Here is a 114189-nt window from a genome sequence, read left to right as displayed (position 1 = left end):
ACAGAAACTCGTTGAGCGGGCTGCACCGATGGCAAATCCAGCAACCACGACGGCGCCTGCCGCGCCTGCCAATAAGCACGCCAATCCCCAGCCGCGATCCCCAACCGCGAAGTCTCGAAATACAACCCGCAAGATTTCACCAACGCCTGATCACGTTCGATCTTGCCGCCCGCCGTGCAGCAATAAACCTCTTCCTTCGACTGCCCGCGACATTCATATGCCGGTTCCTGCGCGCCGGCATCTACCAGCCACGCATAGACGAACAACTTCCACAGACTGCCCAATGGCGTGTCCAGCGTCGGTGGCAACGGTTCGCGAGCAATCAACTGCGTGTGATTCAGCGACAACAACTCGCCTTTATAAGCCAGACGCAGCGGCTCATCCTGCGCCGTCGCCAGCGCAGGCATCACACACAACATCAGCCACAGCAGCGACCGGATCATGTCAGTTGACCGTGACCTGACCGAGCGCGGCTTTCGCTTCCTGGGCCTGATGCTGCGGCGCGTACACCTGAGTGAAACGCACCGGCGGCAGGTTGAACTGGCCTTTCTGCGAGAAACGCACCAGATGACGCAGACGCAACTCGCCGCTCAGCGCATCCACCGGCACCGCGTAAGCCAACTGTCCCGGCTCGAAGCGCGCCTTCTCCAGTGCGGTCGGTTCGGTGCCTTCCTTGCCCTGCAACTTGATCCCCCACGTTGTGCGCTCAACATCGGCACCCGGCGGCAACGGCACTTCGAGCATGCCGTAACGCAGCGGCTTCGGCGCTTTGCTGGTGAGGATCACTTCGTCCAGGTACAAGCTGTCGCTGGACAGCGGTTTAATGCCGACCGGCTCCAGTTTGAAGGTGAAAGCTTCGTCGCCCGGCACCAGTCGCGACAGACGACGAGTGATGGTCACGGCCATCGGATCGACTGCCGGCTGCTGAGTCTGGAAGCTCAGCGCCGCGCGCAATGGACGCTCCTGAGTACCGGAAACCGTCAACACGCTTGGCACCGGCGTCGCGCCCTGCCACGTCCAGTACATCTCACCAGATGCACCGTAGTTTTTCTTCCAGCCTTCACCCGGCGTCAGCGCGATGGTCGGCGAGGCTTGAGCGATGCTGCGTTGTAGCCAGGTCAGCGCCAGCGCTCGTTCCAGGGTCGATTGCTGCGGTAACAGGCGTTGCAACAAAGCCTGCGCGCGCGCCTGATCAAACGGTTGCAGCGACACATTCAGCGCTTCGGCAAATGGCTGCGAACTCACCGACAGACGCTGTTGCGCAGCGCCCACCTGACGATTGAAGGCTTCCGGCAAGGTCACTTTCGACTGCGCAGCCAACGCTGCGGTCAACACCCGCGCCGCCGCCAGACCGAGCGCTGAATCCGGATCGCTCATCACCAAACTGTTTTGGCCATCGTCGAGCATGGTTTCGGCATTGCCTTCACCAGCCTTGGCCAGATCCTCCATCAACCCTGTCAGCAACGAATTCACCGGCAGATGCATCTGTTTGGCGAACGACAGAATCAACGCGCGCTGCAGCAACGGCGTGTTCGGCGCTTGTTTAGCGTAAACCTCCAACACGCGCAGCCAGTGCTCCGGCGGCAAGGTCAGTTCCAGCACTTGGCTGGCGTTGAAGTCGGCGTAATAGGCGTAAGCGGTGAGGAACGCATCCGGCTCACCGTCGTAGCCCCACCACGTAAAGCTCGCCGATGGCCCGGCCATTTGCACCAGACGCAGACGGCTGTTTTGCATGATCAGGCGCAAGCGATCGCGGATCTGCGGGTTCGACACCAGCGATGGATAAGCGATGCTCAACGGCAGCAAGCGGCTGGCCGTTTGTTCGACGCCGCCGTACGGATAGCTGAGCAGATCATCAAGCGTCGAGCGGAACAGCGCTTGCGGACTGTCGTCCAGACGCAAGCGAATATCGGTGGCATCCACTGGCAGGCTTAACGGCGTATCGCCGCTGGCGACGTCGAGACTTTGCGTCTGCGTCGCTTGCCAGCCATCACCCGTCGCGCTGAGGCGTACAGCCAAGGCATCAGCAGTTTTACCGTCCTGCACCAGTTCCGCAGTCCATTCGCCGGAAGCCAATGCGAACCCTGGCAGTGGCAGGTAATTGATGCCGTTGTTCAAAGTCACCGGCAGACGCTGTTCGGTGCCAGCGTAGTGAGTGACCAATTCAGCCTTCACCGGTTTCTCGGCCTGACTGAACGCGAACACACCAAGCTGTGGCTGATCACCTTTGCGGAATTTGCTCGGGCCGCTCCACTTCAGGTACAGCGGTTTTTCCGAACGCACGAACTGCTTCTTCTGCCCGACCTGACCGTCGTCGGCGATCGCTCGGGCAGTGATGCGCCAGCGGGTCAGCGAGTCTGGCATCTTGAAGGTGAAGCGGGTTTTGCCATCGGCGCCGGTCAACAACTCCGGTTGCCAAGCGGCGGTGTCAACGTCTTCACGGCGCGGACGCTCCAGCACTTTCACCCCGCGCTCACTGCGGTTGGCTTTGCCCGGCGCCCCCGGACTGCCCGGCAGCGCGACGTCATAACTGATGAACGACAGGCTGGCGCTGGTGCGCACGTTGTTGCGGCGCGGGTGATAGAAGAACTGGTCGATGGTCGGCGCGACTTCCGGTTGCAGCGCGTAAACCATTTCGTCGACGACGCTGACGGTCAGATGCGCCGGCACCGCTTTGCCGGCGAACTGCGTGGTGAGGTCAACCGTGACAGTGTCGCCCGGCAGATAAACCTGTTTGTCAGTGCTGATCGCCACGTCGATTTGCGGCGCGACCACTTTGATCCCGGCGTTCTGGAAACTGTACTGACCACCCTTGGTGTAGAGCACGGAGAAGGTCAGGTTCGGCGCGAAGTTGTCTTTCACCGGGATGCGCGCGCGGTATTGGGTGTCGCTGAGTTTTTCCAGTTTCAGCCAGTCGCCGCCCTTGGCCAGCAGCGCGGTGGCTTCGACTTTGTCGCGTTCCAGCGACAGCAAGGCATCGCTGACCGGCTCCGGGAACGTGATCAGCGCCAGCGCTTCATCGCCTGCCTTGTACTCAGGTTTGTCGAGGACGATTTCCACGGTGCCTGGCACTGCTTTGACGCCATCGCCGGTGACCGAATGCCCGGTGGCACCGAGCACGCGACCGTGTTGGTCTTTCAACGTCAGGTTGTAAGTGCCGGGACGATCAAACGCCAGACTGAAGCCCTTGTCCGTCGCCGCGAGTTTGCCTTCGCCCGTGCTCTGGTCTTCCAGACGCACCCAGCCATAAGTGCTCGGCGTCACCGCTTTGCTCTGCTCGCTGCCGCCCTCGTTGGCGTAGCTGAACGCAACCTTGTCGCCGACCGCACTGAAGCGTTGCGGCGCGCTCAAGCGGAAGCTTGCGGCGCCACGGTCAATCAGGATTTCCTTGGTGGTCTTGACCCGATACGCCGCGCCATCGCTGGCAAACACGGTGAGCATGTAGCGGCTCGGTTTGTCGGCGGCCGGCAGGTCGAGGGTCGCGTTGCCCTTGCTGTCGGTGGTCAGTTCGGTGCTGGTCAGTTCCACGGGGAATTGCCCGAGGTATTGCAGTTCGTTGTCGACCATCGACAGTTGTTGCGCGCGCAGACTCAGAGTGAGTTTGGCGTTGGCCACCGGTTTGCCGTCCGGGTACAGCAGCACCAGACTGCCCTTCACCGGTTCGCCGGTGCGGTAATCCTGTTTGGCCAGGTTCAGCGAAATCTCGAAGTGCGGCTTGATGTACTCGGCTACACGGAAAGCGCTGCTGTAGGCCTGATCCTTGTAGTTGAAACGAATCTCGTAACCGCCCGCCACCGCGTTATCCGGCAACTGGAAGCGGCCCTGAGTGCCGGCCTTCGAATCGAGTTTCAAATCGAGGTGCTGCAACTCGGTGCCCGTCGCATCCAGCACCGCGACGCTGACATCTGCCGCACCCGGCAGCACCGAATCCCGCGCATTCTTGAACTCTCGACCAACGATCTTCAACGACACCCAATCACCCGGGCGATACAGCGGCCGGTCGGTGAAGGCATACAGTTTGGTGTCGTAGATTTCGCTGTCGTAATAGAAGTTTTCGGAGACGAACACCCCGCCCTCTTCGTCCTCGCCGATGACGAACGAGCGCTCAGGGCTGACGTGTTTCAGGCGCAGCAAACCATCGGCATCGGTTGCGCCGCTGCTCATCACGCCGAGGCCGTCAGTCCACAGCACATTGACCTTCGGCACCGAGCTGCCTTCGTGTTTGCGTGCGGCCCAGACCAGCAATTCATCGCCAGCAATCTTGCTCACCGCGACGGTGTTGGAGACGAACACCATGGTGGTCGCGCGGTACTTGCCGATCAGCGCTTCGACCAGATACAGACCCGGCTTCAGATTGCCCAACGGGATGTAAACGTTGCCCGGTGCGACGCTGACGAAATCACTGGAAGACCCCGCCAGATTCACACCTTCTGGTGGCTGAATCGGCTTGGCCTGCCACAACGGATAGCGAAACTGGCTGACCACCGGCAGACCCGGAATCAACGCAAATTGCGGCTGCGCGTCGTACGGCGTCGGTGCGGCGATGGCGTTGCCCATCTTCAGTTCCGGTACTTCTTCGGTGACCTGTTTGCGCGACTCATAAGAGAACGCGCGCTGCATCACCCGACGGGATTTGCGGTACCAGTTATCCCACAGGTACGCGAGGGTGTTGGACAAGCCTTCGCCCTTGAACTGGCCATCGCTGACCACGCGGTGCAGGTTCTTCTGACGCTTGAGGAAGTCCAGCGGTTTGTCGATGCGGTACACACGAATGTCGGCGCCGCCATACGGTTCCATACGGAATCGACGGTAATCGCGGCCCGGCGCTTCGAGGCGAACCATTGCCTGTTCATCACTGGCGAAACTGCTGTCGGCGAGCAGGAAAAAGCTCTCACCGGACACCGGCGTATAGCCGCTCGGCTCGACGGTATCTTCGGCATTCACCGCCGAAAAAGGCAGGGCTAATACCAACAGTAGGGGCAGAAAACGCAACATGCGGGCACCGGTCATTGGGAGAGAAAGTTCAGTCGATAGACGCCGATGAAGTTGGGGTTGGCTGCGTCGGGTATCCATCGGGTGTCCTTCCATGTCATGAGTTGCTGCAGGCTTGCCGAACGCATGCCGTTGTCAGTCGGGGTGGTGGTGCCGGTGTGATAGGCGATGTAGCGGCCCATCCAGATCATCAGATGCTGGTCGTCGCCCTGATCGAAAAACATCAAGTCACCCGGCCGCGCCTGTGACACGTCGCGGCTGACCAGATGGCTGTTGAACTGAATCAGTTTGATCGCGTTGACGTACGGCCCGACCTTGCCGCCACCCTGCTGCCATTGCTGGGCGAGCTTGCGCTGGTCATCGGTCAGCGACAGCTCCGGCGGCAGATAACGATTGGACAGGCCATTGCTGCGCAGCCATTTGTCGTCGTGGACTTTCAGCGCTTCGTTGGCGGCGAAACGCACCAGCCCGGCGCAATCCTGTTGATACCAGCGCGGGCTCGGGCCTTGGCTCAGTTGCTCTTGAGCGATGCGCACGAACCAGGCGCGAAACACCTGGGACTGTGCCGGATCAAGCGCCGGCGCTTCGACGGCTCGGGCTCCCGCACTGAGTAACAGTGCAAGCAAGCCGAGACTGCGCATCAGTGCCGTCACAGTGCTTTCCACTCCAGCGGCAGCCATTGCCAGTGGCCGTCAGGCTCGCTGCCTTCGGGCAAGGTCAACGCGTATTTGCCGTAACCGCCGAGGGTGCGCAGTTTCGGGATCAGGTAGGTTTGCGCGGCGTTGTAAAACACCGGTTCCATGTCCTGCGGCAGGCTGTCGAGGGTTTCCTGCTGCATCAGTTGCGCCATCGAATCCGGGCCGAAGTAGATCGGCATCAGCACGTCTTTGGGCAGCACGTCGGCCATCGGCGGGAAGCGTTTGTCGAGGGTGCCGAGGGCCTTGTCGACGAGTTTGTCATCGAGGGAGAAGAGCAGCGTCGAACCGTGTCGCGCGAGGCTGACCTTCATGAAGGCCTTGCCGGAAATAGCGTCCGGGTTTTCGGCATCTTTGGCTGCGTAAGGGCCGAAGTTGGAGCTGACCTGACGCTGCCAGACGTGGTTCTGGCCTTCCTGTTTCTCGACCACCGGAAACACGTTTTCTTCAACATTGGACTCAAACGCGCCGACCATCGAGCCGAACAATTTGCCGAGGTCGCCGTCGAGTTTGCCGCTGTCTTCATCTTTCAGACTGGCAACCAACAGCGGCGTGTACAAACGCGAATCGGCATACCAGCACAAGCCCGCTGCACCCGCGACGTGTTCGGTGAGGGTTTGCGCCACGGCTTCTTCGGCACCGAGTTTTACCAGCAGCGGTTTTTGCGGTTCGGCAGCGACCGGCAAGGTCACGCAGGCACTGGCGCCGAGCGGCATCGCCTGCCAGACCGGTTTGAAATCGAAGTCCGGCTGGTTTTCCAGTTCATCCATCGCGAGGTAGCTGTGCCAGCCCTTGTCGTCCATGTCGAAACGCAGCCCGGCGAAGTTCGGGATGAAGCGCTGATAACCCATGGCGAGGACGCTGGAATTGACCGACAGACGCTGTTTGGTTTCCGGGGTTTTCGCTGGCAGACCGAAGGCTTCGGGGAACAGTTTTTCACCGTTGAGCAGCGCCGCGAATGCCTGCGGTGAAACGTGACCCGACTCTTCGGAGGCGCCGCTTTCCGGGTCGTAGTACTTGGCCGGGTTGGACAGCACCACCAGTTTGTCGCCGTGAGAAGCGAACAGCAGGGCTTTGCTCGCGTTGTAAGTCAACTGATAGAGCGGCACGGTGTCGCCACCGACCTTGATTTCGGCGATCTGGCTGAGTTGCGTGTCATCCAGTGCGACCTTCGCCAGCGGCTCGAACAATTTGGCCAGACCGCCGCGATCCATCACCAACAGAAAATCCTTCAGGCGACCATCCGCCCCGCGCCACAGCGCCACGTCGGCCGGTTGATCGAAAAGCGCTTCGATCAGGCTGTCCTGCAACTTCAGATCATGCTCGTAGATGATCCGGCGCAGGCTACCGATCAGGCCGAGACGATCGGCGTGGGTTTCGTAATAGAAGACGAAATCTTCGGTGAGCGTGGCTTTGAGGAACGGAACCGTCAGCAAGTCTTTGGGCAACTGGCTCAGGGAATGTGTTTCAAGCAGCGCGTCCGGGCGGCTCAGACCGAGCTTGTCACTGACCAATTCTGCTGGCGGCGCCTTGGGTTTGAGCAACAGCCAGCCAAAACCACCCGCCACACCAGCCACTAGGCACAACCCGGCCAGCAGCAATGGCCAGCGCCGCGAAGGTTTCGCCGCTGGCGTGTCGACAGCCGAAGTCACAGTGTTTTCGCTCATCTTTTCAAAGCCCGATTTCATCCGTGCAGCGGGATGCTTATTAATAGTTGAAAGTCTTTACCAGCAGCAAATCACCGATCGCCCGCAGGGGCACGATGAACGTTTCGCGTTTTTCGTCGACGGTGTTTTCGTTGAGCACCAGCGTGATTTGCGAGGTGATCACCTCGTTCTGATTGCTGGTCTCCTCGAAGTTATAGCCGCCGTTGCCGAAGTTGCCCCAATAGTTGACGTAAACCAGATAGGTGCCATGCAACGGCGCGGTCATGGTGAACATTTCCGGGCCGGGGCCATCGACGCCATCCGGGTCGAGCCCGCCGCCATTGCTCAGCGCCGGCTGCGCCCAGAACGCATGCTGACCGTCGGGCGTGACAATGTGCAGATCGAGTTCGGCTTTCGGATCGTCCCATCCCAAGACAAGACGAATTCGCGCCGGCGTGCGCAAATTGTTTGCTTCATAAAATTGCACGCGCTTGAGCGACTGGCCCTCGGCGCTGATCACCTCGACGCTGTTGGAGCCCGCGCCGAACGCATACGGCCGGGCGAAACGCCCCTGGTCGTCGGTGTACAGATTCAGTGGATTGCCATTTACCGCAAGGCTGTGTGGCGGGCGCTGATGCCCGATGGCCTTGAGCTGACCCTGGATCATCGTGCGATTGCGCTGAATGCCGCGATCGATCGGCGGCGTCGGGTAGGCGACTTGCGGGTTTTCCGTACGATCGAGCAAGCCGTGATAGCGCCAGCCACCGACCGGTTCAGACAGTTCGGCAGTCGGCGCGGCCCACAGCACTGGCGCGCAGGCCAGGCCGATCAACAGCAAAAGAAGTGAACGCATGTGATGCCTCCTGCCATGCCTGAACGAAACCTTGCACCCGATCCTCGGTACTTCACAGCGGTGAAACTGCGTTTCGTCTGAAAGACCCGTGACTGTCGGGTCGTAGAAGGCGCGAAGATTAGCCATTTGGTGGTTTTTTAACAATCGGATACAGGTGCGATGGCTGTAGGAAACTGGCCTTTTGAAGGTTGTGAGCCGATTAGGAAAGTTATTCGGCTCACAAAATGAGCCGAATAAGCCTCTGCATTCCAAAATCACCGCTAACCCTGTGGCGAGGGGATTTATCCCCGTTGGGCTGCGCAGCAGCCCCAAAAGCTACGAGCACCTATTTTCAGGTCTACCGAGTCAGCATTGATTACGACTGCTGCGCAGCCGAACGGGGATAAATCCCCTCGCCACAAAGGATCTTTGTTCTCACAAGGGATCTTTGTATACAGATGAGATCTTTGTTCTCACAAGGGATCTTTGTATACAGATGAGATCTTTGTTCTCACAAAGGATCTTTGTATTCAGATCAGATCTTTGTTCTGCACAAGGGATCTTTTCATTCAGAGAAGATCTTTATCCTGCACAAAGGATCATTTGTTCTGGCGCGCATCGCCCTGCTCATTTGCCCACACCCCCCCTATCTGCTAGTGTCGCGCCGGTTTAACGTCAACCGGAATCGCCGCCATGGCCCGCAAAAAAGCTGCACTGGATTTCGAACAGTCCCTCGCCGACCTGCAAACATTGGTCGAGCGTCTGGAGAACGGTGAATTGTCACTGGAAGACTCGCTGACCGCTTTCGAGCAGGGCATCGGTCTGACCCGTGATTGCCAGGCAGCGCTGGCGCAAGCCGAGCAGAAGGTGCAAGTGCTGCTGGAGCGTGATGGCGAACTCGCCGAGGAACCCTTCGACGCGGAACAGCCAGAATGATTGCAGCGTACACGGCGACCAGCCAGAACCGCGTCAATGCGGCTCTGGAAACCCTGTTCAATGCGCCGCTGCCGGAGTTGGCACGTCTTTATGAAGCCATGCGCTACAGCGTGATGAACGGCGGCAAACGCGTGCGTCCGCTGCTGGCTTATGCTGCCTGCGAAGCGTTGGGCGGCAAGGCTGAGCAAGCCAACGGCGCGGCTTGCGCGGTTGAGTTGATCCACGCCTACTCGCTGGTGCATGACGACTTGCCGGCGATGGACGATGACGATCTGCGTCGCGGCCAGCCAACGACCCACAAAAAATTCGATGAAGCTTGCGCGATTCTTGCCGGTGACGGTTTGCAGAGTCTGGCCTTCAGCGCCCTGCTCGACCCGCGCCTGAGCGATTGCAGCAGCGATATCCGTCTGCAAATGGTCACCGCGCTGGCGCAGGCTGCCGGCCCGGCGGGCATGGTTGGCGGCCAGGCCATCGACCTCGGCTCGGTCGGCCTCAAGCTCGATCAAAAAGCCCTCGAACAGATGCACCGGCACAAGACCGGCGCGCTGATCGAAGTCAGCGTCAGACTCGGCGCCCTCGCCAGCGGCCGTGCCGAGAAAGACGAACTGCGTGCCCTGCAGACTTATGCACAGGCCATCGGCCTGGCGTTTCAGGTGCAGGACGACATCCTCGACGTCGAAAGCGATACCGAAACCCTCGGCAAACGCCAGGGCGCTGACATCGCTCGTGACAAACCAACCTACCCGGCATTGCTCGGCCTCGACGCTGCCAAGGCCTACGCCCTGGAACTGCGCGATCAGGCACTGCATGCGCTGCGACCGTTTGACGCGGCGGCTGAGCCTTTGCGTGAGCTGGCCCGGTATATCGTTGAGCGGCGCAACTAAGCGCCGAGCAGCCAAAAAATACCAACGCGTGGGCAGGGGGCGATGCATCAGGTAAACTGCCGCATCTTTTATACCTATAACGATTCGCCTGATGCCCACGACGTTTCATGAGATTCCCCGCAAGCGCCCGACCACGCCCCTGCTCGACCGCGCGAATACGCCGGACGGCCTGCGCCGGTTAGGCGAAGCCGAGCTGGAAACCCTGGCCGATGAGTTGCGCCTGGAATTGCTCTACACGGTCGGTCAGACCGGTGGGCATTTCGGTGCCGGCCTGGGCGTGATCGAGCTGACCATCGCGCTGCATTACGTCTTCGACACGCCGGACGACCGGTTGCTGTGGGACGTTGGTCATCAGGCTTATCCGCACAAGATCCTCACCGGTCGTCGCGAGCGCATGGGCACGCTGCGTCAGAAGGACGGCATCGCGGCGTTCCCGCGCCGCGCCGAGAGCGAGTACGACACCTTTGGCGTCGGCCACTCCAGCACCTCGATCAGTGCAGCGCTGGGCATGGCGATTGCCGCCCGCCTGCAAAACAGTGATCGCAAGGCGATCGCGGTGATCGGCGACGGCGCGTTGACTGCCGGCATGGCCTTCGAGGCGCTGAACCACGCGCCGGAAGTGAACGCCAACATGCTGGTGATCCTCAACGACAACGACATGTCGATCTCTCGCAACGTTGGCGGTCTGTCCAATTATCTGGCGAAGATCCTGTCCAGCCGCACTTACGCGAGCATGCGTGAAGGCAGCAAGAAAGTCCTGTCGCGCCTGCCCGGCGCGTGGGAAATCGCCCGTCGCACCGAAGAATACGCCAAAGGCATGCTGGTTCCCGGCACGCTGTTCGAAGAGCTGGGCTGGAACTACATCGGTCCGATTGACGGCCACGACCTGCCAACCCTCATCGCAACGCTGCGCAACATGCGTGACCTCAAAGGCCCGCAGTTCCTGCACATCGTCACCAAGAAAGGCAAAGGCTTCGCCCCGGCGGAAGTCGACCCGATCGGCTACCACGCCATCACCAAACTCGAACCCCTGGACGCTCCGGCCGCTGCGCCGAAAAAAGCCAGCGGGCCGAAGTATTCGGCGGTGTTCGGCGAGTGGCTGTGCGACATGGCGGCGGCGGATCCACGCTTGGTCGGGATCACCCCGGCGATGAAGGAAGGTTCGGATCTGGTGGCGTTCAGCGAACGCTTCCCGCTGCGCTACTTCGACGTGGCGATTGCCGAGCAACACGCGGTGACGTTCGCGGCCGGCATGGCCTGCGAAGGCGCGAAACCGGTGGTGGCGATTTACTCGACGTTCCTCCAGCGTGGTTACGATCAACTGGTGCATGACGTTGCGGTGCAAAACCTCGACGTGCTGTTCGCCATCGACCGTGCCGGTCTGGTTGGCGAAGACGGCCCGACCCACGCTGGCAGCTTCGACCTGTCGTACCTGCGCTGCATCCCGGGCATGGTCATCATGACCCCGAGCGATGAAAACGAATTGCGCAAAATGCTTACCACCGGCCACCTCTACAACGGCCCGGCGGCGGTGCGTTATCCGCGCGGAAACGGCCCGAATGCGACCATCGAAAAAGATCTCGAACCGGTGGAAATCGGCAAGGGCATCGTCCGCCGTCAGGGCAGCAAAGTCGCCCTGCTGGTGTTCGGCGTGCAACTGACTGAAGCGCTGAAAGTCGCCGAGAAGCTGGATGCCACCGTCGTCGACATGCGTTTCGTCAAACCGCTCGACGAAGAACTGGTGCGCGAGATTGCCGGCAGCCACGAGTTGCTGGTGACCATCGAAGAGAACGCGATCATGGGCGGCGCCGGTGGCGCGGTCAGCGAGTTCCTGGCGCGGGAGAACATCCTCAAGTCGATGCTGCATCTGGGCTTGCCGGATATCTACGTCGAACACGCGAAGCCTGCGCAGATGCTGGCGGAGTGTGGGCTGGATGAGGCCGGGATCGAAGCGTCGATTCGTCAGCGCCTGGCGCTGCTCGATAAATAAACGCAATACCCTTGTGGGAGCGGGCTTGCTCGCGAAAGCGTCGGATCAGTCAATGATGAGTTGACTGACATAGCGCCTTCGCGAGCAAGCCCGCTCCCACATTTGATTTGTGTACACCTGAAATTCCCGATGGATTGCCATGAAACTCTCGCGCCTCGCCCTGCCCTTCTTCTTGCTGCCGTCCGCTAATGCCGTCGCCGATAACTTCGAGCGTGATCAGGCGTTGAAGCTGCCGGACACGTTGATCTCCGCCAACCGCCAGGTCGAAGCGCGCAACGACAGCAGCGCCGCCAACACCGTATTCACCCGTGACGACATCGACCGCCTGCAACCGAGCGACGTGCCGGACTTGCTGCGTCGCGTGCCGGGTGTGCAAGTGGCGCAGACTGGCGGGCGCGGCAGTCTGCCGGGGATCTATATTCGCGGCACGCAATCGGCGCAGAGCCTGGTGTTGGTCGATGGTCAGCGCATCGGCAACTCGACTTCGGGCGACAGCAATCTGCAGCACCTGAACATCGAGCAGATCGAGCGTGTGGAAGTGCTGCGCGGCTCGCGTTCGGTGATTTACGGCAGTGATGCGATTGGCGGGGTGATTCAGATTTTCACCCGGCGCGGTACTGATCAGGGTTTGCAGCCACGCATGCACATTGGTTTCGGCAGCAACCAGACGTGGGAACGCAGCCTCGGTTTGTCCGGCGGCGATGACAAAACCCGCTTCAATCTCGGCGCCAGCCTTGATGAAACCGCCGGGATTGATCGTACGCACGAGTCGTATCCAAGCGATGCCGATCACGATGCCTATCGCAACAAATCCATCAGCCTGAGCCTCAGCCATGCGCTGACCGATGACATCGAAATCGGCGCCAATCTGCTGGATAACCGTGGCAAGAGCGAGTTCGACAACCCGTTCGGCCGCTTCGACATGAACACCTTCGAGTCGGTACAGCAGCAGCCTTACAGCGATTTTAATGTCAGCAGTATCAGCAGCTACTTCGACGCACGGGTCAACGACCTCTGGAAAACCCGCGTCGAGTTCGGCCATACCGAGAACCGCGAGAAGACCCTGGATAAACTCAGCGACGAGCGCACGGTGTTCAACACCTATCGCGATTCGGTGAACTGGCAGAACGACCTGACCTTGAACGCGCGCAACAGCTTGATCCTCGGCGGCGACTGGTACGAGGATCGCGTCAACAGCAGCACCGCGTTTGACGAGGACAGCCGCTGGAACCGCGCGGCGTTTATCCAGCATCGTTATCAGGCCGACAGCTTCTCCACTGAACTCGGCCTGCGCCACGACGATAATCAGCAATTCGGCAGCCAGAATACCTGGAGCGGCACGTTCACCCTGCCGTTCAATCCAGATAACGATCTGTTGCTGAGTTATAGCGAAGGCTTCCGCGCACCGACCTTTAACGACCTGTACTACCCGGACTTCAGCAACCCGGATCTGAAACCGGAAACGTCGAAGAGCTACGAGCTGCAATGGCGCAGCCAGTTGAGCGACAGCAGCCGTCTGGAAGCGTCGATTTACCGCACAGATCTGCAAGACGCGATTATCTTCGGCAGCAACTCACGTCCAGAGAACGTCGCTTCGGCGCGAATCAACGGTTTTGAAGCGGCGCTGACACAGGAACTGTTCGACTGGCAGAGCAACCTGGGCGTGTCGATCATTGATCCGCGCGATCGTGATTCCGGGCATACCCTGGCGCGTCGTGCGCGGCGGACGTTGAGCTGGGATCTGGATCGGCAGTTTGATCGGATCAGTGTCGGTGCGAGCTGGCAGGCGGTAAGTAGCAGTTATGACGATCGCGACAACAATCAATCGCTGGGTGGCTACGCATTGTTCGGCTTGCGCAGCAGTTGGGCGCTGAACCGCGAGATCAAGCTGGATCTGAAGGTCGATAACGTTTTCGACAAGGGTTACAGCCGAGCGAATTACAGCTATGACGGCGGTCAGTATGGTTATCGCGAGGAAGGTCGGATGTGGATGTTTGGTGTCACTTGGACACCTCAACTCTAAGATTTTCCACCATCCCTGTGGCGAGGGGATTTATCCCCGTTCGGCTGCGCAGCAGTCGCAATAAACGCTGACTCAATCAAACTGAAAAAATGCATTGGCAGATTTTGGGGCAGCTTCGCAGCCCAACGGGGATAAATCCCCTCGCCACAAGTTATTGGCTAGGCGCGATGAGTTGGCAAAGCTTGGCGGTGGCGTCGATCATCTGGCCGCTTGGGCGTTCGAGGCCTTTGTCGGTGACCAGCAGTAATTGCTGCTGCTTTACAGCGGCGACCTGCGGCCAGTTTTCCCAGGCGTTGAGCTGGGACTGGTCGCTGGCCAGAATCACTTCGGGATCACGTTGCAACACCGCCTCGATGCTGACTTGCGGCGCAGGCAAGGTCAGATCACTGAACACATTGCGCGCCCCGCACACTTGCAGCGCATCACTGATGATCTGCCCGCCACCCACGGTGTACAGCGGTTTGTCCCACACCTGATAAAACACCCGCAACGGCACTTCCCGGTGATAGCGCTGGCGTAGATCCGCGAGTTTTTGCCGCAGATCCGCTGCCAGTTTCACCCCGCGCTCAGGTCGGCCCAATTGCGTGGCAATGGCTTCAATCTGCGTGGAGAGTTGATCTAAAGAATGCGGTTCGGCGACGAAAGTCGGAATGCCCAAGCGCTTCAACTGATCACGTTGTGCCGGGCCGACGCTGCCGGGCCAGAGCAACAACAAATCAGGCTTAAGGCTGAGCAACTGTTCCATGTCGAGCTGGCCGTAACGACCCACCGACGGAACGTTGGCAATTTCCGCAGGACGTTCACCGGCATCCAGCACCCCGACCAACAGGTCAGCCGAATCCAGCTCAACGACTATTTCAGAAAGCGACGGCGCCAGGCTGACCACCCGCAGGTTTGCCAGCACCGGGCCGCTGACGGCCAGCAGCAGAACCGCCAGCCAGAGACGGTGCATCAGCCGAGTTGACGCGGGATGCGGTAGAGATAAAACAGCACGGCGGTGGACAGCGCCAGCACCATCAACGGCACCGCTTCGAGACCGACGAATACCGCCAGTGCGCCGATCCACGCTGGCAAGGCTGCCGCGAGAAACGCCGAGCGACGGTTCGCCGCAAGGGCAATCCACGCGCCGGGTTCTTCATGGGTATCGAGAGCTTTTTGCGTGGCGATCAGTGCGTGTTTGTAGCGACCGAAAAACTTCAGGCTGACAAACATCGACGCCACGCCGGCAATGAACAGCGGCATCGCCAGCACCGGCAAAATGCCCTCGCTCTGACCGAACAGGGCGTTGATCACGAACAGCGGCACCAGTGCCAGCGCGAGGTATTTCCACCAGGCGACGGACAATCGGCGCCGCACCTGACCACGGGTCACGCCCGGTCTACCTCGCCCTGATGCTCGTTGCCCATCATGTGGTCGAGCTTGCTGGCCTTGGTCGCCAGATAGAGTTTGTTGTGCGGGTTGTGCCCGGTGTGCAGTGGCACGCGCTCGGCGACGGTGATGCCCATGTCGGTCAAGGCTTTGACCTTGCGCGGATTGTTGGTCATCAGGCGCAGGGATTTAACGCCCAGATGCTCCAACATCGGCAGGCACATGGCGTAGTCACGCTGGTCGGCGGCGAAGCCCAGACGCTCGTTGGCTTCAACGGTGTCGGCGCCGCCGTCCTGCAACTCGTAAGCACGAATCTTGTTCAACAGACCAATGCCGCGACCTTCCTGGCGCAGGTACAGCAACACGCCTCGGCCTTCGCGAGCGATGGCTTTGAGTGCGCCTTCGAGTTGCGAGCCGCAGTCGCAGCGCTGGCTGAACAAGGCATCGCCGGTCAGGCATTCGGAGTGCAAGCGGCCGAGTACCGGGGCACCGTCGGTGAACTCACCGAGGCTCAGCACCACGTGCTCGCGGCCGGTGGCTTCATCGAGAAAACCGTGCATGGTGAATTGCGCAAAAGGCGTTGGCAGCTTGGAAGCGGCGACAAAGACGACAGGCACCGGTGTGCTCCTGATCTAAAGAGTCTGAAAATTCGCAGGCCGGCATTGTAACAGCAGGTTCCTACCGGCGCTTAGGCTGAATTATCGGGGATAACGATCAAAAAGTTTGATAACTACAGACTTGCCTGGATCCCTGTGGGAGCGGGCTTGCTCGCGAATGCGGTGTGTCAGTCGACAGATTGGCTGGCTGAGCCAACGCTTTCGCGAGCAAGCCCGCTCCCACAGGGGTTTTGTACAAGCATCCGGATCGGTGTTCAGTTAGGGTTGAAGGGATACGGCTGCTTCCAGTGTTCGAAGATCGGCTTCAGCTCGCCGCCCTTCACCAGTTGCTCCATGCGCTGATCGAATAGCGCCATCAGTGCACGAGCTTGCGGTGTGTCGGCGAAGCCGAGGTACAACGGCAGCTCGACCAGGTGCGAATAGCGATACTGCGCCGGATCCGGCGCGCTGCGCATCACCGCTTCGATCTCGGTCAGCGCGTCGATGTAGTAATCCGCCCGCCCCTGTTTGAGCATCGGCAGGATGCCGGTGCGGCGCTCGATCTGATTGTAGCGTTTGACGTTCGGCAGGTAGTTTTCGTAGCGATAACCGCGCACCCAGGCCAGTCGGTATTTGCCGAGTGTCGCCAGGGTCGGCGGCGGGTTGCTCGCCAGACCCAGCGTGTAGATGTGATCGGAATCGAAATTCCAGTGCGGATACAGCACTTGCTCGGCTTCATCACGATAGGAACCGACCAGCGCGTCGACTTCCTTCAACTGCACCAAACCGATCGAGCGGGTGTACGGCACGCTGCGGATCTCGACTTTGACGCCGATCGGCTCAAAGACTTTGCGCAGCACATCCCAGGCGAGTCCGTGGCCGTCGGCGGCGGTGTAGTCTTCCCAGTCTTCGCTGGCCAGATGAATCACCGCCGGCGCATGCACAGCTTCCTGAGCACTGACGACAGTGCTCAACAAGGTCAACATCAGCAGCGCCAGCCAGCGTCGAGCCATCCCTAGTGTCCTCACTTAACCCTGTACGGCGCGGATCAGGCGAAAATCCACACCAGTCCCTGCATGGCCAGCCAGGCGAACACGCCGGCCAGCACGTCGTCGAGCATGATGCCGACGCCGCCGTGAACATGCCGGTCGATCCAGCGAATCGGCCACGGTTTGAGAATGTCGAAGAAGCGGAACACCAGAAAACCCACGAGCAACCAGTACCAGCCTTCCGGCACAAGCCACAGGGTGATCCACATCCCGACCATTTCGTCCCAGACGATGCCTTCGTGGTCGTGTACCCGCAGATCGTCGGCGACTTTGCCGCACAGCCAGAAGCCGAACAGCATGGTGATCCCGAGCATCAGCCAGTAACCCCAGTCGGGCAGCATCTGCCACAACGGGATAAAGGGTAGCGCAACTAACGAGCCCCACGTGCCCGGCGCTTTCGGCAGCGTGCCGGAACCGAAGCCGAACGCGAGGAAATGCCAGGGATTGCGCCAGACCGACGGCGGAACGAATTCGGCCGGAACCTGTTTCGGGTGATCTGTCACGGTGTCTCCTGAAAATGTTGATAGCCCCGGGTTTGCGGGGTGATGTCGTGCCCTTCGCGATCCAGCAAGACCACGCCCTGCCCTTCGGCCACGCGACCGATCACATGAATCGGCCAGCCATTGGCCAGCAGCGCCGACAACTCGACGGACGGCAGGGTAAACGCCAGCACGTAATCATCGCCACCGCTCAACGCCGCGCGCTCGGCACCCCGTTGACCGAGAAACGCCACTAAAGCATCCGACAACGGTACGCGCTCGCGTTCAATCTCAAGTCGCACCTGCGACGCCAACGCAATGTGGCCGCAGTCGGCGAGCAGGCCATCGGAGATATCCAGCGCCGACGTGGCTTTGCCGCGCAGGGCCTGACCGAGGGCGAGTTGCGGTTGCGGCGACCAGTAGTGATCGAGCAGCGGTTGGGCGATATGAGGTTCGGCATCACGCTGACCGAGCACCAGCGGCAGCGCGCCGGCAGCATTGCCCAGCTCGCCGCCGACACAGAGCAAATCGCCCGGTTGCGCGCCGCTGCGGGTCAACGCCTGACCGGCAGGCACGCGACCAAACACAGTTACCGTCAGGCTCAACGGCCCGCGCGTGGTGTCGCCGCCGACCAGCGCAACGCCACAGGTCTGCGCCATGCGGTTCAAACCGCGGGCATAGGCTTGCAGCCAATCGGCGGTCACCGTCGGTACAGTCAGGGCAAGGGTAAAGGCAACGGGCGTGGCGCCCATGGCGGCCAGATCGCTGACCGCAACGGCCAGCGAGCGCTGACCGAGCAGAAACGGATCGCAGGGGTCGGCGAAATGCACACCGGCCACCAGCGTATCGGTGGAAATTGCCAACTGTTCCCCGGAGGGAACAGCGAGCAAGGCGCAGTCATCGCCAATCCCGAGAGCAACGCCTTCGCCGCCCTGCGCACAAGGCGCGGCGGCGAAGAAATTGCGGATCAGCTCAAACTCGCCCATTGAAGTATCAAGCGCGTTTCAGCGCTTGAACGCCTTCACTTCAGCTTCACGCAGGCGCGGGGCCAGCTTGTCGAGCACACCGTTGACGAACTTGTGACCGTCGGTGGAACCGTAGACTTTCGCCAGTTCGATGCCTTCGTTGATCACAACGCGGTACGGCACGTCGACGCGCTTGAGCAGTTCCCAGGTCGACAGGCGCAGGACGCACAGTTCAACCGGGTCGAGCTCTTCGATGGTCAGGTCCAGGCACGGCGCCAGCGCGGTGTCGATCTCGGTCAGACTGGCCGGAACACCGTGCAGGATGTCGTGGAAGTAGCTCTGGTCGGCGAAGGTGAAGTCGTTATCGACGCGAAACTGCGCTTCGATTTCGTTCAGCGAAGCACCGGCCATGTGGCGCTGGTACAACGCTTGCGTCGCCAACTGACGGGCAGCGCGGCGCTTTTCACTTTTCGAAGGCTTGCCGGCGTCGGTTGGACGCGGTTCGCGTGGGTTGAAACGATCGCTTTCGTCGCTAATCACTTGGCCTCCAACTGTGCCAGCAGGCTGACCATTTCCAGAGCGGACAGGGCAGCTTCGGCACCTTTGTTACCGGCCTTGGTGCCGGAACGTTCGATGGCTTGCTCGATGGAATCAACGGTCAGGACGCCGAACGCGACCGGTACGCCGAACTCCATGGACACCTGGGCCAGACCCTTGGTGCATTCGCCAGCCACGTATTCGAAGTGCGGAGTACCGCCACGAATGACCGCGCCGAGGGCGATGATGGCTGCGAACTCGCCTTTCTGAGCGACTTTCTGCGCAACCAGCGGGATTTCGAAGGCGCCAGGCGCGCGGATGATGGTGATGTCGCTTTCGCTCACGCCGTGGCGAACCAGGGCATCAACTGCACCGCTGACCAGGCTTTCAACAACAAAGCTGTTGAAACGGCCTACTACCAAAGCGTAGCGGCCTTTTGGGGCGATGAAGGTACCTTCGATGGTCTTCAGGGTCATTCGTCAGATCTCTTAAAGAGCCGGGACGCGTCTCGTACGCATCCCTCAGTGATATTAGCCACGAACACATGGCCGGAAAAAACCGCATTGCTACTCGACTGCACCCTTGTGGCGAGGGGATTTATCCCCGTTGGGCTGCGCAGCGGCCCCTGTTTTTGGGACTGCTACGCAGTCCAACGGGGATAAATCCCCTCGCCACAATGGGCACACACCAGCAATACGATTCTCCGGGTCATTATTCGGAGGGCACGTATTCTACAACTTCCAGATCGAAACCGGATATCGCATTAAATTTCATTGGCGCAGACATCAGGCGCATTTTGCGCACACCGAGATCACGCAGGATCTGCGAACCGGCACCGACAATGCTGTAGGTGGTCGGTTTTTTCGGTGCTGGCTGATCACCGGTTTCACGGATATGCGCCAGCAACACGTCGCCATCGAGCGGGTGACCGAGCAACAGAACAACACCGCTGCCGGCCTCGGCAACCGCAGCCATCGCGGCGCGCAGGCTCCAGCGGCCCGGTTGCTTGACCATCAACAGGTCGCGCAGCGGATCCATGTTGTGCACGCGAACCAGCGTTGGCTCTTCGGCGCAAACAGTGCCCAGGGTCAGTGCCATGTGCACGTCGCCTTCCACCGAATCACGATAGGTCACCAGGTTGAATTGGCCCAGTTCGCTGTCCAGTGGCTGCTCGGCAATCCGCTGAACGGTACGTTCGTGGATCATCCGGTAGTGAATCAGGTCGGCAATGGTGCCGATCTTGATGTTGTGTTCGGCAGCAAAAGCCTCCAGTTCAGCGCGACGGGACATTGTGCCGTCGTCGTTCATCACTTCGCAGATCACGCCGCTCGGCTCGAAACCGGCCATGCGTGCGAGGTCGCAAGCGGCTTCGGTGTGGCCAGCGCGAGCGAGGGTGCCGCCAGCCTGAGCCATCAGGGGGAAGATGTGGCCCGGGCTGACGATGTCTTCAGCCTTGGCATCTTTGGCCGCCGCCGCTTGCACGGTGCGCGCACGGTCAGCAGCGGAGATGCCGGTGGTGACGCCTTCGGCCGCTTCGATCGAAACGGTGAACTTGGTGCCGAAACCGGAACCGTTGCGCGGCGCCATCAGCGGCAGCTTCAACAGTTCGCAGCGCTCGCGGCTCATCGGCATGCAGATCAGGCCACGGGCGTGCTTGGCCATGAAGTTGATGTGCTCGGCCTGGCAGCATTCGGCGGCCATGATCAGGTCGCCTTCATTCTCGCGGTCTTCGTCATCCATGAGGATGACCATCTTGCCTTGGCGGATGTCTTCAACCAGTTCTTCGATGCTATTGAGCGCCACAAGGCACCCCCTTGAGTCAGGATTTGAGATAGCCATTGGCGGCCAGAAAGCTTTCAGTGATGCCGCCAGCGCTTGGCTCTGCCGCCTTGTCACCGAGCAGCAGACGCTCCAGATAACGCGCCAGCAAATCGACCTCCAGATTCACCCGACGCCCAGGCTTATACGACGCCATGATGGTTTCGCTCAGGGTGTGCGGAATGATCGTCAGCATGAATTCGGCGCCATCGACTTCGTTCACGGTCAGGCTGGTGCCGTCGACGGTGATCGAGCCTTTATGGGCGATGTACTTGGCCAGTTCTTTCGGCGCGCGGATGCGAAATTCCACGGCGCGGGCATTGTCGGAGCGCGAGACGATTTCGCCGACGCCGTCGACGTGGCCGCTGACCAGATGCCCGCCGAGACGGGTGGTCGGGGTCAGGGCTTTTTCCAGATTGACCGGGCTGCCGCTTTTCAGGTCATTCATGGCGGTACAGTCCAGCGTTTCACGGCTGACGTCGGCGGCAAAGCCGTCGCCCGGCAGTTCAACGGCCGTCAGGCACACGCCGTTGACCGCGATGCTGTCGCCGAGTTTGACGTCGCTCAGGTCGAGCTTGCCGGTTGCGACGTGTACCCGCACATCACCGCCCTTTGGGGTCAGTGCGCGGATACTGCCGATGGATTCGATGATGCCGGTAAACATGGGGTTCTCCTTGAGAACTAAGCCAGCGCTAACGCGATGGCCGGGAATTATACGCTCGCCGATGGCACAGGGATGGCAGTGACTCGCCAGTCATCGCCCACCGCACGAATTTCACTGATTTTCAGCTCCGGGGCATCCTTCATATGGGCCAGCGGCCAGTCGAGCAATGGACGCGCCGTGGAGCCAAGAAACTTGCCGGCGATGAAGATCACGAATTCATCCACCAGGCCGAGCTGAGCAAAGGCGCCGGCCAAACGTGGGCCGGCCTCGACCAGCACTTCGTTGACGCCGCGATTGGCCAGTTCAATCAGCAGTTGATGCAGATCGACCTGACCGTCATCACCCGGCACGATCAGGCATTCCGGGCCATTGGCGTATTGTTCTTCGACCGCCATGCAAGTGGCGACCAACGCCGGGCCGGCCTTGAAGAACGGTGCATCGAGCGGCACGCGCAGGCGCCCGTCGATCAGCACGCGCAACGGCGGACGGCTCATGGCCAGCGCGGTTTGTTCGCCATCCAGCCCCAACTCGTCGGCGCGCACAGTCAAACGTGCACCATCGGCCAGTACGGTGTCAGCGCCGGTCAGCACCACGGCGGCCTGAGCGCGCAAACGCTGCACCGCCGAACGCGCGGCCGGGCCGGTGATCCATTGGCTCTCGCCGTTTTCCATCGCCGTGCGACCGTCGAGGCTCATGGCCAACTTGACCCGCACGAACGGCAAGCCGTGTTCCATACGTTTCAGGAAACCCTGGTTGAGCTTGCGCGCCTCGGCTTCGAGCACACCGCTTTCGGTGGCGATGCCGGCATCGGCCAGACGCTGCAAACCACGTCCGGCAACTTGCGGATTCGGGTCACGCATTGCCGCAACCACCCGAGCAACCCCGGCATTCACCAGCGCATCGGCACACGGCGGCGTGCGGCCATGGTGGCTGCACGGCTCCAAAGTCACATAAGCAGTGGCGCCACGGGCCAGTTCGCCGGCGGCGCGCAGGGCGTGGACTTCGGCATGCGGTTCGCCGGCGCGTTCGTGCCAGCCTTCGCCGACAATCTGCCCGTCGCGCACCACCACACAGCCGACCCGAGGATTGGGATGGGTGGTGTAGTGACCTTTGCGCGCCAGTTCCAGCGCACGCGCCATAAAGTGGGCGTCGAGGATGGCCTGCTCGGCGACGGTGGTCATTCTTTCACCGGTTCGCGGGCGAGGCGGTCGATTTCTTCGCGGAATTCATTGAGATCCTGGAAGCGCTTGTACACCGAAGCGAAGCGGATGTAGGCGACTTCATCAAGCTTCTGCAATTCAGCCATGACCAGTTCGCCGACCACGAGGGATTTGACCTCGCGCTCGCCGGTGGCGCGCAGTTTGTGCTTGATGTGAACCAGAGAGGATTCGAGGCGCTCGACGCTCACCGGACGTTTCTCCAGGGCGCGTTGCATGCCGGCGCGGAGTTTTTCTTCGTCGAACGGTTGGCGGCTGCCGTCAGTTTTGATCAGGCGCGGCAACACCAGTTCGGCCGTCTCGAACGTCGTGAAACGCTCGCCGCAGGCCAGGCATTCACGCCGGCGGCGCACCTGTTCGCCCTCGGCGACCAGACGCGAGTCGATGACCTTGGTGTCGTTGGCACCGCAGAAGGGACAGTGCATGGTGGCTGGCAACAAAAAAAGGGAGGGCCATGGTAGCGCATCCCGGTGGCAAGACAAGCCATAGGGTTTGCGGTATACAGAACGGCATGATCGTTTGATCCATGGATTTCATTTTGCCGGAGCCTCCAATGCCGTTACGTCCGCTCGTTTTGCTCAGTCTTTTCAGCCTGCTGGTGGCCTGTGGCAGCGATGCACCCAAGCCGCAGCCGCCGACTCCGGGGCCGGCACCGCAACAAGCGCAGAAAAAAGCCAAGGAAGCCGCCGAGCTTGGCCCGCTACCGGCTTATCAACGCGAACTGAGCGGCACCCTGCAAGGCGTGCCGGCCGGCGCCGAAGTCGAACTGGCGTTGCTGGTGATCGATGAGAAGGATCGCCCGCAACAATTGCTCGCCAGTTCCAGCCTGATCGGCAACAACCAGATCCTGCCGTTCCGCCTGCGCTTCAACCCGGACGCCTTCCCCGCCGGTGCGCGGGTTGAGCTGCGTGGCCGCGCCAGCCAGTCCGGCCAGTTGATCCTGCATTTGCCGTCGCAAACCATCAGCCAGCCGACCACTCAGGCGTTGGGCCAACTGCAATTTGTCAAAGCACCATGACGGCACCGCTCGACCTGCAACTAGCGTTAGGTGAATTGCTCGGCGACGCCAGACTCAAGGTCTGCGCGTTGCCGGACACTGATTTACAGCTATGGCTGATCGATGGCGACAACATGGATCGCCAATTCAGCCAGGAAGAAATCCAGCGAATTCTGCATGAGCCGCCCTACTGGGGTTTCTGCTGGGCCAGCGGTCTGGCGGTGGCGCGTTATCTGGCGGAGTTTCCCGAGTGGGTGCGCGGTAAACGCGTGCTGGATTTCGGCGCTGGCTCGGGGATTGCCGGGATTGCGGCGGTGAAGGCCGGGGCGCTGGAGGTGGTGGCGTGCGATCTCGATCCACTGGCGATTTCCGCCTGCCGGGCGAATGCCGCGTTGAATAATGTCGAGATGGGTTATTCGACGGATTTCTTTGCCGAGGCCGACCGCTTTGATCTGATTCTGGTGGCGGACGTGTTGTATGACCGGGCGAATCTGCCGTTGCTCGATGCGTTTTTGAGCCGTGGCCGTGAGGCGTTGGTGGCGGATTCGCGGGTGCGGGATTTTCGCCATCCGTTGTATCAGCGCATTGAAATGCTTGAGGCGATGACCTTGCCGGATCTCGCGGAGCCTGAGGAATTTCGGCATGTCAGCCTTTACCATGCGCGTCGTTAGTTAAGAGCTTCGCGAGCAAGCCCGCTCCCACATTTGGAATGCGTTCCCCTGTGGGAGCGGGCTTGCTCGCGAAGGCGTCCTGCCAGACAACACATCTCTGCCTTCCGGCCACCCCCCGCCAAGCCGTATAGTTGCCCTATCCACGCTTTGACGAGATCCCCCATGAGTGAGCAAACGCCGTACATCTTCGACGCCACGACGGCCGATTTCGACCAGTCAGTGATCGAGGCTTCTTTCAGCAAGCCGGTGCTGGTGGATTTCTGGGCCGAATGGTGTGCGCCGTGCAAGGCGCTGATGCCGATGCTGCAAACCATTGCCGAGAGCTATCAGGGCGAGTTGCTGCTGGCCAAGGTCAACTGCGACATCGAGCAGGACATCGTTGCCCGTTTCGGCATTCGCAGCCTGCCGACCGTGGTGCTGTTCAAGGACGGTCAACCGGTCGACGGTTTTGCCGGTGCGCAACCGGAATCCGCCGTGCGTGCCCTGCTTGAGCCGCATGTGCAGATGCCGCCGCCGGCCGAAGCCGATCCATTCGAACAGGCTCAAGCGTTGTTCGATGACGGCCGTTATGCCGATGCCGAAGCGGCGCTGGTGGTGATGCTCAATGAAGACAACACCAACGCCAAAGCGCTGATTCTCTATGCGCGCTGCCTGACTGAACGCGGTGAGCTGGGCGAAGCGCAGACCGTGCTGGATGCGGTCAAAAGCGACGAACACAAAGCCGCGCTGGCCGGGGCCAAGGCGCAGATCAAGTTCCTTGGTCTGGCGCGTGATCTGCCGGATACGGCTGACTTGAAAGCACGTTTGGCAAAAGATCCGCAGGACGATGAAGCGGTGTATCAACTGGCGATCCAGCAACTGGCGCGTCAGCAGTACGAAGCCGCGCTGGAGGCGATGCTCAAGCTGTTTATCCGCAATCGCAATTATGCCGAAGGGTTGCCGCACAAGACGTTGCTGCAGGTGTTTGAACTGCTGGGCAACGATCATCCGTTGGTCAGCGTTTACCGCCGGAAGATGTTTGCTGCGCTTTATTAAAATCAAAAGATCGCAGCCTTCGGCAGCTCCTACATTGGGATCGTGGACATCCCTGTAGGAGCTGCCGCAGGCTGCGATCTTTTGCGGTTCACTCGATCCAGCTGTAAAGCGGCGTATCCCCGCCACTCACCACTTTCACGTCCGAACTGTGGCGCAAACGCACCAGCAAGCGCTTGCCCGCCACCGCGCTGCCGGTCAGCCCTTCAAGCTGATCGAGCAGATCCGGTTCCGCTGAGTTGCCCGGCCTTGCGCAACAGATCCCGCGCCACCTGCCACAACGCATCATCCTGATTCAGCGTTTTCGCTGCTGGCGCCGACGTGGCCACTTCAGGTTGCGCCGTCTGCGCTTGCCCATTCAGGGCCGAGCCGAGACGTGCCCAGTCGCTGTCATCCAGTTCCACCGTCAAATCCACCGGCAGGTCACCGACGGTTCCGCGTATCCGCAACATTGAGTTCGCTCCTGCACTTTTCTGACCTGCATGCTCCCACGGGACTTGTGCAACGCCAAGCGCACGGGCAAACTCTGCGGACTTTCGTTATAAGATTACATAACAAACTCTTCACTTTACTCCCGGAGTTCGCCATGCGCCGTCTGCTGCTCGCTTTGCCGTTTGCCCTGTTGCCGCTGGCCGTCGCCCATGCTGCCGATGAGCACGACCACGATCATGAACACGGCAGCCTCGGCGCGCATGAGCACGGTGTCGGTCGCCTGAACGCCGCGCTCGACGGCCAGATGCTGGAGCTGGAGCTGGAAAGCCCGGCGATGAACCTCGTGGGTTTCGAACACCTCGCGACCACGGATGCCGATAAAGCCAAAGTCGCCGCCGCCCGTGCGCAGCTGGAAAAACCATTGGCGCTGTTCAGTCTGCCCGCCGCTGCCGGTTGCAAAGTCGTCGGTCAGGAACTCGAGAGCCCGTTGTTTGGCGACAAACCGGATGCCGACGATCATGACGAAGATGAAGCGGACAAGGACGGTCACGAACATCACCACGACCACAGCGAAATCCACGCGCACTACCAGATCAAGTGCGCAACGCCCGGCGCGTTGAAGACGCTGGATCTGGCGAACATCTTCAATACCTTCCCGGCGACGCAGAAAATTCAGGTACAACTGATCAGCGCGAGCGGCCAGCAAGGTGCCGAAGTGACGGCGAAGGCTGCCTCCCTGAAATTCTGATCACACCGAAAATCCCCCTGTAGGAGCTGCCGAAGGCTGCGATCTTTTGATCTTGCTTTAAGAAGATCAGGATCAAAAGATCGCAGCCTTCGGCAGCTCCTACGGGGCTATGAAAACTCATGAAATTGGTGCCATGACCCAAGCACTCATCGAACTGTCCGACCTGGGCTTCAGTTGGCCCGGTCACCCGCCGTTGCTGGACATCCCGGCGTTTCGTCTGGAACCGGGCGAAACCCTGTTTCTCAAAGGCCCGAGCGGCAGCGGCAAAACCACCCTGCTCGGCCTGCTCGGCGGTGTGCAGAAACCTGATCGCGGCAGCATTCGTTTGCTCGGCCAGGAACTGACCGAACTCTCCGCCGGCGCCCGCGACACCTTCCGCGTCGATCACACCGGCTACATTTTTCAGCAGTTCAACTTGCTGCCGTTTCTCTCGGTACGTGAGAACGTTGAGCTGCCATGCCACTTCTCCAAACTGCGTGCACAACGGGCGAAACAGCGTCACGGCAGCGTCGATCAAGCCGCCGCCACCCTGCTCGCCCACTTGGGTTTGAAGGATGAAAGCATTCTCAGCCGTCGCGCTGATTCGCTGTCGATTGGTCAGCAACAACGTGTGGCCGCCGCGCGTGCGTTGATCGGTCAGCCAGAGTTGGTGATCGCCGACGAACCGACCTCGGCGCTGGATTACGACGCCCGGGAAAACTTCATTCGTCTGTTGTTCGCCGAGTGCCGCGAAGCCGGATCGAGTCTGCTGTTCGTCAGCCACGATCAGAGCCTGGCGCCGTTGTTCGACCGTCATCTGTCCCTGGCCGAACTCAATCGTGCCGCCACGTCTGCCGAGGTCTGAGATGTATTTGTTTCGTCTGGCCATGGCCAGCCTGGCCAACCGCCGCTTTACCGCTCTCCTCACCGCGTTCGCGATTGCCTTGTCAGTGTGCCTGCTGCTCGCTGTTGAACGGGTGCGCACCGAAGCCAAAGCCAGTTTCGCCAGCACCATCAGCGGCACCGACCTGATCGTCGGCGCGCGCTCGGGTTCGGTGAATCTGTTGCTGTACTCGGTGTTCCGCATCGGCAACGCGACCAACAACATTCGCTGGGACAGTTTCGAACATTTCGCCAGCAACCCGAAAGTGAAGTGGGCAATCCCGATGTCCCTCGGCGATTCCCATCGCGGCTATCGCGTGATGGGCACCACTGAAGCGTATTTCGAGCACTACCAGTACGGTCGCAAGCAGCATCTGGAGTTGGCCGACGGTCGTGCGTTTGCCACCGATCCGTTTGAAGTGGTGCTCGGTGCTGAAGTCGCCGACGCGTTGCATTACAAACTCGGCGACCAACTGGTGCTGGCCCACGGTGTGGCGGCGATCAGTCTGGTCAAACATGACGACAAACCGTTCACCGTGGTCGGCATTCTCAAGCGCACCGGCACGCCGGTCGATCGCACGTTGCACATCAGCCTCGGTGGCATGGAGGCGATTCACATCGACTGGCACAACGGCGTGCCGGCGCGTGGCAACGGGCGGATCACGGCGGATCAGGCGCGCAACATGGACCTGACGCCGCAAGCGATCACCGCGTTTATGCTCGGTCTCAACAGCAAAATTTCCACTTTTGCGCTGCAACGTGAGATCAACGAATTCCGTGGCGAGCCGATGCTGGCGATCCTGCCGGGCGTGGCGTTGCAGGAGTTGTGGAGCCTGATGAGCACTGCTGAAGAAGCGCTGTTCGTGGTTTCGCTGTTCGTCGTGCTGACCGGTTTGATCGGCATGCTCACGGCGATTCTCACCAGCCTCAACGAGCGTCGCCGCGAGATGGCGATTCTGCGTTCGGTCGGTGCGCGACCGTGGCACATCGCGAGTCTGCTGGTGCTGGAAGCGTTCGCTCTGGCGCTGACCGGGGTGATCGCCGGCGTTGCGTTGCTGTACATCGGCATCGCCGCGGCGCAGGGTTACGTGCAGGCCAATTACGGTTTGTTTCTGCCGCTGGCGTGGCCGAGCGAGTATGAATGGACGCTGCTCGGTGGCATTCTGGCGGCCGCGCTGCTGATGGGCAGCGTGCCGGCCTGGCGCGCTTATCGCCAATCGTTGGCCGATGGCCTGTCGATCCGTTTATGAGGATGTTCACCATGCCCCGCGCCGTACTTGCGCTGCTGTTGCTGGTTGCCCTGCCCGTGTGGGCCGCGGCGCCGAAAGACCTGACATGGTCGGAAATGATCCCGCCGGACGCCGCACCGGAAGTGCCGAACATGACCCCGCTGCACGACATGTCGAAAATGAGCGATGCGCTGTCGGCGGAGTCAGCGCCAGCGGCGAAGCAGGATCTGCCGAATGCGCCGGTGGTGCAGGCGCTCGATGGCCAGAACATTCGGTTGCCTGGCTATATCGTGCCGCTGGAAGTCAACGAAGAGGGGCGCACCACGGACTTCTTGCTGGTGCCGTATTTCGGCGCATGCATCCATGTGCCGCCACCGCCTTCGAACCAGATCGTGCATGTGAAAAGCGAGTTGGGTGTGAAGCTGGATGAGCTGTATCAGCCGTACTGGATCGAGGGGCCGTTGCAGGTCAAGGCGTCGAGCAGCGAGCTGGCGGATGCCGGGTATCAGATGGAGGCGGACAAGATTTATGTGTATGAGCTGCCGGAGTAAATCCCGGTAGTTTTGTGTTGTCTGTAAAGGCCCCTTCGCGAGCAAGCCCGCTCCCACATTTGGAATGAGTTCCCCTGTGGGAGCGGGCTTGCTGGCGAAGGGGCCGGCAAAGGTTCCACAAAACCCCGGGACTTCACTGTTTCATTGAGCTGCGTCAAAAGACCGTATCAGTTGGCTTCGTATCATAGGACATCAAAAATTTTTAACGTCCTTTGGAGCCCCCATGAACAAGTCCTTGCTCAGCGCTTCGTTGTTTGCCCTCGCGCTCGCAGCCCCGCTCGCCCACGCCCACGATGCCGGTGACATCATCGTTCGCGCCGGTGCAATCACCGTCAACCCGAAGGCCGACAGCTCCAGCGTCAAGGTCGATCAGGGTCCGCTGAGCGGCGCCAACCTGGGCGGAAAGGCGACCATGAGCAGCGACACCCAACTGGGTCTCAACTTCGCTTACATGATCACCAACAACATCGGTATCGAGTTGCTGGCGGCCTCGCCGTTCGAACATGACGTGAAGCTGAAAAATACTGCTCTGCCGGCGGCCAACGGCAAACTCGGCACCCTGAAACACCTGCCGCCGACCCTCAGCGTCGTTTACTACCCGCTGGATTCGAAGTCGGCCTTCCAACCGTATGTGGGCGGCGGCATCAACTACACCTGGATCTATGACGAACACGTCGGCAGCGAAGCGCAGACGGCGGGTTTCAGCAACTTCAAGGCGAAAAACTCCTGGGGTCTGGCGTGGCAGGTTGGTGCCGATTACATGCTGACTGACAAGGTGATGATCAACGCCCAGGTGCGTTATATCGACATCGATACTCGCGCGACTGTGGAGAACAACGCGGTGGCGCCAGGCACTCGGGCACGGGTGAATGTGGATGTCGACCCGTTTGTGTACATGGTGGGATTGGGTTACAAGTTCTAAAGAACATTCGCGTGGTGGTGGATGAGGCTTGGTGGTGGGCAGACTTGAATCTGAAGGCGACTGCCAGTTAGTTGATCGGGGGATAAATCCCCTCGCCACAAGGGATAGCGGTACATTCCGGCCGTGAAAAAGGCGCCTGTTGAAGGGCGCCTTTTTCATGTCTGCTGGAATTGTTGGGTGGCTGAAATCCAACCCCCTCACCCCAGCCCTCTCCCTCAGGGAGAGGGGAAAGGGAGCCGATTGTGTGCTTTTCCAAATTTGAGTTCAGCACAGATAGTTCACGTCGGCGTAACTCGACCATCCACCGCAATCAGTCCCCTCTCCCTCCGGGAGAGGGCTAGGGTGAGGGGCTCTTCTTCAGGAACGCCCCAACAACCGCGCCAACCCCACGCTCATTGGCGTCTGCTCCGGCAAGGTAAACCGCGCCAGCAAGCGCTGATTATTCGCCCGCGAATGCCGAATATCCCCCGAGCGCGCCGGCCCGTAGCTAATCGGCGGCAACTCCCCCACCACCGTCTGCAACGCCGCGAGCATTTGCTTGAGGTTCATCGACTGATTCCAGCCAACATTCACCGCGCCCGCTTCCACTTCAGGCTTTTCAATCGCCTGCACCAGCACGTCGACCAGATCCTCGACATAGAGGAAATCCCGCGTCTGCTCACCGTCACCAAATACGGTGATCGGCAACCCTTTCTGCGCGCGTTCGCTGAAGATGCTGATCACCCCGGAATACGGCGAGGACGGATCCTGGCGCGGGCCGAAGATGTTGAAGAAGCGAAAAATCGCCGGTTCCAGACCGTGCTGGCGGCGATAGAAATCGAAGTAATGCTCACCGGCCAATTTGTCCGAGGCATACGGTGTCAGCGGTGCTTTCGGCGTGTCTTCATCAATCGACTCACCCTCGCCGTTGTTGCCGTACACCGCCGCGCTGGAGGCGAACAGCACACGCTTGACCCCGGCCTGACGCATGGCTTCGCAGACATTCAGCGTGCCAATGAAATTGCTCTGGTGCGTCTTCACCGGATCATCCACCGAAGCCTGCACCGAGGCCACAGCGGCCAGATGCGCCACGGCGCTGCAACCCTGCATCGCCTGAGCGACCAGCGCCGCATCGGCAACATCGCCGACAACCAGTTCGACCTTGGGATTGTCCAGCGGCAGATTGGCGCGTTTGCCGGTCGACAGGTCATCGAGAATCCGCACCGAATGGCCCTTGGCGAGCAACGCGTCAGTCAGGTGCGAGCCGATGAAACCGGCGCCGCCGGTGATTAAAACAGGGCCTTCAGCCATGACGATAAAACCTATCCAGTAAAGCCGGGAGCGCGGCACGCCAGGCGCGCGGCTTGATCCCGAAAGTGTGCAGAATTTTCTTGCAGGCCAGCACCGCGTGTTGCGGTTCCTCGGCAGCGTCCGGACGCGCGGCGTGAGCCTGGGCGGTCGGCGCTTCGATGGCCAGGGCGTGCAGGCTGCGCGCTTCGGTCAGAATCGCCTGACCCAGCGCCAACGGTGTGGTCGCCTCGTGTCCGGCGTAGTGATAAGTGCCCCACAGCGGCGCCGCGCAATCGAGTTGCTTGAGCACCGAGATGATCACCCGCGCAGCGTCGTCGACCGGGGTCGGATTGCCACGGCGGTCATCGGCCAGCAGCAATTCTTCAGGTTGCTCGGCGCGGGCGAGGAAACGCCCGAGGGTGCCGTCGGCGCTGTCATCGAGCAGCCAGCCGAAACGCAGCAACACATGCTGCGGGCAGGTGGCGCGAACGCTCTGCTCAATGCGCCACAGTGCCTGACCGCGCAGGCCCAATGGCACCGGTTCGTCTTTTTCGCTGTAGGCGGTAGCACGCGAGCCATCGAACACTCGATAGCTGGAGGGCTGCACGAGAACGATGTTGTGATGCTGGCACAGTTCGGCCAGACGCTCGATCGCGCGCTCTTGCCCGGCCATCCGGGTTTCGCTGACGGCCTCGGCCTGGAACCAGTCGAAATAGTAGGCGAGGTTAATCAACGCATCGGGACGGGTGTCGTCGAGCAATTGGGTCAGGCTCGCGGCATCCCAGCCATTTTCGGGCGGGCGGGGGGCGAGGAAACCGATGTCTTCCTCCGCACCGAGGCGAATCAGCGCCTGCCCAAGGGCATTTCCGCCGCCCAGTAACATAAGGCGCATTCGCATAGAGTCAGCAGGCCCAGTCTGATTGGAACGATGGCTTGAGCGACGGATCTTGTAGAAGCGTCGCCGATAATTGCCGGAATCGTTGCATTTTGCGGGTTTAGTGCGCAACCGTCATCCGTAAAGTGTTCATCCCCGGGATTTGTGTCGTGGCATCTGGCCCCTTCGCGAGCAAGCTCGCTCCCACAAGGGATGTGCGGCGTACATAAATCCACTGTGGGAGCGAGCCTGCTCGCGAAGGGACCCTGCCAGACACTGAAGATCCTGAGCGGTACTTGCATCTTCCCCCCAGCGACCGCATAACTTATCCCATGAATTTGCCCCTCCCCGCCGACAGCGCCCTGGCAGGCTTTCACCCCGCCGTCAGCGCCTGGTTCCGCAAGACCTTCCCGACGGTCACCGCCGCCCAGGCCCGCGCTTGGCCGTTGATCCGCCAGCGCCGCTCGACACTGATCGCCGCGCCCACCGGCTCGGGCAAAACCCTGACCGCGTTCCTCGCCGTGCTCGACGATCTCGTCCACCGTGGCCTGGAAAACCCCGACGGCCTGCCCGACGAAACCCTGGTGGTCTACGTCTCGCCGCTCAAAGCACTGTCCAATGACATCCGCATCAACCTGCAAAATCCACTCGCTGGGATCACCGAACAGCTGCGGCAGATGAACCTGCCGGAAGTCCACATCACCACCGCCGTGCGCACCGGCGACACCCCGCAAAAAGACCGCGCCGCCATGCGCAAAACCGCGCCGCACATTCTGGTGACCACGCCGGAATCGCTCTACGTCCTGCTCGGCTCGGAATCCGGGCGAAAAATGCTCGGCACCACGCGCACGGTGATCATCGATGAAATCCACGCCATGGCCGCCGGCAAACGGGGCAGCCACCTGGCCCTGAGCCTTGAGCGCCTGCAAGCCTTGTGCGCCGAACCGCTGACCCGCATCGGTCTTTCCGCCACGCAAAAACCGGTCGAAGCCGTGGCGCAATTCCTCGTCGGCCATGACCGTCCCTGCGAAATCATCGACATCGGTCACGCCCGGCCACGGGATCTCGGCATCGAAGTGCCGCCCGTGCCGTTGTCGGCCGTCATGGCCAACGATGTCTGGGAATTGGTCTACGACCGCCTCGCCGAACTCGCCCGCGAGCACCGCACCACGCTGATCTTCGTCAACACCCGACGTCTGGCCGAACGTCTGAGCCGCCACCTCAGCGAGCGCCTCGGCAAGCACGCAGTGGCGGCGCACCACGGCAGCCTGGCCAAGGAGTTTCGCCTCGACGCCGAACAACGCCTCAAGCGCGGCGAGTTGCAGGTGTTGATCGCCACCGCTTCGCTGGAGCTGGGCATCGATATCGGTGAAGTTGATCTGGTCTGTCAGATCGCTTCACCGCGCTCCATCGCCGGGTTTCTACAAAGGGTCGGCCGTTCCGGACACCAGGTCGGCGGCACGCCCAAGGGCCGTTTGTTCGCCACCACCCGCGATGACTTGATTGAATGCGCCGCCCTGCTTGACTGCGTACGCCGTGGCGAACTCGACACCCTGCATATTCCCGTCGCGCCGCTGGATGTACTCGCCCAACAAATCATCGCCGAAGTCAGCTGTCAGGAATGGTCAGAAGACGCCTTGCTGGCGATGTTCCGCCAAGCCTCGCCCTATCGTGGTCTCGACGAAAAACACTATCAGGCCCTGCTGAGCATGCTCGCCGAAGGTTACAACGGTCGCCAAGGCATTCGCAGCGCCTACCTGCACCGCGACGCCGTCAGCCGCACCTTGCGTGGCCGGCGTGGCGCGAAACTCGCTGCCGTGACCAGCGGCGGCACCATTCCCGACAACGCCGATTACAGCGTGATGCTCGAGCCGCAAGGCTTGAACATCGGCAGCGTCAACGAAGACTTCGCCGTGGAAAGCATTGCCGGCGATGTGTTCCAGCTCGGCAATACCTCTTATCGGATCCTGCGTGTGGAAACCGGCAAAGTACGCGTCGAGGATGCCCACGGCCAGCCACCGACCATACCGTTCTGGCTCGGCGAAGCACCGGGGCGCAGCGATGAACTGTCGTTCGCCGTGGCGCGCCTGCAAGCGCAGCTCGACGCGTTGCTTGGCGCCAGCCCCGGAGACTTGCAACCAGCCCTCGACTGGCTGACGCAGACCCTCGGCCTCAACCGCGCCAGCGCCGAACAACTGGTCGAATACCTTGCCCGCGCCCGGCAAACCCTCGGCGCCCTGCCCTCGCAGGACACGCTGTTGATGGAGCGATTTTTCGACGAGTCCGGCGGCACGCAACTGATCATCCATTCACCGTTCGGCAGCCGCATCAACCGCGCCTGGGGTTTGGCCCTGCGCAAGCGTTTCTGCCGTACGTTCAATTTCGAATTGCAGGCAGCGGCCAGCGAAGACGCGATTGTGCTGTCGCTGTCCACCAGCCACAGTTTTGAACTGGATGAAATCTGGCGCTACCTGCACAGCAACAGCGCCGAGCACATCCTTATTCAAGCGGTGCTCGATGCGCCGCTGTTCGGCGTGCGCTGGCGCTGGAATGCCGGCGTGGCGCTGGCGCTGCCGCGCTTTACCGGTGGGCGCAAAGTCGCGCCGCAGTTGCAGCGAATGAAAAGCGAAGACCTGATTGCCAGCGTATTTCCCGATCAGATCGCCTGTCTGGAAAATCTCGCCGGCGAGCGGGAAATCCCTGAGCATCCATTGATCGAGCAAACCCTCGACGACTGCCTGCACGAGGCCATGGACAGCGAAGGCTGGCTCAATCTGCTGCGGCGCATGGAACGTGGCGAGGTGCGCTTGATCAGCCGTGATTTGCCGGCGCCCTCACCGCTCGCGGCGGAAATCCTCAGTGCTCGGCCGTACGCTTTTCTCGACGATGCGCCGCTGGAAGAACGTCGTACCCAAGCGGTGATCAACCGCCGCTGGAGCGATCCACAATCGACTGATGATCTCGGTGCGCTGGATGCCGACGCGATTACCGCTGTGCGCGAAGAGGCGTGGCCGACGCCGAATGCTGTGGATGAAATGCATGAGGCGTTGATGAGTCTGGCGTGCATCAGCGAGGATGAGGTGCAAGCGAACGAAGGCTGGCGTGAATGGCTGGAAACCCTGGCCAGCAGCGGCCGCGCCTGCCGATTGCAGATCAATGCCGAGCATTGTTTATGGCTGGCCCGCGAACGCCTGACCTGCCTGCAAGCGCTTTATCCACAGGCCAAAGTGCAACCTGAGCTGGAGGCGTTGCCGGGATTCGATGAAGGCTGGACGTTTGACGAGGCATTGGTCGAAGTGATCCGCGCACGGCTCGGTGCTTTCGGCCCGTTGCCGTTAACCGCTATCGCCGAACCGCTGGAGCTGCCGGCCACTCAAGTCAACCAAGCGCTCGCCCAACTCGAGCGCGAAGGTTATGTCCTGCGCGGTCAATTCACGCCGAAACTCAACATCGAAGAATGGTGCGAACGCCACCTGCTCGCGCGTATTCATCGCTACACGGTCAAGCGTCTGCGCCGGGAAATCGAACCGGTGGCGTTGCAGGATTTCATGCGCTTTCTGTTCGACTGGCAGCACCTTTCGCCATCGACTCGCGGACAAGGCAGTGCGGTGTTGCCGTCGATTGTCGGTCAGTTCGAAGGCTACGCAGCAGCCGCCTCGGCGTGGGACAGCGATATCCTCCCGGCGCGCCTGAAAGACTATTCGCCGAGCTGGCTGGATGACCTGTGCCGCAACGGCAAACTGGTATGGACGCGCCTCAGTGCCCGGCAAAAAATCAGCGGCACGGCTTTACGCAGTACGCCAATCGTTTTGCTGCCGCGCAATCAGGTTGGCTTATGGAGCGCGCTGGCCGAACAGACGCCCGTGAGCGAGCTGTCGCCGAAAACCCAGAAGGTCTTTGAAGCCTTGAGTCAGCACGGCGCGCTGTTTTTCGATGAGCTGATTCATGAAGCGCATTTGCTGCGCACCGAACTGGAAATCGCCTTGCAGGAACTGGTCGGCGCCGGGCTGGTGAACGCCGACAGCTTCGCCGGCCTGCGTGCGCTGATCACCCCGGCGAGCAAACGCCAGCAGCGCAGCAGTCGTCGCGGGCGCGGCGCGTTTGTTGGCGGCATGGATGATGCCGGGCGCTGGGCCTTGCTGCGGCGCGGGGCGGCTGTGGATAACAGCGAAACCCTGGAGCATGTCGCCATGACCTTGCTGCGCCGTTACGGCGTGGTGTTCTGGCGCTTGCTGGAGCGTGAGGCGGATTGGCTGCCGAGTTGGCGGGAATTGCTGCGCACGTTTCATCGGCTGGAAGCGCGCGGCGAGATTCGTGGCGGGCGGTTTGTCAGTGGTTTGGCGGGGGAACAGTTTGCCTTGCCCGAAGCCATTCCACTGTTGCGCGAGGTACGGCGGCGGCCGCATGACGGCAGTCTGGTGGCGGTGTGTGGGGTTGATCCGTTGAATCTGGCCGGGACGTTGCTGCCGGGGGTGAAAGTGCCGGCGCTGGTGAGCAATCGGTTGGTGTATCGGGATGGGTTGCCGGCGGCGGCGGAGATTGCCGGCAAGCAGCAATTCTGGCTGGAGCTGGATCAGATTGCCATGGAGCAAGTGCGCGGCAAGCTGATTCGGCATTGAGGGTGTCTGCGCTGACGTCTTCGCGAGCAAGCCCGCTCCCACAGTTTGACCGCGTCCCCCTGTGGGAGCGGGCTTGCTCGCGAAAGGGCCAGCAGCCCCACCCAAAAGCCTGCGTTAAGTCCGCGACTCCTGCGGCACCTCGGTCGCCACAACCGCCTCCTCCTGCGGCACCCGCTTCGGCAACAAAACCTGCTGTGGATAAGTCTGCGCGAAATGCACCGTCTCGGTGTTATCCACAAGCTTCTTCAAACGCTGGTTAAACGCCCGGCTCACCGCATACTGCCCGCCCGACACCGTTCTGAATTGCGCCGTCAGCACCACCCCATTCAAATCCATCCGGTCCACGCCAAACACGTCCAGCGGCCCTTGCAGGTTGTACTTGAGGAACGGGTCTTCGCGGATCGAATCGCCGGTCTCGCGAATCAACTCAATGGCTTTATCCACGTCCGTGTCATAGGTGAACTGCACCGAGAAAAACGCATAGGCGAACTGCCGCGACTGGTTGGTCACCGCCTTGATCTGGCCAAACGGCACCGAGTGCACAAAACCCTTGCCGTCACGCAGCCGCAGGGTACGAATGGTCAGCCCTTCGACCGTACCGGCATGCCCGGAATCGAGCACCACCCAATCGCCAATCGACAGGGTGTCTTCGATAATGATGAACAGCCCGGTAATCACGTCCTGCACCAGTTGCTGCGAACCGAAACCGATGGCCAGACCGACCACACCGGCACCCGCCAGCAGCGGCGCAACGTTGATCCCCAGGTTGGCCATGGTGGTGATCGCGCAGATCACCACGAGGATGATTTTGATCGCGTTGCGCAGCAGCGGCAGGATGGTTTTCACCCGCGTGCTCGGTTGGCGCGCCGCGCGTTTGCTCAGCGGCGGTTTCAATGCCTCCTGAATCGCCGTGTCGAGCACCACCCACAACAGCCAGGTCACCAGGAAGATCAAACCGATGCTGCTCAAAGCGTTACTGATCGCTCGCCCGACCGTGCTGCTCTGGGCGAAATCGAGCAGCGACACGCCCCAGATCCGTCCGAGAATATCGATGAAGGCGATGGCGATCACGATGCGCAGCAAGGCGTGCAACAGGCTCAGGAAGCGCTCCTTGTAGGCGCTGCTGCGCTGGATCGCTTCGGCTTTTCGTGACTTGAACAAGTGCTGCAGAATCGTGCTGAGAAATACCGTGCCGATCAGCAGCACCGTGGTGAACAACGCGCAGCGCAGGGCTTTTTGATTGTCCTCGCCGATGCCGATGAGGTTGACCGCCGAGACCAGCACCATCAACACAATCGGCCAATACCACAGCCCGGAAAAAATCCGCAGTGACTCCTGCAAGGAGGGCTGTTTCAAACGTTGAGCCAGCGAGCGGTTGCGGATCAGATGCGCCACTGGGCGACGCAAGCGAATCACCAACAGTCCGAAAATCACCGAGGCGATCAGGCCGGTAAACACGGCGACGCTGCTGGTGATATTGCCGCCCAGTTGCCGGGCGATTTGCGGGCTGGTCAGCGCATCGCTGAGGGCGGCGAGGAAGCCGATCAGGAACAACGGTCGCGGACAATAATTGCGGATGATGCGTGCGGCGGGACGTTTGTGCCCGACGTTGAACATCACCACCACGCATAACAGCATCGAAGTGGAAAAGATGCCGCTGCTGGTGGCGTAGGCCAAACACAGCGCCAGCGCGCGCCCCACCGAAGCTTGCAGAAAATGACTGACATACAGGGTCAACGGCAGGCAGATCAGCGCCGGAAGCGTGTACGGCAGCAAGTAGCCGATCAGATCCTGACTGCGCTGGCGGGTGCGTAACCAGCGGCCTCCACGCATACGGTTGGCCAACAAACTGCCGAGTACGGTGAGCAGCGCAAAACTGCCGAGCCAGGTGCCGGACAGCGTGAGGAAATCTCCGGCGACACTCCAGCCGGAGCGGTTCGACGGCTGGTTGACCAATTTGTCGACTTCATCGGCCGCACGGTCGGCGCGCAGGCGCCAGGCGTCGACCAGATGTTCGTTGATGTCGAGTTTGTCCTGCACGTCGTCGATGCTCGAACTGATCGCACCGAGCAGACCGCCCTGCACCAGTGGCTCGGGTTTGGCCGGTTCCTCGGCAGCGGCCGGAACACCCGGCAGCGCGGCGGCGTCGATTTCACTGGCACCGAGAAACAGCAATGCTCCCAGCAGAATGGCGATCCTGAACTTGACCAAAACTCCGATCTCCCGTGGCTGAACCTGTAAGGAACTGATCGATAATTGGCCGGCAAGTTCACGAGCCCCTCACCCTTGCCCTCTCCCCGACGAATAGGAACGTTGCGCAGACGGGCCAGACCCAGCGCAAATCTCATGGAGGATTACAAATCCCTGTGGGAGCGGGCTTGCTCGCGAAGGCGTGGTGTCATTCAGCATATCCTTGGGCTGACCCACCGCCTTCGCGAGCAAGCCCGCTCCCACATTGGGATTCACGCTGCTCTCGAAAATGTACCGTCCGTAATACCGCCGAAACTTTCCCGATCCGCCCGCAGTCATCAAAAGACAGCGGCAACACGAGGGCTTTCAACGGGAGGGTGGCATGGCGACGATTCACATCGGTATTTCCGGCTGGCGCTACGAACCGTGGCGCGGGGACTTCTACCCCAAGGGACTGGCGCAAAAGCGCGAATTGCAATTCGCGTCGAGGGCGGTCAACAGCATCGAAATCAATGGATCGTTCTACGCCCTGCAACGGCCCGAACGCTATGCGCAGTGGTACGCCGAAACACCCGACGATTTCGTCTTCAGCGTCAAAGCCCCGCGCTTCATCACCCATATCCGCCGTTTGCGCGATATCGAAAAACCGCTGGCGAATTTCTTCGCCTCGGGCATTCTGGAGCTCAAGGAAAAGCTCGGGCCGATCCTTTGGCAGTTCCCGCCGAACTTCAAATTCGAGCCCGAGCGTTTCGAACATTTCCTCGCGCTATTGCCGCACGACACCGAGGCGGCCGCCGCCCTCGCCCACCAACACGATTCCCACCTGCACGGTCACGCGAGCATGAAAGCCTGGCGTAAAAAGCCGCTGCGCCATGCCGTGGAAATCCGCAACGACAGCTTCCTCGATCCCGAATTTGTGCGGTTACTGAAGCGCTACAACACCGCGCTGGTAATCGCCGACACCGCCGATAAATGGCCCTACCGTGAAGACCTGACCAGCGACTTCGTTTACCTGCGCCTGCACGGTGCCGAAGAACTCTACGCCAGCGGCTACACCGCGCCAGCCCTCAAGCGCTGGGCCGAGCGCATCGACGCCTGGCACCACGGCGAGCAACCCAAAGATGCCCACCTGATCGCGCCACGCTTGAAGCCACGCGCACGCAAATCCCGCGAAGTGTTCTGCTATTTCGACAACGACATCAAAGTCCGCGCGCCGTACGACGCCCGCGATCTGCTGCATCGTTTCGAGCTGGATAAAGACCTCGCCACCACCCCCGGTGAACCCGCTGGCGAAGGAGTGCTGGCATGAGTATTTCAGAACCGGTCGGCTTCACCGATGAAGGCTCGGTCGTCGCGCCGTCGGTGCGCACATTCACCGTGCTGACGGTAAACACCCACAAGGGTTTTACCGCCCTCAACCGGCGCTTCATTCTTCCGGAATTGCGCGAAGCGGTGCGCAGCGTCGCCGCCGACGTGGTGTTCCTGCAGGAAGTCCACGGCACCCACGAGCATCATCACAAGCGCTACAGCAATTGGCCGACGATGCCACAGTACGAATTTCTCGCCGACAGCCTCTGGCCGCAGTTCGCCTATGGGCGCAACGCGGTGTACCCGGACGGCGATCACGGCAATGCGTTGTTGTCGAAATTCCAGATCATCCGCCACGACAATCTCGACGTGTCGATCAGCGGCCATGAGAACCGTGGCCTGCTGCATTGCGTGCTGCGTCTGCCCGGCGACGGCGCCGAGATCCATGCGATCTGCGTGCATCTGGGCCTGCGTGAAAGTCATCGCAACGCCCAGTTGAAGCTACTCGGCGAACGCTTGGCCGAACTGCCGGACGACGCGCCCGTGATCGTCGCCGGTGACTTCAATGACTGGCGTCAGCGCGCCGATGCGTTGCTCAAACCCTGTGGCCTGCGTGAAGTGTTCGCCGAGCACCACGGCAAACCGGCGCGCAGTTTCCCCGCACGTCTGCCGACCCTGCGCCTCGACCGTATCTATGTCCGTAACCTCAAAGCCAGCCAGCCGAAAGTCCTCGCCAACCGGCCCTGGTCTCACCTTTCCGACCACGCACCGTTATCGGTGGAGATCGAACTATGAACAGCGCGCCGCTGGAGAAATCCGCCGTGGAACCTATCAGCATTACCCCGCCGGTGCGCGAGCCCGGTCAGGTCGACGTCGAGTACCGCTGGCAGGGCGGCAACCATGTGCAATTGCTGGAAAACGGCGAGGAATATTTCCCGCGTGTGTTTGAAGCGATGCGCGCGGCGAAGAGTGAAATCATTCTCGAGACCTTCATCGTTTTCGAAGACAAGGTCGGCGCCGAGTTGCAGGAAATTCTGATTGATGCGGCCAAGCGCGGCGTGCGCACCACCGTCAGCCTCGACGGCTTCGGTTGTGGCGAGTTGACCACCGGTTATCTCGCCGCATTGAGCGAGGCCGGCGTGCATTTGCAGATTTTCGATCCAGCGCCGAAACGCCTCGGCATTCGTACCAACTGGTTCCGCCGCTTGCACCGCAAAATCGTCGTGGTCGACGGCATGGTTGCGTTCATCGGCGGGATCAATTTTTCTGGCGATCATCTGGCCGATTTCGGCCCCGAAGCCAAGCAGGATTATTCGGTGGAAATTCAGGGCCCGGCGGTCGCCGATATCCATCACTTCGCCCTGTTGCAAAGTGGTCGCCCGGGTCGCGCGCGATTCTGGTGGCAACGCCGGCGCCAGCGTCGCGCGGAAATGGCCTTCGATGATCATGACGGTCAGGTGCGTCTGGTGTTCCGCGACAACGACCAACACAGCACCGATATCGAAGACGTTTATCTGCAAGTGCTGCGCAGCGCCAAACGCCGTGTGGTGATCGCCAACGCCTACTTCTTCCCCGGTTACCGCTTGCTGCGCGAAATGCGCAATGCCGCCCGGCGCGGTGTCGATGTGCGGTTGATCCTGCAAGGCCAGCCAGACATGCTGGTGGCGAAACTCGCGGCGCGCATGACCTACGATTATTTGCTCAAGGCTGGCGTGCAGATTCATGAGTATTGCCAGCGTCCGCTGCACGGCAAAGTCGCGCTGGTCGATGATGAATGGAGCACCGTCGGCTCGAGCAATCTCGATCCGCTGAGTCTGTCGCTGAACCTGGAAGCCAACGTGCTGATCCGCGATCGCGCGTTTAATCAGCACTTGTTCGAGCGCCTCGAAGACCTCAGCCAAAACCATTGCAAAGCCATGGACGCCAGCAAGTCGCCGCGCGGACGTATCTGGCACATGACCGTGGGCTTTCTGGTGTTCCACTTTCTGCGGCATTTCCCGGCGATGGCCGGTTGGCTGCCGGCGCACAAACCGCGGCTCAAGCCGTTTCGAGGTAACCGCTCATGAGTCATTCCGAAGCGCATCCGAGCGGTCACGCGGCGCCAGCGACGCACTCGAAATGGAGCCGCTGGAAACGCCCGCTGACGCTGTTGTTTTTCCTCGCACTGATCGTGCTGCTGACGATGTTCGCCACGCGCATCGAATGGAAAGAAGTGCTGGAAACCCTCGCCGACTTCAAGGTGCGCACGCTGATCATTGCCGCCAGCCTGACGCTGCTGAGCTTTCTGGTGTACGCCAGTTTCGACCTGATCGGCCGCACCTACATTCGTCAGGATCTGACCTGGAAACAGATTCTGCCGGTGGGGATTATCAGCTACGCGTTCAATCTGAACCTGAGCGCGTGGGTCGGCGGCATCGCTATGCGTTATCGGCTGTATTCACGGTTGGGCGTGAGTAAAGGCAACATCGCCAAGATTCTCGGGCTGAGCCTGGCGACTAACTGGTTTGGCTACATGACCATTGCCGGTGCGGTATTCAGCAGCGGTCTGGTGACTATGCCGCCGGGGTGGAAAGTCAGCAGCGACGCGTTGCAGGGCATCGGGGTTTTGTTGCTGCTGGTCAGCGCCGGTTACCTCGCGGCGTGTCAGTTTTCCAAGCGACGCGAGTGGTCGATTCGTGGCGTGGAAATCAACCTGCCATCGCTGCGCATGGCGGTGTTGCAGCTGCTGTTGGGCGCCTTGAACTGGTCGCTGATGGCGGCGGTGATTTTCACGTTATTGCCGAGCAAATTGGATTATCCGTTGGTGCTGGGTGTGCTGTTGATCAGCGCGATTGCCGGGGTGATCACGCATATTCCGGCGGGGCTTGGCGTGCTGGAGGCGGTGTTTGTTGCGCTGCTGCAGCACGAGGCTTCGCGAGGGAGTCTGGTGGCGGGGTTGTTGGCGTATCGGGCGATTTATTTTCTGTTGCCGTTGTTGATAACGGTGGTGATGTATTTGGTGGTAGAGGCCAAGGCCAAGGCGTTGCGGATAGAGAAGAAACCTTCTTGAAATTGTCGTCGAGGCTGACGGCCTCTTCGCGAGCAAGCCCGCTCCCACAGGTTGTACGCATTCCAATTGTGGGAGCGGGCTTGCTCGCGAAGACGGCCTCAACAACACCGCATCTTATGTTGATTGAATAATGCTCAACCGTTCGCCGACGACCATCTCGGTAATCCAGTCCACCAATATCGAAGTGTACGCCTGCTGCGAAACCGGCTCACTCAGCGCGTGATCCGCACCATCAATAATCCGGTGCGTCAGCGAATGCGTCTGCTGGCACGCTGCGCGGTAACTCATGATCGCCGCGTGCGGCACGTAGTCATCGGTTTCCGATTCCACCAGCAACACATCCCCGGTGAATTGCGAGCACGCATGCAGCGCACGGTTGCTGTCGGCGCGCACCAGCGTGCTTCGATAATCACGCAAATCCGCTTTATCCAATTCCCGCTTCGGCGTGTGCCATTGCTCGTCGCGATACAACGCCGGCACCCGCAGCGCCAGCCAGCGCACCGGGCGCAGCGACGTCAGGATTGCAGCCAGATAACCGCCATAACTGGTGCCGACCACGGCAATCGCCGAGGTATCGAGCGCCGGATGCGCGAGCAAGCGATCGTAAGCAGCGAGCAAATCACGCAGATTGTCTTCACGGGTGACGCGGGTCAGCGGAATTCCGGTGCCACCGGTATGCCCGCGCAAGTCGAAGGTCAGGCACACGCAACCCAGCCCTGCGATACCTTTGGCCCGTTCAAGATCTCGCTCCTGACTGCCGCCCCATCCGTGAACAAACAACACCCCCGGGACTTTCGATTTGGGACTGAGAAACGTCCCGCTCATCTGTTCATCATCAATGTCGATTTGAATGCTTTCGCTTCTAGCCGTCATAAGATTTGACCGTTACGTATTTGAGGAGAAATTCACTGTTTTCCGCCGGGCCGCGATACACCTCGATGGCGTCTGCCGGCAGCGGCTGATCGATGTAAGTTTCCACCGACGACACGCGAATCGCGCGCATCCCCGGGTCGTTGACGAAGCTTTGCAGCGCGGCAACTTCAGCGCTGCTGGCACCGCCCATGCGCCAGGATTGTTCGAGCACGCCGCTGCGGGTTTTGCCGTTGCTGTCCAACCCTTGGGCGATGTCGTAATTGCGCCGCGAGGCGTAGAAGCGCGGATAAGCTTCATCGGCGGCACTGTCGAAAATCTGCGCCTGTTCGATGGCCAGCCGGACATCGTCCGCCAGATCCAGCGCCAGCAGATCGGCATAGCCGCCCTGCACCACCAGTAGGTTCGAACCACCATACACGTCTTCGCCGTGGGCATCTTTGGTCAAGTATTGATCACCGCAGTAGCTCAGCACTTTGTCGCCGATGAACGTCTGGCCGACGCTGTGGGTGACGACGTCGCTCAAATCCTGTTCCAGCACCACGCCTTCGCTGAACTGTTTTGCGATATCGGGCCGAGCGAGGATTTCGTCGAAAGCGTCGAGGCTCTTGATCACTTCCTGGCCGCGACCGGCGCAGGCATGAACCGGCTTCAAACGAATCGGCCCGCTGTACAGCAAATGCTCGGCGGCGGGTCGCGCATCTTCCAGGGAAAACACGCTGAGGCCGTCGAGCACCACGTTGCGCACCCGTTCGGAAAACAGCGGCGACCAGCCCTCAGGCGCATGGGCCAAGTGGCTGCGCAAACCGTGGCTGATGGCTTTGGTGCAAATGAAGTCGTGCTCGACAAATCCGCCCCACAAATCTTCCGGGCCTTTGATGCCGAGTTCGTGAGCGTGGGTGGCGCCGACGATGGTTTGCGTCGGCAGCAAGTAGAGGTCACGACCGCGATGTTTTTCCGGGTCGTAACTGCCACCGAATTTGAACCCGAGAATTTGCGCCAGCCAGCGGGCCAGCGCTTTGTTGGTTTGCACTTCATGCTGCGGCGCGCCGGCACGCACCGAGTGGGCGACGACGATTTTCCTGCGGGTGATCGGGGTCATGCGTCCCCCTTCCCTCGGTTCGATGACTGTAGCGGTGAAGGGTGCAGAGATCAGGCCAACGGCTGCTCTACGGAAACTCTCGTTTAATCAGAAACTTGGCGAAATCGTGCTGGCACCACGCCTGTTTCAATCTGCACGACCGCCGACAAAACCCCGGCAAATTGCACGATCCAAAACCAAACCGAGATCCCCCTGTGGGAGCGGGCTTGCTCGCGAAAGCGGTGTGTCAGCGTGCGCATGTGTTAACTGACACACCGCTTTCGCGAGCAAGCCCGCTCCCACATTAGGAATTTGTCGCCTTCAAGTTCGGGGTCACACCAAACCGCGCCCGATAATCACTCGGCGCCAGCCCGGTGATCTTCCTGAAGATCGCCCGAAACGCTCCCGGATCCTGATACCCCACCGTCCACGCAATGTGATCGATCGTGCCATTGGTGAACTCGAGCATCTCGCGCGCCTTGCCCACCCGCAGATGCTGACAATACTCGGTCGGCTTCAACCCGCTCGCCGCGCGAAAGCGCCGCAGAAACGTACGCTCTTCCAGCCCCGCCCTCTCCGCCATCGCGGTCAGCGAAACATCCGTCGCGCCGGTGCTTTGCAGCCAATGCTGAACCTTGAGAATCGCCGCATCGCCATGACTGAGAATCGGCGCAAAATTGCTCCCGCACTCACTGGCACTGTCGCTATGCTCGATCACCAGAAAACGCGCGGTACCGGTGGCGATGCTCGGCCCGAGCAGCCTGTCGACCAGGCGCAAGCCAAGCTCCGACCAGGCCATCAATCCAGCGGTAGTAATCAGGTCGCCGTCATCGACGATGGGCGTATCGGCTTTCAATTTGATCTTCGGGTATTGCTCGGCAAACGCCTTGGCCGACGTCCAGTGGGTGGTGGCGCTACGGCCATCGAGCAAACCGCTTTCCGCCAACATCAGCGAACCCACGCAGACTCCGCCGAGTGTCGCGCCACGGGCATGTTGATCGCGCAACCACTGCGCAAGGCTGGGTGGCATGTTTGCCGAACTGAAGCCGCCAATTGACGGCGGAATCAGCACCGCCAGCAAATCGCTTTCGTCGCCCGGATGAGTGTCGTAAACCCGCGCGGGCGGCTGATCACCGTCGACCTGCCAATGACTGACCCGCAGCACCGGCAATTGCGCGGTCTGATGCTCAGCGGCAATGCGGTTGGCCACGCCGAACAGATCGGTCAAGCCATGCACCGCCGCCACCTGCGCGCCGGGATAAATCAGCACGCCGAGTTCAGCGATGGCGGCTTTTTCAACGCCCATTGTCAGTTTTCCCCTGTCGATTGTCGGTGCGGCCAATCCTCGAATCATCGGCCAGCGCCAATACTTGCACCACACCAACAAGCACTTCGAGGACACACCCATGGCCAAGCAAGCACTCATCGTAGTCGATATCCAGAACGACTACTTCCCCCAAGGCAAGTGGCCGCTGGTCGGCGCTGATGCCGCCGCCGACAATGCCGCGCGACTGATTGCAGCGTTCCGCGAGGCGGGTGATTCGGTGGTGCACATCCGCCACGAATTCACTTCGCCGGATGCGCCGTTTTTCACCCCGGGCTCAGACGGCGCCAAGCTGCACCCGAAAGTGCTCAACCGCGCCGACGAGCCGGTCGTGCTCAAGCACTTCGTCAATTCGTTTCGCGAGACTGAACTGCAATCGATCCTCGATGAGCAAGGCATCAAGGAGCTGGTGGTGGTCGGCAGCATGAGCCACATGTGCGTCGATGGCATCACTCGCGCGGCAGCGGATTTGGGCTACACCGTGACGGTGATCCACGACGCCTGCGCCAGCCGCGATCTGGAATTCAACGGCCTGACCGTACCAGCCGCCCACGTACACGCCGCGTTCATGTCGGCACTGGGCTTTGCCTACGCCAATGTGATCTCGACGGACGAATTTCTGTCGGCTGATCGCTAAGCAACACTTTGCAAACAGTCTATAAACAGAGGGCCCGCCACGTTGCGGGCCTTTTTTCGTCTGTCATAAAAAACTCACGCGTGAGCCATTGATGGCATTTTGGATTGGTTGTAGTGTGGCTCACGCGTGAGATGTTCATAACCGAGTCATAGCCATGAAAAGCCGTTCCCCCACCGCGAAATCCGAAAGTCCCAAGGGAGAGCGCGCGAAGGCGTCCGCAAAAAAACCGTCGAGCTTTTATATGAAGCAGATGCGTGCGGGCCTGGCCGCTGCCGGTTATGTGAAACACGAAACTTGGGTGCTTCCCGAAAACCGAAGCTTGCTCAAGCAAATGGAGCAACAGCTACGCCAACCGATTCTGGCTGGCTCTTTCATGTCGGAGAATTACATGAGCGCAGGCAACAACTGGAACATCGATAGCCTCTTCAACGCCCTCAAGGCCCTGGACGAGGTGGCTTCGCACGAGATCACGCTGTCTCTGATCCAGAGCTCTGAACCCAGCATCAAGCTGGAAATGAACGAATTCGGCGGTCTGCCGATTCACATCGCCGTCGCCGGTCAACAGATCATCGTTGACACCGTGCTGGTCGATATCGATTCGATCACCGACGTGCACGCCTTCAACGACGCCGTGTTGCGCAGCCGGGAAATGTTCCCGCTGTCGTCGATCGGTATCGAGTCGATGCCCAACGGGCAGACCGTTTACAACATGTTTGGCGCCCTCAGCGCCGACTCGAGCCTGACTAACGTGGTTACCGAGGTGAAAACCCTGGTCGACAACGTGCAGCGCGCGAGTGAAGCCTTCGAACACTTCTTCAAGTAATCAACAGGGAAAATCCAATGACTCAATCCATCTGGAGCAAGTTGTTCACCGCGCTGCGCGGCGGCGCCAATGAAGTCGGCGAATCGATCGTCGACCAACAGGCCCTGCGCATCCTCGATCAGGAAATCCGCGATGCCGACACCGCCCTGTCGAACGCACGTCGCGAGCTGGTCACCATCATGGCCAAACACAAACTCGCCGCCGATCGCGTGAGCGAGTACGACGCCAAGATCAAGGATCTCGAAGCCAAGGCTGTATCGGCGTTGAACGCTGGCCGTGAAGACCTGGCGCTGGAAGTGGCCGAAGCGATTTCGACCCTGACCAACGACCTCGATGCCGAGAAAAAGCAGAGCGACGAGTTCGGTGTCTACGCCGAAAACATGCGCAAAGACATCAACAAGGCCGAAGCCCGCATCAAGAGCCTGCGCCAGCAAGTCGACATGGCCAAGGCCCGCGACAGCGTGCAAAAGGCTCAGGTCAGTGCATCCATCGCCAGCGGCGGCGCCAACGGCAAACTGGAAACCGCCGTGGGTACGCTGAACCGCCTGCAAGCCAAACAGCAACAACGCGCTGCCGAGCTGAGCGCTGCCGATGAACTGGCAGACGCCGCGACCGGCAATGAGCTGCAACCGCAAACTGCAAGAAGCCGGCATCACGCCAAACGCCGGCAGCGCCAACGCGATCCTTGAGCGCCTGAAGCAGAAATCCGCTCAGTAACATCGCAACCCGCCCTGTGTAGGAGCTGCCGAAGGCTGCGATCTTTTGATCTTGTCTTTAAAAACAAAATCAAAAGATCGCAGCCTTCGGCAGCTCCTACATGGGATCCCGGCCCGGTACACTAGCCACGCTTTTTCCGCCGACGAACACCTCCACCCGCCTCAAGGAACGTACCCATGGGATGGTTTAAAGATTTGCTGGGCACCAGCAACTGGCAGACCGCTGCGCCGACACCGACCGTTGCCAGTGGCCCACTCGGCATGGCCCAGGGCAAGGCTGTCAGGTTCGATACGACGCTGGCGCTGTTGCTCGACGGTTCGACCACGGTGCGCGTGCCTTTCGATCAAGCGATCTGGAGCGCCGGTTGGGTCGACCTCGGCCAGTCGAACAAACTGCACCGCTATTACATGAACGACGAGGATTTCTGGCTGCAGATCCACGTTACCGGCGATGACCAGATCGAATCGGTCACGCTGTTCAACTACCTCAATTACGTGACCGTCAACAGTGACGCCGAACTGCAGCGCCTGGCCGGCCCTAACAGCGCGATCGGCCTGCCGACCTACACCCACGATGGCGTCGAGTACACCCGCGAATGGGGCACCGAACAGGGCCAGACCGAACTGGTGCCGATGACCGAACAAGTCATCAATCCGGACGAGTCCTACACCATCGAACACCACTCGATGCTCTACGCACGCGAAACCGGCCTGACCGATCGCCGCGAATTGCTGCTGTTCTCCGTCGAACAGGACGAAGAAGGCACCGTCAGCCTGAGCACCTCTTTGGGTATCTCGCTGTACACGACTGATCTGAGCCCCATCTAAAAAAGGAAGTTTTTCATGCTGGAAGTGCTGGCCGTTTCCCTGAACAAAACCGCGCTGGTCGGTTTCGTCGTCTACCTGATCGGCGCCGTGCTGCTGTTCATGCTGTTCCAATTCGTCTACACCCGCATCACCCCGCACAAAGAGTTCGAGCTGATTCGCTCCGGCAACGTCGCTGCAGCCATTGCCCTGTCCGGTGCGATCATCGGTTTCGCGATCCCGGCCAGCAACGTGATTGCGTTCTCGGTCAATGTCCTCGACTTCGTCCTGTGGGCGGTGATTGCCGCTGTTGTGCAACTGCTGGCATTCCTCGCCACCGGCCTGGTGCTCAAGGGCACCTCGCAGCGCATTGCCAACGGTGAAATCGCTTCGGGCATTTACGTGGCAGCGGTCGCCATCAGCGTTGGCATGCTCAACGCCGCGTGCATGACCCCGTCCAACTGACCGGCAGGAAGCCTTCGATGAAACGCAGTAAATATGTGCAGTTGTCCCTCGCCGCGTCGGTGGCCATGGCCATCTCCGGTGAAGCGGCGGCGGTCGAGCAGCCGCGTAACTTCCAGAGCGTCGAACAGTGCGTCGATGCCGAGGTGGCCGCCGATGTCTGCTCCAACGCTTACGTCGCTGCCCTGACCGAACACCGGCGCATCGCCCCGGCGTACGACGACAAGGCCAAGTGCGACGCCGACTTCGCCGCCGACTGGTGCCAGAAAAATTCCGACGGCCGCTTCGTGCCGAAACTCGGCGGCTTCAAAGTGCCGCAGAACGGTGAACCGGCGCAGAACCTCGACGCCATCGCCGGCGCGCAAATGCCGGCAGGTGATCCCGCGCAGAATGTGCAAAACACTTCGCACACCTCCAGTGGCGGCGGCAGTGGCTGGCTGACCGGTTGGCTGATCGGCAACGCGATGAGCAACAACGTCAATCGCACGGTGTACCGCGATCGCGACACGCGCCAGCCCTACAACACTTCGACGCAATACCGCCGAGCCGAAACGACGACGCGCAGCCAAACGGATTACGAAAGCAGCAAAAGCAAACCGGTCAACGTTGCCTCGTCGACCTCGCGCGGCGGTTTCGGTAGCCAGTCGAGTGCTCGCAGCGGTTGGGGTGGCTGGGGCAGCAGTTCCGGTCGTTCGAGCAGCTGACGATGAAGAAAATCCTCTGCGCCGAGCGCCCGGACTGGAAACAGACCGCCGAAAGCCTCGGCTTTATGTTCCACACCATCGACGACGAGCCCTACTGGGACGAAAGCGCGTACTACCAGTTCACGCTCGCGCAGATCGAAAACGATCTTGAGGATCCGACCACCGAGCTGCACGAGATGTGCATGGATCTGGTCGACCGCGTGGTCAACAGCGAAGAGTTGCTGGATCGTCTGAGCATCCCGGCGCCGTACTACGACATGATCCGCACCTCCTGGCGCGAAGGTCATCCGCATCTGTACGGGCGCATGGATTTTTCCTACAGCGGTAACGGCCCGGCGAAACTGCTGGAGCTCAACTACGACACGCCGACCAGCCTTTACGAGGCAGCGGCGTTTCAGTGGGGCTGGCTGGAGCAATGCATCGAGCGCGGCACGCTGCCGGCGAATGCCGACCAGTTCAACAGCATCGACACCAAACTGCATCAAGCCTTTGCCGAACTGAAGCTGACGCGGCCGTTCTATTTTTCTTCGATGAAAGACTCGATCGAAGACAAGGGCACCACCGATTACCTGCGGCTGATCGCAGAAAAGGTCGGCATCGAATCGCGGCACATCGACATTGAAGACATTGGCCTGACTTCTGAGGGCCGCTTTGTCGATCTGCAGGATCGCTGGATCCCGCACCTGTTCAAGCTGCACGCCTGGGAGTTCATCTTCCACGAACCTTTCGGCGCGGCGATTGCCGAGTGCGATACGCAGTTTTTTGAACCGGCGTGGAAGGCGATTCTGTCGAACAAAGGCGCGCTCCCTTTATTGTGGGAACTGCACAAGGGTCATCCGAACTTGCTCGCGGCGCACCTTGATCCAAACCCGGCCAGTGCGGTGCCCAAGGGTTGGGTGCGCAAGCCGTACTTTTCCCGTGAAGGCGCGAACATTGAGTTGCACACGGCTGAAGGTCTGATCGTCAAAGAAGACGGGCCCTACACCGATGCGCCGTTTATCCTGCAGGAATTTGCGCCACTGCCGAAGTTTGGCGACAGCTACACGCTGATTGGTTCGTGGGTGATTGGCGATCAAGCCGCAGGCATTGGCGTGCGCGAAGACAACAGCCTGATCACCAAAGACTCGAGCCGCTTCCTGCCGCACCTGATCCTCGACTGAAACACACATCCCCCCGTAGGAGCTGCGGCACGCTGCTATCTTTTGATTTTCAAAAACAGAATCAAAAGATCGCAGCGTGCCGCAGCCCCTACAGTTGATCAGCACATACAAAAAAGGCCCGTCGTTTAAGCGACGGGCCTTTTTGTATGAAGCGGTTATAGCAGCAAATCAGAACGGGATATCGTCATCAAAGCTGTCGAAATCCGGAGCCGGTTGCGGTGCGGCCTGCTGAGGAGCCGGGGCCGAACGCTGTTGCGGAGCCGACTGCTGCGGACGCGGCGCCTGCTGGCGTGGAGCCGGAGCGGACTGCTGATAGTTGTTGCCACCGCCTTGCTGGTCGCCCTGTTGTGGACGGCCGCCGAGCAGTTGCATGGTGCCTTGCATGTCGACCACGATTTCGGTGGTGTAACGCTTGATACCGTCTTTTTCCCACTCACGGGTCTGCAGCTTGCCTTCGATGTAAACCTGCGAACCCTTGCGCAGGTATTCGCCGGCGATTTCGGCGACTTTGCCGAACATCGAAACACGGTGCCACTCGGTCTTCTCGACCTTCTGACCGGTTTGCTTGTCGGTCCACTGTTCGCTGGTTGCCAGACTCAGGTTGGTCACGGCGTTACCGTTAGGCAGGTAGCGAACTTCGGGATCCTGGCCGCAAGTGCCGACCAATATGACTTTGTTAACCCCACGGGCCATAACGTTCTCCTAGGCGTCGCAAGCAGCCCCGGCCGGGTTGTTCACCAGGCGTTCGAGGGTGTCGCGATCCACTAATTCTTTGTCCAGTTTGATGTAAACAGCCGCTTCATCAGCAACTATCACTGCATCGGTTACCCCTACGAGGGCCTTGAGGCGCTCGACCAGACCCGCTTCGCGGATCGCCTCGGGCGACAACGGCAAGCGCAGGCTCGTCACGTAGGGAGGTTCGCGCATGGTAACAGCAAAGGCCAGCCAAAGTGCAGCCAGCCCGGCACATCCAAGGAACACAACCGACAGACCGCCATGCTGAAACAACCAGCCGCCGAGTATCCCGCCGAGTGCCGAACCAAGGAACTGACTGGTGGAATACACGCCCATGGCCGTGCCCTTCCCCCCGCCGGTGAAACCTTGCTGATCAGCGACGGCAATGAAGCCTCCAGAAGATTGAACGCGGTGAAAAACACCACCGTGCCGATCACCAGAGCCCGCAAGCTGTCACCGAACTGCCAGAAGAATAGCTCAGTCAGCATCAGCGTCGTCACGGCGCCGAGCAAAACTCGTTTCATTTTGCGTTTCTTCTCGCCATAGATGATGAACGGGATCATGGCGAAGAACGAAACCAGCAACGCGGTGAGGTAGACCCACCAGTGCTGTTCCTTGGGCAAACCGGCTTTTTCCACCAGTGCCAGAGGCAGCGCGACGAAGCTCGACATCAACATGGCATGTAACACAAAGATGCCCAGATCGAGGCGCAGCAGATCAGGATGCTTGAGCGTCGGCATCAACGCCTGACGCGCCACACCGGATTCGCGATGAGTCAGCGGCCCGGTCGATTTCGGCACCATGAACATGACGATGACGATGCCCACCAGCGCCATGCCACCGGTGGCGAGAAACAGTCCGGACAAGCCAAACGCACGGGTCAGCAATGGCCCGACGACCATGGCCACGGCGAACGACAGCCCAATCGTCATGCCGATCATGGCCATCGCTTTGGTACGGTGCTGCTCGCGAGTCAGGTCGGAAAGCAACGCCATGACCGCTGCGGAAATCGCTCCGGCGCCTTGCAGGATTCGCCCGGCGATCACGCCCCAGATCGAATCGGCCTGAGAGGCCAGCACGCTGCCGAGGGCGAAGACGATCAGCCCGAGGTAAATAACCGGGCGACGGCCAATGCGGTCGGAAATGACCCCGAACGGGATCTGAAAAATCGCCTGGGTCAGGCCGTAAGCGCCGATGGCCAACCCGATCAGGGCCGGGGTCGCTCCCGCCAAATCCATGCCGTAGGTTGCCAGTACCGGCAACACCATGAACATGCCAAGCATACGGAAGGCGAACACCAGGGCCAGACCGCTCGCTGCGCGGGTCTCGCTGCCACTCATGCGTTCGCTGTGGGGATCGTGCATGGATAAACCTCGTGTGAACCGGCGGCGATTCTACCAGTCCCATCGAAAGACGGGGTAGATCGCGACGCTTTGACGCGTACAGATGAAACACTCTTCATTCAGGGCAAACAACGCTACGCTTGATAGTGTGCATCCATCCAGTATTTGCCCGTATACTCTTACGCTTTCGACGCCCGCCGAGCGAGGCCACTTTGGACAAGATCCTGATACGTGGGGCCCGTACCCACAACCTGAAGAACATCGACCTGACCCTGCCACGGGACAAACTGATCGTCATCACCGGCCTGTCCGGATCCGGCAAGTCGTCCCTGGCTTTCGACACACTGTACGCCGAAGGTCAGCGCCGCTATGTCGAATCGCTGTCGGCCTACGCGCGCCAGTTCCTGTCGATGATGGAAAAACCCGACGTCGACACCATTGAAGGCCTGTCGCCGGCGATTTCCATCGAACAGAAATCGACCTCGCATAACCCGCGATCCACGGTCGGCACCATCACCGAAATCTACGACTACCTGCGTCTGCTCTATGCACGCGTGGGTACGCCGCGCTGCCCGGATCACGACATTCCGCTGGAAGCGCAGACCGTCAGCCAGATGGTCGACTTGGTGCTGGCGCAGCCCGAAGGCAGCAAACTGATGCTGCTGGCGCCGGTGATCCGCGAGCGCAAAGGCGAACACCTTTCAGTTTTCGAAGAGCTGCGGGCGCAAGGTTTCGTCCGCGCGCGCGTCAACGGGCGCATTTGCGAGCTCGACGAGCTGCCGAAACTGGATAAACAGAAGAAGCATTCGATTGACGTGATCGTCGACCGCTTTAAAGTGCGCGCCGATCTGCAACAGCGTCTGGCCGAGTCGTTCGAAACCGCGCTGAAACTGGCAGACGGCATCGCACTGGTTGCGCCGATGGACGACGAGCCGGGTGAAGAGATGATCTTCTCCGCACGCTTCGCCTGCCCGATCTGCGGCCACGCGATCAGCGAGCTGGAACCGAAGCTGTTCTCCTTCAACAACCCGGCCGGTGCCTGCCCGACGTGCGATGGTCTGGGGGTGAAGCAGTTCTTCGACATCAAGCGACTGGTCAACGGCGAGCTGACCCTGGCCGAAGGCGCGATACGCGGCTGGGACAGGCGCAACGTTTATTACTTCCAGATGCTTGGCTCGCTGGCGTCGCACTACAAGTTCAGCCTGGAAAAACCGTTCAACGAACTGACCGCCGAACAGCAGAAACAGATTCTGCACGGCAGCGGTTCGCAGAACGTCGACTTCAAGTATCTGAACGACCGTGGCGACATCGTCAAACGTTCGCACCCGTTCGAAGGCATCGTGCCGAATCTGGAACGTCGCTACCGCGAGACCGAGTCGGCCAGCGTGCGCGAAGAGTTGGCCAAGTTCCTCAGCACCCAGTCCTGCCCGGATTGCCGTGGCACGCGTCTACGGCGTGAAGCACGCCATGTGTGGGTCGGCGAGAAGACACTGCCAGCGGTGACCAATCTGCCGATCGGCGATGCCTGCGTGTACTTCGGTGAACTGAAGATGACCGGGCGTCGCGGCGAGATCGCTGACAAGATTCTCAAGGAAATCCGCGAGCGTCTGCAGTTCCTCGTTAACGTCGGTCTGGACTATCTGTCGCTGGATCGCAGCGCGGACACCCTGTCCGGCGGCGAAGCACAGCGTATCCGTCTGGCCAGCCAGATCGGTGCCGGCCTCGTCGGTGTCTTGTACATCCTCGATGAACCGTCGATTGGTTTGCACCAACGCGACAACGACCGCCTGCTCGGCACGCTCAAGCATCTGCGTGACATCGGCAACACGGTGATCGTGGTTGAGCACGACGAAGATGCGATTCGTCTGGCCGACTATGTCGTGGATATCGGCCCGGGCGCCGGTGTGCACGGCGGGCAGATTGTTGCCGAAGGTACGCCGGCCGAAGTCATGGCGCATCCGGATTCCCTGACCGGTAAATACCTGTCCGGCCGGGTGAAGATCGAAGTGCCGGCCAAACGTACGCCACGCAACAAGAAGCTGACCCTGTCGCTCAAGGGCGCGCGCGGTAACAACCTGCGCAATGTCGATCTGGAAATCCCGATCGGCCTGCTGACCTGCGTGACTGGCGTGTCCGGCTCGGGCAAATCGACGCTGATCAACAACACGCTGTTTCCGCTGAGCGCCACCGCACTTAACGGCGCGACGACGCTGGAAGCCGCCGCGCATGACAGCATCAAGGGCCTGGAACATCTCGATAAAGTTGTCGACATCGACCAAAGCCCGATCGGCCGTACGCCGCGCTCCAACCCGGCGACGTACACCGGACTGTTCACGCCAATCCGCGAACTGTTTGCCGGCGTGCCCGAGTCGCGCTCCCGTGGTTATGGGCCGGGGCGTTTCTCGTTCAACGTCAAGGGTGGTCGCTGCGAGGCGTGCCAGGGCGACGGTCTGATCAAGGTCGAAATGCACTTCTTGCCGGACATCTATGTGCCGTGCGACGTGTGCAAGAGCAAGCGCTACAACCGCGAAACCCTTGAGATCAAATACAAGGGCAAGAATATCCACGAAACCCTCGAAATGACCATCGAGGAAGCGCGGGTGTTCTTCGATGCGGTGCCAGCGCTGGCGCGCAAGCTGCAAACGTTGATGGATGTCGGCCTGTCGTACATCAAGCTCGGGCAGTCGGCGACCACGTTGTCTGGTGGTGAGGCGCAGCGCGTCAAGCTGTCCCGCGAGCTGTCCAAGCGTGACACCGGCAAAACTCTGTACATCCTCGACGAGCCGACCACAGGCCTGCACTTCGCGGATATCCAGCAATTGCTCGACGTGCTGCACCGCCTGCGCGATCACGGCAACACCGTGGTGGTGATCGAACACAACCTCGACGTGATCAAGACGGCCGACTGGCTGGTCGATCTCGGGCCGGAGGGTGGTTCCAAGGGTGGGCAGATCATCGCCGTGGGTACGCCGGAGCAAGTGGCCGAGATGAAACAGTCTCACACTGGCCATTACCTCAAACCGTTGCTGATCCGCGATCGGGCTTAAACGCCGGGCGTGAAAAAGCCCCTGTCACTTCAACAGTGACAGGGGCTTTTTTGTACCTACTGCGATCAGGAGGTGTGCGATTGCAGGTAGTTCTCGAGACCGATCAGTTTGATCAGGCCCAACTGCTTTTCCAGCCAGTAGGTGTGATCTTCTTCGGTGTCGTTCAACTGCACCCGCAGGATCTCGCGGCTGACGTAGTCTTTGTGCTGCTCGCACAACTCGATGCCTTTGCACAGCGCGGCACGAACTTTGTACTCAAGGCGCAGATCCGCTTCGAGCATCTCCGGCACAGTACTGCCGACATCCAGATCATCCGGACGCATGCGCGGTGTGCCTTCGAGCATCAGAATGCGGCGCATCAACGCATCAGCGTGACCCGCTTCTTCTTCCATCTCGTGGTTGATTCGCTCGTAGAGCTTGGTGAACCCCCAGTCCTCATACATCCGCGAATGAACGAAATATTGATCACGCGCGGCCAGTTCGCCGGTCAGCAACGTGTTGAGGTAATCGATTACGTCTGGGTGGCCTTGCATCGCCCTACATCTCCCTACTTGAAAGGCTGTAGTTTGAACCAACATGACCGGAAGGTCACCCGCTTAGCGCAATAAAAGCGAAGATATTCTGAGAAAAGCAGCCTAAATAACGCAAAAACCGCCCAAATGAGGGCGGTTCTGCTTCTCGTTTAGACTTCGTTAAGCTGTACGTTGAGCAGCTTTGCGATTGCTTCTCCATACGCCGGATCGGCTTTGTAGAAATGCTGCAACTGGCGATCAACGACATCGCTCGAAACACCACTCAGTGCACCGGCGATGTTGCTGACCAGCAGTGCTCTTTGATCGTCGCTCATCAACCGGAACAGCGCACCGGCGTGGCTGTAGTAATCGGTGTCTTCGCGGTGATCGTAACGGTCAGCCGCACCGCTCAGGGACAGCGCAGGCTCAGCGTAATGCGGAGCTTGTTTTGGCGATTCGATGTAGCTGTTCGGCTCGTAGTTAGGCGCCGCACCACCGTTGCTGCCGAACGCCATCGAACCGTCGCGCTGGTAATTATTTACCGGGCTACGTGGCGCGTTCACCGGCAGCTGCTGGTGATTGGTGCCTACGCGGTAACGATGCGCATCGGCGTAAGCGAAGACGCGACCTTGCAGCATACGATCCGGCGACAGACCGACGCCTGGCACCATATTGCTTGGGCCGAACGCGGCTTGTTCAACTTCAGCGAAGTAGTTCTGCGGGTTGCGATTCAGTTCCAGCTCGCCCACTTCGATCAGCGGGAATTCTTTCTGCGACCAGGTTTTGGTCACGTCGAACGGGTTCTCGTAATGCGCCGCCGCTTGCGCCTCGGTCATGATCTGAATGCACACGCGCCATTTCGGGAAATCACCACGCTCGATCGCTTCGAACAGATCGCGCTGGGCGTAATCCGGGTCGGTGCCGGCGATACGAGCAGCATCGGCTGGTGCGAGGTTCTTGATGCCCTGTTTGGTTTTGTAGTGCCATTTCACCCAGTGACGCTCGCCTTGCGCGCTGATCAGGCTGTACGTGTGGCTGCCAAAGCCGTGCATGTGACGGTAGCCGTCAGGAATGCCGCGATCGGAGAACAGAATGGTCACTTGGTGCAGCGCTTCTGGCGAATGCGACCAGAAGTCCCACATCATCTGCGCGCTTTTCAGATTGCTCTGCGGCAGACGCTTTTGCGTGTGAATGAAGTCCGGGAATTTCAGCGGATCACGGATGAAGAACACCGGGGTGTTGTTGCCAACGATGTCCCAGTTGCCTTCCTCGGTATAGAACTTCAGCGCGAAGCCACGTGGGTCTCGCTCGGTGTCGGCCGAACCGCGTTCGCCACCTACGGTAGAGAAACGCAGGAACGTCGGGGTTTGTTTGCCTACAGATTCAAACAGTTTGGCGCTGGTGTACTCGGTGATATCACGAGTGACAGTGAACGTGCCGTAAGCGCCCGAGCCTTTAGCGTGGACACGACGTTCAGGAATGTTTTCACGATTGAAGTGAGCAAGTTTCTCGAGCAGGTGGAAATCCTCGAGAAGCAGCGGGCCACGTGGGCCGGCGGAGCGAGAATTCTGGTTGTCAGCGACAGGTGCGCCACTGGCGGTCGTAAGCGTTTTGATCTGGCTCATACGGTCTTCTTCCTCTGTCAGTCTTGGAACTGCCGGCTAATCGGCTTGGTGGGAAGTATTGATCATCGACGTGAGAGCCACAAATTCATTAACTCGTGCACATCGATAGATAATTACTAATTATGATTCCCGGCCCATGGTGACAGCTGACCTATGTCAGAAGCTTGTACGAACAGCGCATTTTTCTTGCAGACACAAAAAACCGGGCACTAGGCCCGGTTCTTTGTTTCAGACTGACGTCTTACTCGGCGGATACAGCTTCGCCAGCAGTAGCACGATCAACCAACTCGACGTACGCCATAGGCGCGTTGTCGCCAGTGCGGAAACCGCACTTGAGGATGCGCAGGTAGCCACCCTCACGGGTAGCGTAACGCTTGCCCAGGTCGTTGAAGAGCTTACCAACGATGGCTTTCGAACGAGTACGGTCGAATGCCAGACGGCGGTTAGCCAGGCTGTCTGTCTTGGCCAGAGTGATCAGCGGCTCAGCAACGCGACGCAGTTCTTTGGCTTTCGGCAGTGTAGTTTTGATCAGCTCGTGCTCGAACAGCGACACCGCCATGTTTTGGAACATGGCCTTGCGGTGCGAGCTGGTGCGGCTCAGGTGACGACCACTTTTACGATGACGCATGGTTCATTCCTTACCAAACACTACGTTCGGTGATTACGACGATCAGGCAGTCGCCTTGTCGTCCTTCTTAAGACTTGCAGGCGGCCAGTTGTCGAGGCGCATGCCGAGGGACAGACCGCGGGAGGCCAGAACGTCCTTGATTTCAGTCAAGGATTTCTTGCCCAGGTTCGGAGTCTTCAACAGCTCTACTTCGGTACGCTGAATCAGGTCGCCGATGTAGTAGATGTTTTCCGCCTTAAGGCAGTTAGCCGAACGTACAGTCAGTTCCAGATCGTCAACCGGGCGAAGCAGGATCGGATCGATCTCGTCTTCCTGCTCGACAACCACTGGCTCACTGTCACCTTTGAGGTCGACGAACGCAGCCAACTGCTGTTGCAGGATGGTTGCAGCGCGGCGAATAGCCTCTTCAGGATCCAGAGTACCGTTGGTTTCCAGATCAATAACCAGCTTGTCCAGGTTAGTACGCTGCTCGACACGGGCGTTTTCCACCACGTATGCGATACGGCGAACCGGGCTGAACGAAGAGTCAAGCTGCAAGCGACCGATGCTGCGGCTTTCGTCTTCATCGCTCTGACGCGAGTCTGCTGGTTCATAACCACGACCACGAGCTACGGTGAGCTTCATGTTCAGGGCGCCGTTAGACGCCAGGTTAGCGATTACGTGATCGGGATTAACGATCTCGACATCATGATCCAGCTGAATATCGGCAGCGGTAACCACCCCCGAACCCTTCTTCGACAAGGTCAGCGTAACTTCGTCACGACCGTGCAGCTTGATAGCCAGACCTTTAAGGTTTAACAGGATTTCAATTACGTCTTCCTGTACACCTTCGATGGCGCTGTACTCGTGGAGTACACCGTCAATCTCGGCCTCGACTACTGCGCAGCCGGGCATTGAGGACAACAGGATGCGTCGCAGCGCGTTGCCCAGGGTGTGGCCAAAACCACGCTCGAGAGGCTCGAGAGTGATCTTGGCGCGGGTTGGACTGACAACCTGCACATCAATATGGCGGGGTGTCAGGAACTCATTTACCGAAATCTGCATGGATGCACCTATTTTCTAGCCCTTACTTGGAGTAGAGCTCGACAATCAGGCTTTCGTTGATGTCGGCGGACAGATCACTGCGAGCAGGAACGTTCTTGAAAACGCCCGACTTCTTCTCAGTGTCTACTTCTACCCATTCTACGCGGCCACGTTGGGCACACAGATCGAGAGCTTGGACAATGCGAAGTTGGTTTTTTGCTTTTTCGCGAACTGCAACCACGTCACCAGCACGAACCTGATACGACGGAACGTTTACGGTCTGACCGTTAACGCTGATCGACTTGTGCGATACCAGCTGACGGGATTCGGCACGAGTCGAACCAAAGCCCATACGGTATACAACGTTGTCCAGACGGCATTCGAGCAGTTGCAGCAGGTTTTCACCGGTTGCACCTTTCTTGCCAGCAGCTTCTTTGTAGTAGCCGCTGAATTGACGCTCGAGAACGCCGTAGATACGACGGACCTTCTGCTTTTCACGCAGTTGGGTGCCGTAATCGGACTGGCGACCGCGGCGTTGGCCGTGGATACCAGGTGCTGCTTCAATGTTGCACTTCGATTCGATCGCGCGCACGCCGCTCTTCAGGAAGAGATCGGTGCCTTCGCGACGAGCGAGTTTGCATTTTGGACCAATGTAACGAGCCATTCTTTACAATCTCCTGGATTACACGCGGCGCTTCTTCGGCGGACGGCACCCGTTGTGCGGGATTGGCGTCACGTCGGTGATGCTGGCGATCTTATAGCCACAGCCGTTCAATGCACGGACAGCAGACTCACGACCTGGACCTGAACCTTTGACGTTAACGTCGAGGTTTTTCAGGCCATATTCCAGCGCAGCTTGACCAGCACGTTCAGCAGCTACTTGAGCAGCAAACGGGGTGGACTTGCGGGAACCGCGGAAACCCGAACCACCGGAGGTAGCCCAAGAAAGCGCGTTACCTTGACGGTCGGTGATGGTCACGATTGTGTTGTTAAAAGAAGCATGGATGTGGGCGATGCCATCAACCACTGTCTTTTTAACTTTTTTACGAGGACGAGCAGCAGGTTTTGCCATGATTAATTTCCTGTCGATTCGCGTGGGCGATTACTTGCGGATCGGCTTACGCGGACCTTTACGGGTACGCGCGTTAGTCTTGGTACGCTGACCGCGTACTGGAAGACCACGACGATGACGCAGACCACGGTAGCAACCGAGGTCCGATCAAACGCTTGATTTTCATGTTGATTTCGCGACGCAGGTCACCTTCAGTGGTGAACTTCGCCACTTCGCCACGCAATTGCTCAATCTGCTCATCGCTCAGATCTTTGATCTTTGCGGCTGGGTTTACCCCAGTCACTGCGCAAATTTTCTGCGCAGTAGTGCGACCAACACCATAGATGTAGGTCAGCGAGATAACAGTGTGCTTGTTATCTGGAATGTTAACGCCTGCAATACGGGCCATTCAGTGGGACTCCAATTGACAGCTACCTACGCCCCGGAAGCCAAGAAATAGGGCGCGAGATAATATCGCTGTAATAACAAATAATCAACCCGGCAGCGCACTAGCTGCCGGGCTTCAAGCGGATCACACTCAGCCTTGGCGCTGTTTGTGACGCGGTTCCGCGCTGCAAATTACTCGAACAACACCTTCGCGGCGAATAATCTTGCAGTTACGGCACAGCTTTTTCACCGATGCACGAACTTTCATCACCAACTCCTCGAACCTTATGGGGTACTCAGCGCAACATGCCGCTGCCGTAGCCCTTCAGGTTGGCTTTCTTCATCAGGGATTCGTACTGGTGCGAAACGAGGTGCGATTGTACTTGGGACATGAAGTCCATCACAACCACGACCACGATCAGCAACGAGGTCCCGCCAAGGTAGAACGGTACGTTTGCTGCGACCACCAGGAACTGGGGAAGCAGGCACACGGCCGTCATGTAAAGAGCACCGAACATGGTCAAGCGAGTCAGAACGCCATCAATGTAGCGCGCAGACTGCTCACCTGGACGGATGCCCGGAATAAAGGCACCGGACTTCTTCAGGTTTTCCGCTACGTCTTTCGGATTGAACATCAACGCCGTATAGAAGAAGCAGAAGAAAATAATCCCTGCACTAAACAGCAGAATATTCAACGGCTGACCAGGAGCGATCGACTGCGAGATGTCCTGCAACCAGCCCATACCTTCAGACTGACCAAACCAGGCACCCAACGAAGCCGGGAACAGCAAAATGCTGCTCGCGAAAATAGCTGGAATAACACCAGCCATGTTCACTTTCAGCGGCAAGTGGCTTGTCTGCGCAGCAAAAACCTTGCGGCCCTGCTGACGCTTGGCGTAGTGAACAGCAATACGACGCTGACCACGCTCAATGAACACCACGAAACCGATAATCGCTACTGCCAGCAAACCGATGGCAACCAGGGCAAAGATGTTGATATCGCCCTGACGTGCAGACTCGAAAGACTGCCCGATTGCTCTCGGAAGACCGGCGACGATACCCGAAAAGATCAACATCGAGATACCGTTACCTACACCGCGCTCAGTAATCTGCTCACCCAGCCACATCATGAACATCGCACCAGCCACAAACGTGGATACCGCGACGAAATGGAAGCCAAAGTCACCAGTGAACGCAACGCCCTGCCCCGCCAGACCTATGGACATGCCAATAGCCTGAACAAGAGCGAGGACGACGGTGCCGTAGCGGGTGTACTGGCTGATCTTGCGACGGCCAGCTTCACCTTCCTTCTTCAACTGCTCCAGCTGCGGGCTGACGGCGGTCATCAGTTGCATGATGATCGATGCCGAAATGTACGGCATGATCCCCAGTGCAAAGATGCTCATCCGTTCCAGCGCGCCGCCGGAGAACATGTTGAACAAGCTAAGAATCGTTCCCCTCATTCTGTCGAAACAGGTCTGCGAGTCGGTCCGGGTTAATACCTGGAACCGGGATGTGTGCGCCTATTCGGTAGACGATAATCGCCAGGAACAGAAAACGCAGACGAGCCCAGAGTTCAGACATACCGCCTTTGCCGAGCGCAGAGAGAGCACCTTGCTTAGCCATTTATTCCTCGAACTTGCCGCCAGCTGCTTCGATAGCCGAACGCGCACCTTTGGTGGCGCCGATTCCCTTGCCGATAGTGACAGCGCGAGTCACTTCACCGGACAGCATGATTTTCACACGCTGTACGTTGACGTTGATCACGTTGGCATCTTTCAGGGACTGCACGGTAACGATGTCGCCTTCCACTTTAGCCAGCTCGGACAAACGCACTTCTGCGCGATCCATGGCTTTCAGGGAAACGAAACCGAACTTCGGCAGACGACGATGCAGCGGCTGTTGACCGCCTTCAAAGCCTGGAGCAATAGTGCCACCGGAGCGGGAGGTTTGACCTTTGTGGCCACGGCCACCAGTCTTACCCAAACCGCTACCGATACCACGGCCCGGACGATGCTTTTCGCGACGGGAACCCGGCGCTGGACTCAGATCATTGAGTTTCATCGATTAACCCTCGACACGCAGCATGTAGTAAGCCTTGTTGATCATCCCGCGATTCTCGGGAGTATCCTGGACTTCTACAGTGTGACCGATGCGACGCAGACCCAGACCCTTAACGCACAGTTTGTGGTTAGGGATGCGGCCGGTCATGCTTTTGATCAGCGTTACTTTAACGGTAGCCATGATCAGAAGATCTCCTTGACGCTTTTGCCACGCTTGGCGGCAATGGATTCAGGAGATTGCATAGCTTTCAAACCTTTGAAAGTGGCGTGAACCACGTTTACCGGGTTAGTCGAGCCGTAGCACTTGGCCAGAACGTTCTGAACGCCAGCAACTTCGAGGACAGCACGCATAGCGCCGCCAGCGATGATACCGGTACCTTCAGAAGCAGGCTGCATGTACACCTTCGAAGCGCCGTGACCGGACTTCATTGCGTACTGCAGAGTGGTGCCGTTCAGGTCAACTTGGATCATGTTGCGGCGAGCAGCTTCCATTGCCTTCTGGATCGCAGCAGGCACTTCACGTGACTTGCCACGGCCGAAGCCAACACGCCCTTTACCATCACCAACCACGGTCAACGCGGTGAAAGTGAAGATACGGCCGCCTTTAACGGTTTTGGCTACGCGGTTAACTTGAACCAGCTTCTCAATGTAGCCTTCGTCGCGCTTTTGGTCGTTATTTGACATAACTTAGAACTCCAGCCCAGCTTCACGAGCAGCATCAGCCAGCGCTTTAACGCGGCCGTGGTACTTGAAGCCAGAGCGGTCGAAAGCCACTTGCGAGACGCCAGCGGCCTTAGCACGCGTAGCGACCAGCTGGCCAACCTTTGTGGCCGCGTCGATGTTGCCAGTGGCGCCATCACGCAGTTCTTTATCCAAAGTCGAGGCAGATGCCAGGACTTTGTTGCCGTCGGCCGAGATGACCTGGGCGTAGATGTGCTGCGACGAGCGGAACACGCAGAGACGCACGACTTCTAGTTCGTGCATTTTCAGGCGTGCTTTGCGAGCGCGACGCAGTCGAGTAACTTTTTTGTCGGTCATTTGCTATGCCCTACTTCTTCTTGGCTTCTTTACGACGGACGACTTCGTCCGCGTAGCGCACACCTTTGCCTTTGTACGGCTCTGGTGGACGGAAGTCGCGGATCTCAGCGGCCACTTGACCTACCAGCTGCTTATCGATGCCCTTGATCAGGATATCGGTCTGGCTAGGAGTCTCAGCGGTGATGCCTTCCGGCAGTTCGTAATCCACTGGGTGCGAGAAGCCAAGGGCAAGGTTCAGAACCGTGCCTTTTGCTTGCGCTTTGTAACCAACACCGACCAGCTGGAGCTTACGCTCGAAGCCTTGGCTTACGCCTTGGACCATGTTGTTTACCAACGCACGCGTGGTACCGGCCATTGCGCGAGTTTGTTGATCGCCATTGCGAGCAGCGAAACGCAGCTCACCAGCTTCTTCAACAATCTCAACGGACGAATGGATGTTCAGTTCGAGAGTGCCCTTGGCACCCTTCACCGAAAGCTGTTGGCCTGCGAATTTTACTTCGACACCGGCTGGCAGCTTAACGGGGTTCTTAGCGACGCGAGACATGCTTATCCCCCCTTAGAACACAGTGCAAAGAACTTCGCCGCCGACACCGGCAGCGCGCGCAGCACGATCCGTCATCACACCTTTGTTGGTGGAGACGATAGACACGCCAAGACCGCCACGAACTTTCGGCAGATCTTCAACGGACTTGTACTGACGCAGGCCTGGACGACTAACGCGCTTCACTTCTTCGATAACCGGACGGCCTTCGAAGTACTTCAGCTCGATGGACAACGACGGCTTAGCGTCGGTGGTGATCTGAAAATCCGCGATGTAACCTTCGTCCTTCAGGACTTTTGCTACAGCCACCTTCAACGTGGAAGACGGCATGCTTACGACAGACTTTTCAGCCATCTGGGCATTACGGATTCGAGTTAGCATGTCCGCTAACGGGTCCTGCATACTCATGGGCTAGACGCTCCTAATACAGAAAAATTAGCCTTGCGGCTACTACTTGTCGCCGAGAACTTCCGGGCATGAAAAACACGGGCTCAGGCGAGCCGGTCATTCTAGACACACCCCAGAAATGAATCAAGCCCCAAAAGGGGCTTGATTCAGATTCAAGGCCACCGATGGTCAGGTTCTTGCGAACCTGAACATCGAGACTTTGACAGCAATTACCAGCTGGCTTTAACCAGACCTGGTACGTCACCACGCATTGCAGCTTCACGCAGCTTGTTACGGCCAAGGCCGAACTTGCGGTAAACGCCGTGCGGACGACCAGTCAGGCGGCAACGGTTACGCATGCGCGAAGCGCTTGCGTCACGTGGTTGCTTCTGCAGAGCTACGGTAGCTTCCCAACGTGCTTCTGGACTTGCGCTCAGATCAACGATGATAGCTTTCAGCGCTGCACGCTTGGTGGCGTACTTGGCAACAGTGAGCTGACGCTTCAGCTCACGGTTTTTCATGCTCTTCTTGGCCATTTTCCTACTCCAATCAGTTGCGGAACGGGAATTTGAAAGCACGCAGCAGAGCGCGGCCTTCATCATCGTTCTTGGCAGTGGTGGTCAGGGTAATGTCCAGACCGCGGAGAGCATCGATCTTGTCGTAGTCGATTTCCGGGAAAATGATCTGCTCTTTCACGCCCATGCTGTAGTTACCACGACCATCGAAGGACTTGGCATTCAGGCCGCGGAAGTCGCGAACCCGAGGCAGGGAGATCGACAGCAGACGATCCAGGAACTCGTACATACGCTCACGGCGCAGAGTCACTTTGACGCCGATCGGCCATCCTTCACGGACTTTAAAGCCAGCGATGGATTTACGAGCGTAGGTCACAACGACTTTTTGGCCGGTGATCTTTTCCAGGTCAGCAACAGCATGCTCGATGACTTTCTTGTCACCAACAGCTTCGCCCAGACCCATGTTCAGGGTGATCTTTGTAACGCGTGGAACTTCCATCACGTTCGAAAGCTTAAGTTCTTCCTTAAGCTTCGGTGCGATTTCCTTCCAGTAAATCTCTTTTAGTCGTGCCATGGTCTTCTACCTAGCAGTGTTCAAGCATCAACCGCTTTTTGGGTCGACTTGAAGACACGAATTTTCTTGCCGTCTTCTACTTTGAAACCAACGCGGTCAGCCTTGTTGGTTTCGCCGTTGAAAATGGCGACGTTAGAAGCATCCAGTGGAGCTTCTTTTTCGACGATACCGCCTTGCACGCCCGACATCGGGTTAGGCTTGGTATGACGCTTAACCAGGTTCAGACCGCTGATAACCAGACGGTTATTAGCGAGAACCTTAAGCACCTTACCGCGCTTACCTTTGTCTTTGCCGGCGATCACGATGATCTCGTCGTCACGACGAATCTTTTGCATGTCGGATCTCCTTACAGCACTTCTGGGGCGAGCGAGACGATCTTCATGAACTTCTCAGTACGAAGTTCACGGGTCACTGGCCCAAAGATACGGGTGCCGATCGGCTCTTGCTTGTTGTTCAGAAGAACAGCAGCGTTGCCATCAAAGCGGATAATGGAGCCATCAGCACGACGTACGCCGTGACGAGTGCGGACTACAACAGCAGTCATCACTTGGCCTTTTTTCACTTTACCGCGAGGAATTGCTTCCTTCACGGTAACTTTGATGATGTCACCGATACCAGCGTAACGACGATGGGAGCCACCCAGCACCTTGATGCACATAACACGGCGAGCGCCGCTGTTATCGGCCACATCGAGCATGGATTGAGTCTGAATCATATAATTTCTCCGACCCCTAGTCCTTAGACTTCCACAGCGCGTTCGAGAACATCAACCAGCGCCCAAGACTTGGTCTTGGCCAAAGGACGAGTTTCACGAATAGTGACTTTGTCGCCGATGTGGCACTGATTGGTTTCGTCGTGCGCGTGCAGCTTAGTCGAACGCTTAACGTATTTACCGTAGATCGGGTGCTTAACGCGACGCTCGATCAGTACGGTGATGGTTTTGTCCATCTTGTCGCTGACAACACGGCCAGTCAGCGTACGGACAGTTTTTTCGGCTTCAGCCATGATTACTTACCTGCCTGCTGGTTGAGCACAGTCTTCACGCGAGCGATGTCACGCTTAACTTGCGAGAGCAGATGCGACTGCCCCAACTGGCCAGTTGCTTTCTGCATACGCAGATTGAACTGGTCGCGCAGCAAGCCGAGCAGTTGCTCATTCAGCTGCTGTGCGGATTTTTCACGAAGTTCATTCGCTTTCATCACATCACCGTCCGTTTAACAAAGGCGGTGGCGAGCGGCAGCTTTGCAGCAGCCAGGGCAAAAGCCTCACGCGCCAGCTCTTCAGAAACACCCTCGATTTCATACAGGACTTTGCCTGGCTGAATCTGGGCAACCCAGTACTCCACACTACCCTTACCTTTACCCATACGAACTTCGAGGGGCTTTTTGGAAATAGGCTTGTCCGGGAATACACGGATCCAGATCTTGCCGCCACGTTTAACGTGACGGGTCAGTGCACGACGCGCTGACTCGATCTGACGAGCGGTGAGACGACCACGAGCTACAGACTTCAGCGCGAACTCGCCGAAGCTGACTTTGCTACCGCGCTGAGCCAGACCACGGTTGTGGCCTGTCATCTGCTTGCGGAACTTCGTACGCTTAGGTTGCAACATTTGGCGTACCCCTTACTTAGCAGCTTTTTTACGAGGCGCTGGTGCTTGTGGCTTCAGCTCTTCTTGGCGACCACCAATTACTTCGCCTTTGAAGATCCAAACCTTTACACCGATCACACCATAAGTGGTGTGAGCTTCGTAGTTGGCATAGTCGATGTCGGCACGCAGGGTGTGCAATGGCACACGACCTTCGCGATACCATTCAGTACGTGCGATTTCAGCACCGCCGAGACGACCGCTCACTTGGATTTTGATGCCTTTGGCACCAATGCGCATGGCGTTCTGTACTGCGCGCTTCATAGCGCGACGGAACATTACACGACGCTCCAGCTGCTGAGCTACGCTCTGCGCAACCAGCATACCGTCGAGTTCCGGCTTGCGGATCTCTTCGATATTGATGTGCACAGGCACACCCATTTGCTTGGTCAGGTCCTGACGCAGTTTCTCAACATCTTCACCTTTCTTCCCGATAACGATACCTGGACGAGCGGTGTGGATGGTGATACGTGCAGTTTGGGCCGGACGATGGATATCGATACGGCTTACGGACGCGCTTTTTAGTTTGTCTTGGAGATACTCACGCACTTTCAGATCTGCGAACAAGTAGTCCGCATAAGTCCGACCGTCTGCGTACCAGACGGAGGTGTGCTCCTTGACGATTCCCAGGCGAATGCCAATGGGATGTACTTTCTGACCCATCTCTTCGACTCCGTTACTTGTCAGCAACCTTGACAGTGATATGGCAAGACCGCTTGACGATGCGATCAGCACGGCCTTTGGCACGTGGCATGATGCGCTTCAGCGAACGCCCTTCGTTGACGAAAACAGTGCTGACCTTCAGGTCATCAACGTCTGCGCCTTCGTTATGCTCGGCGTTGGCTACGGCCGACTCCAGCACTTTCTTCATGATCTCGGCGGCTTTCTTACTGCTGAAAGCCAACAAGTTGAGCGCTTCGCCCACCTTCTTCCCGCGGATCTGGTCGGCGACCAAGCGGGCTTTCTGGGCGGAGATTCGAGCGCCCGACAACTTAGCGGCTACTTCCATTTCCTAACCCCTTAACGCTTGGCTTTCTTGTCAGCCACGTGCCCACGATAAGTGCGGGTACCGGCGAACTCGCCCAGTTTATGGCCGACCATGTCTTCGTTCACGAGAACTGGGACGTGCTGACGACCGTTATGTACGGCGATGGTCAAACCGACCATCTGTGGCAGGATCATCGAACGACGCGACCAAGTCTTAATTGGTTTGCGATCGTTCTTTTCCGCCGCCACTTCGATCTTCTTCAGTAGGTGAAGATCAATAAAAGGCAACTTTTTTCAGAGAACGTGGCACTGTCGTATCCCTCTATTTACTTGCGACGACGGACGATCATTTTGTCGGTACGCTTATTACCACGAGTCTTCGCGCCCTTAGTCGGGAAGCCCCATGGCGATACCGGATGACGACCACCAGAGGTACGACCTTCACCACCACCATGTGGGTGGTCAACCGGGTTCATGGCAACACCACGAACGGTTGGGCGAACGCCACGCCAGCGTTTGGCACCAGCTTTACCCAGCGAACGCAGGCTGTGCTCGGAGTTCGAGACTTCGCCCAGGGTCGCACGGCATTCAGCCAGGACTTTACGCATTTCACCGGAACGCAGACGCAGGGTCACGTACACACCTTCACGAGCGATCAGCTGAGCCGAAGCACCAGCGGAACGAGCGATCTGTGCGCCTTTACCTGGCTTCAGTTCGATGCCGTGTACAGTAGAACCCACTGGAATGTTGCGCAGTTGCAGAGCGTTACCTGGCTTGATTGGAGCCAGAGCGCCTGCGATCAGCTGGTCGCCAGCACTCACGCCTTTAGGGGCGATGATGTAGCGACGCTCGCCGTCTGCGTAGCAGAGCAGTGCGATGTGAGCAGTACGGTTTGGATCGTATTCGATACGCTCGACAGTGGCGACGATGCCATCTTTGTCGTTGCGACGGAAATCGACCATACGATAATGCTGCTTATGACCACCACCGATGTGACGCGTGGTAATACGGCCATTGTTGTTACGACCACCAGTCTTCGATTTTTTCTCGAGCAGCGGTGCGTGAGGAGCGCCTTTATGCAGCTCCTGGTTGACCACCTTGACCACAAAACGGCGGCCAGGGGAAGTCGGTTTGCATTTAACGATTGCCATGATGCACCCCTTCCTTACTCAGCACTGCTGCTGAAATCGAGATCTTGGCCTGGCTGAAGGGAGATAACTGCCTTCTTCCAGTCATTACGCTTGCCCAGACCGCGAGCTGTGCGCTTGCTCTTACCCAGAACGTTCAGGGTAGTAACACGCTCAACTTTCACGCTGAACAGGCTTTCGACGGCCTTCTTGATTTCCAGCTTGGTTGCGTCAGTAGCAACCTTGAAAACGAACTGGCCTTTCTTGTCTGCCAGAACCGTAGCCTTCTCGGAAACGTGCGGGCCAAGCAGAACTTTAAATACGCGTTCCTGGTTCATCCCAGCAGCTCCTCGAATTTCTTCACGGCCGACACGGTGATCAACACCTTGTCGTATGCGATCAGACTAACTGGATCGGAACCTTGAACGTCACGTACATCTACGTGCGGCAGGTTACGAGCAGCCAGGTACAGGTTCTGATCAACAGCGTCCGACACGATCAAAACGTCGGTCAGGCTCATGTTGTTCAGCTTGCCCAGCAGATCTTTGGTTTTCGGAGTTTCAACAGCGAAATCCTGAACCACGACCAGACGATCAGTACGCACCAGCTCAGCAAGGATGGAACGCATTGCTGCGCGATACATCTTCTTGTTCAGCTTCTGGGAGTGATCCTGTGGACGTGCTGCAAAAGTGGTACCGCCGCCACGCCAGATTGGGCTACGGATAGTACCGGCACGAGCACGGCCAGTACCTTTCTGACGCCATGGGCGCTTACCGCCACCACGAACGTCGGAACGGGTCTTTTGCTGCTTGGTACCTTGACGGCCGCCGGCCATGTAGGCCACGACTGCTTGGTGAACCAGCGTCTCGTTGAATTCGCCGCCAAATGTCAGTTCGGAAACTTCGATCGCTTGAGCGTCATTTACATTTAATTGCATGTCAGCTTCCCCTTAACCGCGAGCCTTGGCTGCTGGACGTACAACCAGGTTGCCGCCAGTAGCGCCAGGAACAGCACCCTTGACCAACAACAGATTGCGTTCAGCGTCCACGCGCACTACTTCCAGGGACTGCACGGTCACGCGCTCAGCGCCCATATGACCGGACATTTTTTTGCCCTTGAATACACGACCAGGAGTCTGGCACTGGCCGATAGAGCCTGGGACGCGGTGGGATACGGAGTTACCGTGGGTGTTATCTTGCCCGCGGAAATTCCAACGCTTGATCGTACCCTGAAAGCCTTTACCCTTGGACTGACCGGTTACATCAACCAGTTGACCAGCGGCGAAGATTTCAGCGTTGATCAGATCGCCAGCCTGGTACTCGCCTTCTTCAAGACGGAATTCCATGGTGGTGCGACCAGCGGCAACGTTCGCCTTAGCGAAGTGGCCAGCCTGAGCTGCTGTTACACGCGAAGCACGACGCTCGCCGACAGTGACTTGCACTGCACGATAGCCATCGGTCTCTTCAGTTTTGAACTGGGTGACGCGATTCGGTTCGATCTCAATGACCGTGACCGGAATGGAGACACCTTCTTCGGTGAAAATACGGGTCATACCGCATTTACGACCGACTACACCAATAGTCATGTTGTAAACCTCATGAGTGTACGGGGCTTTCACCCGCTATGGCCGCCCATTTCAGAGCGTTACACGACTAAGACCGAGTCTTAGCCGAGGCTGATCTGCACTTCCACACCGGCCGCAAGATCAAGCTTCATAAGAGCATCAACGGTTTTATCCGTTGGCTGGACGATGTCCAGAACGCGCTTATGAGTGCGGATTTCGTACTGGTCGCGCGCGTCTTTATTGACGTGCGGAGAAACCAGAACGGTGAACCGCTCTTTACGGGTAGGCAGTGGAATTGGACCACGCACTTGAGCACCAGTACGTTTCGCGGTTTCCACGATTTCCTGGGTTGATTGGTCGATCAGGCGATGGTCGAAAGCCTTCAACCTGATACGGATTTGCTGATTTTGCATTGGATTTCAGACTCCGGCTGCTATTCCCACCGAGCGCAATACGCCCGTTAAAAGGAGGCGCAATTCTATAGACGCCCCATATAGGTGTCAACCCAATAAAAAAAGCCCCCGCTGAGCGGGGGCTTTTTCAAAGCATCATGCAATCTCTATAAAAGAGAATTACGCGATGATTTTGGCTACGACGCCAGCGCCGACGGTACGACCGCCTTCACGGATAGCGAAACGCAGACCGTCTTCCATTGCGATGGTTTTGATCAGGGTAACAGTCATCTGAATGTTGTCACCTGGCATTACCATTTCAACGCCTTCTGGCAGCTCGCAGTTACCAGTCACGTCAGTAGTACGGAAGTAGAACTGTGGACGGTAGCCTTTGAAGAACGGAGTGTGACGACCGCCTTCTTCTTTGCTCAGAACGTAAACTTCTGCGGTGAAAGTGGTGTGCGGCTTAACCGAACCCGGCTTAACCAGAACCTGACCACGCTCAACGTCGTCACGCTTGGTGCCACGCAACAGAACGCCGCAGTTCTCGCCAGCACGACCTTCGTCGAGCAGCTTGCGGAACATTTCAACACCGGTGCAAGTAGTAACGGTGGTGTCACGCAGACCAACGATTTCCAGCGGATCTTGAACGCGAACGATACCGCGCTCGATACGACCAGTCACAACAGTACCGCGACCAGAGATCGAGAATACGTCTTCGATTGGCATCAGGAACGGCTTGTCAGTCACACGAACTGGCTCTGGGATGTAGCTGTCCAGAGTCTCAACCAGTTTCTTGACGGCAGTGGTGCCCATCTCGTTGTCGTCTTTGCCTTCCAGAGCCATACGAGCCGAACCGATGATGATTGGAGTGTCATCGCCCGGGAAGTCGTAGGTGGACAGCAGGTCGCGAACTTCCATCTCAACCAGTTCCAGCAGCTCAGCGTCGTCTACCAGGTCAGCCTTGTTCAGGAAAACCACGATGTACGGAACGCCTACCTGACGGGACAGCAGGATGTGCTCACGGGTTTGTGGCATCGGAACCATCAGCGGCCGAGCAAACCAGAATAGCGCCGTCCATTTGAGCAGCACCGGTGATCATGTTCTTCACATAGTCAGCGTGACCTGGGCAGTCAACGTGAGCGTAGTGACGGATCTTCGAGTTGTACTCAACGTGTGCGGTGTTGATGGTGATACCGCGAGCTTTCTCTTCTGGTGCGCTGTCGATCTTGTCGAAGTCAACGATTGCGGAACCGAAAACTTCGGAGCAAACGCGAGTCAGAGCAGCAGTCAGAGTGGTTTTACCGTGGTCAACGTGACCGATGGTGCCAACGTTGACGTGCGGTAGGGAACGATCAAATTTTTCTTTAGCCACGACAATTAACTCCTAGCCTAAAGGGGCTGAATCAGCCTTGTTTTTTGGTTACGGATTCGACGATGTGCGACGGAGCCGTATCGTATTTTTTGAATTCCATAGAGTAGCTTGCGCGACCCTGGGACATGGAACGAACGTCGGTCGCATAACCGAACATCTCACCCAGTGGAACCTCGGCACGGATAACCTTGCCGGACACTGTGTCTTCCATACCCTGGATCATGCCGCGACGACGGTTAAGGTCGCCCATCACATCACCCATATAGTCTTCAGGCGTAACAACCTCTACAGCCATGATCGGCTCAAGCAACTCACCACCGCCCTTCTGGGCCAGTTGCTTGGTCGCCATGGAGGCAGCCACTTTAAACGCCATCTCGTTGGAGTCGACGTCGTGGTAAGAACCATCGAACACGGTAGCCTTCAGGCCGATCAGCGGATAGCCGGCAACAACGCCGTTCTTCATCTGCTCTTCGATACCCTTCTGGATAGCCGGGATGTATTCCTTAGGAACCACACCACCTACAACTTCGTTCACGAATTGCAGACCTTCCTGACCTTCGTCAGCAGGAGCAAAACGGATCCAGCAGTGGCCGAACTGACCACGACCGCCGGATTGACGAACGAACTTGCCTTCGATTTCACAGTTCTTCGTGATGCGCTCACGATACGAAACCTGAGGCTTGCCGATGTTGGCTTCGACGTTGAACTCACGGCGCATCCGGTCAACCAGGATGTCCAGGTGCAGCTCGCCCATGCCGGAGATGATCGTTTGACCAGTCTCTTCATCAGTTTTAACGCGGAAAGACGGGTCTTCCTGAGCAAGTTTGCCCAGAGCGATACCCATTTTTTCCTGGTCATCCTTGGTCTTAGGCTCTACGGCAACCGAAATAACCGGCTCCGGGAAGTCCATGCGAACCAGGATGATTGGCTTGTCAGCGTTGCAGAGGGTTTCACCAGTGGTGACGTCCTTCATGCCGATCAGGGCCGCGATGTCACCAGCGCGTACTTCCTTGATCTCTTCACGGGCGTTTGCGTGCATTTGCACCATACGACCCACGCGCTCTTTCTTGCCTTTAACCGAGTTGATCACGCCGTCGCCGGAGTTCAACACGCCCGAGTAAACGCGGACGAAGGTCAAGGTACCCACGAATGGGTCAGTGGCAATTTTAAATGCCAGAGCGGAGAACGGTTCTGCGTCGTCTGCATGACGCTCCAGCTCGATAGTCTCGTCATCAGGGTCAGTACCCTTGATGGCAGGAATATCCACTGGTGCCGGCAGGTAGTCGATCACAGCATCGAGAACCAGGGGAACGCCCTTGTTCTTGAACGAGGAACCGCAAACAGCCAAGACGATCTCACCAGCGATAGTACGCTGACGCAGAGCGGCCTTGATTTCCACGTTGGTGAGTTCTTCACCTTCGAGGTACTTGTTCATCAGCTCTTCGCTGGCTTCGGCAGCAGCCTCAACCATGTTGTTGCGCCACTCGTCAGCCAATTCTTGCAGCTCTGCAGGAATAGGCTTGCGAACAGGAACCATGCCCTTGTCAGCGTCGTTCCAGTAAACAGCTTCCATGGTCAACAGATCGATCTGACCCTGGAAGTTGTCTTCGGAACCGATAGCCAACTGGATCGGCACCGGAGTGTGACCCAGACGCTGCTTGATCTGACCGATCACGCGCAGGAAGTTGGCACCAGCACGATCCATCTTGTTTACGTAAACAAGACGTGGAACGCCGTATTTGTTGGCTTGACGCCATACGGTTTCCGACTGAGGCTCAACACCCGAAGTACCGCAGAACACTACGACAGCGCCGTCGAGTACGCGCAGGGAACGTTCAACTTCAATGGTGAAGTCTACGTGGCCCGGGGTATCGATTACGTTGAAGCGGTGCTCGTCTTTGTACTGCTTCTCGGAACCTTTCCAGAAGGCGGTGATGGCAGCAGAAGTAATGGTAATACCACGCTCCTGCTCCTGCACCATCCAGTCTGTGGTCGCGGCGCCATCATGCACCTCGCCCATTTTGTGACTTTTGCCGGTGTAAAAAAGGACGCGCTCGGTGGTGGTGGTTTTACCAGCATCCACGTGAGCGACGATACCGATGTTACGGTAGCGACTAATCGGAGTAGTACGAGCCATAAAGCCCTCGCAAAATTAGTGAAGCTAAAATTAGAAGCGGTAGTGCGAGAAAGCTTTGTTGGCTTCAGCCATACGGTGCACGTCTTCACGCTTCTTAACAGCAGCACCTTTACCTTCAGCAGCATCCAGCAGTTCGCCAGCCAAACGCAGAGCCATAGACTTCTCGCCACGCTTACGGGCGAAGTCTACCAACCAGCGCATTGCCAGAGCGTTACGACGGGAAGGACGAACCTCGACCGGAACCTGGTAAGTAGCACCACCAACGCGGCGCGACTTCACTTCGACCAGCGGAGCGATGGCGTCGAGTGCTTTTTCGAAGAGTTCCAGGGGATCGGTGCCAGCCTTACGGGTCGCAACGGTTTCCAGGGCACCATAAACGATACGCTCGGCAACGGCTTTCTTGCCGCTTTCCATAACGTGGTTCATGAATTTGGCGAGGATCTGGCTTCCGTATTTCGGATCGTCCAGAATCTCACGCTTTGCTGCTACGCGACGTCTTGGCATGATAAGCCCTCAAGCGGTCTTCAGGTTAGCTCGGGACAGATCCAATGGATGCGTGCCCGACCTTACTCTTATCGACTCAATAAAATGAAAATCTGCAAAACGACCGATTACTTCGGACGCTTGGTACCGTACTTCGAACGACCCTGGTTACGACCTTTAACGCCGGAAGTATCCAAAGAACCGCGAACGGTGTGGTAACGAACACCTGGCAAGTCTTTTACACGACCGCCGCGGATCAGTACCACGCTGTGCTCTTGCAGGTTGTGACCTTCACCACCGATGTACGAAGAAACTTCGAAACCGTTGGTCAGGCGCACACGGCATACTTTACGCAGTGCCGAGTTAGGTTTTTTCGGCGTGGTGGTGTACACACGGGTGCACACGCCACGACGTTGCGGGCAGTTCTGCAGCGCAGGTACGTCGGATTTCTCGACGATACGCTTACGCGGCTGACGTACCAGCTGGTTGATAGTTGCCATCTACTAGCTCCACTGTTGTCTTGCGACGCTATTGTCTTGCAAGAAAAGCAAAATGGCAGGAACGAATTCCCGCCAAATTTAGGGGATCAAGAGTCTAAAGAGGATCTTGTCCCCAGTCAAGGCAAGGCCCCGACCTCCCCGCCCCTCGAACCTCGACAAAATGTCTCGATTCGACGAACGGGGCGATCAGGGCCCTACTCTCATTTATCGCAGAACTCAGTTACCGCTCGAGTTCAACGCTTCGGTCAGTGCAGCTTCCACTTCACTGGCGCTTACGCGCAACGGCTTGTCTGCTTCACGACGACGCTTGCGCTCGCTGTGATATGCCAGGCCAGTACCGGCCGGGATCAGACGACCCACGACTACGTTTTCTTTCAGGCCGCGCAGGTAATCGCGCTTGCCGGTGACTGCCGCTTCGGTCAGTACGCGGGTGGTTTCCTGGAAGGAAGCCGCCGAGATGAACGATTCGGTGGACAACGACGCCTTGGTGATACCCAGCAGAACGCGAGTGAACTTGGAGACAAACTTGTCTTCCGCGCCCAGACGCTCGTTCTCTACCAGTACGTGAGTCAGTTCCATCTGGTCGCCCTTGATGAAACTCGAATCGCCGGATTCAGCGATCTCAACTTTACGCAGCATCTGACGCAAGATGGTCTCGATGTGCTTATCGTTGATCTTCACGCCTTGCAGACGGTAAACGTCCTGGATCTCGTTAACGATGTACTTGGCCAGCGCGCTCACACCCAGCAGACGCAGGATGTCGTGCGGATCGCTTGGGCCGTCGGAGATAACTTCGCCGCGGTTTACCTGTTCGCCTTCGAAGACGTTCAGGTGACGCCACTTCGGAATCAGCTCTTCATACGGATCACTACCGTCGTTCGGGGTAATGACCAGACGGCGCTTGCCTTTGGTCTCTTTACCGAACGCGATGGTGCCGCTGACTTCAGCCAGAATCGACGCTTCTTTCGGACGACGAGCTTCGAACAAGTCGGCAACACGCGGCAGACCACCGGTGATGTCACGGGTCTTCGAAGTTTCTTGCGGGATACGCGCGATAACATCACCGATCGCGATCTTCGCACCATCCGCCACACCGACCAGGGCGTTGGCTGGCAGGAAGTACTGAGCGATAACGTCAGTGCCTGGCAGCAACAGATCCTTGCCGTTGTCATCGACCATCTTAACGGCAGGACGGATATCTTTCCCGGCAGCTGGACGATCTTTCGCGTCGAGTACTTCAATGTTGGTCATACCGGTCAATTCGTCAGTCTGACGCTTGATCGTGATGCCTTCTTCCATGCCCACGTAGGTCACGGTACCTTTCATTTCGGTAACGATCGGGTGAGTGTGCGGATCCCACTTGGCCACGATTGCGCCAGCGTCGACCTTGTCACCTTCTTTAACCGAAATCACAGCACCGTACGGCAGCTTGTAACGCTCGCGTTCACGACCGAATTCGTCAGCGATTGCCAACTCACCGGAACGGGACACAGCTACCAGGCAACCATCTACTCGCTCAACGTGTTTCAGGTTGTGCAGACGGACGGTACCGCCATTCTTCACCTGAACGCTGTCAGCTGCAGAGGTCCGGCTTGCCGCACCACCGATGTGGAACGTACGCATGGTCAGCTGGGTACCCGGCTCACCGATGGACTGGGCAGCGATAACGCCGACCGCTTCACCGATGTTCACCTGGTGACCACGAGCCAGATCGCGGCCGTAGCACTTGGCGCAGATGCCGTAGCGGGTTTCGCAGCTGATCGGCGAGCGAACGATCACTTCGTCGATGCTGTTGAGTTCGATGAACTCGACCCACTTCTCGTCTACCAGCGTGCCGGCAGGAACGATGACTTCTTCGGTGCCAGGCTTGAATACGTCACGGGCAATAACACGACCCAATACGCGCTCACCCAACGGCTCTACAACGTCACCGCCTTCAATGTGCGGAGTCATCAGCAGACCGTGTTCGGTGCCGCAATCGATCTCGGTTACAACCAGATCCTGCGCTACGTCTACCAGACGACGAGTCAGGTAACCGGAGTTCGCAGTTTTCAACGCGGTATCCGCCAGACCTTTACGAGCACCGTGAGTGGAGATGAAGTACTGAAGTACGCTCAAACCTTCACGGAAGTTCGCAGTAATCGGCGTCTCAATGATGGAACCGTCCGGCTTGGCCATCAGACCACGCATACCGGCCAGCTGACGAATCTGTGCTGCGGAACCCCGTGCACCCGAGTCAGCCATCATGTACATCGAGTTGAAAGACTCTTGATCGACTTCAACGCCGTGACGGTCGATAACCTTCTCTTTCGAGAGGTTGGCCATCATTGCCTTGGAAACTTCGTCGTTCGCTTTCGACCAAAGGTCGATCACTTTGTTGTACTTCTCGCCCTGGGTTACCAGGCCGGAGGCGTACTGGCTCTCGATCTCTTTCACTTCGTCGGTAGCGGCACCGATGATGCGGGCTTTCTCGTCCGGGATAACGAAGTCGTTAACACCGATGGAAACGCCGGAGATGGTCGAGTAAGCGAAACCGGTGTACATCAACTGGTCAGCGAAGATCACGGTCTCTTTCAAACCAACCACGCGGTAGCACTGGTTGATCAGCTTGGAGATCGCCTTTTTCTTCATTGGCAGGTTGACGACGTCGTACGACAGACCTGGCGGAACAACCTGGAACAACAGCGCACGGCCAACGGTAGTGTCGACGATACGGGTGTTCTTGACGCTGCCACCGTCACGATCATTAACGGTTTCGTTAATACGTACTTTAACTTTGGCGTGCAGTGCGGCTTCGCCGGCACGGAACACACGGTCAACTTCCTGCAGATCCGCGAATACACGACCTTCGCCCTTGGCGTTGATCGCTTCACGAGTCATGTAGTACAGACCCAATACAACGTCCTGCGACGGAACGATGATTGGCTCACCGTTGGCTGGCGACAGAATGTTGTTGGTCGACATCATCAACGCACGCGCTTCCAACTGGGCTTCCAGTGTCAGCGGTACGTGCACGGCCATTTGGTCGCCGTCGAAGTCGGCGTTGTACGCGGCGCAGACCAGAGGGTGCAGCTGGATAGCCTTACCTTCGATCAGTACCGGTTCAAACGCCTGGATACCCAGACGGTGAAGGGTCGGTGCACGGTTGAGAAGAACCGGGTGTTCGCGAATCACTTCAGCGAGAACGTCCCAAACCTCTGGCAGTTCGCGCTCGACCATTTTCTTGGCCGCTTTGATGGTGGTCGCGAGACCACGCATTTCGAGCTTGCCGAAGATGAACGGTTTGAACAGCTCGAGAGCCATCTTCTTCGGCAGACCGCACTGGTGCAGACGCAGGGTCGGGCCTACGGTAATTACCGAACGACCGGAGTAGTCAACACGCTTACCGAGCAAGTTCTGACGGAAACGACCTTGCTTACCCTTGATCATGTCAGCCAGGGATTTCAGAGGACGCTTGTTCGAACCGGTGATAGCGCGGCCACGACGACCGTTGTCGAGCAGAGCATCGACAGCTTCCTGCAACATACGCTTTTCGTTGCGCACGATGATGTCCGGAGCGGACAGATCCAGCAGGCGCTTCAAACGGTTGTTACGGTTGATCACTCGACGATACAGATCGTTGAGGTCGGAAGTCGCGAAACGACCGCCATCCAGTGGAACCAGTGGACGCAGATCTGGCGGCAGAACCGGCAGAACGGTCAGCACCATCCACTCTGGCAGGTTGCCGGAACCCTGGAAGGCTTCCATCAACTTCAGACGCTTGGACAGCTTCTTGATCTTGGTTTCGGAGTTGGTTTGCGGAATTTCTTCACGCAGACGGCCAATCTCGTGCTCCAGGTCGATAGCGTGCAGCAGTTCACGGACAGCTTCAGCACCCATGCGGGCGTCGAAGTCGTCACCGAACTCTTCCAGCGCTTCGAAATACTGTTCGTCGTTCAGCAGCTGACCTTTTTCAAGGGTGGTCATGCCTGGATCGATAACGACATAGCTCTCGAAGTAGAGAACGCGTTCGATATCACGCAGGGTCATGTCCATCAGCAAGCCGATACGGGACGGCAGCGATTTCAGGAACCAGATGTGGGCAACCGGCGAAGCCAGTTCGATGTGCGCCATGCGCTCACGACGAACCTTGGCCAGTGCAACTTCAACGCCGCACTTCTCGCAGATCACACCACGGTGCTTCAAGCGCTTGTACTTACCGCACAGGCACTCGTAATCCTTTACCGGGCCAAAGATCTTGGCGCAGAACAGGCCGTCACGCTCAGGTTTGAACGTACGGTAGTTGATGGTTTCCGGCTTTTTAACTTCACCGAACGACCATGAGCGGATCATCTCAGGCGAGGCCAATCCGATACGGATGGCGTCGAACTCTTCGACTTGACCCTGGTTTTTCAGCAAATTCAGTAGGTCTTTCAAGGCCTTTCCTCCTGGCGGAGCAGAGAGCGGGCAATCCTGCCCCGCTCTCGATTCGCGTCACGTGTTATTCGGTTTCCAGATCGATATCGATGCCGAGGGAACGAATTTCCTTGATCAACACGTTGAAGGACTCGGGCATGCCCGGCTCCATACGGTGATCGCCATCCACGATGTTTTTGTACATCTTGGTACGGCCGTTCACATCGTCCGACTTCACTGTGAGCATTTCTTGCAGAGTGTAAGCAGCACCGTATGCTTCCAGTGCCCAGACCTCCATCTCCCCGAAACGCTGACCACCGAACTGCGCCTTACCACCCAGCGGCTGCTGGGTAACCAGGCTGTACGAACCGGTAGAACGAGCGTGCATCTTGTCGTCTACCAAGTGGTTCAGCTTCAGCATGTACATGTAGCCAACGGTAACTGGACGCTCGAACTTGTTGCCGGTACGGCCGTCAGTCAGCTGCATCTGGCCGCTTTCCGGCAGGTCTGCCAGTTTCAGCATGGCCTTGATTTCGCTTTCCTTGGCGCCGTCGAACACTGGAGTGGCCATTGGAACGCCGCCACGCAGGTTCTTCGCCAGATCCAGGATTTCCTGATCGGAGAAGCTGTCCAGATCTTCGTTACGACCGCCGATCTGGTTATAGATCTCGTCGAGGAAGGTACGCAGTTCAGCGACTTTACGCTGCTCTTCGATCATCCGGTTGATCTTCTCGCCCAGACCTTTGGCCGCGAGGCCCAGGTGGGTTTCAAGGATCTGACCAACGTTCATACGCGAAGGTACGCCCAGCGGGTTGAGGACGACGTCGACCGGGGTGCCATTGGCATCGTGCGGCATGTCTTCAACCGGCATGATCACGGAGACCACACCTTTGTTACCGTGACGACCGGCCATCTTGTCGCCCGGCTGGATGCGACGACGGATTGCCAGATAAACCTTGACGATTTTCAGCACGCCTGGAGCCAGGTCATCGCCCTGCTGCAGTTTGCGCTTCTTGTCTTCGAACTTGTCGTCCAGCAGACGGCGGCGATCAACGATATAGGCCTGAGCCTTCTCGAGCTGCTCGTTCAGAGCATCTTCAGCCATGCGCAGTTTGAACCACTGACCATGCTCAAGACCGTCGAGTACTTCGTCGGTGATGTCCTGACCTTTCTTCAGACCTGCGCCGCCTTCAGCCTTGTGGCCTACCAGAGCGGAACGCAGACGTTCGAAGGTCGCGCCTTCAACGATACGGAACTCTTCGTTCAGATCCTTGCGGATCTCGTCGAGCTGAGTCTTCTCGATCGACAGTGCACGAGCATCACGCTCAACGCCGTCGCGGGTGAAGACCTGTACGTCGATGACAGTACCTTTGGTACCGGTAGGTACACGCAGGGAAGTGTCTTTAACGTCGCTGGCTTTTTCACCGAAGATTGCACGCAGCAGTTTTTCTTCCGGAGTCAGTTGGGTCTCGCCTTTCGGAGTGACCTTACCGACCAGGATGTCGCCTGCGCCAACTTCAGCACCAACATAAACGATACCGGCTTCGTCCAGTTTGTTCAGTGCAGCTTCACCCACGTTAGGGATGTCCGCAGTGATCTCTTCAGGCCCAAGCTTGGTGTCACGGGCCACACAGGTCAGTTCCTGAATGTGGATCGTGGTGAAACGGTCTTCTTGAACCACACGCTCGGACAGGCAGATGGAGTCTTCGAAGTTGAAGCCGTTCCATGCCATGAACGCGATGCGCATGTTCTGACCCAGTGCCAGTTCACCCATGTCGGTGGACGGGCCGTCGGCCATGATGTCGCTACGCTGAACGCGATCACCCTTACGCACCAGCGGACGCTGGTTGATGCAGGTGTTCTGGTTCGAGCGGGTGTATTTGGTCAGGTTGTAGATGTCGACACCAGCTTCGCCGGTTTCAACTTCGTCATCAGCAACACGAACCACGATACGGCTGGCGTCGACGGAATCGATCACGCCGCCACGACGAGCCACGACGCAAACGCCGGAGTCACGGGCTACGTTACGCTCCATGCCAGTACCTACCAGCGGCTTGTCAGCGCGCAGGGTTGGTACAGCTTGACGCTGCATGTTCGAACCCATCAACGCACGGTTGGCGTCGTCGTGCTCGAGGAACGGAATCAGCGACGCTGCAACCGAAACTACCTGCTTCGGCGAAACGTCCATCAAGGTGACTTCTTCAGGCGCCTTAACGGTGAATTCGTTCAGGTGACGTACGGCTACCAGTTCGTCGATCAGGACTTTCTGGTCGTTCATGGTCGCCGAAGCCTGCGCGATCACGTGATCGGCTTCTTCAATAGCGGACAGGAACACGATCTCGTCGGTGACAACACCCTCTTTCACCACACGGTACGGGCTTTCCAGGAAACCATACTGGTTGGTGCGAGCGTACGCAGCCAGGGAGTTGATCAGACCGATGTTCGGCACCTTCCGGCGTTTCAATCGGGCATACACGACCGTAGTGAGTCGGGTGTACGTCACGGACTTCAAAGCCTGCGCGCTCACGAGTCAGACCGCCAGGGCCGAGTGCAGAGACACGACGCTTGTGGGTGATCTCGGACAGCGGGTTGTTCTGGTTCATGAACTGCGAGAGCTGGCTGGAACCGAAGAACTCTTTCACCGCCGCAGCCACTGGCTTGGCGTTGATCAGGTCTTGCGGCATCAGGCCTTCGCTTTCAGCCATCGACAGACGCTCTTTGACCGCACGCTCAACACGTACCAGGCCAACGCGGAACTGGTTCTCGGCCATTTCGCCTACGCAGCGAACACGACGGTTACCCAAGTGGTCGATGTCATCGACGATGCCTTTACCGTTACGGATGTCGACCAGAGTCTTCAGTACCGCGACGATGTCTTCCTTGCACAGCACGCCCGAACCTTCGATCTCGGTACGACCGATACGACGGTTGAACTTCATCCGGCCGACCGCAGACAGGTCATAGCGCTCAGGGCTGAAGAACAGGTTGTTGAACAGGGTTTCGGCAGCGTCTTTGGTTGGCGGCTCGCCTGGACGCATCATGCGATAGATCTCGACCAGCGCTTCCAATTGGTTGCTGGTGGAGTCGATCTTCAGCGTGTCAGAAACGAACGGACCGCAGTCGATGTCGTTGGTGTAAAGAGTTTCGATGCGAACAACGCCGGACTTGGCAATTTTTGCCAGGACTTCGGTGTTCAGCTCGGTATTGCACTCTGCCAGGATTTCGCCGGTAGCCGGGTGCACGATGACCTTGGCGGTCGTACGGCCCAGGACGTAGTCCAGAGGTACTTCCAGGGTCTTGATGCCGGCTTTTTCGATCTGGTTGATGTGGCGCGCGGTAATACGGCGGCCCGCTTCAACAATGACCTTGCCCTTCTCGTCCTGAATGTCCAGAACCGCAATTTCACCACGCAGACGCGAAGCAATCAGTTCCAGGCTGAGGGTTTCGCCGCTCAGGTGGAAAACGTTGGTGGTGTAGAAAGCGTCCAGCACTTCTTCAGTGGTATAGCCGAGCGCGCGCAGCAGCACCGATGCCGGCAGCTTGCGACGTCGGTCGATACGCACGAACACGCAGTCTTTCGGGTCGAACTCGAAGTCCAGCCACGAACCGCGGTAAGGAATGATGCGCGCGGAGTACAGCAGTTTGCCGGAGCTATGCGTCTTGCCGCGGTCGTGGTCGAAGAACACGCCCGGGGAACGGTGCAGCTGGGAAACGATTACACGCTCGGTACCGTTGATTACGAAGGTACCGTTCTCAGTCATCAGGGGGATTTCACCCATGTAGACTTCTTGCTCTTTGATGTCCTTGATCGCTTTGTTCGACGATTCTTTGTCGAAAATGATCAGGCGCACTTTTACCCGCAAAGGTACGGCGAAAGTTACACCGCGCAATACGCATTCTTTGACATCAAATGCCGGTTCGCCCAGGCGATAACCGACGTACTCCAGCGCAGCATTGCCGGAGTAGCTGATGATCGGGAAAACGGATTTGAAGGCCGCATGCAGGCCCACGTCGCGGAACTGATCTTTAGTCGCTCCCGCTTGCAAGAATTCACGATACGAATCCAGCTGGATGGCCAGGAGGTAAGGCACATCCATGACGTCCGGCAACTTGCTAAAGTCCTTGCGGATACGTTTTTTCTCAGTATATGAGTAAGCCATCAGCGTTCCCCAGCTTGGTCACCTGCTTGTTTGGCCCCTCCCGACGGGAGCAGCCAGAAAATCGTGCAAACCCCATGGTTTGCGCCACCGCATCGGGTGGTTACAGCGCCTTTATCAGCACCGACCCAGTCGGCTGCCAATAACGGAAAAAGGCCGGTGGCAAGAGCCACCAGCCATCAGCCTGTCGCTTGACGCTCGGGCTGGAGGTGCAAAGTCGAAAGTTACTTAACTTCGACTTCAGCGCCTGCTTCTTCCAGCTTCTTCTTCGCGTCTTCAGCAGCTTCTTTCGAAACGCCTTCAGCGATAACCTGAGGAGCGGTGTCAACCTTCTCCTTGGCTTCTTTCAGACCCAGACCGGTCAGTTCACGTACAGCCTTGATCACGTTGACTTTCTTCTCGCCAGCGCCTTTCAGGATTACGTTGAACTCGGTTTGCTCTTCAACAACAGCGGCAGCAGCAGCTGGACCAGCAGAAGCAGCGGCAGCGGATACGCCGAACTTCTCTTCCATTGCTTTGATCAGCTCAACGATTTCCAGAACCGATTTTTCGCCGATTGCGTCGATGATTTGTTCGTTAGTCAGAGACATGACTTATTTCCTGAATTGGGGGATAGCCTGGAGGCCATCGAAATAAACAAAAATACGCGATAAAAGGAAACGCTCAGCCTTAGGCTGCAGCAGCTTCTTTCTGGTCGCGAAGTGCCGCCAGAGTACGAGCCAATTTGCTGGTAGCGCCTTGAATCACGCTCATCAGCTGGGAAATTGCTTCGTCACGGGTCGGCAGGCTTGCCAGTACGTCGATCTGATTAGCTGCGAGGAACTTGCCCTCGAACGCAGCTGCCTTGATCTCGAACTTGTCCTGACCTTTAGCGAACTCTTTGAACAGACGAGCAGCAGCGCCCGGGTGTTCGTTGGAGAATGCGATCAAGGTCGGGCCGGTGAACACGTCGTTGAGAACACTGTATTCAGTGTCAGCAACAGCGCGCTTGAGCAGGGTGTTACGTACAACACGTACGTAAACGCCAGCTTCACGAGCCTCTTTACGGAGTCCGGTCATTGCGCCTACTGTTACGCCACGTGCATCAACCACGACAGCGGACAGAGCGACTTTGGCAGCCTCGTTGACTTCAGCGACGATGGCCTTCTTGTCTTCGAGATAAATTGCCACGGGTTAACTCCTGCTTGTTACCGTTTCATTCGATCGAAACCGAATGTCGTTTTGGTGTCTGATTCGGTAAGGAACCGGGAGCACCATCTGCGTAGGCTTGTGTATTAAGACTTGCGTCGCCTACGGTCTTGGATAGCCCCCGCCAGGCAGGGACCCCAATCTTTCAATTGACGTGCAAAGCACGCCAACTTTTGTCTTAAGCGTCCAGCGAGCTCTGGTCGATAACCAGACCTGGGCCCATAGTGGTGCTCAGGGTAACGCGCTTAACGTAAATACCTTTCGAGGAAGCTGGCTTGATACGCTTCAGATCAGCGATCAGGGCTTCAACGTTTTCCTTCAGCTTGACGGCGTCGAAGCCCATCTTGCCAACGGAGGTGTGGATAATGCCGTTTTTGTCGGTGCGATAACGAACCTGACCAGCTTTAGCGTTTTTAACAGCAGTCGCTACGTCTGGAGTTACGGTACCAACCTTAGGGTTAGGCATCAGACCACGTGGGCCGAGGATCTGACCCAGTTGACCTACAACGCGCATTGCATCCGGGGATGCGATCACTACGTCATAGTTCAGGTCGCCGCCTTTCATTTCGGCAGCCAGGTCGTCCATACCTACGCGATCAGCGCCGGCAGCCAGAGCGGCTTCAGCAGCCGGGCCTTGGGTGAACACAGCAACGCGAACGGTCTTGCCAGTGCCGTGTGGCAGCACAGTAGCGCTACGAACAACCTGGTCGGATTTACGCGGGTCTACACCCAGGTTCACAGCAATGTCGAACGACTCGCTGAACTTGACAGTCGACAGCTCAGCCAGCAGGGCAGCAGCGTCTACAAAGCTGTAGCTTTTGCCTGCTTCGATTTTGCCGGCGATAGCCTTTTGGCGCTTGGTCAGCTTAGCCATTACACACCCTCCACGTTAAGGCCCATGCTACGAGCGGAACCGGCGATGGTACGCACGGCCGCATCCATATCAGCTGCAGTCAGATCCGCGTTTTTGGTTTTCGCGATTTCTTCCAGCTGAGCACGGGTAACGGTGCCAACCTTAACGGTGTTCGGACGAGCGGAACCGCTAGTCAGACCAGCCGCTTTCTTCAGCAGAACCGAAGCAGGGGTGGACTTGGTTTCGAAAGTGAAGCTACGGTCGCTGTAGACAGTGATGATCACTGGAGTCGGCAGACCAGCTTCAAGACCCTGAGTACGGGCGTTGAAAGCCTTGCAGAATTCCATGATGTTCACGCCGTGCTGACCCAGAGCTGGGACCAACAGGTGGGCTTGGGTTAGCCTGAGCGGCCTTCACTTGCAGCTTGATGTAAGCGGTAATCTTCTTGGCCATGAGGCACTCCAATTACGGGTTCGAACGCCTCGAAAGGCTCCCCGGTTACTTGCGCGTTTATCCCAGTGACGACAAAACCCCACAGCCTAAGGCTGCGGGGTTGGGATGCTTTTTCAGTTAGACCTTTTCGACCTGACTGAACTCCAACTCTACCGGAGTAGAGCGACCGAAAATGAGCACTGCCACTTGGATCCGGCTCTTTTCGTAGTTAACTTCTTCAACAACGCCATTGAAATCAGCGAATGGACCGTCGTTGACTCGCACCGTTTCGCCCGGCTCGAAGAGAGTCTTCGGCTTAGGCTTGTCGCTACCATCAGCAACACGACGCAGAATTGCTTCTGCCTCTTTATCGGTGATTGGTGCAGGCTTGTCAGCGGTACCGCCGATGAAACCCATCACCCGAGGAGTATCCTTGACCAAGTGCCAAGTACCCTCATTCATGTCCATCTGAACCAGCACATAACCTGGGAAGAACTTGCGCTCGCTTTTGCGTTTCTGGCCATTACGCATTTCAACCACTTCTTCAGTGGGAACCAGAATTTCGCCGAAGCCATCTTCCATGCCAGCCAGCTTTACACGCTCTACCAAAGAGCGCATGACATGCTTCTCGTAACCCGAGTAAGCATGCACAACGTACCAACGCTTAGCCACGGGACACCCTTAGCCGACAATCAAGGAAACAAGCCAGCCGAGCAGGGAATCAAGCCCCCACAACAGCAACGCCATAACCAGAACAACAGCCACTACGATCAACGTGGTCTGCGTGGTTTCTTGGCGAGTTGGCCATACGACTTTACGAATCTCGGTGCGAGCTTCCTTAACCAGTACAAAGAAAGACTTGCCCTTGGCTGTCTGCAAGCCTACAAAGGCAGCTACAGCAGCGAGAGCAAGCAATGCCAGCACGCGGTACAGGATCGGCGAAGCAGAGTAATACTGATTGCCAACAACGCCAACAACCACCAAAGCAACTACTACAAGCCACTTGAGCAGATCGAAGCGAGAGCCTTGAGCTTCAGCCTTAGGAGTCATCTATGAAGATCCTGTGAAAAGAAAGCCAGACACACTGAGTGAATCTGGCAGGTCAGGAGGGAATCGAACCCCCAACCTACGGTTTTGGAGACCGTCGCTCTGCCAATTGAGCTACTGACCTAAAACAAAATCAGGCCGACCATTATGCCGGCCCGAAAAAGACATTACAACTGTTTACTCGATGATTTTGGCTACGACACCAGCGCCGACGGTACGACCGCCTTCACGGATAGCGAAACGCAGACCGTCTTCCATCGCGATGGTTTTGATCAGGGTAACAGTCATCTGAATGTTGTCACCTGGCATTACCATTTCAACGCCTTCTGGCAGCTCGCAGTTACCAGTCACGTCAGTCGTACGGAAGTAGAACTGTGGACGGTAGCCTTTGAAGAACGGAGTATGACGGCCGCCTTCTTCCTTGCTCAGAACGTATACTTCTGCAGTGAACTTGGTGTGCGGCTTAACCGAACCCGGCTTAACCAGAACCTGACCACGTTCAACGTCGTCACGCTTGGTGCCACGCAGCAGAACGCCGCAGTTCTCGCCAGCACGACCTTCGTCGAGCAGCTTGCGGAACATTTCAACACCGGTGCAAGTAGTCACGGTGGTGTCACGCAGACCAACGATTTCCAGCGGATCCTGAACGCGAACGATACCGCGCTCGATACGACCAGTTACAACAGTACCGCGACCGGAGATCGAGAATACGTCTTCGATTGGCATCAGGAACGGCTTGTCAGTCACACGAACTGGTTCTGGGATGTAGCTGTCCAGAGTCTCAACCAGTTTCTTGACGGCAGTGGTGCCCATCTCGTTGTCGTCTTTGCCTTCCAGAGCCATACGAGCCGAACCGATGATGATTGGAGTGTCATCGCCCGGGAAGTCGTAAGTGGACAGCAGGTCGCGAACTTCCATCTCAACCAGTTCCAGCAGCTCAGCGTCGTCTACCAGGTCAGCCTTGTTCAGGAAAACCACGATGTACGGAACGCCTACCTGACGGGACAGCAGGATGTGCTCACGGGTTTGTGGCATCGGACCATCAGCGGCCGAGCAAACCAGAATAGCGCCGTCCATTTGAGCAGCACCGGTGATCATGTTCTTCACATAGTCAGCGTGACCTGGGCAGTCAACGTGAGCGTAGTGACGGATCTTCGAGTTGTACTCAACGTGCGCAGTGTTGATGGTGATACCGCGCGCTTTTTCTTCTGGGGCGCTGTCGATCTTGTCGAAATCAACGATTGCGGAACCGAAAACTTCGGAGCAAACGCGAGTCAGAGCAGCAGTCAGCGTGGTTTTACCGTGGTCAACGTGACCAATGGTTCCAACGTTGACGTGCGGCAGGGAACGATCAAATTTTTCCTTAGCCATCGATATCACCCTTAACAGAAGAATTGAGCAAACTACATCAGCCATTAAAACAAAGGCAGATATTTTCATATCTGCCTTGTTATATGGAGCTCTTGAGCGGATTTGAACCGCTGACCTCACCCTTACCAAGGGTGTGCTCTACCAACTGAGCTACAAGAGCAAAACACTTTGCACAACCTGCAAACTTGGAGCGGGTAGCGGGAATCGAACCCGCATCATCAGCTTGGAAGGCTGAGGTTCTACCACTAAACTATACCCGCGGAGCTTGCAGCTCACGCTTAAATCTGGTGGAGGGAGAAGGATTCGAACCTTCGAAGTCGTAGACGTCAGATTTACAGTCTGATCCCTTTGGCCGCTCGGGAACCCCTCCTAATCAGGCCGGCATTCTATACCATGCCAAGCCCCTGTCAAGCATTTTCTCATTTAAAAACCTGAGGTTAGCTGCATTGACATCACTCTACTGCTGCGACCTTTTCAGGTCTTCGCTGTGGAGCGGGCGCCATTCTATGCAAACTATTCAGTAGGTGCAACCCCCTCGCACAGCATTATTTTATGTTTTAACTCATTGAATTCCTTGGAAAGGTTCTGCAGCTGCAAATCACCCAGCAAACGCTCGCCCTCAGGCGCGATCCGGAGCCAATAACCACCCTCCGGGACGTTTTTCTGCAAGGGTTGCGAGCGAACCTTCATTTCCTCAAGACGCCGTTCAAGGGCCAAGGCCGGATCCTGAACTGCAAAACCACCCACATAAAGGCATTTTTCTTCGCCCTGGGCAGCTTCGGATTTCTCGCGGGAGGCGCCGCCGCTCTCACTTAGCAACCGAATATCCTGCTGCGACCCCTTATATAAACTGAGAGGCGTGACATCCTTGGCACGCAAAGGAGCTTCCTGCTGGTGCCAGACGTAATAGAACACATTGAGAACAAGGAGCAGCAGGAACAACCAACGCATACGAACCTCAGGACAAAGGACAGGCCATCGCCAACCCTACGAAAACCAAATCCGGGACGAGACGAGCACCAGGAGCAACACTGGCAACCAAGTCAGCATCACCGCCAGTGACAAACACTGTAAAACTCTCCCCCAATAATCACGCGCGATATCTAACTGAGTGAGTACAAATCCTTTAAGCATCAAAGAACAGCCCCGCTCTACAGCCTCAACCGTGGTTCGCCCAGGAGCCAGGCTCGTCAAGGCACGCTCCGCCGCAACATCTCCATAACGAATCTTCCGTGTATGGGTTCGCAATTGATTACGCATCAACGGCATGCCCGGACAGATAAAGCCACCCAAGTGCTCTCCATCTGCCGAGATGAAATCGGCGGTAACTGCCGTACCAAAATCCAGCACCAGGCAGGCACCCGACGCCAGGTGATACCCACCAAGCATGGCAAGCCACCGATCAAGCCCCAACCGCTCATAGTCTTCGTAGCCGTTTTTGACTCCGGACATTTCCCGAGCGGGCTGAGCGCACACCGCAGAAACACCGAACGCTTGCTCAAGCAGCTTAATGAGCGCTTCGGTTTCTTCAGCAGTCCTGACACTGACCAAACGGCATTTACGCAAAGATATTTTGCCAAGTGAGCGCAGACTTTCGATCAACGCCGAGTCGGAATCGACCACCCCCTCAGAAAACAGAGACGCAGCCGCGGCGTCCAATACACGCCACTTTATGAAGCTATTGCCGCAATCGAGCTCAAGAATCATCACGCAACCTCAAGCTGAGCTCACCACCACTAAAAAGTTTTTCCACACCATCCACCTGCAATCGCAGCGCACCTTGATTATTAATTCCAAGCACAACACCATCGATCTGGTTAGTGCCGGCGATCAATGAAACAGACCGCCCCTGCCACAGATGGCCGTCCTGCCACTCGGCTTGTAGAGCCGAGAAGCCTCTATCCTGGTGACGCTGGATATATGCCTGCAACTGCTCGCTCAACTGAACAGCTAACGCGTTGCGATCGCAGACCTGACCAGACTCGAGTCGCACGGATGTCCATTGCTGATCGACTTCCTCAGCGGCCTGCATATTAACGTTGATGCCTATGCCCAAGACCACGTGACAAACGTCCGCGGGATCGCCGACGAGCTCAAGCAAGATACCGGCGATTTTCTTATTACCGACCAGAACATCGTTCGGCCACTTCAATCCCGCCCCGGCGACACCGACTTTTCGCAAGGTGTGCATGACAGCTAGACCCACGACAAGGCTCAAACCTTCCAATTGCCGCATTCCGCCATCGATGCGCAGCACGAGACTGTAATAAAGGTTGTCAGCAAATGGACTCACCCATTCGCGCCCTCTCCGTCCGCGCCCAGACACCTGCCGTTCAGCAAGCACGAGAAAAGGCGCCGATCGGCCCTGACCGATCGCGCGCAATCCCTCGGCATTTGTCGAGTCAATGGAGTCGAATACTGCAACCGGCCAGCCTGGCGCCATTTCCGCTATTTTGAGAGGATCAAGCAACATCAGAGGCGTCGCCAATTGATACCCGCGCCCGCGAACTTTATGGATGGACAGCCCGAGTTCAGCCTCAAGATGCTGAAGCTGTTTCCATACTGCACTTCGACTAATCCCCAGGGCCGCCCCCAGATCCTGACCAGAATGGAATCGCCCATCCTTCAGAAGGTTCAACAACGTCAACATGCAGGTCTCGCCTCACAATGAGGCCCGAATAATAGCTATGCCCCGGGCCGTTGCATAGAAATCAAGCACATGCATTTCCTGCGGGCAAAACAAAACCCCAACTGCTTTCGCAATTGGGGTTTCGGAATTTAATCTTGACGATGACCTACTCTCACATGGGGAAACCCCACACTACCATCGGCGATGCATCGTTTCACTGCTGAGTTCGGGATGGGATCAGGTGGTTCCAACGCTCTATGGTCGTCAAGAAATTCGGGTACTGAATCGTGACCAGATGGCCTCGCTTCAGCAAATTGGGTATGTGATAGCTTTCGGTGTTTTGTGAACATCGAACTTTCGGTTCGTTTCGTCTTCACACACCGCAATCTGGTGCTCTTTCGCTTTTCAGCTTCGAAGCAAGCAAATTGCTTGGGTGTTATATGGTCAAGCCTCACGGGCAATTAGTATTGGTTAGCTCAACGCCTCACAGCGCTTACACACCCAACCTATCAACGTCGTAGTCTTCGACGGCCCTTCAGGGAACTCAAGGTTCCAGTGAGATCTCATCTTGAGGCTAGTTTCCCGCTTAGATGCTTTCAGCGGTTATCTATTCCGAACATAGCTACCCGGCAATGCCACTGGCGTGACAACCGGAACACCAGAGGTTCGTCCACTCCGGTCCTCTCTGTACTAGGAGCAGCCCCTCTCAAATCTCAAACGTCCACGGCAGATAGGGACTGAACTGTCTCACGACGTTCTAAACCCAGCTCGCGTACCACTTTAAATGGCGAACAGCCATACCCTTGGGACCGGCTTCAGCCCCAGGATGTGATGAGCCGACATCGAGGTGCCAAACACCGCCGTCGATATGAACTCTTGGGCGGTATCAGCCTGTTATCCCCGGAGTACCTTTTATCCGTTGAGCGATGGCCCTTCCATACAGAACCACCGGATCACTAAGACCTACTTTCGTACCTGCTCGACGTGTCTGTCTCGCAGTCAAGCGCGCTTTTGCCTTTATACTCTACGACCGATTTCCGACCGGTCTGAGCGCACCTTCGTACTCCTCCGTTACTCTTTAGGAGGAGACCGCCCCAGTCAAACTACCCACCATACACTGTCCTCGATCCGGATAACGGAACCTGAGTTAGAACCTCAAAGTTGCCAGGGTGGTATTTCAAGGTTGGCTCCACGCGAACTGGCGTCCACGCTTCAAAGCCTCCCACCTATCCTACACAAGCAAATTCAAAGTCCAGTGCAAAGCTATAGTAAAGGTTCACGGGGTCTTTCCGTCTAGCCGCGGATACACTGCATCTTCACAGCGATTTCAATTTCACTGAGTCTCGGGTGGAGACAGCGCCGCCATCGTTACGCCATTCGTGCAGGTCGGAACTTACCCGACAAGGAATTTCGCTACCTTAGGACCGTTATAGTTACGGCCGCCGTTTACCGGGGCTTCGATCAAGAGCTTCGCGTTAGCTAACCCCATCAATTAACCTTCCGGCACCGGGCAGGCGTCACACCCTATACGTCCACTTTCGTGTTTGCAGAGTGCTGTGTTTTTAATAAACAGTCGCAGCGGCCTGGTATCTTCGACCGGCATGAGCTTACGGAGCAAGTCCTTCACCCTCACCGGCGCACCTTCTCCCGAAGTTACGGTGCCATTTTGCCTAGTTCCTTCACCCGAGTTCTCTCAAGCGCCTTGGTATTCTCTACCCAACCACCTGTGTCGGTTTGGGGTACGGTTCCTGGTTACCTGAAGCTTAGAAGCTTTTCTTGGAAGCATGGCATCAACCACTTCGTGTTCTAAAAGAACACTCGTCATCAGCTCTCGGCCTTAAGATCCCGGATTTACCTAAGATCTCAGCCTACCACCTTAAACTTGGACAACCAACGCCAAGCTGGCCTAGCCTTCTCCGTCCCTCCATCGCAATAACCAGAAGTACAGGAATATTAACCTGTTTTCCATCGACTACGCTTTTCAGCCTCGCCTTAGGGACCGACTAACCCTGCGTCGATTAACGTTGCGCAGGAAACCTTGGTCTTTCGGCGTGGGTGTTTTTCACACCCATTGTCGTTACTCATGTCAGCATTCGCACTTCTGATACCTCCAGCAAGCTTCTCAACTCACCTTCACAGGCTTACAGAACGCTCCTCTACCGCATCATCCGAAGATGATACCCGTAGCTTCGGTGTATGGTTTGAGCCCCGTTACATCTTCCGCGCAGGCCGACTCGACTAGTGAGCTATTACGCTTTCTTTAAAGGGTGGCTGCTTCTAAGCCAACCTCCTAGCTGTCTAAGCCTTCCCACATCGTTTCCCACTTAACCATAACTTTGGGACCTTAGCTGACGGTCTGGGTTGTTTCCCTTTTCACGACGGACGTTAGCACCCGCCGTGTGTCTCCCATGCTCGGCACTTGTAGGTATTCGGAGTTTGCATCGGTTTGGTAAGTCGGGATGACCCCCTAGCCGAAACAGTGCTCTACCCCCTACAGTGATACATGAGGCGCTACCTAAATAGCTTTCGAGGAGAACCAGCTATCTCCGAGCTTGATTAGCCTTTCACTCCGATCCACAGGTCATCCGCTAACTTTTCAACGGTAGTCGGTTCAGTTCATCCAGTTAGTGTTACCCAACCTTCAACCTGCCCATGGATAGATCGCCCGGTTTCGGGTCTATTCCCAGCGACTAGACGCCCTATTAAGACTCGCTTTCGCTACGCCTCCCCTATTCGGTTAAGCTCGCCACTGAAAATAAGTCGCTGACCCATTATACAAAAGGTACGCAGTCACAGAACAAAGTCTGCTCCCACTGCTTGTACGCATACGGTTTCAGGATCTATTTCACTCCCCTCTCCGGGGTTCTTTTCGCCTTTCCCTCACGGTACTAGTTCACTATCGGTCAGTCAGTAGTATTTAGCCTTGGAGGATGGTCCCCCCATATTCAGACAAAGTTTCTCGTGCTCCGTCCTACTCGATTTCATGACCAAGAGATTTTCGCGTACAGGGCTATCACCCACTATGGCCGCACTTTCCAGAGCGTTCCGCTAATCTCAAAGCCACTTAAGGGCTAGTCCCCGTTCGCTCGCCACTACTAAGGGAATCTCGGTTGATTTCTTTTCCTCAGGGTACTTAGATGTTTCAGTTCCCCTGGTTCGCCTCTTGCACCTATGTATTCAGTACAAGATAACCATCTTATGATGGCTGGGTTCCCCCATTCAGACATCTCCGGATCAAAGTCTGTTTGCCGACTCCCCGAAGCTTTTCGCAGGCTACCACGTCTTTCATCGCCTCTGACTGCCAAGGCATCCACCGTATGCGCTTCTTCACTTGACCATATAACCCCAAGCAATCTGGTTATACTGTGAAGACGACATTAGCCGAAAATTCGAATTTCTCAACTAAGAGAACTCACAAATTTTACCTTAGCCTGATCCGTTACCAGTGAAAGTAACGTTCAGTCTATCTTTCTATCACATACCCAAATTTTTAAAGAACGAACTAGTCAAAGACTAGAAATCAACATTCATCATCACAACGATGGAATGCTCATTTCTAAGCTTTCAAACTTCAGAAGCAGTAGTGGTGGAGCCAAACGGGATCGAACCGTTGACCTCCTGCGTGCAAGGCAGGCGCTCTCCCAGCTGAGCTATGGCCCCGTATTTCTACAGGCGTTTCCCACACAAAATTGGTGGGTCTGGGCAGATTCGAACTGCCGACCTCACCCTTATCAGGGGTGCGCTCTAACCAACTGAGCTACAGACCCAATTTCGGGCTGCTTCTTTCGTCTTCTTCAATGAATCAAGCAATTCGTGTGGGAGCTCATGGAGCAGCTGATGTCGTCGATTAAGGAGGTGATCCAGCCGCAGGTTCCCCTACGGCTACCTTGTTACGACTTCACCCCAGTCATGAATCACACCGTGGTAACTCGTCCTCCCGAAGGTTAGACTAGCTACTTCTGGTGCAACCCACTCCCATGGTGTGACGGGCGGTGTGTACAAGGCCCGGGAACGTATTCACCGTGACATTCTGATTCACGATTACTAGCGATTCCGACTTCACGCAGTCGAGTTGCAGACTGCGATCCGGACTACGATCGGTTTTATGGGATTAGCTCCACCTCGCGGCTTGGCAACCCTTTGTACCGACCATTGTAGCACGTGTGTAGCCCAGGCCGTAAGGGCCATGATGACTTGACGTCGATCCCCACCTTCCTCCGGTTTGTCACCGGCAGTCTCCTTAGAGTGCCCACCATTACGTGCTGGTAACTAAGGACAAGGGTTGCGCTCGTTACGGGACTTAACCCAACATCTCACGACACGAGCTGACGACAGCCATGCAGCACCTGTCTCAATGTTCCCGAAGGCACCAATCCATCTCTGGAAAGTTCATTGGATGTCAAGGCCTGGTAAGGTTCTTCGCGTTGCTTCGAATTAAACCACATGCTCCACCGCTTGTGCGGGCCCCCGTCAATTCATTTGAGTTTTAACCTTGCGGCCGTACTCCCCAGGCGGTCAACTTAATGCGTTAGCTGCGCCACTAAGAGCTCAAGGCTCCCAACGGCTAGTTGACATCGTTTACGGCGTGGACTACCAGGGTATCTAATCCTGTTTGCTCCCCACGCTTTCGCACCTCAGTGTCAGTATCAGTCCAGGTGGTCGCCTTCGCCACTGGTGTTCCTTCCTATATCTACGCATTTCACCGCTACACAGGAAATTCCACCACCCTCTACCATACTCTAGCTCGACAGTTTTGAATGCAGTTCCCAGGTTGAGCCCGGGGATTTCACATCCAACTTAACGAACCACCTACGCGCGCTTTACGCCCAGTAATTCCGATTAACGCTTGCACCCTCTGTATTACCGCGGCTGCTGGCACAGAGTTAGCCGGTGCTTATTCTGTCGGTAACGTCAAAACAGCAAAGTATTAATTTACTGCCCTTCCTCCCAACTTAAAGTGCTTTACAATCCGAAGACCTTCTTCACACACGCGGCATGGCTGGATCAGGCTTTCGCCCATTGTCCAATATTCCCCACTGCTGCCTCCCGTAGGAGTCTGGCACCGTGTCTCAGTTCCAGTGTGACTGATCATCCTCTCAGACCAGTTACGGATCGTCGCCTTGGTGAGCCATTACCTCACCAACTAGCTAATCCGACCTAGGCTCATCTGATAGCGCAAGGCCCGAAGGTCCCCTGCTTTCTCCCGTAGGACGTATGCGGTATTAGCGTTCCTTTCGAAACGTTGTCCCCCACTACCAGGCAGATTCCTAGGCATTACTCACCCGTCCGCCGCTGAATTAAGGAGCAAGCTCCTCTCATCCGCTCGACTTGCATGTGTTAGGCCTGCCGCCAGCGTTCAATCTGAGCCATGATCAAACTCTTCAGTTCAAACATCTTTGGGTTTTTAAGAAACCCTAAACTTGGCTCAGCAATCGTTGGTTACATCTTTGATTTCTCGCGGAGTAACTTGTGATGCTGATAATCTTGTTGACTATCAGTCTGACTCCACAAGCACCCACACGAATTGCTTGATTCAGTTGTTAAAGAGCGGTTGGTTAAGATCTTTCGTCTCAACCGAGGCGCGCATTCTACAGCAGCCTCATTTGCTGTCAAGTGATTATTTTCAGAAGCTTTCGAAGAATTCTTCAACAACTTCAACCACTTGCGCTTCAGATCTCTCGTCAGCGGGAGGCGAATTCTACAGCGTTACACGCTGCTGTCAACACCTCTTTTTCAACTTCCTTTTGGCTTCGATAAACTGAAGCACTTGCTGCCGAAAACTACATAACTCATTGAATCTCAAGGAGTTTTCCGTTTCGACTGCGCCGGAAGTGGGGCGAATTATAGACATCTAGAATTCGCCGTCAACCCCTATTTGCAGCTTTACTCGGATTTCAGCGTAATCCGTGCAAATGCCTTCTTGCCTGCCTGGCAAACGTGAGTCGCGCCCAGTACATACATAAAGGAGCGATCAACCACTTCACCATCAACCCGCACACCACCGGACGCCAACAGGTCGCGCGCCGCTGCAGAGTTCTTCACCAGGCCTGCGTTATTAAGGACAGCGGCGATCGGCATGTCTTCAGCAGAAGTCAGTTCGATCTCTGGCAGGTCATCCGGCAGCTCGCCATCCTTCATGCGATTGCCCGCCGCGCGATGGGCATTGGCCGCAGCCTCTTCACCATGGAAGCGCGCAACGATTTCTTCAGCCAGTTTGATTTTGACGTCACGCGGATTGGCGCCTGCTTCTACATCAGCACGCAGCGCATTGATCTCGTCCATCGAGCGGAAGCTAAGCAGCTCGAAGTAACGCCACATCAATGCATCCGGGATCGAAACCAGTTTGCTGTACATGACGCCCGGCGCTTCCTGAATGCCGACGTAGTTGCCCAACGACTTGGACATCTTCTTCACGCCATCCAGTCCTTCTAGCAGCGGCATGGTCAGAATGCATTGAGCTTCCTGACCGTAACCACGCTGAAGCTCGCGCCCCATCAGCAAGTTGAACTTCTGATCGGTACCGCCCAACTCAACGTCCGCACGCAAGGCCACCGAGTCGTAACCCTGAACCAGCGGATAGAGGAACTCGTGAATAGCGATCGGTTGATTGGTGGTGTAGCGCTTATCGAAGTCATCGCGCTCAAGCATGCGAGCAACGGTGTACTGCGAAGTCAGACGAATGAAGTCCGCCGGCCCCATCTGGTCCATCCAGGTGGAGTTGAAGGCAACTTCGGTTTTCGCCGGATCGAGAATCTTGAACACCTGAGTCTTATAAGTCTCGGCGTTTTCCAGGACTTGCTCACGGGTCAACGGTGGGCGCGTCGCGCTCTTGCCGCTCGGATCACCGATCATCCCGGTGAAGTCACCGATAAGGAAGATCACTTGATGCCCCAGTTCCTGGAACTGGCGCAGCTTATTAATAAGCACCGTGTGACCCAAGTGCAGATCCGGAGCGGTCGGATCGAAACCAGCCTTGATACGCAGCGGTTGGCCGCGCTTGAGCTTCTCGATCAGCTCGGACTCGACCAATAGTTCTTCCGCACCACGTTTAATCAGCGCTAGCTGCTCTTCAACCGACTTCATAACAGACCCGCAAGGCTCAGATTCAAAGGGAACCAACCATACAAGATCGTGCACCAATTACAAGTTTTGCCCGGCGCACGGACACCAATCCACAAACGCGCTGTCTGTAGACTTGCTTAAGATATGATTTGGTTATATTTTATACAGTTATTTCATCTTCATCATGTCATTCATCTTTTCCAATTCATCATATTTCAAAGTCAAAACTACTTATGACCACAGAACCGTCTAAAGCGCCTCCGCTTTACCCGAAGACCCACCTGCTCGCTGCAAGTGGAATCGCTGCCCTTCTCAGTCTGGCGCTCCTGGTATTCCCTTCCAGTGATGTTGAAGCCAAAAAGACGACCCTGAGTCTTGAACTGGAAAGTCCTGCTGAACAACTGACACAAGATCAAGACGCTGCTGACGCCGCTCAAGCCACAAATGAGCCTGTCAGCTCGCCATTTGCACAAATCGAAAACACTGACGAAAACGCACCGCAAACCGCCGAAACCGAGCCAGCACCTGCCCTGGCTGCAGAGAAAGCCAAGGCTGCCAGCCATCGCGAAGTGGTCGTCGCCAAGGGCGATACGCTGTCCACTTTGTTTGAAAAGGTCGGTCTGCCCGCCGCTTCCGTTCACGAAGTATTGGCCAGCGATAAACAAGCCAAACAGTTCAGCCAACTTAAACACGGCCAGAAGCTCGAATTCGAATTGAACCCGGAGGGCCAACTGACGAGCCTGCACAGCAAGGTCAGCGACGTCGAAACCATTACCCTAACCAAGAATGACCAGGGTTACGCGTTCAATCGGGTTACCGCAAAACCGACCGTACGCACTGCTTACGTACACGGCGTGATCAACAGTTCGCTGTCTCAGTCCGCCGCCCGCGCCGGCCTGTCCCACAGCATGACCATGGACATGGCCAGCGTGTTTGGCTACGACGTTGATTTCGCTCAGGACATCCGTCAGGGCGATGAATTCGACGTGATCTACGAGCAGAAAGTGGTCAACGGCAAAGCCGTCGGCACTGGCCCGATCCTCTCTGCACGCTTTACCAACCGCGGCAAGACCTACACCGCCGTGCGTTACACCAACAAACAAGGCAACAGCAGCTACTACACCGCTGACGGCAACAGCATGCGCAAGGCGTTCATCCGTACGCCGGTGGACTTCGCCCGCATCAGCTCGAAGTTTTCCATGGGCCGCAAACACCCGATCCTCAACAAGATCCGCGCCCACAAAGGCGTCGACTACGCAGCACCACGCGGTACGCCTATCAAGGCTGCCGGCGACGGTAAAGTACTGCTGGCAGGCCGCCGCGGCGGTTACGGCAACACCGTGATCATCCAGCACGGCAACACTTACCGTACCCTTTACGGCCACATGCAAGGCTTCGCTAAGGGCGTGAAAACCGGCGGTACCGTCAAGCAGGGCCAGGTGATCGGCTATATCGGCACCACCGGCCTGTCCACTGGCCCGCACTTGCACTATGAGTTCCAGGTCAACGGCGTCCACGTCGATCCGCTGGGCCAGAAGCTGCCAATGGCTGACCCGATCGCCAAAGCCGAGCGTGCTCGCTTCCTCGCGCAGAGCCAACCGCTGATGGCGCGCATGGATCAAGAGAAGGCCACCATGCTGGCTTCGAGCAAGCGTTAAGCCATGGCCCTTTATATCGGCGTGATGTCCGGAACCAGCCTCGACGGTCTGGACATTGCTCTGATTGAGCAGACCTCGGCGATCAAACTGATCGCCACGCACTACATTCCCATGCCTGAATCCCTGCGCGCCGAGCTGCTTGGCTTGTGCGCCAGCGGCCCCGACGAAATCGCCCGTTCGGCGATTGCCCAGCAACACTGGGTGAAGCTCGCCGCGCAGGGTATTCATACTCTCCTCGATCAGCAGCAACTCAAACCCGAAGCCATTCGTGCGATCGGCAGCCACGGCCAGACCATTCGCCACGAACCGGCGCGCGGCTTCACGGTGCAGATCGGCAACCCTGCCCTGCTCACCGAATTGACTGGCATTACCGTGGTCAGCGACTTCCGCAGCCGCGATGTCGCCGCCGGCGGCCAGGGTGCGCCGCTGGTTCCGGCCTTCCATGAAGCTTTGTTCGAAGAGCGTACCGGTAACCAGGCAGTCTTGAATGTCGGCGGTTTCAGCAATCTCAGTCTGATAGAGCCGACCAAGCCTGTAGCCGGTTTCGACTGTGGCCCTGGGAATGTTCTGATGGACGCCTGGATTCAGCAGCAACGCGGTGAAAACTACGATCGCAATGGCGAATGGGCGAGATCAGGGGCTGTTGAGCCAACCCTGTTGCAGGCACTGCTCAGCGATCCATTCTTCGTCACCAAAGGCCCGAAAAGCACCGGTCGCGAAGTGTTCAACCTGCCTTGGCTGGAGCAACACTTGTCACGGTTGCCAGCCTTCGCTGCGGAAAACGTGCAGACCACACTGCTTGAACTGACTGCGCTGACCATCATCGAGTCGCTGCAAAGCGCTCAGTCCGACACTCAGGAATTGCTTGTCTGCGGCGGCGGCGCGCATAACGCCACATTGATGAAGCGCTTGGCCGCCCTACTGCCTAACGCAACCGTAGCCAGCACTGTCACTCACGGCGTCGATCCGGACTGGGTCGAAGCCATGGCCTTCGCCTGGCTCGCTCATTGCTGCCTCGAAGGCATCGCCGCCAACCGCCCGAGCGTCACCGGCGCGCGCGGTCTTCGCGTCTTGGGCGCCATCTACCCGGCCTGATCAAACCGCACACAGCAAAACGCCGCAGAACCGAAAGGCTCTGCGGCGTTTTGTTATCTGAAACGAAGAGGCGTCAGATCGAGAACGAAGAGCCGCAACCACAGGTCGTGGTGGCGTTCGGGTTCTTGATCACGAAGCGCGAACCTTCCAGACCTTCCTGGTAATCCACTTCAGCACCGGCCAGGTACTGGAAGCTCATCGGATCTACCACCAGACTCACGCCTTCGCGCTCGACGATGGTGTCGTCCTCGGCCACGTCTTCATCGAAGGTGAAACCGTATTGAAACCCTGAACAACCGCCGCCCGTAACGAATACGCGCAGCTTCAAGCGATCATTCCCCTCTTCATCGACCAGGCTCTTCACCTTGTGCGCGGCACCGTGGGTGAATTGCAAAGCCGTGGGGGTGAAGGATTCGACGCTCATGCTGACTATCTCCCGGCGTTACGCCGCCATAATGCGTGATGACGCGCATTATCCGCTTCTCCTAGAAAATCGGTCAACTATTGTTACGGTATATCAATAAACCCGATCAACTGCTCAGAATGCAAAAAGGCCCGTTTGACGGGCCTTTTTGCTGCGCGGCTTAAAGTGTTACGGCAGCATACCGGCATGAGACAGGCCGAAGCGCTCGTCCAGACCGAACAGGATGTTCATGTTCTGCACCGCTTGGCCCGACGCGCCTTTGACCAGGTTGTCGATCACCGACAACACCACCACCAGATCGCCATCCTGTGGACGGTGCACCGCGATGCGGCAGACATTGGCGCCACGCACGCTACGGGTTTCCGGATGACTACCGGCTGGCATCACGTCGACGAACGGTTCGTTGGCATAACGCTTTTCGAACAGCGCCTGCAGATCCACCGAACGATCAACCACGGTCGCGTAGAGCGTGGAATGAATGCCACGAATCATCGGCGTCAGGTGCGGAACGAAGGTCAGTCCCACATCTTTGCCCGCTGCGCGACGCAAGCCCTGGCGAATTTCCGGCAGGTGACGGTGACCTTTTACCGCGTACGCCTTCATGCTTTCCGACGTCTCGGAGTACAACGAGCCTACAGCCGCACCGCGACCGGCGCCGCTGACACCGGATTTGCAGTCGGCAATCAGACGCGAAGTATCGGCCAGACCTGCTTCAAGCAAAGGCAGGAAACCCAGCTGCGTCGCAGTCGGATAGCAACCCGGCACCGCGATCAGACGAGCTTTCTTGATCTGTTCGCGATTGACTTCCGGCAGACCGTAAACCGCTTCGTCCAGCAGTTCAGGCGCGCCGTGCGGCTGGCCGTACCACTTGGCCCACTCTTCCGCGTCTTGCAGACGGAAGTCCGCCGACAGATCGATGACCTTGGTGCCCGCTGCCAGCAGTTCGCCCGCCAGTGCGTGAGCCACACCGTGCGGCGTGGCGAAGAACACCACATCGCAAGCGCCGAGGGTTTTGATGTCCGGCACGCTGAAGGCCAAGCCGTCGTAGTGGCCGCGCAGGTTCGGGTACATATCAGCCACGGCCAGACCGGCCTCGGATCGGGAAGTGATCACAACCACTTCTGCCTGCGGATGCTGTGCCAACAGACGCAGCAATTCGACACCGGTGTAACCCGTGCCGCCGACGATACCGACCTTGACCATAACCTGCCCTCAAAGAACCCACTGGAAAGCCGTCGATAATAGGGGCCGCGCGGCCCTGCGACAACCGTCAAGGTGACGTGCGGACGCTCAAGCCTCTACTATCCCGGGTACCGTGAACCTGGAATAACTAAAAATGCTCTATTTATGGATAAAAGCTTTTCACATTGTCAGCGTCGTTTGCTGGTTTGCCGGACTGTTCTATTTGCCGCGATTGTTCGTGTATCACGCGCAAAGCGAAGACACGATCAGCAAAGAGCGCTTCAGCGTCATGGAGCGCAAGTTGTATCGCGGCATCATGGGCCCGGCGATGATCGCCACGCTGATCTTCGGCGGCTGGCTGATCTATCTCAACCCGAGCATCTTCAGCATGGGCGGCTGGATTCACGCCAAACTGACTCTGGTCGTTTTGCTGATCGGCTACCACCACATGTGCGGCGCGCAGGTAAAACGTTTTGCCCGTGGCGAAAACACCCGCAGCCATGTCTTTTATCGCTGGTTCAATGAAGTGCCGGTTCTGATATTGCTGGCTATTGTAATTCTGGTCGTGGTCAAGCCGTTCTAACTTCAACAAGAACAGATCTTTGGGGTATTCATCATGTCGCTGCCCGCTTTGCTCGAACAACGTCTGCGTCTGCCCGTAGTGGCGGCGCCGATGTTTCTGATTTCCAACCCTGAGTTGGTGCTCGCCTGCTGCCGTAATGGCGTAGTCGGCAGTTTCCCCGCGTTGAACCAACGCGAAAGCAGCGGCTTCAAAGCGTGGCTGGAACAGATCGAAGCGGGCCTTGCGACAATGGAGAACCCCGCGCCCTACGCAGTGAACCTGATCGTACACAACAGCAATCCGCGCTTGCAGGCGGATCTGAACATCTGCGTCGAGCACAAAGTGCCGATCGTCATCACCAGCCTCGGCGCGGTGAAAGAGTTGGTCGACGCGGTACACAGCTATGGTGGACTGGTCTTCCACGACGTGACCACTCGCCGGCATGCTGAGAAAGCGGCCGAAGCCGGGGTCGATGGTTTGATCGCGGTGGCCGCTGGCGCCGGGGGCCACGCAGGTACCTGGAGTCCGTTTGCGTTGATCGCCGAGATCCGTGAGTTCTTCGACAAGACGCTGTTGCTTGCAGGATGTTTGAACCACGGCCATGAGATTCTCGCCGCACAGCTGCTCGGCGCGGATTTGGCCTACTTCGGTACGCGATTTATCGGTACCACTGAAAGTCATGCGCCTGACGCTTACAAGGAGATGCTCCTGACAGCCAAGGCTGCGGACATCATTCATACTCCAGCGGTGTCAGGGGTTCCGGCCAGCTTCATGCGCCAGAGCCTGCAAGCCGCCGGTTTCGATATGGCCGCGCTGCAAGGCAAGGGCGAAGTGAATTTTGGCGACAAGCTCAAGCCGATCAATGACGAAGCCAAGGCCTGGAAGACCGTATGGTCTGCCGGTCAAGGTGTCGGGCAGATCGATGACCTGCCGAGTGTCGATCAGTTGATCGCACGACTCGACGCCGAGTATCGTCAGGCGCAGGAGCGCGCTGCACAGCTACCGCTACGCTGGCCTCGCCAATAAAAACAAGCCAGTCGCCCGTTGACTGGCCTTACACTGCTGACCCTCAATCATTCGCGACAAGGATGCCTCGGCCATGAGCGACCCCCGTTACAAGATCGTTTTCGACGGTGCTCTACAGCCCGGTGTCGATATCACGACCGCCAAACTCAATCTGGCGAATCTATTCAAAAGCGATGTGGCCGCAATTGAGCGTCTCTTCAATGGCAGCGTCGTCGCCCTCAAACGCGATCTTTCCCACGGCGATGCGCAGACATACCTGCAAGCGCTGAACAAAACCGGGATTGATGCGCGCATTGAAAATGAAACAGCCATCGAGCTGAACCTCAATGACGTCCACGAGCATGCCCCCACCGTGGCCGAACCTGACTCTCCTTATGCACCGCCACGTGCCAGCGTCGGCGAAAGCCTGCCGGCCTTCGCAACGCTCAAGCCGTTTGGGGTCGAAGGCCGGATCGGTCGTCTGCGTTTTCTCGCCTGGACAATGGTGCTCGGCCTGGTGACGCTACCGATTGTGGGTGTGTTCGCACTGATCGCCTTGGGGCTGGTCAGCGGCGAATCGACCACTGGCTTGATCATCGGCGGGATTCTCGCCTTCTTTTTGTTCCTCGGCTTTTTCATCGTCAGCATTCTATTCAGCGTTCAGCGCCTGCACGATATCGGCTGGTCGGGCTGGCTCTGGTTGCTCAACCTGGTGCCGGTGGTGGGCAGTTTCTTCCCGCTGGTGATCATGGTCGTGCCAGGCAATACCGGCGCCAATCGCTACGGCCCGCCGCCGCCACCGAACAGCACAGCGGTCAAAGTGCTGTGCTCGTTGTGGATCGTGTTCTTCGCGTTGATCTTTGTCGGTGGGATATTGGGCGGGTTCTCGGCCGTCCAGGACGAATATGAAAGCAATCTGGAAAGCAGCTACCAAAGCGGTTCGGTGACCACCGATGAAATCGACGTCGAGGTCGAACCTGCAGCGAATTCCGCCGACGAGGCAGCCGAACCGGCGCAGGCCCCTGTAGACTCTGCGAAAGAATGAACAGCGCTCCCCGCCGTGACACCCGCGTCGCCGGCGCGGAGCTGTTGCGATGGAGAATTGCATGACCCGTTACGCTCTGATCACCGGCGCCTCCAGCGGCATCGGCCTGGCCATGGCCGAAGCTCTGGCCCGGCGCGGCCGCAGCCTGATTCTGGTGGCTCGACAGCGTGATCAGCTGGAAAGCATTGCGATCGAATTGACCCAGCGCTTCGGCGTCGAAGTGTTGTTCCGCGCCTGTGATCTCGGCGAGCCGTTGCGCTTGTCCGGTTTTTTGCTGGAACTGGAAGAAGGTGACCGGCAGATTGATCTGCTGGTGAACTGTGCGGGTATCGGCACTTGCGGCCCGTTCCTCGCGCAGGACTGGATGACCGAGCAGGATCTGATCGAAGTGAACATCCTCGCCCTCACCCGCCTATGCCATGCGATCGGTAACAGCATGGCGCTGCAAGGTGGCGGGCAGATTCTCAACGTCGCTTCGGTGGCGGCGTTCAATCCCGGCTGATGGATGAGCACTTACTTCGCCAGCAAGGCTTATGTGCTGCACTTTTCCGAAGCGCTGCGGGTCGAGCTGAAGAAGTGCGCGGTCAAAGTCTCGGTACTCTGCCCTGGCCCGACGCGTACTGCCTTCTTCCGTACCGCACAGCTGAACACGGAAAAGCTCAACGCCAGCAACGTGCTGATGAGTCCCGAGGAAGTCGCGCTGTACACCGTGCGCGCCCTCGACAAGAACCGCGCGATCATCATTCCGGGGCGCCGCAACCGCTGGTTCGCGTTCCTGCCGCGACTGGGTTCGCGCTGGCTTAACCGCACGATTGTCGGCATGGTTAACAAAGCTTACTGCCCGCGCTGAAGCAGCATGATTCAACGCGGTACACTCGATTCAGCCCAAACAACGGAGAAAACAGCAGTGGATACTCTGTTCACCAAGATCATCAACCGGGAAATCCCGGCCAAGATCATTTACGAGGACGACCAGGTTCTGGCCTTCCACGACATCGCCCCTCAGGCACCGGTGCATTTTCTGGTGATCCCGAAGAAACCGGTGCGCACCCTCAATGACCTGACCGAAGACGACAAGGCTTTGGCCGGGCACATCCTGTTCACTGCGCAGCGTCTGGCACTGGAACTGGGTTGCGAGGACGGCTTCCGCGTGGTGATGAACTGCAATGAAAAAGGTGGCCAGACGGTTTACCACATCCATATGCATGTACTTGGTCAGCGCCAGATGAACTGGCCTCCGGGCTAAGATTCACCGACCAGGCCTGCGGTTTGTCACCTGTAGGAGCTGCCGAAGGCTGCGATCTTTTGATCTTCGAGGTAGCAAAACAAGATCAAAAGATCGCAGCCTTCGGCAGCTCCTACATAAAGCCCCCCAGTACATCCAGCACATCAAGCGCATCCAGCGTGCCGAATGACCCAGCGCAAACCTTCCCCGGCCGATTCGGTTAAACTGGCCGCCGAGATTCTTCCCGGAGGTCAGCATGACTACCCAACGTCACTACTCGCCGATTGACCGTCTTCTGCTGCAAGCCGATGCCGCGATGCGTACCCTGCTGCCCTCCAGTGGCCAGCCGTACCGTCCGTCGCCAGCGATCTTGCAGCCGGACACGCAGATGAGCGACGAAGACACCCGCCACGTCGCCGGTCTGATGCGCATCAACCACACCGGTGAAGTCTGCGCCCAGGCGTTGTATCAAGGGCAAGCGTTGACCGCCAAGTTGCCGCAAGTGCGCGCAGCCATGGAGCACGCGGCTGAAGAAGAGATTGATCATCTGGTCTGGTGCGAACAGCGCATTCACCAGTTGGGCAGCCATACCAGTGTGCTCAATCCGCTGTTTTACGGGATGTCGTTCGGGATTGGTGCGGTGGCCGGGTTGATCAGCGACAAAGTGAGTCTGGGCTTTGTGGCGGCTACCGAGCACCAGGTGTGTAAACACTTGAATGAACATCTGGAGCAATTGCCGGCGGAGGACGAGAAGTCCCGGGCGATTCTGGAGCAGATGCGTATTGATGAAGAGCATCATGCGGAGAGTGCGCTGGAGGCTGGAGGGTTTCGTTTTCCGGCGCCGGTGAAGTTCGGGATGAGTATTTTGGCTAAGGTGATGACCAAGAGTACTTATCGGATTTGAGAGATGTATTGCTATATAGGGCCTCTTCGCGAGCAGGCTCGCTCCTACAGGGGGCTTTGTTTCAGTAATAAAAAGGCGACTGTCCTGAGACAGTCGCCTTTTTTTGTGTGCGGGAATCTTAGGTCGGCATGTTGCGCGCGTAGAAGATTTCCAGCATTTCGTGTTTCACCCGGTCGGTCACCTGAGCACGTTGCTCGGAGGACAGGCTGCTGGTCGCGTCGCCGAACAGGTAGTTATCCAGTTCGAAGTTCTTCAGCAGCATTTTGGTGTGGAACAGGTTTTCCTGGTACACGTTCACGTCGGTCATCTGGTACGCGTCGCGAGTGTCTTCGGAGAGGTAGTTCTGGATCGAGTTGATCTCGTGGTCGATGAAGTGCTTGTTGCCTTCAACGTCACGGGTGAAGCCGCGCACACGATAATCCACAGTCACGATGTCCGAATCAAACTGGTGAATGAGGAAATTGAGCGCTTTCAGCGGTGAGATGACACCACACGTCGACACGTCGATGTCCACACGGAACGTGGCAATACCGTCGTCCGGATGAATTTCCGGATAGGTGTGCACCGTGATGTGGCTCTTGTCGAGGTGGGCCAGGATAATTTCGGGCAACGGGCCCGGCGATTCTTCGATCTGGCTGTCGGTCGGGGTGACCGGCTCTTCAGAGATCAGAATCGTGACGCTGGCGCCCTGGGGTTCATAGTCCTGACTCGCGATGTTCAGGATGTTGGCACCAATGATATCGACAACTTCCGTGAGGATCTGCGTCAGACGTTTCGCGTTGTACTCTTTATTGATGTACTCGACGTACGCCTGCTGGTCTTGCGGGGTTTCCGCGTAGCAGATGTCATAGATGTTGAAGCTCAAGGTCTTTGTCAGGTTATTGAACCCGTGGAGCTTGAGTTTGCTTTTCACCGTTAAAAACTCTCTATGTATGCGGCGCAGCCGCGTGATCAAGCATGCCCGTCAAGTGCGAACAACGCACCTGCGTAGGACGGTTAACACCTCTTCGCGATGGCGATTTTGGTTATCTGTTCAGGCGGATGACCCGTCGGTTGACCGATCACTGCCCTGAAAAAAGTGGCGCATTATGCAGACGTCAGCGGGGGATCGCCAGAGTCTGCACTGCTTTTATGATAGTTGAATGTCGCTTCAACCGAGTTCGACGATTTCGTAATCGTGGGTGATGGCCACGCCAGCGGCGCCGAGCATGATCGAGGCCGAGCAATATTTCTCGGCGGACAGCTCGATCGCGCGTTTGACCTGGGCTTCTTTCAAGCCACGGCCCTTGACCACGAAATGCATGTGAATCTTGGTGAACACTTTCGGATCTTCGGTCGCGCGTTCGGCTTCAAGAAAGGCTTCGCAGCTTTCCACGGCCTGACGCGACTTCTTCAGAATGCTGACCACGTCGAAATTGCTGCAACCGCCCACACCGAGCAGGAGCATTTCCATCGGGCGAACACCCAGGTTACGACCACCGGCGTCCGGCGGACTCGTCCATCACCACGACATGACCGCTGCCGGATTCGCCGAGGAACATGGCTTCGCCAGCCCATTGGATGCGTGCCTTCATCGCCAAGACTCCACTGTAGAAAAAAGGGTCGCCAGCTTAGCACGGGCATTGTGCCGCCAGCGCGCGTCGTTCCTAGGACGGATGCGTCTACGACGTAGGTAATTTCTCGAATTTGCGACGAAGTGTCTGTTAAGCTGGCGCCAATTCGCTGGCGCCCATGCCAGCTGTGCAGCGACCGCCTTCAGCGCCTCATAAAAAAACCAAACATCACCGTGCAGTCTTTTCGGGATACAACCATGGTTGCTATTACCCCCACACCCAAAATCAAGAACCTCGACAAGCTGCTGATGCATTGTCAGCGCCGTCGTCATGCGGCCAAGAGCAACATCATCTGCGCCGGCGACCGTTCCGATACGTTGTATTTCATCATCAAGGGTTCGGTGACGATCTTGATCGAGGATGACGACGGCCGCGAAATGATCATCGCCTACCTTAATGCCGGGGATTTCTTCGGTGAGTTGGGCCTGTTCGAGCAAGCCGGTCAGGAACAGGAACGCAGTGCCTGGGTGCGGGCCAAGGTCGAATGCGAAACAGCGGAAATCAGCTACGCCAAGTTCCGCGAATTATCGCAGCAGGATCCAGACATTCTTTACGTCCTCAGCGGACAAATCGCACAACGCCTGCGCAACACCACACGCAAGGTCGGCGATCTGGCGTTCTTTGATGTGACCGGTCGCGTAGCGCGTTGCCTGCTGGAGTTGTGCAAACAGCCAGACGCAATGACCCACCCGGACGGCATGCAGATCAAGGTGACGCGTCAGGAAATCGGCCGGATTGTCGGTTGTTCACGGGAGATGGTCGGTCGCGTGCTCAAGGATCTTGAGGAACGCAACCTGGTCGATGTGAAAGGCAAGACCATGGTGGTCTTCGGTACGCGCTAAGCGTACATCTGCGCCAGCATCAGACGAAACAACTCATCAAGACGCGCCAAGGCCTGTGGCGCGTTGAATTTTTCATGCAAAGCGATGTGGCTCTGCGCCCTCACCCGCTGCTCCAGGCCGCACGCTTCATTGAAGCGATTGACCGCTGCAACCATCGATTCGCGCTCGTCATCCATCAGCATCGCCCCGTGCACCAGACCGACCGGGCGCTGTCCGCCCTGACTCTGGCGCCAGCGCTGGGCGGTGCCGACCATTTTGCGACCGTCGAGATTGACGTTGAAGCGGCCGTCGCAGAATGCGCCGTCGATTTCGCCTAACGATGACGTGCCGCCCAACTCATCGAGTAACTGACAGATCGGATCGCAGAGGCGGTGATAACCGGTTTCGATGCGGTTCAGATCGCCTTCGCTGCGCGGTGGTGCGTAAACCAACGCGATGTTGATGGTGGCGGCGGATTGCGGGACGGGTTCGCCGCCGGTTTCACGCAGCAGGACTGGCCAGCCGGCGGCTGCGGAGACTTCGCAGGCATGGTCGAATGCGGGCAGGCGATTGAGGCGGCGTGGCATGACCAACGCGCGATCGCTGGGTTGCCAGAAGAGAAGGCCGAATTCGGAGTCGCCGGCGCAGACCGAGGCCAGCAAGTCTTGTTCGGCCTGGAGGCCGGCTTCGATGGTCAGGGGGGTTGGCAGCGACATAACAGGCTCCGGCAACATAAGAATCTTCAGCGGTTTCGATGGCCCCTTCGCGAGCAGGCTCACTCCTACAAGGGGAACGCATTCCAAGTGTAGGAGTGAGCCTGCTCGCGATGGCTTCGACTCGGTCTGAAAGAATATCAGTCCAGGGTCGAACCACTGATCGAGGTGCCACGCTCCGGGAAGAATAGGCGCTGCAATTCTGTGCCCGGGTTTTCCGCGCGCATGAATGCTTCGCCGACCAGGAACGAATACACGTCGCTGATTTCCATCAGCTCGACATCGGCACGGTTGAGGATTCCGCTCTCGGTGATCACCAACCGGTCGCGCGGAATACGCGGCAACAGGTCGAGCGTCACTTCGAGGCTGACGTCGAAGGTGTGCAGGTTACGGTTGTTGACCCCGACCAACGGCGTGTCGAGGGTTTTCAACGCGCGCTCCAGCTCATCGCCGTCGTGCACTTCAACCAACACATCGAGACCGACGCTTTTGGCGACAGCGGCCAGCTCGGCCATTTTCACGTCATCCAGTGCAGAGACGATCAACAGCACGCAGTCGGCGCCCAGCGCACGGGCCTCAACGATCTGGTAAGGATCGATCATGAAGTCCTTGCGGATCACCGGCAGGCTACACGCGGCGCGGGCCTGTTGCAGATAAGCGTCGGCGCCCTGGAAATAATCGATGTCGGTCAGTACGGAAAGACAGGTCGCCCCGCCCTTCTCGTAGCTTTTGGCGATGTCGGCCGGAACAAAATTCTCGCGGATCACGCCTTTGCTCGGTGAAGCCTTTTTGATTTCGGCAATCACCGCCGGTTGTTTCTTCTTCGCTTGCGCCAGCAGCGCGTTGGCGAAACCGCGGGGTGCATCGGCCGCCTTGGCCAGACTTTCCAGCTCACTCAGGCTGACGCGGGCGCTACGCTCGGCAACTTCCTGAACTTTGCGGGCCAGAATGTTTTCCAGAACCGTCGGTACACTCATCCCTCATTCTCCACTCTGAATACCGCGGTAAAGGCACCCAGCTCCTCGAGTTTTTCCCGAGCGAGGCCGGTGTGCAAGGCGTCGTGAGCAAGCTCTACACCCTGTTTCAAACTGCTCGCCACGTC

At 57.8% G+C, this 114189-nt stretch carries 102 protein-coding genes, 6 tRNA genes, 3 rRNA genes and 12 pseudogenes (2 of these 123 only partly in view); 34 read left to right on the top strand and 89 right to left on the bottom strand.

The annotated features are described in order from the left end of the window. The 5 genes in view from ACZZ0D_RS27890 to ACZZ0D_RS27870 are tightly spaced (at most 40 nt apart) and all read right to left on the bottom strand, a layout consistent with a single transcriptional unit that may run on beyond the window. Positions 1-443 carry the start of a DUF2300 domain-containing protein gene (locus tag ACZZ0D_RS27890; RefSeq protein WP_463554749.1) on the bottom strand. It extends 1177 nt beyond the left edge of the window, so the window shows 443 of its 1620 coding nt (coding positions 1-443); the start codon lies at positions 441-443; its stop codon lies beyond the left edge, outside the window. Position 444: 1 nt separating this feature from the next. Beyond that, positions 445-5010: an alpha-2-macroglobulin family protein gene (locus ACZZ0D_RS27885; RefSeq protein WP_463554748.1), complete on the bottom strand. Its 4566-nt coding sequence runs from the start codon at positions 5008-5010 to the stop codon at positions 445-447. Then, positions 5007-5633: a DUF1175 domain-containing protein gene (locus tag ACZZ0D_RS27880; protein ID WP_212546267.1), complete on the bottom strand. Its 627-nt coding sequence runs from the start codon at positions 5631-5633 to the stop codon at positions 5007-5009. The genes ACZZ0D_RS27885 and ACZZ0D_RS27880 overlap by 4 nt, the downstream gene beginning before the upstream one ends. Positions 5634-5641: 8 nt before the next feature. Then, positions 5642-7354 (bottom strand): DUF2138 domain-containing protein, encoded by a 1713-nt coding sequence (locus ACZZ0D_RS27875; protein WP_463554747.1) that lies wholly within the window; start codon positions 7352-7354, stop codon positions 5642-5644. 40 nt (positions 7355-7394) lie between these two features. Then, positions 7395-8186: a YfaP family protein gene (locus tag ACZZ0D_RS27870; protein ID WP_401243916.1), complete on the bottom strand. Its 792-nt coding sequence runs from the start codon at positions 8184-8186 to the stop codon at positions 7395-7397. A 672-nt stretch (positions 8187-8858) separates the two neighbouring features. On the opposite strand from ACZZ0D_RS27870, the gene ACZZ0D_RS27865 reads away from it, so the two are divergent. The 4 genes from ACZZ0D_RS27865 (at position 8859) to ACZZ0D_RS27850 (ending at position 13998) form a co-directional block, all read left to right on the top strand. Then, positions 8859-9101: an exodeoxyribonuclease VII small subunit gene (locus ACZZ0D_RS27865; RefSeq protein ID WP_003228627.1), complete on the top strand. Its 243-nt coding sequence runs from the start codon at positions 8859-8861 to the stop codon at positions 9099-9101. Next, positions 9098-9985 (top strand): (2E,6E)-farnesyl diphosphate synthase, encoded by an 888-nt coding sequence (ispA, locus tag ACZZ0D_RS27860; protein ID WP_400649358.1) that lies wholly within the window; start codon positions 9098-9100, stop codon positions 9983-9985. Before ACZZ0D_RS27865 ends, ispA begins: the two co-directional genes overlap by 4 nt. Positions 9986-10076: 91 nt before the next feature. Beyond that, positions 10077-11975 carry a 1-deoxy-D-xylulose-5-phosphate synthase gene (dxs, locus tag ACZZ0D_RS27855; RefSeq protein WP_463554746.1) on the top strand — a complete coding sequence of 633 codons (1899 nt, stop codon included), beginning with the start codon at positions 10077-10079 and terminating at the stop codon, positions 11973-11975. Positions 11976-12114: 139 nt separating this feature from the next. Next, positions 12115-13998: a TonB-dependent receptor domain-containing protein gene (locus ACZZ0D_RS27850; protein ID WP_463554745.1), complete on the top strand. Its 1884-nt coding sequence runs from the start codon at positions 12115-12117 to the stop codon at positions 13996-13998. Positions 13999-14149: 151 nt separating this feature from the next. Here the strand turns inward: ACZZ0D_RS27850 and ACZZ0D_RS27845 are convergent, their stop codons facing one another. The 12 genes from ACZZ0D_RS27845 to nrdR form a co-directional block, all read right to left on the bottom strand. After that, entirely contained in the window at positions 14150-14950 is an 801-nt protein-coding gene (locus tag ACZZ0D_RS27845; RefSeq protein WP_463554744.1) for a cobalamin-binding protein, read from the bottom strand. Then, positions 14950-15369, bottom strand: a complete 420-nt coding sequence (locus tag ACZZ0D_RS27840) for an MFS transporter (protein ID WP_463554743.1) — start codon at positions 15367-15369, stop codon at positions 14950-14952. The genes ACZZ0D_RS27845 and ACZZ0D_RS27840 overlap by 1 nt, the downstream gene beginning before the upstream one ends. Next, positions 15366-15983: a GTP cyclohydrolase II gene (ribA, locus tag ACZZ0D_RS27835; RefSeq protein WP_053124247.1), complete on the bottom strand. Its 618-nt coding sequence runs from the start codon at positions 15981-15983 to the stop codon at positions 15366-15368. Before ribA ends, ACZZ0D_RS27840 begins: the two co-directional genes overlap by 4 nt. A gap of 254 nt (positions 15984-16237) precedes the next feature. Further along, a complete protein-coding gene (locus ACZZ0D_RS27830) occupies positions 16238-16975 on the bottom strand; it encodes a substrate-binding periplasmic protein (protein ID WP_463554742.1) in 738 nt (245 codons plus the stop codon). A gap of 35 nt (positions 16976-17010) precedes the next feature. Then, positions 17011-17514, bottom strand: a complete 504-nt coding sequence (locus ACZZ0D_RS27825; RefSeq protein ID WP_463554741.1) for a phosphatidylglycerophosphatase A family protein — start codon at positions 17512-17514, stop codon at positions 17011-17013. Beyond that, positions 17511-18476, bottom strand: a complete 966-nt coding sequence (gene thiL, locus ACZZ0D_RS27820) for a thiamine-phosphate kinase (RefSeq protein WP_159815458.1) — start codon at positions 18474-18476, stop codon at positions 17511-17513. Before thiL ends, ACZZ0D_RS27825 begins: the two co-directional genes overlap by 4 nt. An 18-nt stretch (positions 18477-18494) precedes the next feature. Next, the gene (nusB, locus tag ACZZ0D_RS27815; RefSeq protein WP_053124252.1) at positions 18495-18995 is read right to left on the bottom strand and encodes a transcription antitermination factor NusB; all 501 of its coding nucleotides are present in this window, start codon (positions 18993-18995) and stop codon (positions 18495-18497) included. Continuing rightward, complete coding sequence (gene ribH / locus ACZZ0D_RS27810; RefSeq protein WP_003228649.1) at positions 18992-19468, bottom strand: 6,7-dimethyl-8-ribityllumazine synthase; 477 nt, start codon at positions 19466-19468, stop codon at positions 18992-18994. The genes nusB and ribH overlap by 4 nt, the downstream gene beginning before the upstream one ends. 235 nt (positions 19469-19703) lie before the next feature. After that, positions 19704-20795, bottom strand: a complete 1092-nt coding sequence (ribBA, locus tag ACZZ0D_RS27805; RefSeq protein ID WP_008081846.1) for a bifunctional 3,4-dihydroxy-2-butanone-4-phosphate synthase/GTP cyclohydrolase II — start codon at positions 20793-20795, stop codon at positions 19704-19706. 16 nt (positions 20796-20811) lie between these two features. Continuing rightward, the gene (locus ACZZ0D_RS27800) at positions 20812-21474 is read right to left on the bottom strand and encodes a riboflavin synthase (RefSeq protein ID WP_150694725.1); all 663 of its coding nucleotides are present in this window, start codon (positions 21472-21474) and stop codon (positions 20812-20814) included. A 47-nt stretch (positions 21475-21521) separates the two neighbouring features. Then, the gene (gene ribD, locus ACZZ0D_RS27795; RefSeq protein WP_053124257.1) at positions 21522-22655 is read right to left on the bottom strand and encodes a bifunctional diaminohydroxyphosphoribosylaminopyrimidine deaminase/5-amino-6-(5-phosphoribosylamino)uracil reductase RibD; all 1134 of its coding nucleotides are present in this window, start codon (positions 22653-22655) and stop codon (positions 21522-21524) included. Next, a complete protein-coding gene (nrdR, locus tag ACZZ0D_RS27790) occupies positions 22652-23116 on the bottom strand; it encodes a transcriptional regulator NrdR (protein ID WP_007910946.1) in 465 nt (154 codons plus the stop codon). Before nrdR ends, ribD begins: the two co-directional genes overlap by 4 nt. Before the next feature lie 128 nt (positions 23117-23244). Here nrdR and ACZZ0D_RS27785 point away from each other — a divergent pair, with 128 nt between their 5' ends. The 3 genes from ACZZ0D_RS27785 (at position 23245) to trxA (ending at position 25394) form a co-directional block, all read left to right on the top strand. Then, on the top strand, positions 23245-23709 hold the full coding sequence (locus ACZZ0D_RS27785) for a YbaY family lipoprotein (protein ID WP_053124259.1): 465 nt from the start codon (positions 23245-23247) through the stop codon (positions 23707-23709). Next, positions 23706-24359 carry a class I SAM-dependent methyltransferase gene (locus ACZZ0D_RS27780; RefSeq protein WP_463554740.1) on the top strand — a complete coding sequence of 218 codons (654 nt, stop codon included), beginning with the start codon at positions 23706-23708 and terminating at the stop codon, positions 24357-24359. Before ACZZ0D_RS27785 ends, ACZZ0D_RS27780 begins: the two co-directional genes overlap by 4 nt. Before the next feature lie 162 nt (positions 24360-24521). Next, on the top strand, positions 24522-25394 hold the full coding sequence (trxA, locus tag ACZZ0D_RS27775; protein ID WP_212551344.1) for a thioredoxin: 873 nt from the start codon (positions 24522-24524) through the stop codon (positions 25392-25394). Between the two features lie 88 nt (positions 25395-25482). Here trxA and ACZZ0D_RS27770 read toward each other — a convergent pair. Continuing rightward, positions 25483-25843, bottom strand: a pseudogene (locus ACZZ0D_RS27770) (hypothetical protein). A 134-nt stretch (positions 25844-25977) separates the two neighbouring features. Between ACZZ0D_RS27770 and ACZZ0D_RS27765 the strand changes: the two are divergent. The 5 genes from ACZZ0D_RS27765 (at position 25978) to ACZZ0D_RS27745 (ending at position 30134) form a co-directional block, all read left to right on the top strand. Beyond that, complete coding sequence (locus ACZZ0D_RS27765; protein WP_053124266.1) at positions 25978-26571, top strand: DUF2796 domain-containing protein; 594 nt, start codon at positions 25978-25980, stop codon at positions 26569-26571. Between the two features lie 133 nt (positions 26572-26704). Beyond that, positions 26705-27415, top strand: a complete 711-nt coding sequence (locus ACZZ0D_RS27760) for an ABC transporter ATP-binding protein (protein WP_053124268.1) — start codon at positions 26705-26707, stop codon at positions 27413-27415. A 1-nt stretch (position 27416) separates the two neighbouring features. Then, positions 27417-28682: an ABC transporter permease gene (locus ACZZ0D_RS27755; RefSeq protein ID WP_463554739.1), complete on the top strand. Its 1266-nt coding sequence runs from the start codon at positions 27417-27419 to the stop codon at positions 28680-28682. 11 nt (positions 28683-28693) lie between these two features. After that, a complete protein-coding gene (locus tag ACZZ0D_RS27750; RefSeq protein WP_053124335.1) occupies positions 28694-29212 on the top strand; it encodes a DUF3299 domain-containing protein in 519 nt (172 codons plus the stop codon). Between the two features lie 223 nt (positions 29213-29435). Beyond that, a complete protein-coding gene (locus ACZZ0D_RS27745) occupies positions 29436-30134 on the top strand; it encodes an OmpW/AlkL family protein (RefSeq protein ID WP_053124272.1) in 699 nt (232 codons plus the stop codon). A 357-nt stretch (positions 30135-30491) separates the two neighbouring features. Here ACZZ0D_RS27745 and ACZZ0D_RS27740 read toward each other — a convergent pair whose 3' ends face one another. Then, positions 30492-31424, bottom strand: a complete 933-nt coding sequence (locus tag ACZZ0D_RS27740; RefSeq protein ID WP_463554738.1) for an NAD-dependent epimerase/dehydratase family protein — start codon at positions 31422-31424, stop codon at positions 30492-30494. Then, positions 31417-32301 carry a sugar nucleotide-binding protein gene (locus ACZZ0D_RS27735; protein WP_045123148.1) on the bottom strand — a complete coding sequence of 295 codons (885 nt, stop codon included), beginning with the start codon at positions 32299-32301 and terminating at the stop codon, positions 31417-31419. Before ACZZ0D_RS27735 ends, ACZZ0D_RS27740 begins: the two co-directional genes overlap by 8 nt. Before the next feature lie 308 nt (positions 32302-32609). On the opposite strand from ACZZ0D_RS27735, the gene ACZZ0D_RS27730 reads away from it, so the two are divergent. Next, positions 32610-36896, top strand: coding sequence for a DEAD/DEAH box helicase (locus tag ACZZ0D_RS27730; protein WP_463554737.1), 4287 nt, complete (start codon positions 32610-32612; stop codon positions 36894-36896). A gap of 114 nt (positions 36897-37010) precedes the next feature. Here the strand turns inward: ACZZ0D_RS27730 and ACZZ0D_RS27725 are convergent, their stop codons facing one another. After that, entirely contained in the window at positions 37011-39107 is a 2097-nt protein-coding gene (locus ACZZ0D_RS27725) for a mechanosensitive ion channel domain-containing protein (protein WP_463554736.1), read from the bottom strand. A gap of 361 nt (positions 39108-39468) precedes the next feature. Here ACZZ0D_RS27725 and ACZZ0D_RS27720 point away from each other — a divergent pair, with 361 nt between their 5' ends. From ACZZ0D_RS27720 to ACZZ0D_RS27705, 4 genes are read left to right on the top strand one after another with little or no spacing between them, the layout of a single operon-like run. Next, a complete protein-coding gene (locus ACZZ0D_RS27720) occupies positions 39469-40395 on the top strand; it encodes a DUF72 domain-containing protein (RefSeq protein ID WP_159815621.1) in 927 nt (308 codons plus the stop codon). Further along, on the top strand, positions 40392-41189 hold the full coding sequence (locus ACZZ0D_RS27715) for an endonuclease/exonuclease/phosphatase family protein (protein WP_053124281.1): 798 nt from the start codon (positions 40392-40394) through the stop codon (positions 41187-41189). The genes ACZZ0D_RS27720 and ACZZ0D_RS27715 overlap by 4 nt, the downstream gene beginning before the upstream one ends. Next, entirely contained in the window at positions 41186-42460 is a 1275-nt protein-coding gene (gene clsB / locus ACZZ0D_RS27710) for a cardiolipin synthase ClsB (RefSeq protein ID WP_463554735.1), read from the top strand. The genes ACZZ0D_RS27715 and clsB overlap by 4 nt, the downstream gene beginning before the upstream one ends. Beyond that, positions 42457-43443, top strand: coding sequence for a lysylphosphatidylglycerol synthase domain-containing protein (locus ACZZ0D_RS27705; protein WP_401243960.1), 987 nt, complete (start codon positions 42457-42459; stop codon positions 43441-43443). Before clsB ends, ACZZ0D_RS27705 begins: the two co-directional genes overlap by 4 nt. A gap of 114 nt (positions 43444-43557) precedes the next feature. On the opposite strand, the gene ACZZ0D_RS27700 is transcribed toward ACZZ0D_RS27705, so the two are convergent. The 3 genes from ACZZ0D_RS27700 to ACZZ0D_RS27690 form a co-directional block, all read right to left on the bottom strand. Next, a complete protein-coding gene (locus tag ACZZ0D_RS27700) occupies positions 43558-44316 on the bottom strand; it encodes an alpha/beta hydrolase family protein (RefSeq protein ID WP_053124286.1) in 759 nt (252 codons plus the stop codon). Beyond that, positions 44306-45415, bottom strand: a complete 1110-nt coding sequence (locus ACZZ0D_RS27695) for a DUF3182 family protein (protein ID WP_463554734.1) — start codon at positions 45413-45415, stop codon at positions 44306-44308. Before ACZZ0D_RS27695 ends, ACZZ0D_RS27700 begins: the two co-directional genes overlap by 11 nt. A 283-nt stretch (positions 45416-45698) precedes the next feature. Then, positions 45699-46700 carry a GlxA family transcriptional regulator gene (locus tag ACZZ0D_RS27690; RefSeq protein WP_463554733.1) on the bottom strand — a complete coding sequence of 334 codons (1002 nt, stop codon included), beginning with the start codon at positions 46698-46700 and terminating at the stop codon, positions 45699-45701. A 100-nt stretch (positions 46701-46800) separates the two neighbouring features. On the opposite strand from ACZZ0D_RS27690, the gene ACZZ0D_RS27685 reads away from it, so the two are divergent. From ACZZ0D_RS27685 to ACZZ0D_RS27655, 7 genes and pseudogenes are all read left to right on the top strand, one after another. Continuing rightward, positions 46801-47355 (top strand): cysteine hydrolase family protein, encoded by a 555-nt coding sequence (locus ACZZ0D_RS27685; RefSeq protein ID WP_401243966.1) that lies wholly within the window; start codon positions 46801-46803, stop codon positions 47353-47355. Between the two features lie 241 nt (positions 47356-47596). Beyond that, complete coding sequence (locus tag ACZZ0D_RS27680) at positions 47597-48178, top strand: YjfI family protein (RefSeq protein ID WP_246542012.1); 582 nt, start codon at positions 47597-47599, stop codon at positions 48176-48178. A gap of 17 nt (positions 48179-48195) precedes the next feature. Continuing rightward, positions 48196-48895 (top strand): annotated as a pseudogene (locus ACZZ0D_RS27675) (PspA/IM30 family protein). 176 nt (positions 48896-49071) lie between these two features. After that, on the top strand, positions 49072-49722 hold the full coding sequence (locus tag ACZZ0D_RS27670) for a DUF2491 family protein (protein ID WP_463554732.1): 651 nt from the start codon (positions 49072-49074) through the stop codon (positions 49720-49722). A gap of 15 nt (positions 49723-49737) precedes the next feature. Beyond that, the gene (locus tag ACZZ0D_RS27665) at positions 49738-50163 is read left to right on the top strand and encodes a DUF350 domain-containing protein (protein ID WP_053124298.1); all 426 of its coding nucleotides are present in this window, start codon (positions 49738-49740) and stop codon (positions 50161-50163) included. 17 nt (positions 50164-50180) lie between these two features. Beyond that, a complete protein-coding gene (locus ACZZ0D_RS27660; RefSeq protein WP_463554731.1) occupies positions 50181-50864 on the top strand; it encodes a DUF1190 domain-containing protein in 684 nt (227 codons plus the stop codon). Between the two features lie 2 nt (positions 50865-50866). Further along, positions 50867-52024 (top strand): glutathionylspermidine synthase family protein, encoded by a 1158-nt coding sequence (locus ACZZ0D_RS27655; protein WP_212546238.1) that lies wholly within the window; start codon positions 50867-50869, stop codon positions 52022-52024. 168 nt (positions 52025-52192) lie between these two features. Here ACZZ0D_RS27655 and ACZZ0D_RS27650 read toward each other — a convergent pair whose 3' ends face one another. Further along, entirely contained in the window at positions 52193-52717 is a 525-nt protein-coding gene (locus ACZZ0D_RS27650; RefSeq protein WP_008081898.1) for a single-stranded DNA-binding protein, read from the bottom strand. A gap of 9 nt (positions 52718-52726) precedes the next feature. Further along, a pseudogene (locus tag ACZZ0D_RS27645) lies at positions 52727-54123 on the bottom strand (MFS transporter). A 191-nt stretch (positions 54124-54314) separates the two neighbouring features. Between ACZZ0D_RS27645 and uvrA the strand changes: the two are divergent. Continuing rightward, positions 54315-57149, top strand: coding sequence for an excinuclease ABC subunit UvrA (uvrA, locus tag ACZZ0D_RS27640; RefSeq protein ID WP_008081903.1), 2835 nt, complete (start codon positions 54315-54317; stop codon positions 57147-57149). Positions 57150-57214: 65 nt separating this feature from the next. On the opposite strand, the gene bfr is transcribed toward uvrA, so the two are convergent. The 56 genes and pseudogenes from bfr to tyrS all read right to left on the bottom strand — a co-directional run bounded on the left by bfr (position 57215) and on the right by tyrS (position 100861). Then, the gene (gene bfr, locus ACZZ0D_RS27635; protein WP_053124309.1) at positions 57215-57682 is read right to left on the bottom strand and encodes a bacterioferritin; all 468 of its coding nucleotides are present in this window, start codon (positions 57680-57682) and stop codon (positions 57215-57217) included. A 149-nt stretch (positions 57683-57831) separates the two neighbouring features. Beyond that, positions 57832-59286: a catalase gene (locus tag ACZZ0D_RS27630; RefSeq protein ID WP_463554730.1), complete on the bottom strand. Its 1455-nt coding sequence runs from the start codon at positions 59284-59286 to the stop codon at positions 57832-57834. A gap of 241 nt (positions 59287-59527) precedes the next feature. Continuing rightward, positions 59528-59914: a 50S ribosomal protein L17 gene (gene rplQ / locus ACZZ0D_RS27625; protein ID WP_007918448.1), complete on the bottom strand. Its 387-nt coding sequence runs from the start codon at positions 59912-59914 to the stop codon at positions 59528-59530. Between the two features lie 42 nt (positions 59915-59956). Continuing rightward, the gene (locus ACZZ0D_RS27620) at positions 59957-60958 is read right to left on the bottom strand and encodes a DNA-directed RNA polymerase subunit alpha (protein ID WP_003186012.1); all 1002 of its coding nucleotides are present in this window, start codon (positions 60956-60958) and stop codon (positions 59957-59959) included. Positions 60959-60980: 22 nt separating this feature from the next. Next, positions 60981-61601: a 30S ribosomal protein S4 gene (gene rpsD / locus ACZZ0D_RS27615; RefSeq protein WP_003176404.1), complete on the bottom strand. Its 621-nt coding sequence runs from the start codon at positions 61599-61601 to the stop codon at positions 60981-60983. 18 nt (positions 61602-61619) lie between these two features. Continuing rightward, the gene (rpsK, locus tag ACZZ0D_RS27610; RefSeq protein ID WP_463554729.1) at positions 61620-62009 is read right to left on the bottom strand and encodes a 30S ribosomal protein S11; all 390 of its coding nucleotides are present in this window, start codon (positions 62007-62009) and stop codon (positions 61620-61622) included. Between the two features lie 30 nt (positions 62010-62039). Next, positions 62040-62397: pseudogene (gene rpsM, locus ACZZ0D_RS27605) on the bottom strand (30S ribosomal protein S13). 129 nt (positions 62398-62526) lie between these two features. Then, positions 62527-62643 carry a 50S ribosomal protein L36 gene (gene rpmJ, locus ACZZ0D_RS27600; protein ID WP_002555468.1) on the bottom strand — a complete coding sequence of 39 codons (117 nt, stop codon included), beginning with the start codon at positions 62641-62643 and terminating at the stop codon, positions 62527-62529. 28 nt (positions 62644-62671) lie between these two features. Beyond that, positions 62672-64001 (bottom strand): annotated as a pseudogene (gene secY / locus ACZZ0D_RS27595) (preprotein translocase subunit SecY). Then, positions 64002-64439 (bottom strand): 50S ribosomal protein L15, encoded by a 438-nt coding sequence (rplO, locus tag ACZZ0D_RS27590; RefSeq protein WP_042561340.1) that lies wholly within the window; start codon positions 64437-64439, stop codon positions 64002-64004. A gap of 3 nt (positions 64440-64442) precedes the next feature. Further along, complete coding sequence (gene rpmD, locus ACZZ0D_RS27585) at positions 64443-64619, bottom strand: 50S ribosomal protein L30 (protein WP_003176408.1); 177 nt, start codon at positions 64617-64619, stop codon at positions 64443-64445. 2 nt (positions 64620-64621) lie between these two features. Then, positions 64622-65122, bottom strand: coding sequence for a 30S ribosomal protein S5 (gene rpsE, locus ACZZ0D_RS27580; protein WP_007943782.1), 501 nt, complete (start codon positions 65120-65122; stop codon positions 64622-64624). A gap of 3 nt (positions 65123-65125) precedes the next feature. Next, the gene (gene rplR / locus ACZZ0D_RS27575) at positions 65126-65476 is read right to left on the bottom strand and encodes a 50S ribosomal protein L18 (RefSeq protein WP_003186037.1); all 351 of its coding nucleotides are present in this window, start codon (positions 65474-65476) and stop codon (positions 65126-65128) included. Positions 65477-65486: 10 nt separating this feature from the next. Continuing rightward, positions 65487-66020: a 50S ribosomal protein L6 gene (gene rplF, locus ACZZ0D_RS27570; RefSeq protein ID WP_003176412.1), complete on the bottom strand. Its 534-nt coding sequence runs from the start codon at positions 66018-66020 to the stop codon at positions 65487-65489. 12 nt (positions 66021-66032) lie between these two features. Beyond that, on the bottom strand, positions 66033-66425 hold the full coding sequence (rpsH, locus tag ACZZ0D_RS27565) for a 30S ribosomal protein S8 (RefSeq protein WP_007918458.1): 393 nt from the start codon (positions 66423-66425) through the stop codon (positions 66033-66035). Positions 66426-66634: 209 nt separating this feature from the next. Next, positions 66635-66940 (bottom strand): 30S ribosomal protein S14, encoded by a 306-nt coding sequence (rpsN, locus tag ACZZ0D_RS27560; RefSeq protein WP_212551328.1) that lies wholly within the window; start codon positions 66938-66940, stop codon positions 66635-66637. A gap of 13 nt (positions 66941-66953) precedes the next feature. Continuing rightward, on the bottom strand, positions 66954-67493 hold the full coding sequence (gene rplE / locus ACZZ0D_RS27555; RefSeq protein WP_003176415.1) for a 50S ribosomal protein L5: 540 nt from the start codon (positions 67491-67493) through the stop codon (positions 66954-66956). A gap of 20 nt (positions 67494-67513) precedes the next feature. Beyond that, positions 67514-67828, bottom strand: coding sequence for a 50S ribosomal protein L24 (gene rplX, locus ACZZ0D_RS27550; protein ID WP_008081905.1), 315 nt, complete (start codon positions 67826-67828; stop codon positions 67514-67516). A gap of 11 nt (positions 67829-67839) precedes the next feature. After that, positions 67840-68208 carry a 50S ribosomal protein L14 gene (gene rplN, locus ACZZ0D_RS27545; RefSeq protein WP_002555479.1) on the bottom strand — a complete coding sequence of 123 codons (369 nt, stop codon included), beginning with the start codon at positions 68206-68208 and terminating at the stop codon, positions 67840-67842. A gap of 23 nt (positions 68209-68231) precedes the next feature. Continuing rightward, complete coding sequence (rpsQ, locus tag ACZZ0D_RS27540; RefSeq protein WP_003176419.1) at positions 68232-68498, bottom strand: 30S ribosomal protein S17; 267 nt, start codon at positions 68496-68498, stop codon at positions 68232-68234. Between the two features lie 2 nt (positions 68499-68500). Beyond that, positions 68501-68692, bottom strand: a complete 192-nt coding sequence (rpmC, locus tag ACZZ0D_RS27535) for a 50S ribosomal protein L29 (protein ID WP_002555481.1) — start codon at positions 68690-68692, stop codon at positions 68501-68503. Then, the gene (gene rplP / locus ACZZ0D_RS27530) at positions 68692-69105 is read right to left on the bottom strand and encodes a 50S ribosomal protein L16 (protein WP_007896757.1); all 414 of its coding nucleotides are present in this window, start codon (positions 69103-69105) and stop codon (positions 68692-68694) included. Before rplP ends, rpmC begins: the two co-directional genes overlap by 1 nt. 12 nt (positions 69106-69117) lie before the next feature. Further along, entirely contained in the window at positions 69118-69804 is a 687-nt protein-coding gene (gene rpsC, locus ACZZ0D_RS27525; RefSeq protein ID WP_003176422.1) for a 30S ribosomal protein S3, read from the bottom strand. A gap of 13 nt (positions 69805-69817) precedes the next feature. Next, positions 69818-70150, bottom strand: a complete 333-nt coding sequence (gene rplV, locus ACZZ0D_RS27520) for a 50S ribosomal protein L22 (RefSeq protein WP_003103908.1) — start codon at positions 70148-70150, stop codon at positions 69818-69820. 11 nt (positions 70151-70161) lie between these two features. Further along, a pseudogene (gene rpsS, locus ACZZ0D_RS27515) lies at positions 70162-70438 on the bottom strand (30S ribosomal protein S19). A 16-nt stretch (positions 70439-70454) separates the two neighbouring features. Further along, positions 70455-71279: a 50S ribosomal protein L2 gene (gene rplB / locus ACZZ0D_RS27510; protein ID WP_003228734.1), complete on the bottom strand. Its 825-nt coding sequence runs from the start codon at positions 71277-71279 to the stop codon at positions 70455-70457. A 14-nt stretch (positions 71280-71293) separates the two neighbouring features. After that, positions 71294-71593, bottom strand: coding sequence for a 50S ribosomal protein L23 (gene rplW / locus ACZZ0D_RS27505; protein ID WP_002555488.1), 300 nt, complete (start codon positions 71591-71593; stop codon positions 71294-71296). Then, the gene (rplD, locus tag ACZZ0D_RS27500) at positions 71590-72192 is read right to left on the bottom strand and encodes a 50S ribosomal protein L4 (protein WP_007918468.1); all 603 of its coding nucleotides are present in this window, start codon (positions 72190-72192) and stop codon (positions 71590-71592) included. Before rplD ends, rplW begins: the two co-directional genes overlap by 4 nt. A 12-nt stretch (positions 72193-72204) precedes the next feature. Further along, complete coding sequence (gene rplC, locus ACZZ0D_RS27495; protein WP_003228738.1) at positions 72205-72840, bottom strand: 50S ribosomal protein L3; 636 nt, start codon at positions 72838-72840, stop codon at positions 72205-72207. An 80-nt stretch (positions 72841-72920) separates the two neighbouring features. Next, a complete protein-coding gene (gene rpsJ, locus ACZZ0D_RS27490) occupies positions 72921-73232 on the bottom strand; it encodes a 30S ribosomal protein S10 (RefSeq protein ID WP_003186070.1) in 312 nt (103 codons plus the stop codon). 159 nt (positions 73233-73391) lie between these two features. Continuing rightward, positions 73392-74586: pseudogene (tuf, locus tag ACZZ0D_RS27485) on the bottom strand (elongation factor Tu). A 31-nt stretch (positions 74587-74617) separates the two neighbouring features. Beyond that, on the bottom strand, positions 74618-76723 hold the full coding sequence (gene fusA / locus ACZZ0D_RS27480; protein ID WP_053124314.1) for an elongation factor G: 2106 nt from the start codon (positions 76721-76723) through the stop codon (positions 74618-74620). Between the two features lie 30 nt (positions 76724-76753). Continuing rightward, the gene (rpsG, locus tag ACZZ0D_RS27475; RefSeq protein ID WP_007916467.1) at positions 76754-77227 is read right to left on the bottom strand and encodes a 30S ribosomal protein S7; all 474 of its coding nucleotides are present in this window, start codon (positions 77225-77227) and stop codon (positions 76754-76756) included. Positions 77228-77334: 107 nt separating this feature from the next. After that, on the bottom strand, positions 77335-77706 hold the full coding sequence (gene rpsL, locus ACZZ0D_RS27470) for a 30S ribosomal protein S12 (RefSeq protein ID WP_003186084.1): 372 nt from the start codon (positions 77704-77706) through the stop codon (positions 77335-77337). Positions 77707-77922: 216 nt separating this feature from the next. Continuing rightward, entirely contained in the window at positions 77923-82122 is a 4200-nt protein-coding gene (gene rpoC / locus ACZZ0D_RS27465; RefSeq protein WP_053124316.1) for a DNA-directed RNA polymerase subunit beta', read from the bottom strand. Positions 82123-82186: 64 nt separating this feature from the next. After that, positions 82187-86261 (bottom strand): annotated as a pseudogene (rpoB, locus tag ACZZ0D_RS27460) (DNA-directed RNA polymerase subunit beta). Between the two features lie 221 nt (positions 86262-86482). Beyond that, positions 86483-86848, bottom strand: coding sequence for a 50S ribosomal protein L7/L12 (rplL, locus tag ACZZ0D_RS27455; protein WP_053124318.1), 366 nt, complete (start codon positions 86846-86848; stop codon positions 86483-86485). Positions 86849-86927: 79 nt separating this feature from the next. Next, on the bottom strand, positions 86928-87428 hold the full coding sequence (rplJ, locus tag ACZZ0D_RS27450; RefSeq protein WP_053124320.1) for a 50S ribosomal protein L10: 501 nt from the start codon (positions 87426-87428) through the stop codon (positions 86928-86930). 196 nt (positions 87429-87624) lie between these two features. Continuing rightward, a complete protein-coding gene (gene rplA / locus ACZZ0D_RS27445) occupies positions 87625-88320 on the bottom strand; it encodes a 50S ribosomal protein L1 (RefSeq protein ID WP_053124322.1) in 696 nt (231 codons plus the stop codon). Next, positions 88320-88752, bottom strand: a pseudogene (gene rplK / locus ACZZ0D_RS27440) (50S ribosomal protein L11). The gene rplA and the pseudogene rplK overlap by 1 nt, the downstream one beginning before the upstream one ends. Before the next feature lie 117 nt (positions 88753-88869). Then, the gene (gene nusG, locus ACZZ0D_RS27435) at positions 88870-89403 is read right to left on the bottom strand and encodes a transcription termination/antitermination protein NusG (protein WP_007916492.1); all 534 of its coding nucleotides are present in this window, start codon (positions 89401-89403) and stop codon (positions 88870-88872) included. Between the two features lie 9 nt (positions 89404-89412). Continuing rightward, the gene (gene secE / locus ACZZ0D_RS27430) at positions 89413-89781 is read right to left on the bottom strand and encodes a preprotein translocase subunit SecE (RefSeq protein ID WP_008081915.1); all 369 of its coding nucleotides are present in this window, start codon (positions 89779-89781) and stop codon (positions 89413-89415) included. 45 nt (positions 89782-89826) lie between these two features. Then, positions 89827-89902, bottom strand: a tRNA-Trp gene (locus ACZZ0D_RS27425). 53 nt (positions 89903-89955) lie between these two features. After that, positions 89956-91149, bottom strand: coding sequence for an elongation factor Tu (gene tuf, locus ACZZ0D_RS27420; protein ID WP_053124324.1), 1194 nt, complete (start codon positions 91147-91149; stop codon positions 89956-89958). An 84-nt stretch (positions 91150-91233) separates the two neighbouring features. Continuing rightward, positions 91234-91309, bottom strand: a tRNA-Thr gene (locus ACZZ0D_RS27415). 26 nt (positions 91310-91335) lie between these two features. Next, positions 91336-91409 (bottom strand) — tRNA-Gly (locus tag ACZZ0D_RS27410). Between the two features lie 25 nt (positions 91410-91434). Beyond that, positions 91435-91519 (bottom strand) — tRNA-Tyr (locus ACZZ0D_RS27405). Between the two features lie 143 nt (positions 91520-91662). Continuing rightward, on the bottom strand, positions 91663-92100 hold the full coding sequence (locus ACZZ0D_RS27400) for a hypothetical protein (protein WP_463554728.1): 438 nt from the start codon (positions 92098-92100) through the stop codon (positions 91663-91665). 7 nt (positions 92101-92107) lie between these two features. Continuing rightward, positions 92108-92856 (bottom strand): annotated as a pseudogene (locus tag ACZZ0D_RS27395) (pantothenate kinase). Further along, entirely contained in the window at positions 92846-93799 is a 954-nt protein-coding gene (birA, locus tag ACZZ0D_RS27390; RefSeq protein ID WP_463554727.1) for a bifunctional biotin--[acetyl-CoA-carboxylase] ligase/biotin operon repressor BirA, read from the bottom strand. Before birA ends, ACZZ0D_RS27395 begins: the two are co-directional and overlap by 11 nt. A gap of 132 nt (positions 93800-93931) precedes the next feature. Next, positions 93932-94047 (bottom strand): 5S ribosomal RNA (gene rrf / locus ACZZ0D_RS27385). A gap of 171 nt (positions 94048-94218) precedes the next feature. Next, positions 94219-97115: ribosomal RNA gene (locus tag ACZZ0D_RS27380) — 23S ribosomal RNA — on the bottom strand. Between the two features lie 247 nt (positions 97116-97362). Then, positions 97363-97438: transfer RNA gene (locus ACZZ0D_RS27375), tRNA-Ala, on the bottom strand. 30 nt (positions 97439-97468) lie between these two features. Next, positions 97469-97545, bottom strand: a tRNA-Ile gene (locus tag ACZZ0D_RS27370). A gap of 81 nt (positions 97546-97626) precedes the next feature. After that, positions 97627-99166, bottom strand: a 16S ribosomal RNA gene (locus ACZZ0D_RS27365). The 16S, 23S and 5S rRNA genes sit together here with 2 tRNA genes alongside, the layout of an rRNA operon. A 495-nt stretch (positions 99167-99661) precedes the next feature. Next, positions 99662-100861, bottom strand: coding sequence for a tyrosine--tRNA ligase (tyrS, locus tag ACZZ0D_RS27360; RefSeq protein WP_463554726.1), 1200 nt, complete (start codon positions 100859-100861; stop codon positions 99662-99664). A 212-nt stretch (positions 100862-101073) separates the two neighbouring features. Here tyrS and ACZZ0D_RS27355 point away from each other — a divergent pair, with 212 nt between their 5' ends. Both ACZZ0D_RS27355 and ACZZ0D_RS27350 read left to right on the top strand, forming a co-directional pair. Next, positions 101074-102498 (top strand): peptidoglycan DD-metalloendopeptidase family protein, encoded by a 1425-nt coding sequence (locus ACZZ0D_RS27355; protein ID WP_463554725.1) that lies wholly within the window; start codon positions 101074-101076, stop codon positions 102496-102498. A 3-nt stretch (positions 102499-102501) separates the two neighbouring features. After that, positions 102502-103593, top strand: a complete 1092-nt coding sequence (locus ACZZ0D_RS27350; RefSeq protein ID WP_463554724.1) for an anhydro-N-acetylmuramic acid kinase — start codon at positions 102502-102504, stop codon at positions 103591-103593. 73 nt (positions 103594-103666) lie between these two features. Here ACZZ0D_RS27350 and erpA read toward each other — a convergent pair whose 3' ends face one another. Then, complete coding sequence (gene erpA / locus ACZZ0D_RS27345; protein ID WP_008077999.1) at positions 103667-104017, bottom strand: iron-sulfur cluster insertion protein ErpA; 351 nt, start codon at positions 104015-104017, stop codon at positions 103667-103669. 168 nt (positions 104018-104185) lie between these two features. Then, on the bottom strand, positions 104186-105220 hold the full coding sequence (gene argC / locus ACZZ0D_RS27340) for an N-acetyl-gamma-glutamyl-phosphate reductase (RefSeq protein WP_034155112.1): 1035 nt from the start codon (positions 105218-105220) through the stop codon (positions 104186-104188). Between the two features lie 133 nt (positions 105221-105353). On the opposite strand from argC, the gene hemJ reads away from it, so the two are divergent. The 6 genes and pseudogenes from hemJ to coq7 all read left to right on the top strand — a co-directional run bounded on the left by hemJ (position 105354) and on the right by coq7 (position 109940). Next, the gene (gene hemJ, locus ACZZ0D_RS27335; RefSeq protein ID WP_053124346.1) at positions 105354-105782 is read left to right on the top strand and encodes a protoporphyrinogen oxidase HemJ; all 429 of its coding nucleotides are present in this window, start codon (positions 105354-105356) and stop codon (positions 105780-105782) included. Positions 105783-105815: 33 nt separating this feature from the next. After that, positions 105816-106787 (top strand): NAD(P)H-dependent flavin oxidoreductase, encoded by a 972-nt coding sequence (locus ACZZ0D_RS27330; RefSeq protein WP_463554723.1) that lies wholly within the window; start codon positions 105816-105818, stop codon positions 106785-106787. 73 nt (positions 106788-106860) lie between these two features. Then, on the top strand, positions 106861-107811 hold the full coding sequence (locus ACZZ0D_RS27325; RefSeq protein ID WP_463554722.1) for a DUF805 domain-containing protein: 951 nt from the start codon (positions 106861-106863) through the stop codon (positions 107809-107811). 61 nt (positions 107812-107872) lie between these two features. Continuing rightward, positions 107873-108661: pseudogene (locus tag ACZZ0D_RS27320) on the top strand (SDR family NAD(P)-dependent oxidoreductase). A gap of 57 nt (positions 108662-108718) precedes the next feature. Beyond that, on the top strand, positions 108719-109057 hold the full coding sequence (locus ACZZ0D_RS27315; protein ID WP_053124353.1) for a histidine triad nucleotide-binding protein: 339 nt from the start codon (positions 108719-108721) through the stop codon (positions 109055-109057). A 235-nt stretch (positions 109058-109292) separates the two neighbouring features. Further along, on the top strand, positions 109293-109940 hold the full coding sequence (coq7, locus tag ACZZ0D_RS27310) for a 2-polyprenyl-3-methyl-6-methoxy-1,4-benzoquinone monooxygenase (RefSeq protein ID WP_053124355.1): 648 nt from the start codon (positions 109293-109295) through the stop codon (positions 109938-109940). A 118-nt stretch (positions 109941-110058) separates the two neighbouring features. Here the strand turns inward: coq7 and speD are convergent, their stop codons facing one another. Next, a complete protein-coding gene (speD, locus tag ACZZ0D_RS27305) occupies positions 110059-110853 on the bottom strand; it encodes an adenosylmethionine decarboxylase (protein ID WP_053124357.1) in 795 nt (264 codons plus the stop codon). A 237-nt stretch (positions 110854-111090) separates the two neighbouring features. Continuing rightward, a pseudogene (locus ACZZ0D_RS27300) lies at positions 111091-111514 on the bottom strand (OsmC family protein). A 236-nt stretch (positions 111515-111750) separates the two neighbouring features. Here ACZZ0D_RS27300 and crp point away from each other — a divergent pair. Continuing rightward, the gene (gene crp / locus ACZZ0D_RS27295) at positions 111751-112395 is read left to right on the top strand and encodes a cAMP-activated global transcriptional regulator CRP (protein ID WP_008088598.1); all 645 of its coding nucleotides are present in this window, start codon (positions 111751-111753) and stop codon (positions 112393-112395) included. Here the strand turns inward: crp and ACZZ0D_RS27290 are convergent. The 3 genes from ACZZ0D_RS27290 to trpD form a co-directional block, all read right to left on the bottom strand. Beyond that, the gene (locus ACZZ0D_RS27290; RefSeq protein WP_463554721.1) at positions 112392-113090 is read right to left on the bottom strand and encodes a lipoate--protein ligase family protein; all 699 of its coding nucleotides are present in this window, start codon (positions 113088-113090) and stop codon (positions 112392-112394) included. The genes crp and ACZZ0D_RS27290 overlap by 4 nt on opposite strands. Before the next feature lie 137 nt (positions 113091-113227). After that, the gene (gene trpC, locus ACZZ0D_RS27285; protein ID WP_053124365.1) at positions 113228-114064 is read right to left on the bottom strand and encodes an indole-3-glycerol phosphate synthase TrpC; all 837 of its coding nucleotides are present in this window, start codon (positions 114062-114064) and stop codon (positions 113228-113230) included. Further along, on the bottom strand, positions 114061-114189 hold the final stretch of the coding sequence (gene trpD / locus ACZZ0D_RS27280; RefSeq protein WP_150693827.1) for an anthranilate phosphoribosyltransferase. 921 nt of this gene lie beyond the right edge of the window; 129 of the gene's 1050 nt are visible here — the last part of the coding sequence; its start codon lies off the right edge, out of view; its stop codon occupies positions 114061-114063. The genes trpC and trpD overlap by 4 nt, the downstream gene beginning before the upstream one ends.

The sequence above is a fragment of the Pseudomonas sp. AC193 genome, assembly GCF_979258075.1.
Note: the sequence above shows the minus strand (reverse complement) of the source record. Positions and strands in the feature narration are given on the sequence as shown.

Excerpts from the sequence above, each read along its gene's own strand:
- rpsH (WP_007918458.1), bottom strand. The coding sequence starts at position 66,425 with ATGAGTATGCAGGACCCGTTAGCGGACATGCTAACTCGAATCCGTAAT.
- ACZZ0D_RS27690 (WP_463554733.1), bottom strand. The coding sequence starts at position 46,700 with ATGGGCGTTGAAAAAGCCGCCATCGCTGAACTCGGCGTGCTGATTTAT.
- ACZZ0D_RS27730 (WP_463554737.1), top strand. The coding sequence starts at position 32,610 with ATGAATTTGCCCCTCCCCGCCGACAGCGCCCTGGCAGGCTTTCACCCC.
- rplD (WP_007918468.1), bottom strand. The coding sequence starts at position 72,192 with ATGCAATTAAATGTAAATGACGCTCAAGCGATCGAAGTTTCCGAACTG.
- rplV (WP_003103908.1), bottom strand. The coding sequence starts at position 70,150 with ATGGAAGTAGCCGCTAAGTTGTCGGGCGCTCGAATCTCCGCCCAGAAA.
- ACZZ0D_RS27650 (WP_008081898.1), bottom strand. The coding sequence starts at position 52,717 with ATGGCCCGTGGGGTTAACAAAGTCATATTGGTCGGCACTTGCGGCCAG.
- crp (WP_008088598.1), top strand. The coding sequence starts at position 111,751 with ATGGTTGCTATTACCCCCACACCCAAAATCAAGAACCTCGACAAGCTG.
- rpsG (WP_007916467.1), bottom strand. The coding sequence starts at position 77,227 with ATGCCAAGACGTCGCGTAGCAGCAAAGCGTGAGATTCTGGACGATCCG.
- argC (WP_034155112.1), bottom strand. The coding sequence starts at position 105,220 with ATGGTCAAGGTCGGTATCGTCGGCGGCACGGGTTACACCGGTGTCGAA.
- ACZZ0D_RS27740 (WP_463554738.1), bottom strand. The coding sequence starts at position 31,424 with ATGGCTGAAGGCCCTGTTTTAATCACCGGCGGCGCCGGTTTCATCGGC.
- hemJ (WP_053124346.1), top strand. The coding sequence starts at position 105,354 with ATGCTCTATTTATGGATAAAAGCTTTTCACATTGTCAGCGTCGTTTGC.
- ACZZ0D_RS27880 (WP_212546267.1), bottom strand. The coding sequence starts at position 5,633 with ATGCGCAGTCTCGGCTTGCTTGCACTGTTACTCAGTGCGGGAGCCCGA.
- ACZZ0D_RS27875 (WP_463554747.1), bottom strand. The coding sequence starts at position 7,354 with ATGAGCGAAAACACTGTGACTTCGGCTGTCGACACGCCAGCGGCGAAA.
- ACZZ0D_RS27870 (WP_401243916.1), bottom strand. The coding sequence starts at position 8,186 with ATGCGTTCACTTCTTTTGCTGTTGATCGGCCTGGCCTGCGCGCCAGTG.
- tuf (WP_053124324.1), bottom strand. The coding sequence starts at position 91,149 with ATGGCTAAGGAAAAATTTGATCGTTCCCTGCCGCACGTCAACGTTGGA.
- rplW (WP_002555488.1), bottom strand. The coding sequence starts at position 71,593 with ATGAACCAGGAACGCGTATTTAAAGTTCTGCTTGGCCCGCACGTTTCC.
- rpsC (WP_003176422.1), bottom strand. The coding sequence starts at position 69,804 with ATGGGTCAGAAAGTACATCCCATTGGCATTCGCCTGGGAATCGTCAAG.
- ACZZ0D_RS27680 (WP_246542012.1), top strand. The coding sequence starts at position 47,597 with ATGAAGCAGATGCGTGCGGGCCTGGCCGCTGCCGGTTATGTGAAACAC.
- ACZZ0D_RS27685 (WP_401243966.1), top strand. The coding sequence starts at position 46,801 with ATGGCCAAGCAAGCACTCATCGTAGTCGATATCCAGAACGACTACTTC.
- ACZZ0D_RS27755 (WP_463554739.1), top strand. The coding sequence starts at position 27,417 with ATGTATTTGTTTCGTCTGGCCATGGCCAGCCTGGCCAACCGCCGCTTT.
- rpsE (WP_007943782.1), bottom strand. The coding sequence starts at position 65,122 with ATGTCAAATAACGACCAAAAGCGCGACGAAGGCTACATTGAGAAGCTG.
- ACZZ0D_RS27630 (WP_463554730.1), bottom strand. The coding sequence starts at position 59,286 with ATGAGCCAGATCAAAACGCTTACGACCGCCAGTGGCGCACCTGTCGCT.
- rpsN (WP_212551328.1), bottom strand. The coding sequence starts at position 66,940 with ATGGCCAAGAAGAGCATGAAAAACCGTGAGCTGAAGCGTCAGCTCACT.
- ACZZ0D_RS27865 (WP_003228627.1), top strand. The coding sequence starts at position 8,859 with ATGGCCCGCAAAAAAGCTGCACTGGATTTCGAACAGTCCCTCGCCGAC.
- ACZZ0D_RS27665 (WP_053124298.1), top strand. The coding sequence starts at position 49,738 with ATGCTGGAAGTGCTGGCCGTTTCCCTGAACAAAACCGCGCTGGTCGGT.
- rpsL (WP_003186084.1), bottom strand. The coding sequence starts at position 77,706 with ATGGCAACTATCAACCAGCTGGTACGTCAGCCGCGTAAGCGTATCGTC.
- fusA (WP_053124314.1), bottom strand. The coding sequence starts at position 76,723 with ATGGCTCGTACTACTCCGATTAGTCGCTACCGTAACATCGGTATCGTC.
- coq7 (WP_053124355.1), top strand. The coding sequence starts at position 109,293 with ATGACTACCCAACGTCACTACTCGCCGATTGACCGTCTTCTGCTGCAA.
- thiL (WP_159815458.1), bottom strand. The coding sequence starts at position 18,476 with ATGGGCGAGTTTGAGCTGATCCGCAATTTCTTCGCCGCCGCGCCTTGT.
- rplP (WP_007896757.1), bottom strand. The coding sequence starts at position 69,105 with ATGTTGCAACCTAAGCGTACGAAGTTCCGCAAGCAGATGACAGGCCAC.
- clsB (WP_463554735.1), top strand. The coding sequence starts at position 41,186 with ATGAACAGCGCGCCGCTGGAGAAATCCGCCGTGGAACCTATCAGCATT.
- ACZZ0D_RS27785 (WP_053124259.1), top strand. The coding sequence starts at position 23,245 with ATGCCGTTACGTCCGCTCGTTTTGCTCAGTCTTTTCAGCCTGCTGGTG.
- dxs (WP_463554746.1), top strand. The coding sequence starts at position 10,077 with ATGCCCACGACGTTTCATGAGATTCCCCGCAAGCGCCCGACCACGCCC.
- rplB (WP_003228734.1), bottom strand. The coding sequence starts at position 71,279 with ATGGCAATCGTTAAATGCAAACCGACTTCCCCTGGCCGCCGTTTTGTG.
- ACZZ0D_RS27830 (WP_463554742.1), bottom strand. The coding sequence starts at position 16,975 with ATGGCTCGACGCTGGCTGGCGCTGCTGATGTTGACCTTGTTGAGCACT.
- ACZZ0D_RS27325 (WP_463554722.1), top strand. The coding sequence starts at position 106,861 with ATGAGCGACCCCCGTTACAAGATCGTTTTCGACGGTGCTCTACAGCCC.
- ACZZ0D_RS27800 (WP_150694725.1), bottom strand. The coding sequence starts at position 21,474 with ATGTTTACCGGCATCATCGAATCCATCGGCAGTATCCGCGCACTGACC.
- bfr (WP_053124309.1), bottom strand. The coding sequence starts at position 57,682 with ATGCAAGGCCACCCAGACGTAATCGATTACCTCAACACGTTGCTGACC.
- ACZZ0D_RS27330 (WP_463554723.1), top strand. The coding sequence starts at position 105,816 with ATGTCGCTGCCCGCTTTGCTCGAACAACGTCTGCGTCTGCCCGTAGTG.
- ACZZ0D_RS27695 (WP_463554734.1), bottom strand. The coding sequence starts at position 45,415 with ATGACCCCGATCACCCGCAGGAAAATCGTCGTCGCCCACTCGGTGCGT.
- ACZZ0D_RS27780 (WP_463554740.1), top strand. The coding sequence starts at position 23,706 with ATGACGGCACCGCTCGACCTGCAACTAGCGTTAGGTGAATTGCTCGGC.
- ACZZ0D_RS27705 (WP_401243960.1), top strand. The coding sequence starts at position 42,457 with ATGAGTCATTCCGAAGCGCATCCGAGCGGTCACGCGGCGCCAGCGACG.
- rpsK (WP_463554729.1), bottom strand. The coding sequence starts at position 62,009 with ATGGCAAAACCTGCTGCTCGTCCTCGTAAAAAAGTTAAAAAGACAGTG.
- rpmD (WP_003176408.1), bottom strand. The coding sequence starts at position 64,619 with ATGGCTACCGTTAAAGTAACGCTGATCAAAAGCATGACCGGCCGCATC.
- secE (WP_008081915.1), bottom strand. The coding sequence starts at position 89,781 with ATGACTCCTAAGGCTGAAGCTCAAGGCTCTCGCTTCGATCTGCTCAAG.
- rplC (WP_003228738.1), bottom strand. The coding sequence starts at position 72,840 with ATGACTATTGGTGTAGTCGGTCGTAAATGCGGTATGACCCGTATTTTC.
- ACZZ0D_RS27290 (WP_463554721.1), bottom strand. The coding sequence starts at position 113,090 with ATGTCGCTGCCAACCCCCCTGACCATCGAAGCCGGCCTCCAGGCCGAA.
- ACZZ0D_RS27350 (WP_463554724.1), top strand. The coding sequence starts at position 102,502 with ATGGCCCTTTATATCGGCGTGATGTCCGGAACCAGCCTCGACGGTCTG.
- ACZZ0D_RS27735 (WP_045123148.1), bottom strand. The coding sequence starts at position 32,301 with ATGCGAATGCGCCTTATGTTACTGGGCGGCGGAAATGCCCTTGGGCAG.
- ACZZ0D_RS27700 (WP_053124286.1), bottom strand. The coding sequence starts at position 44,316 with ATGACGGCTAGAAGCGAAAGCATTCAAATCGACATTGATGATGAACAG.
- ACZZ0D_RS27620 (WP_003186012.1), bottom strand. The coding sequence starts at position 60,958 with ATGCAGATTTCGGTAAATGAGTTCCTGACACCCCGCCATATTGATGTG.
- ACZZ0D_RS27885 (WP_463554748.1), bottom strand. The coding sequence starts at position 5,010 with ATGACCGGTGCCCGCATGTTGCGTTTTCTGCCCCTACTGTTGGTATTA.
- rplE (WP_003176415.1), bottom strand. The coding sequence starts at position 67,493 with ATGGCACGACTAAAAGAGATTTACTGGAAGGAAATCGCACCGAAGCTT.
- erpA (WP_008077999.1), bottom strand. The coding sequence starts at position 104,017 with ATGAGCGTCGAATCCTTCACCCCCACGGCTTTGCAATTCACCCACGGT.
- trpC (WP_053124365.1), bottom strand. The coding sequence starts at position 114,064 with ATGAGTGTACCGACGGTTCTGGAAAACATTCTGGCCCGCAAAGTTCAG.
- rplR (WP_003186037.1), bottom strand. The coding sequence starts at position 65,476 with ATGACCGACAAAAAAGTTACTCGACTGCGTCGCGCTCGCAAAGCACGC.
- rpsQ (WP_003176419.1), bottom strand. The coding sequence starts at position 68,498 with ATGGCTGAAGCCGAAAAAACTGTCCGTACGCTGACTGGCCGTGTTGTC.
- rplF (WP_003176412.1), bottom strand. The coding sequence starts at position 66,020 with ATGTCTCGCGTCGCTAAGAACCCCGTTAAGCTGCCAGCCGGTGTCGAA.
- ispA (WP_400649358.1), top strand. The coding sequence starts at position 9,098 with ATGATTGCAGCGTACACGGCGACCAGCCAGAACCGCGTCAATGCGGCT.
- rplN (WP_002555479.1), bottom strand. The coding sequence starts at position 68,208 with ATGATTCAGACTCAATCCATGCTCGATGTGGCCGATAACAGCGGCGCT.
- ACZZ0D_RS27670 (WP_463554732.1), top strand. The coding sequence starts at position 49,072 with ATGGGATGGTTTAAAGATTTGCTGGGCACCAGCAACTGGCAGACCGCT.
- rplO (WP_042561340.1), bottom strand. The coding sequence starts at position 64,439 with ATGAAACTCAATGATCTGAGTCCAGCGCCGGGTTCCCGTCGCGAAAAG.
- ribD (WP_053124257.1), bottom strand. The coding sequence starts at position 22,655 with ATGACCACCGTCGCCGAGCAGGCCATCCTCGACGCCCACTTTATGGCG.
- rplL (WP_053124318.1), bottom strand. The coding sequence starts at position 86,848 with ATGTCTCTGACTAACGAACAAATCATCGACGCAATCGGCGAAAAATCG.
- rplX (WP_008081905.1), bottom strand. The coding sequence starts at position 67,828 with ATGCAAAAGATTCGTCGTGACGACGAGATCATCGTGATCGCCGGCAAA.
- ACZZ0D_RS27720 (WP_159815621.1), top strand. The coding sequence starts at position 39,469 with ATGGCGACGATTCACATCGGTATTTCCGGCTGGCGCTACGAACCGTGG.
- ACZZ0D_RS27400 (WP_463554728.1), bottom strand. The coding sequence starts at position 92,100 with ATGCGTTGGTTGTTCCTGCTGCTCCTTGTTCTCAATGTGTTCTATTAC.
- rplA (WP_053124322.1), bottom strand. The coding sequence starts at position 88,320 with ATGGCTAAGCTGACCAAGCGCCAAAAGGCTATCGCCGGCAAAATCGAA.
- nrdR (WP_007910946.1), bottom strand. The coding sequence starts at position 23,116 with ATGCACTGTCCCTTCTGCGGTGCCAACGACACCAAGGTCATCGACTCG.
- ACZZ0D_RS27845 (WP_463554744.1), bottom strand. The coding sequence starts at position 14,950 with ATGCACCGTCTCTGGCTGGCGGTTCTGCTGCTGGCCGTCAGCGGCCCG.
- ACZZ0D_RS27745 (WP_053124272.1), top strand. The coding sequence starts at position 29,436 with ATGAACAAGTCCTTGCTCAGCGCTTCGTTGTTTGCCCTCGCGCTCGCA.
- birA (WP_463554727.1), bottom strand. The coding sequence starts at position 93,799 with ATGTTGACGTTGTTGAACCTTCTGAAGGATGGGCGATTCCATTCTGGT.
- ACZZ0D_RS27850 (WP_463554745.1), top strand. The coding sequence starts at position 12,115 with ATGAAACTCTCGCGCCTCGCCCTGCCCTTCTTCTTGCTGCCGTCCGCT.
- ACZZ0D_RS27660 (WP_463554731.1), top strand. The coding sequence starts at position 50,181 with ATGAAACGCAGTAAATATGTGCAGTTGTCCCTCGCCGCGTCGGTGGCC.
- ACZZ0D_RS27715 (WP_053124281.1), top strand. The coding sequence starts at position 40,392 with ATGAGTATTTCAGAACCGGTCGGCTTCACCGATGAAGGCTCGGTCGTC.
- ribH (WP_003228649.1), bottom strand. The coding sequence starts at position 19,468 with ATGACCCTGAAGACCATCGAAGGTACCTTCATCGCCCCAAAAGGCCGC.
- rpsD (WP_003176404.1), bottom strand. The coding sequence starts at position 61,601 with ATGGCTCGTTACATTGGTCCAAAATGCAAACTCGCTCGTCGCGAAGGC.
- ACZZ0D_RS27655 (WP_212546238.1), top strand. The coding sequence starts at position 50,867 with ATGAAGAAAATCCTCTGCGCCGAGCGCCCGGACTGGAAACAGACCGCC.
- rpsJ (WP_003186070.1), bottom strand. The coding sequence starts at position 73,232 with ATGCAAAATCAGCAAATCCGTATCAGGTTGAAGGCTTTCGACCATCGC.
- ACZZ0D_RS27765 (WP_053124266.1), top strand. The coding sequence starts at position 25,978 with ATGCGCCGTCTGCTGCTCGCTTTGCCGTTTGCCCTGTTGCCGCTGGCC.
- rpmJ (WP_002555468.1), bottom strand. The coding sequence starts at position 62,643 with ATGAAAGTTCGTGCATCGGTGAAAAAGCTGTGCCGTAACTGCAAGATT.
- rpmC (WP_002555481.1), bottom strand. The coding sequence starts at position 68,692 with ATGAAAGCGAATGAACTTCGTGAAAAATCCGCACAGCAGCTGAATGAG.
- trxA (WP_212551344.1), top strand. The coding sequence starts at position 24,522 with ATGAGTGAGCAAACGCCGTACATCTTCGACGCCACGACGGCCGATTTC.
- ACZZ0D_RS27750 (WP_053124335.1), top strand. The coding sequence starts at position 28,694 with ATGCCCCGCGCCGTACTTGCGCTGCTGTTGCTGGTTGCCCTGCCCGTG.
- ACZZ0D_RS27760 (WP_053124268.1), top strand. The coding sequence starts at position 26,705 with ATGACCCAAGCACTCATCGAACTGTCCGACCTGGGCTTCAGTTGGCCC.
- rplQ (WP_007918448.1), bottom strand. The coding sequence starts at position 59,914 with ATGCGTCATCGTAAAAGTGGTCGTCACCTGAGCCGCACCAGCTCGCAC.
- ACZZ0D_RS27355 (WP_463554725.1), top strand. The coding sequence starts at position 101,074 with ATGACCACAGAACCGTCTAAAGCGCCTCCGCTTTACCCGAAGACCCAC.
- tyrS (WP_463554726.1), bottom strand. The coding sequence starts at position 100,861 with ATGAAGTCGGTTGAAGAGCAGCTAGCGCTGATTAAACGTGGTGCGGAA.